This is a genomic window from Vibrio renipiscarius (assembly GCF_000827885.1).
Taxonomy (GTDB): domain Bacteria; phylum Pseudomonadota; class Gammaproteobacteria; order Enterobacterales; family Vibrionaceae; genus Vibrio; species Vibrio renipiscarius.
In genome coordinates, this window is the sequence record NZ_JTKH01000003.1 from 115,344 (window position 1) to 230,686 (window position 115,343).

103 protein-coding genes, 5 pseudogenes and 2 riboswitches (1 of these 110 only partly in view) are annotated in these 115,343 nt (G+C 44.9%); of the genes and pseudogenes, 52 read left to right on the top strand and 56 right to left on the bottom strand.

Annotation, left to right across the window (positions count from 1 at the left end):
* Window positions 1–134: 134 nt before the first annotated feature.
* Window positions 135–1,211, bottom strand: a complete 1,077-nt coding sequence (locus OJ16_RS00810; RefSeq protein ID WP_040986439.1) for a serine hydrolase domain-containing protein — start codon at window positions 1,209–1,211, stop codon at window positions 135–137.
* Between the two features lie 320 nt (window positions 1,212–1,531).
* Between OJ16_RS00810 and OJ16_RS00815 the strand changes: the two genes are divergently transcribed.
* Window positions 1,532–1,909: a RidA family protein gene (locus tag OJ16_RS00815; protein ID WP_040986441.1), complete on the top strand. Its 378-nt coding sequence runs from the start codon at window positions 1,532–1,534 to the stop codon at window positions 1,907–1,909.
* A 115-nt stretch (window positions 1,910–2,024) separates the two neighbouring features.
* On the opposite strand, the gene OJ16_RS00820 is transcribed toward OJ16_RS00815, so the two are convergent.
* Window positions 2,025–2,810 (bottom strand): hypothetical protein, encoded by a 786-nt coding sequence (locus OJ16_RS00820; RefSeq protein WP_040986443.1) that lies wholly within the window; start codon window positions 2,808–2,810, stop codon window positions 2,025–2,027.
* 359 nt (window positions 2,811–3,169) lie between these two features.
* On the opposite strand from OJ16_RS00820, the gene sbcB reads away from it, so the two are divergent.
* From sbcB to cdd, 4 genes are all read left to right on the top strand, one after another.
* Entirely contained in the window at window positions 3,170–4,594 is a 1,425-nt protein-coding gene (gene sbcB / locus OJ16_RS00825) for an exodeoxyribonuclease I (RefSeq protein ID WP_040986446.1), read from the top strand.
* A 49-nt stretch (window positions 4,595–4,643) separates the two neighbouring features.
* Window positions 4,644–5,009, top strand: coding sequence for a CidA/LrgA family protein (locus tag OJ16_RS00830; RefSeq protein ID WP_040986448.1), 366 nt, complete (start codon window positions 4,644–4,646; stop codon window positions 5,007–5,009).
* Entirely contained in the window at window positions 5,009–5,686 is a 678-nt protein-coding gene (locus OJ16_RS00835; RefSeq protein ID WP_040986450.1) for a CidB/LrgB family autolysis modulator, read from the top strand. The genes OJ16_RS00830 and OJ16_RS00835 overlap by 1 nt, the downstream gene beginning before the upstream one ends.
* Before the next feature lie 210 nt (window positions 5,687–5,896).
* The gene (cdd, locus tag OJ16_RS00840) at window positions 5,897–6,784 is read left to right on the top strand and encodes a cytidine deaminase (protein WP_040986452.1); all 888 of its coding nucleotides are present in this window, start codon (window positions 5,897–5,899) and stop codon (window positions 6,782–6,784) included.
* 93 nt (window positions 6,785–6,877) lie between these two features.
* On the opposite strand, the gene OJ16_RS00845 is transcribed toward cdd, so the two are convergent.
* The 4 genes from OJ16_RS00845 to OJ16_RS00860 all read right to left on the bottom strand — a co-directional run bounded on the left by OJ16_RS00845 (window position 6,878) and on the right by OJ16_RS00860 (window position 11,692).
* Window positions 6,878–8,146, bottom strand: a complete 1,269-nt coding sequence (locus OJ16_RS00845) for an HD-GYP domain-containing protein (protein WP_040986454.1) — start codon at window positions 8,144–8,146, stop codon at window positions 6,878–6,880.
* Window positions 8,147–8,472: 326 nt separating this feature from the next.
* Entirely contained in the window at window positions 8,473–8,946 is a 474-nt protein-coding gene (locus OJ16_RS00850) for a response regulator (protein ID WP_040986456.1), read from the bottom strand.
* A 1-nt stretch (window position 8,947) separates the two neighbouring features.
* Window positions 8,948–10,270: a sensor histidine kinase gene (locus OJ16_RS00855; RefSeq protein ID WP_040986458.1), complete on the bottom strand. Its 1,323-nt coding sequence runs from the start codon at window positions 10,268–10,270 to the stop codon at window positions 8,948–8,950.
* A 3-nt stretch (window positions 10,271–10,273) separates the two neighbouring features.
* Window positions 10,274–11,692 (bottom strand): SLC13 family permease, encoded by a 1,419-nt coding sequence (locus OJ16_RS00860; protein WP_040986460.1) that lies wholly within the window; start codon window positions 11,690–11,692, stop codon window positions 10,274–10,276.
* A gap of 243 nt (window positions 11,693–11,935) precedes the next feature.
* Between OJ16_RS00860 and purT the strand changes: the two genes are divergently transcribed.
* Window positions 11,936–13,111, top strand: a complete 1,176-nt coding sequence (purT, locus tag OJ16_RS00865; protein ID WP_040986462.1) for a formate-dependent phosphoribosylglycinamide formyltransferase — start codon at window positions 11,936–11,938, stop codon at window positions 13,109–13,111.
* Window positions 13,112–13,270: 159 nt separating this feature from the next.
* On the opposite strand, the gene OJ16_RS00870 is transcribed toward purT, so the two are convergent.
* The gene (locus OJ16_RS00870; protein WP_040986464.1) at window positions 13,271–13,918 is read right to left on the bottom strand and encodes a thiopurine S-methyltransferase; all 648 of its coding nucleotides are present in this window, start codon (window positions 13,916–13,918) and stop codon (window positions 13,271–13,273) included.
* A 332-nt stretch (window positions 13,919–14,250) separates the two neighbouring features.
* On the opposite strand from OJ16_RS00870, the gene OJ16_RS00875 reads away from it, so the two are divergent.
* Both OJ16_RS00875 and OJ16_RS00880 read left to right on the top strand, forming a co-directional pair.
* Window positions 14,251–15,027, top strand: a complete 777-nt coding sequence (locus OJ16_RS00875; protein WP_040986466.1) for a RelA/SpoT domain-containing protein — start codon at window positions 14,251–14,253, stop codon at window positions 15,025–15,027.
* 122 nt (window positions 15,028–15,149) lie between these two features.
* Complete coding sequence (locus OJ16_RS00880) at window positions 15,150–16,127, top strand: DUF3187 family protein (protein WP_040986468.1); 978 nt, start codon at window positions 15,150–15,152, stop codon at window positions 16,125–16,127.
* Here OJ16_RS00880 and OJ16_RS00885 read toward each other — a convergent pair.
* Window positions 16,124–16,867 (bottom strand): sporulation protein, encoded by a 744-nt coding sequence (locus OJ16_RS00885; RefSeq protein WP_040986470.1) that lies wholly within the window; start codon window positions 16,865–16,867, stop codon window positions 16,124–16,126. The two genes, OJ16_RS00880 and OJ16_RS00885, sit on opposite strands and share 4 nt — an antisense overlap.
* 457 nt (window positions 16,868–17,324) lie before the next feature.
* Between OJ16_RS00885 and OJ16_RS00890 the strand changes: the two genes are divergently transcribed.
* From OJ16_RS00890 to artM, 5 genes are all read left to right on the top strand, one after another.
* Window positions 17,325–18,050: a DUF3581 domain-containing protein gene (locus tag OJ16_RS00890; RefSeq protein WP_040986472.1), complete on the top strand. Its 726-nt coding sequence runs from the start codon at window positions 17,325–17,327 to the stop codon at window positions 18,048–18,050.
* Between the two features lie 300 nt (window positions 18,051–18,350).
* Complete coding sequence (gene artP / locus OJ16_RS00895) at window positions 18,351–19,079, top strand: arginine ABC transporter ATP-binding protein ArtP (RefSeq protein WP_152613804.1); 729 nt, start codon at window positions 18,351–18,353, stop codon at window positions 19,077–19,079.
* Window positions 19,080–19,138: 59 nt separating this feature from the next.
* Entirely contained in the window at window positions 19,139–19,870 is a 732-nt protein-coding gene (locus tag OJ16_RS00900) for a lysine/arginine/ornithine ABC transporter substrate-binding protein (RefSeq protein ID WP_040986476.1), read from the top strand.
* A 1-nt stretch (window position 19,871) separates the two neighbouring features.
* Window positions 19,872–20,561: an arginine ABC transporter permease ArtQ gene (gene artQ, locus OJ16_RS00905; protein WP_040986478.1), complete on the top strand. Its 690-nt coding sequence runs from the start codon at window positions 19,872–19,874 to the stop codon at window positions 20,559–20,561.
* The gene (artM, locus tag OJ16_RS00910) at window positions 20,558–21,226 is read left to right on the top strand and encodes an arginine ABC transporter permease ArtM (protein WP_040986480.1); all 669 of its coding nucleotides are present in this window, start codon (window positions 20,558–20,560) and stop codon (window positions 21,224–21,226) included. The genes artQ and artM overlap by 4 nt, the downstream gene beginning before the upstream one ends.
* 122 nt (window positions 21,227–21,348) lie before the next feature.
* On the opposite strand, the gene OJ16_RS00915 is transcribed toward artM, so the two are convergent.
* Together OJ16_RS00915 and ydiJ are read right to left on the bottom strand one after the other, a co-directional pair.
* Window positions 21,349–21,810 (bottom strand): methyltransferase family protein, encoded by a 462-nt coding sequence (locus OJ16_RS00915; protein WP_040986482.1) that lies wholly within the window; start codon window positions 21,808–21,810, stop codon window positions 21,349–21,351.
* Window positions 21,810–24,836 (bottom strand): D-2-hydroxyglutarate dehydrogenase YdiJ, encoded by a 3,027-nt coding sequence (gene ydiJ / locus OJ16_RS00920; protein ID WP_040986484.1) that lies wholly within the window; start codon window positions 24,834–24,836, stop codon window positions 21,810–21,812. Before ydiJ ends, OJ16_RS00915 begins: the two co-directional genes overlap by 1 nt.
* Before the next feature lie 429 nt (window positions 24,837–25,265).
* Between ydiJ and OJ16_RS00925 the strand changes: the two genes are divergently transcribed.
* The 4 genes from OJ16_RS00925 (at window position 25,266) to OJ16_RS00940 (ending at window position 28,337) form a co-directional block, all read left to right on the top strand.
* Window positions 25,266–25,949: a DUF2786 domain-containing protein gene (locus tag OJ16_RS00925; RefSeq protein ID WP_040986486.1), complete on the top strand. Its 684-nt coding sequence runs from the start codon at window positions 25,266–25,268 to the stop codon at window positions 25,947–25,949.
* A 164-nt stretch (window positions 25,950–26,113) separates the two neighbouring features.
* Entirely contained in the window at window positions 26,114–26,782 is a 669-nt protein-coding gene (locus OJ16_RS00930; protein ID WP_040987072.1) for an OmpA family protein, read from the top strand.
* A 147-nt stretch (window positions 26,783–26,929) separates the two neighbouring features.
* Window positions 26,930–27,988, top strand: coding sequence for a tetratricopeptide repeat protein (locus OJ16_RS00935; protein ID WP_082030198.1), 1,059 nt, complete (start codon window positions 26,930–26,932; stop codon window positions 27,986–27,988).
* A gap of 166 nt (window positions 27,989–28,154) precedes the next feature.
* Window positions 28,155–28,337: a hypothetical protein gene (locus tag OJ16_RS00940; RefSeq protein ID WP_040986488.1), complete on the top strand. Its 183-nt coding sequence runs from the start codon at window positions 28,155–28,157 to the stop codon at window positions 28,335–28,337.
* 144 nt (window positions 28,338–28,481) lie between these two features.
* Here the strand turns inward: OJ16_RS00940 and maiA are convergent, their stop codons facing one another.
* From maiA to hppD, 4 genes are all read right to left on the bottom strand, one after another.
* Window positions 28,482–29,126 (bottom strand): maleylacetoacetate isomerase, encoded by a 645-nt coding sequence (maiA, locus tag OJ16_RS00945; protein WP_040986490.1) that lies wholly within the window; start codon window positions 29,124–29,126, stop codon window positions 28,482–28,484.
* Window positions 29,126–30,133 (bottom strand): fumarylacetoacetate hydrolase family protein, encoded by a 1,008-nt coding sequence (locus OJ16_RS00950; protein WP_040986492.1) that lies wholly within the window; start codon window positions 30,131–30,133, stop codon window positions 29,126–29,128. Before OJ16_RS00950 ends, maiA begins: the two co-directional genes overlap by 1 nt.
* 122 nt (window positions 30,134–30,255) lie before the next feature.
* Window positions 30,256–31,392 carry a homogentisate 1,2-dioxygenase gene (locus OJ16_RS00955; RefSeq protein ID WP_040986494.1) on the bottom strand — a complete coding sequence of 379 codons (1,137 nt, stop codon included), beginning with the start codon at window positions 31,390–31,392 and terminating at the stop codon, window positions 30,256–30,258.
* Window positions 31,385–32,458, bottom strand: a complete 1,074-nt coding sequence (gene hppD / locus OJ16_RS00960; protein WP_040986496.1) for a 4-hydroxyphenylpyruvate dioxygenase — start codon at window positions 32,456–32,458, stop codon at window positions 31,385–31,387. Before hppD ends, OJ16_RS00955 begins: the two co-directional genes overlap by 8 nt.
* A 316-nt stretch (window positions 32,459–32,774) precedes the next feature.
* Here hppD and OJ16_RS00965 point away from each other — a divergent pair, with 316 nt between their 5' ends.
* Window positions 32,775–33,881, top strand: coding sequence for a M20/M25/M40 family metallo-hydrolase (locus tag OJ16_RS00965; protein WP_040986498.1), 1,107 nt, complete (start codon window positions 32,775–32,777; stop codon window positions 33,879–33,881).
* A 125-nt stretch (window positions 33,882–34,006) separates the two neighbouring features.
* On the opposite strand, the gene OJ16_RS00970 is transcribed toward OJ16_RS00965, so the two are convergent.
* The 3 genes from OJ16_RS00970 to OJ16_RS00980 form a co-directional block, all read right to left on the bottom strand.
* A complete protein-coding gene (locus tag OJ16_RS00970) occupies window positions 34,007–34,435 on the bottom strand; it encodes a VOC family protein (RefSeq protein WP_040986500.1) in 429 nt (142 codons plus the stop codon).
* Between the two features lie 171 nt (window positions 34,436–34,606).
* A complete protein-coding gene (locus OJ16_RS00975; protein WP_040986502.1) occupies window positions 34,607–34,996 on the bottom strand; it encodes a ribosome recycling factor family protein in 390 nt (129 codons plus the stop codon).
* Between the two features lie 126 nt (window positions 34,997–35,122).
* On the bottom strand, window positions 35,123–35,710 hold the full coding sequence (locus OJ16_RS00980; RefSeq protein WP_040986504.1) for a TfoX/Sxy family DNA transformation protein: 588 nt from the start codon (window positions 35,708–35,710) through the stop codon (window positions 35,123–35,125).
* A 359-nt stretch (window positions 35,711–36,069) separates the two neighbouring features.
* Between OJ16_RS00980 and OJ16_RS00985 the strand changes: the two genes are divergently transcribed.
* From OJ16_RS00985 to OJ16_RS01005, 5 genes are all read left to right on the top strand, one after another.
* Complete coding sequence (locus OJ16_RS00985) at window positions 36,070–36,990, top strand: HDOD domain-containing protein (RefSeq protein WP_040986506.1); 921 nt, start codon at window positions 36,070–36,072, stop codon at window positions 36,988–36,990.
* Between the two features lie 16 nt (window positions 36,991–37,006).
* Complete coding sequence (locus OJ16_RS00990; protein WP_040986508.1) at window positions 37,007–37,912, top strand: lysine exporter LysO family protein; 906 nt, start codon at window positions 37,007–37,009, stop codon at window positions 37,910–37,912.
* Window positions 37,913–38,072: 160 nt separating this feature from the next.
* Window positions 38,073–38,585, top strand: coding sequence for a DNA/RNA non-specific endonuclease (locus tag OJ16_RS00995; RefSeq protein WP_040986510.1), 513 nt, complete (start codon window positions 38,073–38,075; stop codon window positions 38,583–38,585).
* 237 nt (window positions 38,586–38,822) lie between these two features.
* The gene (panP, locus tag OJ16_RS01000; RefSeq protein WP_040986513.1) at window positions 38,823–40,472 is read left to right on the top strand and encodes a pyridoxal-dependent aspartate 1-decarboxylase PanP; all 1,650 of its coding nucleotides are present in this window, start codon (window positions 38,823–38,825) and stop codon (window positions 40,470–40,472) included.
* 281 nt (window positions 40,473–40,753) lie between these two features.
* A complete protein-coding gene (locus tag OJ16_RS01005) occupies window positions 40,754–41,608 on the top strand; it encodes a MurR/RpiR family transcriptional regulator (RefSeq protein WP_040986515.1) in 855 nt (284 codons plus the stop codon).
* Window positions 41,609–41,690: 82 nt separating this feature from the next.
* Here the strand turns inward: OJ16_RS01005 and OJ16_RS01010 are convergent, their stop codons facing one another.
* Complete coding sequence (locus OJ16_RS01010) at window positions 41,691–42,950, bottom strand: iron-containing alcohol dehydrogenase (protein ID WP_040986517.1); 1,260 nt, start codon at window positions 42,948–42,950, stop codon at window positions 41,691–41,693.
* A 249-nt stretch (window positions 42,951–43,199) separates the two neighbouring features.
* Here OJ16_RS01010 and OJ16_RS01015 point away from each other — a divergent pair, with 249 nt between their 5' ends.
* A complete protein-coding gene (locus OJ16_RS01015; RefSeq protein ID WP_005597645.1) occupies window positions 43,200–43,466 on the top strand; it encodes a GrxA family glutaredoxin in 267 nt (88 codons plus the stop codon).
* Window positions 43,467–43,675: 209 nt separating this feature from the next.
* Window positions 43,676–45,358 carry an aspartate:alanine antiporter gene (locus tag OJ16_RS01020; protein WP_040986519.1) on the top strand — a complete coding sequence of 561 codons (1,683 nt, stop codon included), beginning with the start codon at window positions 43,676–43,678 and terminating at the stop codon, window positions 45,356–45,358.
* Window positions 45,359–45,448: 90 nt separating this feature from the next.
* Here the strand turns inward: OJ16_RS01020 and metE are convergent, their stop codons facing one another.
* Window positions 45,449–47,740: a 5-methyltetrahydropteroyltriglutamate--homocysteine S-methyltransferase gene (gene metE, locus OJ16_RS01025; protein WP_040986521.1), complete on the bottom strand. Its 2,292-nt coding sequence runs from the start codon at window positions 47,738–47,740 to the stop codon at window positions 45,449–45,451.
* A gap of 273 nt (window positions 47,741–48,013) precedes the next feature.
* Here metE and OJ16_RS01030 point away from each other — a divergent pair, with 273 nt between their 5' ends.
* A complete protein-coding gene (locus OJ16_RS01030; RefSeq protein ID WP_052810429.1) occupies window positions 48,014–48,925 on the top strand; it encodes a LysR substrate-binding domain-containing protein in 912 nt (303 codons plus the stop codon).
* A gap of 76 nt (window positions 48,926–49,001) precedes the next feature.
* Here OJ16_RS01030 and OJ16_RS01035 read toward each other — a convergent pair whose 3' ends face one another.
* Window positions 49,002–49,202, bottom strand: coding sequence for a DUF4250 domain-containing protein (locus OJ16_RS01035; RefSeq protein ID WP_040986523.1), 201 nt, complete (start codon window positions 49,200–49,202; stop codon window positions 49,002–49,004).
* A 128-nt stretch (window positions 49,203–49,330) separates the two neighbouring features.
* Complete coding sequence (locus OJ16_RS01040) at window positions 49,331–50,035, bottom strand: hypothetical protein (protein WP_040987078.1); 705 nt, start codon at window positions 50,033–50,035, stop codon at window positions 49,331–49,333.
* 235 nt (window positions 50,036–50,270) lie between these two features.
* On the opposite strand from OJ16_RS01040, the gene OJ16_RS01045 reads away from it, so the two are divergent.
* The gene (locus tag OJ16_RS01045; RefSeq protein ID WP_040986525.1) at window positions 50,271–52,766 is read left to right on the top strand and encodes a YgiQ family radical SAM protein; all 2,496 of its coding nucleotides are present in this window, start codon (window positions 50,271–50,273) and stop codon (window positions 52,764–52,766) included.
* Between the two features lie 171 nt (window positions 52,767–52,937).
* On the opposite strand, the gene serC is transcribed toward OJ16_RS01045, so the two are convergent.
* Complete coding sequence (gene serC / locus OJ16_RS01050) at window positions 52,938–54,020, bottom strand: 3-phosphoserine/phosphohydroxythreonine transaminase (protein WP_040986527.1); 1,083 nt, start codon at window positions 54,018–54,020, stop codon at window positions 52,938–52,940.
* A gap of 192 nt (window positions 54,021–54,212) precedes the next feature.
* On the bottom strand, window positions 54,213–55,481 hold the full coding sequence (locus OJ16_RS01055) for a DUF945 family protein (protein WP_040987080.1): 1,269 nt from the start codon (window positions 55,479–55,481) through the stop codon (window positions 54,213–54,215).
* A 229-nt stretch (window positions 55,482–55,710) separates the two neighbouring features.
* Here OJ16_RS01055 and OJ16_RS01060 point away from each other — a divergent pair, with 229 nt between their 5' ends.
* The 3 genes from OJ16_RS01060 (at window position 55,711) to OJ16_RS01070 (ending at window position 58,881) form a co-directional block, all read left to right on the top strand.
* On the top strand, window positions 55,711–57,639 hold the full coding sequence (locus OJ16_RS01060) for an ATP-binding protein (protein WP_040986529.1): 1,929 nt from the start codon (window positions 55,711–55,713) through the stop codon (window positions 57,637–57,639).
* 17 nt (window positions 57,640–57,656) lie between these two features.
* The gene (locus tag OJ16_RS01065; protein WP_040986531.1) at window positions 57,657–58,154 is read left to right on the top strand and encodes a response regulator; all 498 of its coding nucleotides are present in this window, start codon (window positions 57,657–57,659) and stop codon (window positions 58,152–58,154) included.
* 181 nt (window positions 58,155–58,335) lie between these two features.
* Window positions 58,336–58,881, top strand: coding sequence for a hypothetical protein (locus OJ16_RS01070; RefSeq protein WP_040986532.1), 546 nt, complete (start codon window positions 58,336–58,338; stop codon window positions 58,879–58,881).
* A 121-nt stretch (window positions 58,882–59,002) separates the two neighbouring features.
* On the opposite strand, the gene OJ16_RS01075 is transcribed toward OJ16_RS01070, so the two are convergent.
* Complete coding sequence (locus tag OJ16_RS01075; RefSeq protein WP_040986533.1) at window positions 59,003–59,743, bottom strand: hypothetical protein; 741 nt, start codon at window positions 59,741–59,743, stop codon at window positions 59,003–59,005.
* Between the two features lie 17 nt (window positions 59,744–59,760).
* On the bottom strand, window positions 59,761–59,919 hold the full coding sequence (locus tag OJ16_RS20105; RefSeq protein ID WP_040986534.1) for a hypothetical protein: 159 nt from the start codon (window positions 59,917–59,919) through the stop codon (window positions 59,761–59,763).
* Window positions 59,920–60,146: 227 nt separating this feature from the next.
* Between OJ16_RS20105 and OJ16_RS01085 the strand changes: the two genes are divergently transcribed.
* Both OJ16_RS01085 and OJ16_RS01090 read left to right on the top strand, forming a co-directional pair.
* A complete protein-coding gene (locus OJ16_RS01085) occupies window positions 60,147–60,488 on the top strand; it encodes a 50S ribosome-binding protein YggL (protein ID WP_040986535.1) in 342 nt (113 codons plus the stop codon).
* Window positions 60,489–60,737: 249 nt separating this feature from the next.
* Window positions 60,738–60,853: riboswitch (glycine riboswitch) on the top strand.
* Window positions 60,854–60,855: 2 nt separating this feature from the next.
* Window positions 60,856–60,949, top strand: a riboswitch (glycine riboswitch).
* A 129-nt stretch (window positions 60,950–61,078) separates the two neighbouring features.
* Window positions 61,079–62,452: an alanine/glycine:cation symporter family protein gene (locus OJ16_RS01090; RefSeq protein ID WP_040986536.1), complete on the top strand. Its 1,374-nt coding sequence runs from the start codon at window positions 61,079–61,081 to the stop codon at window positions 62,450–62,452.
* 127 nt (window positions 62,453–62,579) lie between these two features.
* Here the strand turns inward: OJ16_RS01090 and OJ16_RS01095 are convergent, their stop codons facing one another.
* Window positions 62,580–63,206, bottom strand: coding sequence for a LysE family translocator (locus OJ16_RS01095; RefSeq protein ID WP_040986537.1), 627 nt, complete (start codon window positions 63,204–63,206; stop codon window positions 62,580–62,582).
* A 133-nt stretch (window positions 63,207–63,339) separates the two neighbouring features.
* Here OJ16_RS01095 and OJ16_RS01100 point away from each other — a divergent pair, with 133 nt between their 5' ends.
* On the top strand, window positions 63,340–64,827 hold the full coding sequence (locus tag OJ16_RS01100; protein ID WP_040986538.1) for a carboxypeptidase M32: 1,488 nt from the start codon (window positions 63,340–63,342) through the stop codon (window positions 64,825–64,827).
* Window positions 64,828–64,901: 74 nt separating this feature from the next.
* Here OJ16_RS01100 and OJ16_RS01105 read toward each other — a convergent pair whose 3' ends face one another.
* Entirely contained in the window at window positions 64,902–65,954 is a 1,053-nt protein-coding gene (locus OJ16_RS01105) for an aspartate/glutamate racemase family protein (RefSeq protein WP_040986540.1), read from the bottom strand.
* A gap of 607 nt (window positions 65,955–66,561) precedes the next feature.
* On the opposite strand from OJ16_RS01105, the gene OJ16_RS19585 reads away from it, so the two are divergent.
* Window positions 66,562–67,062, top strand: a complete 501-nt coding sequence (locus tag OJ16_RS19585; RefSeq protein WP_052810428.1) for an outer membrane beta-barrel protein — start codon at window positions 66,562–66,564, stop codon at window positions 67,060–67,062.
* Between the two features lie 183 nt (window positions 67,063–67,245).
* On the opposite strand, the gene OJ16_RS01115 is transcribed toward OJ16_RS19585, so the two are convergent.
* Together OJ16_RS01115 and OJ16_RS01120 are read right to left on the bottom strand one after the other, a co-directional pair.
* Window positions 67,246–67,707 (bottom strand): hypothetical protein, encoded by a 462-nt coding sequence (locus tag OJ16_RS01115; RefSeq protein ID WP_152613805.1) that lies wholly within the window; start codon window positions 67,705–67,707, stop codon window positions 67,246–67,248.
* A gap of 83 nt (window positions 67,708–67,790) precedes the next feature.
* Window positions 67,791–68,495 carry a hypothetical protein gene (locus OJ16_RS01120; protein WP_236688471.1) on the bottom strand — a complete coding sequence of 235 codons (705 nt, stop codon included), beginning with the start codon at window positions 68,493–68,495 and terminating at the stop codon, window positions 67,791–67,793.
* Here OJ16_RS01120 and OJ16_RS19900 point away from each other — a divergent pair.
* Window positions 68,406–68,603, top strand: a pseudogene (locus OJ16_RS19900) (IS110 family transposase); the annotation flags it as partial. The gene OJ16_RS01120 and the pseudogene OJ16_RS19900 overlap by 90 nt on opposite strands.
* A gap of 68 nt (window positions 68,604–68,671) precedes the next feature.
* Here the strand turns inward: OJ16_RS19900 and OJ16_RS01125 are convergent.
* Entirely contained in the window at window positions 68,672–68,947 is a 276-nt protein-coding gene (locus OJ16_RS01125) for a hypothetical protein (protein ID WP_040986543.1), read from the bottom strand.
* A 216-nt stretch (window positions 68,948–69,163) separates the two neighbouring features.
* On the opposite strand from OJ16_RS01125, the gene OJ16_RS01130 reads away from it, so the two are divergent.
* On the top strand, window positions 69,164–69,562 hold the full coding sequence (locus tag OJ16_RS01130) for a c-type cytochrome (RefSeq protein WP_052810427.1): 399 nt from the start codon (window positions 69,164–69,166) through the stop codon (window positions 69,560–69,562).
* A 539-nt stretch (window positions 69,563–70,101) separates the two neighbouring features.
* On the opposite strand, the gene OJ16_RS01135 is transcribed toward OJ16_RS01130, so the two are convergent.
* Window positions 70,102–70,902, bottom strand: a complete 801-nt coding sequence (locus tag OJ16_RS01135) for a PhzF family phenazine biosynthesis protein (RefSeq protein ID WP_173425037.1) — start codon at window positions 70,900–70,902, stop codon at window positions 70,102–70,104.
* Window positions 70,903–71,056: 154 nt separating this feature from the next.
* Between OJ16_RS01135 and OJ16_RS01140 the strand changes: the two genes are divergently transcribed.
* On the top strand, window positions 71,057–71,341 hold the full coding sequence (locus OJ16_RS01140; RefSeq protein WP_040986547.1) for a type II toxin-antitoxin system RelB/DinJ family antitoxin: 285 nt from the start codon (window positions 71,057–71,059) through the stop codon (window positions 71,339–71,341).
* Window positions 71,338–71,610 carry a type II toxin-antitoxin system RelE/ParE family toxin gene (locus OJ16_RS01145; RefSeq protein ID WP_040986549.1) on the top strand — a complete coding sequence of 91 codons (273 nt, stop codon included), beginning with the start codon at window positions 71,338–71,340 and terminating at the stop codon, window positions 71,608–71,610. The genes OJ16_RS01140 and OJ16_RS01145 overlap by 4 nt, the downstream gene beginning before the upstream one ends.
* Window positions 71,611–71,746: 136 nt before the next feature.
* On the opposite strand, the gene cyaB is transcribed toward OJ16_RS01145, so the two are convergent.
* From cyaB to OJ16_RS01160, 3 genes are all read right to left on the bottom strand, one after another.
* A complete protein-coding gene (gene cyaB / locus OJ16_RS01150; RefSeq protein ID WP_040986552.1) occupies window positions 71,747–72,298 on the bottom strand; it encodes a class IV adenylate cyclase in 552 nt (183 codons plus the stop codon).
* Window positions 72,299–72,396: 98 nt separating this feature from the next.
* A complete protein-coding gene (locus tag OJ16_RS01155) occupies window positions 72,397–73,032 on the bottom strand; it encodes a LysE family translocator (RefSeq protein WP_040986554.1) in 636 nt (211 codons plus the stop codon).
* 169 nt (window positions 73,033–73,201) lie between these two features.
* Window positions 73,202–73,579, bottom strand: a complete 378-nt coding sequence (locus OJ16_RS01160; RefSeq protein WP_040986556.1) for a nuclear transport factor 2 family protein — start codon at window positions 73,577–73,579, stop codon at window positions 73,202–73,204.
* A gap of 99 nt (window positions 73,580–73,678) precedes the next feature.
* On the opposite strand from OJ16_RS01160, the pseudogene OJ16_RS19905 reads away from it, so the two are divergent.
* Window positions 73,679–73,903, top strand: a pseudogene (locus OJ16_RS19905) (IS110 family transposase); the annotation flags it as partial.
* A 58-nt stretch (window positions 73,904–73,961) separates the two neighbouring features.
* Here the strand turns inward: OJ16_RS19905 and OJ16_RS01165 are convergent.
* On the bottom strand, window positions 73,962–74,378 hold the full coding sequence (locus OJ16_RS01165; protein ID WP_040986558.1) for a hypothetical protein: 417 nt from the start codon (window positions 74,376–74,378) through the stop codon (window positions 73,962–73,964).
* A gap of 200 nt (window positions 74,379–74,578) precedes the next feature.
* Here OJ16_RS01165 and OJ16_RS19680 point away from each other — a divergent pair.
* Window positions 74,579–74,722: pseudogene (locus tag OJ16_RS19680) on the top strand (integrase); the annotation flags it as partial.
* Window positions 74,695–75,060, top strand: a pseudogene (locus OJ16_RS19685) (transposase); the annotation flags it as partial. The pseudogenes OJ16_RS19680 and OJ16_RS19685, both read left to right, overlap by 28 nt.
* Before the next feature lie 85 nt (window positions 75,061–75,145).
* On the opposite strand, the gene OJ16_RS01170 reads toward OJ16_RS19685, so the two are convergent.
* The 4 genes from OJ16_RS01170 to OJ16_RS01185 all read right to left on the bottom strand — a co-directional run bounded on the left by OJ16_RS01170 (window position 75,146) and on the right by OJ16_RS01185 (window position 78,081).
* On the bottom strand, window positions 75,146–76,039 hold the full coding sequence (locus OJ16_RS01170; RefSeq protein WP_040986560.1) for an NAD-dependent epimerase/dehydratase family protein: 894 nt from the start codon (window positions 76,037–76,039) through the stop codon (window positions 75,146–75,148).
* Window positions 76,040–76,190: 151 nt separating this feature from the next.
* Window positions 76,191–76,706 carry a GNAT family N-acetyltransferase gene (locus tag OJ16_RS01175; RefSeq protein WP_236688469.1) on the bottom strand — a complete coding sequence of 172 codons (516 nt, stop codon included), beginning with the start codon at window positions 76,704–76,706 and terminating at the stop codon, window positions 76,191–76,193.
* A 136-nt stretch (window positions 76,707–76,842) separates the two neighbouring features.
* Window positions 76,843–77,481 carry a glutathione S-transferase family protein gene (locus OJ16_RS01180; RefSeq protein WP_038219864.1) on the bottom strand — a complete coding sequence of 213 codons (639 nt, stop codon included), beginning with the start codon at window positions 77,479–77,481 and terminating at the stop codon, window positions 76,843–76,845.
* Between the two features lie 153 nt (window positions 77,482–77,634).
* Window positions 77,635–78,081: a hypothetical protein gene (locus tag OJ16_RS01185; protein ID WP_040986562.1), complete on the bottom strand. Its 447-nt coding sequence runs from the start codon at window positions 78,079–78,081 to the stop codon at window positions 77,635–77,637.
* A gap of 93 nt (window positions 78,082–78,174) precedes the next feature.
* Here OJ16_RS01185 and OJ16_RS01190 point away from each other — a divergent pair, with 93 nt between their 5' ends.
* The gene (locus tag OJ16_RS01190) at window positions 78,175–79,200 is read left to right on the top strand and encodes an IS110 family RNA-guided transposase (RefSeq protein ID WP_040986563.1); all 1,026 of its coding nucleotides are present in this window, start codon (window positions 78,175–78,177) and stop codon (window positions 79,198–79,200) included.
* Between the two features lie 393 nt (window positions 79,201–79,593).
* Here OJ16_RS01190 and OJ16_RS01195 read toward each other — a convergent pair whose 3' ends face one another.
* Window positions 79,594–80,307: a hypothetical protein gene (locus OJ16_RS01195; protein ID WP_040986565.1), complete on the bottom strand. Its 714-nt coding sequence runs from the start codon at window positions 80,305–80,307 to the stop codon at window positions 79,594–79,596.
* Between the two features lie 102 nt (window positions 80,308–80,409).
* Here OJ16_RS01195 and OJ16_RS19690 point away from each other — a divergent pair.
* Window positions 80,410–80,936: pseudogene (locus OJ16_RS19690) on the top strand (IS110 family RNA-guided transposase); the annotation flags it as partial.
* Window positions 80,937–81,288: 352 nt separating this feature from the next.
* On the opposite strand, the gene OJ16_RS01205 reads toward OJ16_RS19690, so the two are convergent.
* A complete protein-coding gene (locus OJ16_RS01205; protein WP_052810425.1) occupies window positions 81,289–82,992 on the bottom strand; it encodes a reverse transcriptase domain-containing protein in 1,704 nt (567 codons plus the stop codon).
* A gap of 1,231 nt (window positions 82,993–84,223) precedes the next feature.
* Between OJ16_RS01205 and OJ16_RS01210 the strand changes: the two genes are divergently transcribed.
* On the top strand, window positions 84,224–85,063 hold the full coding sequence (locus OJ16_RS01210) for an RNA polymerase sigma factor (protein WP_052810424.1): 840 nt from the start codon (window positions 84,224–84,226) through the stop codon (window positions 85,061–85,063).
* Window positions 85,064–85,379: 316 nt separating this feature from the next.
* The gene (locus tag OJ16_RS01215) at window positions 85,380–85,757 is read left to right on the top strand and encodes a TIGR04076 family protein (protein WP_052810423.1); all 378 of its coding nucleotides are present in this window, start codon (window positions 85,380–85,382) and stop codon (window positions 85,755–85,757) included.
* Between the two features lie 166 nt (window positions 85,758–85,923).
* Here the strand turns inward: OJ16_RS01215 and OJ16_RS01220 are convergent, their stop codons facing one another.
* Complete coding sequence (locus OJ16_RS01220) at window positions 85,924–86,532, bottom strand: hypothetical protein (protein WP_040986567.1); 609 nt, start codon at window positions 86,530–86,532, stop codon at window positions 85,924–85,926.
* Between the two features lie 241 nt (window positions 86,533–86,773).
* Between OJ16_RS01220 and OJ16_RS01225 the strand changes: the two genes are divergently transcribed.
* Complete coding sequence (locus OJ16_RS01225) at window positions 86,774–87,673, top strand: DMT family transporter (protein WP_173425035.1); 900 nt, start codon at window positions 86,774–86,776, stop codon at window positions 87,671–87,673.
* Between the two features lie 13 nt (window positions 87,674–87,686).
* Here the strand turns inward: OJ16_RS01225 and OJ16_RS01230 are convergent, their stop codons facing one another.
* On the bottom strand, window positions 87,687–88,352 hold the full coding sequence (locus OJ16_RS01230) for a Crp/Fnr family transcriptional regulator (RefSeq protein WP_040986569.1): 666 nt from the start codon (window positions 88,350–88,352) through the stop codon (window positions 87,687–87,689).
* A gap of 214 nt (window positions 88,353–88,566) precedes the next feature.
* Between OJ16_RS01230 and OJ16_RS01235 the strand changes: the two genes are divergently transcribed.
* Window positions 88,567–89,769: a multidrug effflux MFS transporter gene (locus tag OJ16_RS01235; RefSeq protein ID WP_040986571.1), complete on the top strand. Its 1,203-nt coding sequence runs from the start codon at window positions 88,567–88,569 to the stop codon at window positions 89,767–89,769.
* 169 nt (window positions 89,770–89,938) lie between these two features.
* On the opposite strand, the gene OJ16_RS01240 is transcribed toward OJ16_RS01235, so the two are convergent.
* On the bottom strand, window positions 89,939–90,943 hold the full coding sequence (locus tag OJ16_RS01240) for a CorA family divalent cation transporter (protein ID WP_040986573.1): 1,005 nt from the start codon (window positions 90,941–90,943) through the stop codon (window positions 89,939–89,941).
* Window positions 90,944–91,167: 224 nt separating this feature from the next.
* Here OJ16_RS01240 and kch point away from each other — a divergent pair, with 224 nt between their 5' ends.
* Entirely contained in the window at window positions 91,168–92,376 is a 1,209-nt protein-coding gene (kch, locus tag OJ16_RS01245) for a voltage-gated potassium channel protein (RefSeq protein WP_040986575.1), read from the top strand.
* Between the two features lie 83 nt (window positions 92,377–92,459).
* Here kch and OJ16_RS01250 read toward each other — a convergent pair whose 3' ends face one another.
* The 3 genes from OJ16_RS01250 to malX are packed head-to-tail and all read right to left on the bottom strand — an operon-like array spanning window position 92,460 to window position 96,278.
* A complete protein-coding gene (locus OJ16_RS01250; RefSeq protein WP_040986577.1) occupies window positions 92,460–93,578 on the bottom strand; it encodes a M20/M25/M40 family metallo-hydrolase in 1,119 nt (372 codons plus the stop codon).
* Complete coding sequence (locus tag OJ16_RS01255; RefSeq protein ID WP_052810422.1) at window positions 93,571–94,746, bottom strand: MalY/PatB family protein; 1,176 nt, start codon at window positions 94,744–94,746, stop codon at window positions 93,571–93,573. The genes OJ16_RS01250 and OJ16_RS01255 overlap by 8 nt, the downstream gene beginning before the upstream one ends.
* Complete coding sequence (gene malX / locus OJ16_RS01260; protein ID WP_040986579.1) at window positions 94,743–96,278, bottom strand: maltose/glucose-specific PTS transporter subunit IIBC; 1,536 nt, start codon at window positions 96,276–96,278, stop codon at window positions 94,743–94,745. The genes OJ16_RS01255 and malX overlap by 4 nt, the downstream gene beginning before the upstream one ends.
* Before the next feature lie 268 nt (window positions 96,279–96,546).
* On the opposite strand from malX, the gene OJ16_RS01270 reads away from it, so the two are divergent.
* The gene (locus OJ16_RS01270) at window positions 96,547–98,331 is read left to right on the top strand and encodes a helix-turn-helix domain-containing protein (protein WP_040986583.1); all 1,785 of its coding nucleotides are present in this window, start codon (window positions 96,547–96,549) and stop codon (window positions 98,329–98,331) included.
* 29 nt (window positions 98,332–98,360) lie between these two features.
* Here OJ16_RS01270 and OJ16_RS01275 read toward each other — a convergent pair whose 3' ends face one another.
* Window positions 98,361–99,542, bottom strand: coding sequence for an alpha/beta hydrolase (locus tag OJ16_RS01275; RefSeq protein WP_052810421.1), 1,182 nt, complete (start codon window positions 99,540–99,542; stop codon window positions 98,361–98,363).
* A gap of 326 nt (window positions 99,543–99,868) precedes the next feature.
* A complete protein-coding gene (locus tag OJ16_RS01280) occupies window positions 99,869–100,570 on the bottom strand; it encodes a hypothetical protein (protein ID WP_236688468.1) in 702 nt (233 codons plus the stop codon).
* Between the two features lie 318 nt (window positions 100,571–100,888).
* On the opposite strand from OJ16_RS01280, the gene OJ16_RS01285 reads away from it, so the two are divergent.
* Both OJ16_RS01285 and OJ16_RS01290 read left to right on the top strand, forming a co-directional pair.
* A complete protein-coding gene (locus OJ16_RS01285) occupies window positions 100,889–103,243 on the top strand; it encodes a glycosyl hydrolase family 18 protein (RefSeq protein WP_040986587.1) in 2,355 nt (784 codons plus the stop codon).
* A 346-nt stretch (window positions 103,244–103,589) separates the two neighbouring features.
* Window positions 103,590–105,248 (top strand): FAD-dependent oxidoreductase, encoded by a 1,659-nt coding sequence (locus OJ16_RS01290; protein ID WP_040986589.1) that lies wholly within the window; start codon window positions 103,590–103,592, stop codon window positions 105,246–105,248.
* 77 nt (window positions 105,249–105,325) lie between these two features.
* On the opposite strand, the gene OJ16_RS01295 is transcribed toward OJ16_RS01290, so the two are convergent.
* On the bottom strand, window positions 105,326–106,216 hold the full coding sequence (locus tag OJ16_RS01295) for a LysR family transcriptional regulator (RefSeq protein ID WP_040986591.1): 891 nt from the start codon (window positions 106,214–106,216) through the stop codon (window positions 105,326–105,328).
* Window positions 106,217–106,332: 116 nt separating this feature from the next.
* On the opposite strand from OJ16_RS01295, the gene OJ16_RS01300 reads away from it, so the two are divergent.
* Complete coding sequence (locus OJ16_RS01300; RefSeq protein ID WP_040986593.1) at window positions 106,333–108,354, top strand: alkyl/aryl-sulfatase; 2,022 nt, start codon at window positions 106,333–106,335, stop codon at window positions 108,352–108,354.
* 260 nt (window positions 108,355–108,614) lie between these two features.
* Here the strand turns inward: OJ16_RS01300 and OJ16_RS01305 are convergent, their stop codons facing one another.
* The 6 genes from OJ16_RS01305 to OJ16_RS01330 all read right to left on the bottom strand — a co-directional run.
* A complete protein-coding gene (locus OJ16_RS01305; RefSeq protein ID WP_040986595.1) occupies window positions 108,615–109,631 on the bottom strand; it encodes a CNNM domain-containing protein in 1,017 nt (338 codons plus the stop codon).
* The gene (locus OJ16_RS01310) at window positions 109,628–111,004 is read right to left on the bottom strand and encodes a hemolysin family protein (protein WP_040986597.1); all 1,377 of its coding nucleotides are present in this window, start codon (window positions 111,002–111,004) and stop codon (window positions 109,628–109,630) included. The genes OJ16_RS01305 and OJ16_RS01310 overlap by 4 nt, the downstream gene beginning before the upstream one ends.
* A 337-nt stretch (window positions 111,005–111,341) precedes the next feature.
* Window positions 111,342–111,611, bottom strand: a complete 270-nt coding sequence (locus OJ16_RS01315; RefSeq protein ID WP_040986599.1) for a DksA/TraR family C4-type zinc finger protein — start codon at window positions 111,609–111,611, stop codon at window positions 111,342–111,344.
* 598 nt (window positions 111,612–112,209) lie between these two features.
* On the bottom strand, window positions 112,210–113,352 hold the full coding sequence (locus tag OJ16_RS01320; RefSeq protein ID WP_040986601.1) for a mandelate racemase/muconate lactonizing enzyme family protein: 1,143 nt from the start codon (window positions 113,350–113,352) through the stop codon (window positions 112,210–112,212).
* Window positions 113,353–113,466: 114 nt separating this feature from the next.
* Window positions 113,467–114,438 carry a DMT family transporter gene (locus OJ16_RS01325; protein WP_040986603.1) on the bottom strand — a complete coding sequence of 324 codons (972 nt, stop codon included), beginning with the start codon at window positions 114,436–114,438 and terminating at the stop codon, window positions 113,467–113,469.
* 114 nt (window positions 114,439–114,552) lie between these two features.
* Window positions 114,553–115,343 carry the 3' portion of a UxaA family hydrolase gene (locus OJ16_RS01330; RefSeq protein WP_236688467.1) on the bottom strand. Its footprint extends 382 nt past the window's final position, so the window shows 791 of its 1,173 coding nt (coding positions 383–1,173); its start codon lies off the right edge, out of view; the stop codon is at window positions 114,553–114,555.

A 115,343-nucleotide genomic window follows, 5' to 3' on the forward strand; every position in this document is an offset into this window, starting at 1 on the left:
TCTTTCCCTTTATCAGGCAAGTATAAATGTGATGGTTTACCCAGCGCGGAAGAGTCTTATATTCACGCAACTAAGCGCCATAATATTGGTCTTTTATATGTATTTCGCATCGGCTGCAACACGCCAGTACACATTCACTCTGATTCATAGTAGATATCAAGTATCTCAATCAGTAAAATCCGCAGCTCCATGTCATTCAAATTACACGCAATCGCGATACTCAACGCGTCGTCTTCAAGATAAGCAAGCAGTGTCCTGAAACCTTCGAGCAAACCACCGTGCCCAACAAGTGTTCGGGAATGGAAATAGATCTCTTCTAAACCTTTACCGCGATAATCCATCTCCCCTTTCATATATTTAAGTGACGCTTCAGAAACCAACTTACCTTGATATAGAGCATGATTAAAACGGTTGAGATCTTTCGGGGTCGATGTCATCCCACCGGCGCCCATTAACGTTGTTTTCGGCCATTCATCAGCTGTCACAATGCCTTGTTCATAGTGAATATACGATTGTGCGTAGCCTTCACACCCTTTCGCTCCCGAGCAATACTGAGTATCACTTAAATCAAGTGGGTCGATAATCTGCTGGTATAGCGCGTGTTCGTACGTGTTGCCTGTGACCTGTTCAATAATCCCCGTCAGCAAAATGTAATTTGAATTGGAATAGCGAAAATCTCTCATCGCGTAAGGACGGGCCGGATAGCTGGCAATTAACTCAACCAATCCAGCCAGCGTATAGTCACTTTTGATATTGCTATAAAACGATTCCTGATCAAGAAAATTGACGATTCCGCTGTGATGAGAGAGTAAGTCATCCACAGTAATGTTTTCAGCATTAGGGACTTGAGGATAGAACTGCGATAAAGGCGTGGATAGTTGCAGTTTTCCCTGCTCAATCAATTGAAAGATGAGTGTCGCGGTAAAGGTTTTGGTTATTGAGGCGATTTTATAACGTGTATTTGGGCTCGCGGGAATGTATTCATCTTGTGTGAAAAAATGCTCTTTTATATCAACGTAACCAGTTTGATGACGATACGTAACAGCGCCTTTCTCAGTAATTTCGATGCTGAGCATCACCTTACTCGCGTCATTCAGTGAGGAAAGGTAATCGTCTAACTTGCTTTTATTGAACTCTCTTGCTGCTGCGTCACCCGATAGGATGACAAAAGACAACACCAAGACTGAAAGTATGCCGCTGACCCGTTGCATGATAGCTCCTTGTAGAAACGACTTCGGCTATCATATTCGCAAACACCCATGATTACGCTGCAACGCGCATATTTTGGATACAGATCAAGATGACTCTGCACGCTCCTGCGGAGTTTTTGCATAACTCTGGTATGAAAGTCGCTATTTTTCATCGCGTTATCATGACGGCTCTCAAATTTATTTAATCTCACCTATGACACAATCAAGCGCATATTTGGCTTTTGTTGCTTTTTTACATACGAAAACAGGATGAAGCATTCGCCGTTTTCATCGCGCGTATTGAGCAACGTTAAGCAACTTTCTAAGGTAAGGAAAATACAGTGGTACAACGGATTAATTATGAAAGCTTGCCAGAAGTGCCTGGCCCTTATGTTCACGCAGCAAAGCACAATGACACGCTTTATGTCTCAGGCTTGACGGCATTTGGTACACCAGCACAAAGCGGAACATTGTTAGAACAGAGCCAAGAGGTGTTAGCGCAGCTTAATACCATCTTGATGCACGAAAAACGATCTCGCAGTGATTTAATCAAGCTCACGATTTTTGTTCGAGACATCAGCAAACAACGCAGCGTACGCGATCTCCTTGCTGATTTTCATCAAGGCTATTTACCCGCTTGTTCATTGGTTGAAGTGTCACATTTATTTGATTCGGATCTTCTCATCGAAATTGAAGCGACGATTGCATTGCAATCTTAATCCATGATAACCCCAACCAAGATGTTGGGGTTATTCGTTATTCTGCGTCCTGCGCTATCGACTCTCCCTCGCCTGAACGCGTCAAACTATCAATCGCCTATCAATCAATCGCCTATCAAGAGCAACGACTTAACCATTTATGGTTGTACGTGTAGATCTCTCCGTTTTGTTTGTACTCATGGATGTATTGAATAAATTGATCCAAAGTATGGATGTAGAAGAAACTAGAGCGAATTTCGATTTCAAATTCATCCGTTTTTATGTATTCATGATAGATGGCATCATCATAAGTGAACTTACGAAAGAACGAGGCATCTTTCATTTCAAATCGTCTTGCATTGGATTCAAAATCAAACTTGAAATTTCGCACTTCGCAAGATGCTTGAGGCCCTTCTGTCCATACGCTATTTCCCGCGATTTCTTTGAACTGCTGTTGAGATAATCGAGTGCTTCTTAGCACCGGTATGATTTCCGTTTCACCTTTCGATGTAAGGGCCACTGACCCTGAGTTTTTATTCGTCAATTCCACGACGTATTCTTTATTGGAACGCCCTGATTTGTGCTCAAAAAATACCTTGTCGTTATCAACCGTCATATCAACCGCAATAAACCCAACAAACGCTCGCCAAATCAACGAACGGTTTAGATCCATCGCAATATATGGCGCCCACGTCGCTTCATATTCCATCAAGTTTTCAGGCGCGATCCACATGTCATCGGTAAACACTTCTGTTTCCGTATCGAGAGTGTGTATACGCCCAACTTCATGTTTATTTGCTTGGCTGGCATTTTGCTGCTGCATTTCGGCAATCAGCGCTCTCACCTCTTTTGTATTCACTTGTTCGGCTGTTGCGGAAAATGACAGCAATAGCAAAACACAAGTCATAACCCTATTTTTCATTCGATTTCCTTATCCATGTAAAAGCATACTCTGCTGAAAAAAAGACACACTCATGATTGGCGAAAATAAAATTATTTACATATTCACCAACAACTTAAATGCAATATGAATAATTTTCTTACTTAATAATGCTCTCCATCAATAACTTTGTTTTGCTTATTAAGCAGACTTCACATCAAAACTGATTAAATAACCAACAACCCTCTAAAATACGCCATTAATCGATTGTTTATCACAACAACATCGATGCAAAGACACACGATTAAAGAGGAAAATGTGCTAATCCTATTTGCTCCATTGCTAAGCGCATCGCACAGTGGTCTAATACTCGAAAAGCCTTTAAACACTTGGTAAATAGCATGCAACAAGAGCACCAACCGACGTTTTTCTTCTTCGATTATGAAACGTGGGGAACCAGTCCAGCCAAAGACCGTCCAAGTCAATTTGCGGGGGTTCGCACTGACATGGATTTCAATATTATTGGCGAGCCTCTTGTCATCTATTGCCAACCGCCTGCGGATTATTTACCGGGCGTTGAAGCGGCGCTGATTACGGGCATATCACCGCAACTTGCCGCGAGTAAAGGGTTTATTGAACCTGAATTTATCCGCCAAATTCATGAGCAATTGGCCACACCAAACACCATCAACTTAGGCTACAACAGCATCCGTTTTGATGATGAAGTCACCCGCTATACTTGTTATAGGAACTTCTTCGACCCTTATGCGTGGAGCTGGCAAAATGGTAACTCACGCTGGGATTTACTGGATATGATGCGAGCTTGTTATGCACTGCGCCCTGAAGGTATTGAATGGCCGGTTAACGACGAAGGTTTTATCAGCTTTAAACTCGAAAATCTCTCTGTGGCAAATGGCATTGAACACGCTAATGCCCATGACGCAATGGCCGATGTTATTGCCACGATCGAGTTAGCAAAAAAAATCAAAGCCGCACAACCAAAACTATTTGAGTACTTTTTGAGTATGCGCCATAAGCGTAAACTTAATGAGTTAGTCGATATCGTTAATATGACTCCGCTTATGCATGTCTCTGGCATGTTGGGGCGTGAATGCCACTATACCAGCTGGATTGTGCCTGTTGCTTGGCATCCGACCAACCAAAATGCTGTCATTGTGGTTGATTTAGCGAAAGATCCTCAAGTGCTCCTCGATTTGGATCTTGAAGCGCTAACAGAACGCTTATACACAAAACACAGCGAATTAGCCGAGGATGAATTACCCGTTCCGGTTAAGTTGGTGCATTTGAATAAATGCCCGATTTTGGCCCCAGCCAAAACACTGACCGCTGAAAACGCAGAAAAGATCGGCATTGATCGTGAACAGTGTTTGAAAAACCTACAGATCATTCGCCAACATCCTGAGGTACGGGAGAAGTTGATTGGTTTATTTGCCAATGAACGCGAGTACAGCAAAAATGCGGATGTGGACACCCAATTATACGACGGCTTTTTCTCGCCTGCCGATCGCGCAGCCATGGACATCATTCGCCAGACTAAGCCAGAAAATTTAGCGGATCTCGACATCACGTTTAGCGACGCACGTATTGAACCACTTTTGTTCCGTTACCGCGCTCGTCATTTCCCATGGACGCTCACTGAACAAGAACAAGTGCGTTGGAGTAACCACTGTCGCGACTACTTCCAAGATCGTATTGAAGATTACATGCTAAATTTTGAAAACTTAGTTCACGAACACGAAAGTGACACAAAGAAAATCACCCTATTAAAATCGGTGTATCAATACGTTGAAAAGCTTGTCTGTTAAAGACAAGCCTTCTTTCTCTCAACCGTTCTTCTCGATCGACTAAAAATATATGGCTAACACGATTTTAAAATACGTTGTATCAATGGGATTAATCTTCCTTTGTTTACTTGCCGGCTCAAGTATTCAACAGTTTGTTGGCACGTCTATCCCCGGCAGTATCATCGGCATGCTCATTCTATTCAGTTTAATGGCGAGTGGTCTCGTGCCTTCTGAATGGGTAAAACCGAGCGCGAATCTATTTATTCGCTATATGATTTTACTCTTCGTTCCAATCAGTGTTGGCTTGATGGAACACTTCGATACATTGGTTGATAATGCGCTGCCTATTCTCGCCAGTGCGGTGGGTGGGACGTTAATCGTTATCGTCACATTGGGTCTTTTTCTTGATCGCTTGCTTAAAAAGGGCAATAAATAATGTGGTTACTCGTTACCGTAGTCGTCTTTTTTTTCGCCCGTTGGGTTAGCCGAAAATGCAACACGCCGATCATGAACCCTCTACTGATTAGTATGGGGATTTTGATTCCGGTTCTGATCGTATGCAAAGTTCCGTATGACACCTATTACGCAGATAACACTTGGATAAGTTTTTTACTTCAACCTGCGGTTGTGGCCTTGGCTTTTCCGCTGTATGAACAAATACCACAAATACGAGCAAATTGGCGCATTATCATGCTCGCATGCGGCGTAGGCTCAGTGATGTCGATGTTTACGGCCAGTGTCATTGCTATCTACATGCAAGCTGACATCGGCTTGATTGCCAGTTTATTAGGTAAATCGGTCACAACGCCTATCGCAATGGAAGTGTCGAGTAATTTAGGTGGCGAGCCCGCGATTGCGGCGATTTTAGTCCTTATCGTGGGTCTATTTGGCGCGATTCTCGCTTACCCAATCTATAATCTACTTAACATTACTCACCCTATCGCCCGAGGCTTAACCATGGGGACGGTGTCACATGCGCTTGGCACCGCGACGTGCGCAGAAAAGAACAGTGAAGACGCCGCATTTAGCTCACTTGCGCTCGTATTGTGCGGTGTGTTCACTTCAATTCTCGCGCCGGCATTTTTTGCCTTCGCGATGTGGTTGCATAGCTAATCGGCACGAATCGCGGCTCTAATGGTACGTTTGTTATGATGCGAATGGGGTCACATAGTGTGACCTCACTCTAAATGTGTATGCTAATGAATCATTACATCGACAAATGTGATCTAACGCTCGGAAATATCTCTTTTCGATCATAAAATAGATAGCCGACGCCTTAGATGAATAACTAAGTGCGAATGACTGATCTAACAAGGATTCATTATGAGAAGCCGTATCGAAAAAGCGCTGGCTGATATTCCTTCGAATGTTGCCGAATACCTCGCTCCTATTCTTTTCGCGGACGACTATGACGCGACGCTAAGCCGTGAGCAATTTGACCGCCTACTCGAACTATCAGGCTTAGCAGACGCTGAGTTACGTGTTGCCCTTCTGCCATTCGCAGCCGCCTATTCTTATGCGCCTATTTCCAATTTTTATGTTGGCGCGATCGTGCGTGGCCTGTCTGGCAAATTGTATTTCGGTGCGAACATGGAAATTCTTGGCGCGCAATTGGGTCAAACCGTGCACGCGGAGCAATCGGCGATCAGCCATGCTTGGATGAAAGGCGAGCAAGGCATCTCTGATATCACCATCAACTTCAGCCCATGCGGTCATTGCCGTCAATTTATGAATGAGCTAAGTACCGCGAAAGAACTCGTCGTGCAACTTCCGCAACGCGATGAAAAGACACTGCAAGAATACTTGCCTGAGTCTTTCGGTCCTGGTGATTTGGGTATTGAATCAGGCTTAATGACAACGATTGATCATGGTAAAACCAGTCTAGAAACGGATGCGCTTACGGTCCGTGCTTTAGCGGCGTTGAATCGTTCTCACGCACCTTACAGCCAAAACTTGAGTGGTGTTGCTCTGCGCATGAAAAACGGCAAAGAGTATGTTGGCGCCTACGCTGAGAATGCCGCGTTCAACCCTAGCCTTCCGCCGCTGCAAGTCGCGATGGTTCAATTGCTATTGGATAAGCAACAGCTCGCCGATATTGAAACCGCAGCATTAGCCGAAATGGTGGATGGTACGATTAGCCACCTCGCCTATACGCAAGCCACACTCGATAGCGTCGATCCCGATATTACTCTGACCTATCTGGCAGTATAAGCACCGCTTGTCACCTCAACGATGCATAAAAAAGGCGCTTTTAGCGCCTTTTTTGATGAGCAAAAATGTTCACAGAGCAATGCCAATAACACGCTATTTCAAGTCAAAAAATGGCGTTGCGTTTATTTCAAGATTGTATGGCGCAATGGCCCGCTCTATGTTGACCGATGTGTGTTTAAGATCGACATACGTAACGTCTAAATAGCGTTTATATTTACGCGAATAAAAACACTTCACCTCTGGTTTCAAAGGTTTCAATTGGTTGGATGACCAGACAATGCCGACCCGACCATCGCTTAGCTCAACAATGGCCCCCACTGGATACACCCCAATGCAATTAATAAATTTATAAACTAATGTTTGGTCAAGGTGATGAGGAGCAAGCCCCAATAAAATTTTGAAGGCTTCAGCAGAGCTCATGCCCTTTTTGTAACAGCGGTCTGACGTTAGCGCATCGTAAATATCCACAATACTCGTCATTCGGCCATGGAGCGGAATTTGCTCGCCTTTCAGCCCTAAGGGGTAGCCTTTACCGTCCAGTTTTTCATGATGCATAAGGCACACATCACGCGCGACATGACTTAACCCTCGTACGTTGGTAATCATTTGTTTCGCGTACACTTGATGAAGTTTGATTTGATCAAATTCTTCCGGGGTTAATCGAGACGGTTTAAGCAGCACTTTATCATCGACTTTAATTTTACCAATATCATGGATAATTCCGCCGATAGCCAATTGCTTAAGCGTGTCTTGGGGTAACTGAAGGTATTTGCCAAAATTCACGAGCAAGAAAGCCACATTGACCGAATGCTCTAACAGATACTTATCTTTATTACGCAGTGCCGATATACATTGTAATGCGTCTGAATTAATCGCAACCAATTCAATCAAATCGTCAGCCCATTGATCAATGTTGACGACATCAATCGTCTTGCCTTCAAACGTTTGGTTGATCAGTTTTTGCGCTAATCCTTTTGCCTCACGGATTATTTTTGACGCACGTTTATGCTGCGCAAAACGACTTTGTTTTTTACTCTTTGCTAGCGCCTCAGATGCCGTGATCGACACGTCACCCTCACTCGATGTTTCATTTGATGTTTCATTTGATGTTTCATTTGATGTTTCATTCTGACGCAGAAAAGCGTCTATTTCACCGCTAACGGAGCCTTCCGCGGATAACGCAACATCAACCCAAACAAATGTCACACCATTAGTGACAAGTTGTGCAATGGAGTGATCATTAGACACTCGACCTGCATTCGTGAGATTAACGCGTTTCGTGCGCTCTATCGCGGTGACAAACATCCCAATTGCGAGCATTTCAATGGGGATTTTAATTGAGTTATGGATATCATACTGCATCAAGACAACAATCTTCGATTCACTGTAAACCGCAAAAATTATATTACGCTTACTATATAATGTCCTTAATTCATTCAATATTTAGTCATTTTATTCGATAAAACATGTCCTTTAGTTCATTCTATCGGATCAGCGTTAAAATTAGATCGAAAATTGATATAGCGAATTATAAAATTTAATACACTGTATTTATGTAAGCAGATCTTCCATTTGAGCTGCAAATGTAAGTAGGTATGTCTAATGTAAAAAAAGGTCCATTTATTCACTCTTTCGGGGAATAACATGAACCTTCTTGTGTTTAAATGACGCTCTATGCGTTCACGATTCTAGCGCAAACGTTCTAGAACCACTTGTTGGTCTAGTTCGCTATGCCACTCGGTATAATCTAATCCCGCATCAAAAATATATTCTGTTACCAACCTTTTGATTGAATCAATCAAAATCTCCGCTTGCCACGGCTTTTCAAAATATTGGTTAATGCCCGCCACATTGATCGCATTAATGGTATCTGAATGTGTTGCTTGCCCTGTCAGCAATATCTTCTTGGTCAGCATAAAACGACGGTCACGGTTAACTTCCGTCAACAGTTCTACGCCCGTCTTTCCTGGCATTACATGGTCAGAAATCACTAAGGCAATATGTTCACCTTCCGCATCCAACTCGTCCATCAACGCCAACACTTCGTCGGCCGACTCACAATCTTCAATATTTAACCAAGCCGTCAATGGCTCAAGATCTTGTAATACTGCACTGAGAACTTCCCTTTGGTCATCGACACATATCACATTAAGCTTGTCCATATTAATCCTCAATCGGTAATTTAATTCGAAATATGGTTAGGTCTGCATCACTTTTCACCGCAATACTGCCCCCATAGCCAGAAACGATTCTTCTCACAATGGAAAGCCCTAACCCTAAACCAAACGATAACCCACCTTTCTTAGTGGTAAAGTTTGGATCAAATATTTTTCTTCGCGTAATAGGGTCTATTTCACTGCCATTATTCGCGATAGTAATTAAAATTCGGTTTTTATGCAGTCTTGTCTGTATTTCAATTTCTGGTTCATCGGTCAAATTCATCGCATCACAAGCATTTTTAATAATGTTGACCCAGACTTGAACAAGCTCGGTTTGAGAGCCTCTAAATATGGGTAAACATGCTGGGCGAATTCTTACCGCGACACGGCGTAAATCGCTTTGCAGTAACGCGACCGCTTGATGAATCGTTTCATTAATGTCGATGGCCTCCACGGTTTCAACATCCGCCCTGCCCAACTGCTTAACCGATTTAACAATCCCAACCGTATGTTTGGATGCAATTCTTAAATCGTGTAAATCGCGTCCCATTTGCCAATAGTGGATCGCTTCTTTAGGGCTTTTGAGCCAATGATGAGAAATGGATTCATCCGGCAATGCACGAGCCAACTCTTTGGCTAACGGTCTATCAAGGCCATATTGCCGCTCGATTTCTTTCGTTCGAGCGCGCACCTCACTAGACGATGCCTTTTGTCCCTGCATCAAACCATGATCAAAAAACTGGCTAGCTTCTGGGTGCACCTCCTCTAACAACGACATAATCATGCTTTCTAGCCGTTCAGATTTACTGCTGACCACGCCAATCGCATTATTGAGCTCATGAGCAATGCCTGCGGCGAGCTGCCCAAGCGTTGTCATTTGCTCTGCCAGATTCAGTTTTTGCAGCGCCTTTTCTTTCTCTAGCGATTCTTGCGTTGCTCGACGCTGGCGACGTGCCAGTTCATTGACGATGACGGGCATAAACTGCGCCGTTAATGGCCCATACATGTCCTCGTCTATCGCTTGAGAATGACGATCAATCCACGCCAGCTCCACATCGGTTTTGGCGACAACCGTTGAGGAGGCGATCCAACTTCCCGAGAAAAAACTGTGCACGCCGATAAAAGCACCTTGAGCGGCGCTAAACACTTGGGTCAAGACTTGTCCATCTTCGGTGTAGAATCCTTCGAGTTCACCGTCGAGTACATAGTACAAACGTTCATTGCGGCCATTTTGCTCGATCACCGTGCAACCTGCTTCCACCAGCACAATCCGTTCATGCTGGCTAAAGTAGCGCTGTATTAATGTATTTAAGTCTGCTTGATACATTAATTAACCAATATGCCCAACGGAATGAAGAACCCAAACCAACACAAAACTCATTGCAACACCCACCACACCTAATACCACGCCTACACGCGCCATTTGGTGGCTTTGGACATTTCCAGTGGCATGAGCAAGCGCATTCGGTGGCGTACTGATGGGTAGAGACATACCCAATGATGCTGCAAAGGTGACAACCAGAATAAGCGTCACTTCTCCGCCTAATGGCGCAAGTGTGGTCATTGAAGCGCCTAGCGCAGCCATAATTGGCATCAGCAAGTTAGCCGTCGCGGTATGCGACATGAAGTTAGCCATCAATAAACACAGGAACGCCGCGCCAAATAACACCACGTAAGGCGAATATTCATCAAACGGAATGCTGTGTACTACAGAACGCGCAAGGCCGGTCTTATCGAGTGCAAGTCCCAGCGCGATACCACCAGAGACTAACCACAAAACATCCCACGATATTTTCTTTAAGTCTTCTTTATTGATGATGCCCGTGAGTGAGAATACCGCGACAGGAATCAGAGCGACGGTGTAAGAGTTCATGCCGTGGCTTGAGCCCATCAACCATAACAGGATGGTAAGACCAAACGTGATGTAAACCAAAATCGCTTTTGGCGTTTTAAGAAATTTTCCTTTGATATCCAAATCAATGGTTTTCTGTTCTGCACCATACAAATGGTTAATAAGAAACCAAGCGAGTGCCATCATCACAACAACAAATGGCACACCAAAGGCCATCCATTCACCAAATGAAATGTAGTTTTCGCCAACCAGATATTTTAACGCAATCGCATTCGGTGGCGTACCGATCGGGGTACCAATACCACCAATGTTCGCCGCAACAGGAATACATAACGCAAAGGCAATACGGCCAGGGTCTTTGGGGCCAAACACCGCAATAACTGGCGTTAAGATCGACAGCATCATCGCTGTCGTGGCCGTGTTGGACATGAACATAGAGAAAATTGCCGTGATAAGCATCAAACCTAACATCACGTATTTTGGATCACGACCAAATGGTTTCAAGAGCACGCGGGCTAAGTTGACGTCTAAGCGGTACTTAGTGGCCGCCATCGCCAAAAAGAAACCACCCAAAAACAGCATAATGATTGGACTGGCGAACGTCGCCATGATTTCGTTGTATTTCAGCAACTCACCAAAATGCGCTTCGCCTTGGTCAAGGCGGAAGAAAATCAAACCTTTGTCTGACAACATCAAGAGTTCGAGAACAATGATCACCACTGATGTGGCGTAGATTGGAATGGGTTCAAGCACCCAACATAAAGCCGCAAGTAAAAAGATCGCAATCACTCGCTGCTGGAGAACGGTAGTCCCTTCAAATGGGAACGCACTTAACGGCATTAAAAGAATCAACAGTGGGATCAACACTGGGATTATATATTTTAAATAAGAACGCATGACGTCACAACTCTTCCTGAGATTTAAACAGTGGGCCGTCATCATCCTCCCCTTTAAGCCCCTAAATCTGGCGTTAGATCAATGAATTTACATTCATCAATATTCACGTTAACAAAATGTGCTTTGAGTCTAATTTTTATTCATTTAATGGAGAATAAATCGCAAAAGGCAAACGTTTGCTTTTTGCGATAATTGCAGTATTATTCCTCGCAGTTGTCGTTATATCTAGATGAAAGGTAAAGTATGTTTGGTACCGCTACTTGTGAAAACGCTACTCGTGTCCTTCTGCTTGGTTCCGGTGAACTGGGTAAAGAAGTCGCCCTTGAATGCCAGCGATTAGGCTTTGAAGTGATTGCTTGTGATCGTTACGAAAATGCACCCGCTATGCAGGTTGCTCATCGTCATTATGTATTGGATATGTTAGACAGTGATGCCCTTGCACACGTAATTGCAAAAGAGAAGCCTCACTATGTTGTGCCCGAAATTGAAGCGATTGCCACTGACAAGCTCGTGGAATTAGAAGCGCAAGGCTTAAAAGTGGTACCGACGGCAAACGCGACCAAACTAACGATGAACCGTGAAGGTATTCGTCGTCTCGCGGCCGAAGAACTGCAATTAACGACCTCTCCATACCGTTTTGCGGATACTTACGAAGATTTTATTGCCGCCGTTGAAACCATTGGTCTTCCTTGCGTATGCAAACCCGTTATGAGCTCATCCGGTAAAGGACAAAGCGTCTTAAAAACGGCGGAGGATGTCGATAAAGCGTGGGATTACGCACAAGAAGGTGGCCGCACTGGTGCCGGACGAGTGATCGTTGAAGGCTTTATTGATTTTGATTATGAAATTACATTATTAACCGTTCGAGCAGTCGATGGCATTCATTACTGCGCGCCTATTGGCCATCGCCAAGAGGACGGCGACTATCGTGAGTCTTGGCAACCACAGTTGATGTCGATCCAAGCGCTAAAAGCGGCGCAACATGCGGCAGGTAAAGTCGTAGAGGCTCTTGGCGGGTATGGTCTTTTTGGTGTTGAGCTGTTTATTAAAGGCGATACGGTTATCTTTAATGAAGTCTCTCCACGCCCGCATGACACTGGCTTAGTGACCTTGATGTCGCAAGATATGTCAGAATTTGCGCTGCACGTTCGCGCATTTACCGGTTTGCCTATCGCCTCAATTACGCAATTTGGGCCCACCGCATCGGCGGTTATTCTTGGCCAAGGGACTTCGCAGAATCTACGTTTTGATGGACTTGGAGAAGCGCTTTCATCACCTCAAACACAAATCCGTTTATTTGGTAAACCCGATATTGATGGACGTCGCCGTTTGGGTGTAGCAATTACTCGCCGTAATAATACCGAGCAAGCGATTGAAGATGCCATTGAAGCGGCAAATAAAGTGAAAATCATTTACTAACTCGCCTCATCATTTCTGGTCTGCCATGACCATTAAATTATGCGCAGTGATGAGATAAGAAAAAACGCTTGATAGAATCAAGCGTTTTTTTATTCGTGTGAGTATGGCTAATCACTCATCGTTAGGGGCATGGTCACTTATCGTGATGGGTATGCGCCGTTAGCTCTCAATCAAATACACCTCTTCTGCAAAACGAGATAGACCCACTTTGGCAATTTTAGGATGATCGTCGCCCGCATCATCGCGGTAAAGCTTCGTTACTTTCCATTCCGCAAAGTGGCGGAGGACTTCTTGTTCAGCAACGCAAAATGGAGGCCCGGTCATTTCATCTTGCGGGTAATCCAATGTCACCAATAAGATACGCCCCCCCGATTTAAGACGCGTTTTTAGACAGGCAACATACTCATCACGCATTTCGTCTGGCAAGGCAATCAATGCGGCACGGTCATAAATCAAGTCAACCGGCTTAATCGGCGCGGTAAAATAGTCGCCAGTGTAAAGAGACAGCTCATCAAACTGAAACAACTCGTGTTGCCCACCAATCGGCATCACCGTTGGGGTATAAAAATGTTCGGCAAAAAACGCTCGCACAGCGATATTACTTAGCTCCACACCTTGCACATCTTGATGTTGAGTGGCGAGCCAAACCAAATCTTCCGACTTACCGCACAATGGCACAAAAACGGATTCATTGCGTTCTGGGCGAGTTTTTGGCCAATACTCGATAAGCAGTGGATTGACGTCTTCAAGGTGAAAACCAATCTGATTCGCGGCCCATTTGTTGTGCCAAAATTCTGGATCTTTCATTATAATTTTTCTCAGCTGACTTTTAGTCACTAAGCCTAACCAAAACCTGACCAAATATAAACATTCCCTTCAGAATCAGTTCATCTTAAAGCGATATAATTCGTTACATTGTTTCGGTGAACTAACCGTTCAATCGCGACTCAAAAGAATCAGAAGTGGGAGCAAGTTAATACTTTTGCATGAACAAACTCTGCTAGTATTGAGTTATAAACTCTTGCCCCCATTAAGGGTATATACCAAGCAGTTTTGTTTGGATATACAGACTGTTTTACTTAGTAGTGATGCTTTTATTTGCCCTTTTTTCTAAGTAACGACAATCCTGAGGAGAGTGAATGAGCTTATTCTTGCGCACGACGGCATTAATGCTTTTGATGTTGAGCCGTTCCCCAGCTTTTGCCGCGATGCCAGTGGCAGCGCCAAGTAATGACGGTAGCCGGAGCGCGAATCAAAACCAAGTATGTTCAAAAGCCTTCAAACACAATTTAAGTGGTTTGTATGGTATTAAATCGACCCACCAAACTCCAACTCAACCATACACCGACTTTGACGTGCTTTATAGCAAAGCGCATCAAGCACAATACGAACTCGAAACCATCTGTAAAGGGACCGCTCTGCTCACCAATACCGATGCGTATTTTTCGGGCATCAAGTCTTCTGAGCGCGCCAAAGAGAAAATCGCACTCGAACTCGACAATCAAGTCAATCGCATCACCGATTTAGCCCGCGCCACGATCGTCGCTGATGATGTCGCCAGCTTGATGGAGGCTTATGAAGTTCTCGATCGTGAAACCACGATAGTAAAAGTCAAAAACCGTTTCAAACAACCAGCAGCATCAGGCTACCGTGATTTAAATGTTTTAGTACAATTACCAAAAACAAACCTGATTGCAGAAGTACAGCTTCATCTCAAAGCCATCGCCGATGTTAAATCAGGCCCAGAACACGACTTATATCAACAGATTCAAAAAATTGAGCGTCGCGCTGATATTGAAAAACGCATAATAAGCCAATTTGAAACCGCGCAGATTGAGACCATGAGAAGCCAATCTCGCCAACTTTATCAAAACGCTTGGCAGCCTTATATCACCACACATTTAAGCGCAGCTTAGCCCTCTCCTTTCCCCATGAACAGGTTGAACAATCAACCTGTTCTCTTGTTATCAATTCACCACTCCTTGATTTTTAAACTACAGTTTTATCAAGAAGACACTTAAAAAGGTGTGAGGTGAACATGAAAAAGTGGGGACTGATCGTCTTATCGATCACCAGTTCGCTTGCTCAAGCCGGGCGAGCGGGATTACCTAACGATTACGGTCCGCTTCAAACCTACGCGCAATCCCCTTTCATCACTAACGGTTTAGCCCCGCAGCTGCGCTCAGGGTTTTCAATGCCGACGAACGAGAGCGAGCTATATGCAGCGGCGACGATCGCCAGCATTTGGGCGGTGAACAGTGACTACGAGCTCGACTACTACCAAAATCAATTGCAACTTGGGGGGAAATGGCAGTTAACATCACAATGGCAGATTGAGCTGGGATATCGTTGGAACTATGCCGCTGATAACCATTTAGACACACTTGTGACAAACTTCCACGATTGGTTTTCAATTGATCAAAACGGTCGAGATCAGGTCGCGAATCATCGCTATGTCATCGATATGCCGGGGTATGGTATTGAAGAAAGGGATTTTAAAGGCGAGTTGATGAGCCAAGGGATCTATGGCTACCTACAATACCAGCTCTACCAACATCAAAATCATGGCCTTTCTGCGGGTATGAGTGTGTATTACAGTGATATTGGCCACTCCATTTTTAACCACAGTGATTGGGAACAATCGCTACAATTAAATTATGGCTATCGCAACGGTAAGCATGGCGTCGATGCCCTATTAAGCCAAACATTTCGTCAAACACCAACAAACTTAGCCCACATGCCTTATCGCGCAAACAACTGGTCTGCAGGAATGAGTTACCGCTATCAATGGTTGGATAATCATTACCTCGTCACGCAAGTCGCGTTGTATGAGGGCATTGCAGACGATGGCACCGAATTATCTGAAATCGCCACTGAGTTTACGCTGGGTTATCGCTACCAAATGGAAAAATCGGCGATTGAGTTTTCGGTCATTGAAAATGTTGTGAATGCCGACAACAGTACCGATATTGCATTTACGCTGGCATACCGGTACCGCTTCAATCATCAAAACTAAACAGACAAAATCCGCGAGGCTGCGGCGTGCACTTCACTGTCTGAGGCATTTTTGCCAAAGCTAAATGACAAGTATTGGTCACCACGCATGCCAATGGAGCGATCCACTTCGGCTAAGCAATGTACCCAAGCGCCATCGAGCACAAACGACAATTCAATTTCTTTTTTGTTGATAAAAGCATTATTTCTGAATTCAATTTCTTGGTAACAACCAGACTTAGAGCTGAAATTGTGTCCGTTAAGAAAGCCTTTTTCAACATCCGCTTTGACCATTGAAAAACCACCCTGCTCAATCGCTGCGATCATTTTTGCAACAACAGGCAGAGGAAGGACGTCAACATAATCACGATCTTTAGGATCGAGCGCGAATTCAATATCTAACGTCGTTTCAAGCCAAACATGAGATTGGTTTTTCGCGGCATTCAATACGGTGATTGGCGTTTCGTCATTCAATTTTAATTGAAAGGGAATTTGCTTTTGCTCATTTTTCCCAATCACAAACGGCTGCACGGCTTGTAGACTGCCCAACGTAAAATCTTGGTAACTGACACTGTCCTCAGATTCTACCTTCATCTCCGTGCACAATTTTAAATTGATCGCATCAATCTGCTGATCAACATCACCGCCTTGAATATTGACCGTCCCTTGCAGCGTATCGCCTTGATAAATGGCCATACTACTTAATACGGTATCCACTTTGGCAGCACCAATACCTAACGATGCCTTCAACTTTCCAAACATGAGCTTTCCTTTAAACTTTTCTTATGACTGAACGTTAACCGTATAATTATTAAGATAATCAGTTAACCTCACAAGGGTATCTCATACCTCACACATTTATTGCAAGCATTTTACCGTGAATCTATCTACCCGTGCTTCATGAAGTGACTGCGGTGTTGACTGGTACTCTCAAACCTTATCGCATAGCTTAACTCATACCCTGCAATGCCAAGAGGCTTAGTCGTTTATAGATTTAGTCGTTTAGAGGCTTTGTTCGCTTGCCACCCTACCTGCATCATCACTTTGTCTGGGTATAAAACGATGAAAACAATTGGCGAACCAGCGCAATTTCTCCCATTTAAACAACGTATTATGTCGATATTTGTTTAACCAAATTATGGATTCAATGACTGGATTGACCAGTGAAATCAATTACTCATATATAATCCCCCACAGTTTTTGCCATTAAGCGTAAGATATGTTTCTAACACCGTATTTTTCTTCACAAGATCGTCAGTTCCAATTCACTCGTCAGCAAGCAAGCCATTTTGCCAAAAAAGTCGCGGGCGACTTTAATCCTCTTCACGATGAAGACAACAAACGTTTCTGCGTACCCGGTGACTTATTGTTTGCCGTCCTTCTTAGCCAAGAAGGCGTAAGCGAAAAAATGCGCTTTGAGTTTGCCGGTATGGTCAACGACGGTGTCGCACTGCATATTGAGCATAAATGTGATAAAGAAGCGGTTGTCGTAGATGCGAATGGTAAAGAATACCTTCGTATGTCACGCGAAGGTAATGTGAATCACGATGCCACGTTTATCGAGCATGTCGTGACGAACTATGTCCAATTCTCGGGCATGAACTTTCCACATATCATGGTTCCGTTAATGGAAGAAAAGCAGATGATGATCAACTGCCAGCGTCCACTCGTCATCTATGAAAGTATGGAAGTTGAATTTACACGCCTAGATATCACTGCACCTGAAGTCACCTTCACTGGTGCAACGTTTGATGTCCAGGGCAAGCGCGGTATCGTGACACTTAACTTCGATTTTAAACAAGATGACAACATCGTTGGTAAAGGCGTGAAGCGCATGGTTGCCAGTGGTTTAAAGCCGTACACTCAGCACGATATCGACGACTTGGTTAATCGCTTTAACGAATGTAAAGCCAGCTTTCTTGCAGAGTTTAACCACGTTGCCTAACGTCAGCGCGATTTAAATGAATTAGCTTACATCGCCCCCGCCTTTTGCGGGGGCTTTTTTATGCCTGTCATACCCTAATATATCCTCCGCAAATCTTGCCCCTTTCCTTGCTCTTGGTTTGCTCAACCTTACAACCCCACTCGCTTGACCTCAGATGAAAGACCATCAGTGATATCTATCGCTCATATGGGTAAAAATTATACAAAAAAATAACATTTTAAATTTTTATACATTTTTATTGCATAATCCCTCACTTATAGTAGCATGAATGACATATGGTAATTAATGCAGTATTTAAGCATGAGTATTCAAGTAAAACAGATCAACAAATCTTACGGTGACACCCAAGTTTTACACGACATTAGCTTCAACTGTCACAACGGTGAAACGCTGGTGTTGCTTGGTCCAAGTGGCGCAGGAAAAAGCTCACTTTTACGAGTGCTCAACTTGCTTGAGACGGCTGATAATGGTCAGTTAGATATTGCAGAATACTCATTTGATTTCGACCAAAAGATAGAAGAAAGTGACGAGCGTCAGTTACGTCGTAAAGTCGGCATGGTGTTCCAACAATACAATCTGTGGCCCCACATGACGGTGATGCAGAACTTGATTGAAGCACCAACAAAAGTGAACGGCTTATCGAAAGAAGAAGCAAAAGATCTCGCTTTAGAAGTACTTAAGACTTTAAAGCTGGAAGATAAAGCCAACACATGGCCAATGCAGCTTTCCGGTGGTCAGCAACAACGTGTCGCCATCGCAAGAGCATTAATGATGAAACCGGACGTGTTGTTGTTCGATGAACCAACGGCAGCACTTGATCCAGAAATCACCAACCAAGTGGTCGAAATCATCAAAGAATTGAGTTCGACGGGCATTACGCAAATTGTTGTCACCCATGAAGTCGATTTCGCGAAAAAAATTGCGTCACACGTTCTCTATTTAGAGCAAGGCCGTATCGTAGAACACGGCACCAACAACGCCTTTACTCATCCACAAACCACTCAGTTTGCGGACTATTTAAAACACTAATTATTCATAACGGCGGTCCATTGAAGGAACCCGCTTTTGTAATCTAGGAGTTATACAAAATGAAAAAAATTATTCTTGCTTCGTTAATCGGTCTTGTTTCTACTCACGCTCTTGCACAACAAGAAATTAAATTCGTAATGGAGGCAACTTACCCTCCGTTTGAATTTATGGATGAGAACAATCAAATTCAAGGATTTGACGTAGATTTAGCCAACGCGCTTTGTAATGAAATGGAAGCAAAGTGTACGTTCCATAATCAAGGTTTTGACAGCTTAATCCCTGCACTTAAGTTTAAACGTTATGATGCAGCGATTTCAGCAATGGACATTACCGACGCCCGTCTTGAGCAAGTGGCTTTTTCAAATGCGTATTACGATAACTCCGCTGCGTTTATTTCTTTAGATGGCAAAGTGGCTGATCAAGCAGCATTAGAAGGCAAACGTGTCGGCGTGCAAAATGGCTCAACTCACCAAAGCTTCTTAATTGAGCAGATGCCAGGTGTGACTGCAGTGCCTTATTCAAGCTATCAAGATGCTTTCATCGACATGAAAAATGGCCGTATCGACTCAGTATTTGGTGACAATGCCGTGGTGGCTGAGTGGTTCAAGCGTGATAACAACCTTGCTTACGTAGGCGAAGCGATTACGAACGCGAAATACTTTGGTAACGGATTCGGCATCGCGGTCAACAAAGATAACCAAGCGTTGGTTGAGCAATTAAACAGCGCATTGAAAGTGGTCAGCGCAAACGGCGTTTATGACCAAATTCACACTAAATACTTCGGTAAGTAATATGGTATTGACGGGTTACACTCTGTCGCTCGTTCAAGCCAGTTGGATGACAGTCCAATTGGCTTGTACTAGCCTTGTTGTTGGTCTTGTATTGGCCGTATTGTTTGCAAGTGGTGAGATGTCGCGTCATGCTGCGTTGAGATGGCCAACAACCGCCTTTGTTACCCTCATCCGTGGTTTACCTGAGTTGTTAGTGGTGCTGTTTATCTACTTTGGATCAACCCAAGTATTGTTCATCATCACGGGCGAATTTATTGAGATTAGCCCTTTCATTTCAGGCGTCATCGCGTTATCGCTTATTTTTTCTTCTTATGCTGCACAAACCATTCGTGGCGCATTAAAAGCGGTGAATCGCGGACAAAGAGAAGCCGCGCATGCCTTAGGCATGACTCGTTTCCATTCATTTTTTAGAATTGTATTACCACAAGCGGTCCGTCACGCATTACCTGGGCTGACCAACCAGTGGCTCGTGTTACTCAAAGACACCGCGTTGGTTTCACTGATTGGTGTGACGGATTTATTGAAACAAGCGCAGCTAACGTCAGCGTCTACTCATGAAGCTTTTACATGGTATGCCACCGCCGCCGCCATTTATTTAGTGATTACATTAATCACACAACATCTTGTGAAAAGACTAGACCGTAAGTTTGCAATTAAAGGCATGAGCAGTATTCAAGGAGCACAAGCATGAAAGCTGAATATCTGGAACAACTCTTTGAAGGCTTAATGACCAGCTTCCAACTGACCGTCTCATCCTTGCTTGTTGGGTGTATTTTATCGCTCTTAATGACCGTAACGCTGATCATGCGCACACCGATCATTCATTGGTTCAGCCGCGCATTGATTACGGTCTTTACCGGCACGCCCTTGCTGGTTCAAATATTCTTAGTTTATTACGGCCCAGGTCAGTTTGAATGGATTCGTGAAAGCATTCTGTGGGTTTGGCTAAGCCAACCTTGGTTCTGTGCAATGCTGGCATTGGCACTCAATACGGCCGCTTATAGTGCGCAATTGTTTAAAGGGGCGTTTAATACGATTCCTGAAGGCCAATGGCAAGCCTGTCGTGCACTAGGAATGAGCAAAGCCGCCAGTTTAAGAGTCTTGCTCCCTTACGCGTTGCGTCGCGCGGTTCCGGCTTATTCAAATGAAGTCATTCTGGTTTTTAAAGGGACATCACTGGCGAGCACGATTACCATCATGGATTTGATGGGTTATGCGCAACGTATCAATGCACAAACCTACGACACATTAACCGTATTTGGCATCGCTGGCGCGTTCTACTTAGTAGTGAACGGCTTGCTTACCCTGCTTTTCCGTCAACTAGAGAAAAAAGCACTGGCATTTGAAGCTGCGTAATTTGAGTTATGAATCTGCCTTACGCATTTGACTCGCATTCGCGGGGGCATTCATTGGCTCTGCACCCCCCACAAAAAAGGGCGATAAATCATAATTTATCGCCCTTTCCTCATTATAAGTCTTTAAATCCAGCGCCTGACACGTTGCTTATAGTCCAAATACTCTGGGCCAAAATTATTTTCTAACGCTTTCTCTTCAGGCCGAATCTGAAAACGATTTAAGTACATAACAAAACCGTAAGGCAACAATAGGCACAGCATGTTCTGCTGCCAATAACCCAAACCGACCAATAGAATCATTAGCGCTAAATACATTGGATTACGCGTATAAGCAAAAATGCCACTGTCCACCACCGTACTCGCGGCCTCGACGTTGATTGGATTGACCGTCGTTTTCGCTTTACGAAACTCATACACGCCCGCCAACCCAATCACACCAGAAAGCCCTACCGCAGCAACCGCGACAAATAGATTTAGCGGAAACTCGAAACGAAAAACCACCCAAACTTTATCGATAACCGTCATGAGAATGACAAAGATGACAAAGAGTGCCACTGGGGGTATTTTTCTTTCTAGCTTATCCATTAAATGATCTCTAATAGCGCCTGTAACGGGTGTTTCGTCTTCACATGTTCAAAACGTTTTACCTGGCTTCGGCAAGAGTAACCCGTCACCAAGCAACGTTCTTTAGGGAGCTCTTCCAAGCGAGGCTTCCAACTTAGCGCATAAATGTCTTTCGACATTTGCAGCTTGTCGACTTCATGACCAAAGGTACCTGCCATACCACAACAACCGACAGGAACTGTATTCAGTTTGGCACCAAAATGACTAAAAATCGCGCCCCATTCTTTTTCCGCATTCGGCAGTTTGGTTTTTTCTGTGCAATGCGCCAACAAATACCATGGTTCATCTGTTGAGGCTTGCAACGAAAACTCGGCTAAGCGTGGCTCTAGCCATTCATGGACAGTTAAAACGTCAAACTCTCCGCGTTTATCACCAAGGATTTCGTTGTATTCATCGCGATAACAAAGCACCAGCGCAGGGTCAACGCCAACCATTGGGATAGCTAAATCAGCGACTTGCTCTAAGAACATAGCGGTGCTTTTCGCATTGCGCGCAAACTGCGCCAAAAAGCCCTTAATATGCTGCGCTTTACCGTTTGGTTTGAATGGCAATAACACCGGGGTTTTACCCAATTTAATCAGCAATTGAACAAAGTCCTCAACCACGTCGGCATCATAATAGCTCGTGAAAGGATCTTGAACGATCAATACATGATTGGCTTTTTCTTCACTCGACATGCCGGCTAACGCTTGCATATCAAACGCTTTAACGGCCGCCACACGTTTTTCCAAGGTCGGCACTGATAACAACGGTGCATCCACATACCCGACTGTCGCTGCGGTGAGATCTTGCACCCACTTCTGCTTTAACACACCATTGATGAGTGTCGGCGCCTTTGCCATCAGCGGCAACATGGTTTCAATATTCGCCACTAAATAGTCTTTTGCAGGGCGTTGATAGCGGCTGTAGTAAATGTTTAAAAAGCGCGAACGGAAGCTCGGTACATCCACTTTAATAGGACACTGACTCGCACACGCTTTACACGCTAAACACCCATTCATTGCTTCATAAACTTCATGAGAGAAGTCGTATTGATGACGCTTATTAAATGTGTGGCGCACACGATCAAGCAAGGTTTTTACACTCGCCGATTGCAGCGCTTGTTTTTCAAGATCGAGAATATCAACGCCTTGTTCTGTTAGCTGACGTAGCCATTCTCGTACCAATCCAGCCCGGCCTTTCGGTGAGTGTCTGCGATCGGCGGAAACCTTCATCGATGGGCACATTGGTGATGCGGTATCATAGTTAAAGCATAAGCCGTTACCGTTACACTCCATCGCCTGTTTAAAACTATCACGCACTTTGACATCGATTTGACGATCATAAAAACCGCGCTTCGTGTCAGACACTTTGACCAGAGCTTCTTGGCTTTCAAGCGGTGTACAAATTTTCCCAGGGTTCATTTTATTTTGGGGATCAAAGGCCGATTTTACACGGCGCAATTCCGTGAATAACGCTTCACCAAAAAATTCTGGCCCATATTCAGAACGGAATCCTTTGCCATGCTCTCCCCACATTAAGCCGCCGTATTTGGCCACCAGCTTCACCACTTCATCAGAAATCTCATGCATGAGTTTCTCCTGATGAGGGTCGCACATATCCAACGCAGGACGAACATGCAATACGCCCGCATCCACATGGCCAAACATGCCGTAGTTCAGTTGCTTTGCATCGAGCAACTGACGGAATTCATCGATAAAGTCGGCTAGGTTTTCAGGGGGAACACAGGTATCTTCAGCAAATGCGACGGGTTTAGCTCGGCCTTTCGCCGCGCCTAGCAAGCCCACCGCTTTTTTACGCATGTTGTAAATCTTGTTGATACTGGCAACATCATCCACGACTTGATAGCCAATAATGCCCGCCTCTTCGCTGATCAGCATCTCATCTAGGCGTGCGATTAACGTATCGAGTTGTTGTTGCACTTCATCACAATCTTGTCCGGCAAATTCCACCATGTTGATGCCTAACATGTCTCTATTAGGGACATCAGTGATCAAGTCACTCACGGTGTGCCAAACAATATCTTCTTTCGCGAGATTCAATACTTTTGAATCAATGGTTTCAACCGAGAGCGCGTGTGCGTCTACCATAAACGGAGCATTACGCAGTGCCGAATCAAAACTGTTGTATTTAACGTTGACCAAGCTACGAGCTTTAGGGATCTTAGTCAGGTTCAATTTCGCTTCAGTAATGAAGGCTAATGAGCCTTCCGCGCCACACAACACACGAGTTAAATCGAACTCGCCACTGTGCTCATCGATGGCATTTTTTAAATCGTAACCCGTAAGAAATCGGTTTAACGGCGGGAATTTAGCTAGGATTTGGTCTCGGTGTTGGCGGCAAATTTGTTCTGTTGCCTCCAACGCAATTGCCGCATAACTCTGTGGTTCTGGCTGGCCATGGGATAAATCCGTCTCCATCACCGAGCCGTCAGCAAACACCGCTTGCAGAGACAAAACATGATCCGATGTTTTACCGTATTTCAAGGAACCTTGACCCGAAGCATCCGTATTGATCATCCCGCCTAACGTGGCGCGGTTACTGGTGGAAAGGTCTGGCGAAAAAAAGTAACCATAAGAACGAATCGCGTCATTCAGTTGGTCTTTCACCACCCCAGTTTGTACACGCACCCAGCCTTCTTTTTCATTGATTTCAAGGACTTTATTCATATGGCGGGATAGATCCACCACCACACCTTGTGTCAATGACTGGCCATTGGTGCCCGTACCGCCCCCGCGTGGAGAAAATTTTACGCGCTCATAGACAGGCTTCACGCTGATTTGACCAATCAGTGCGACGTCTTCTGTTGATTTGGGATGAACAATCGCTTGTGGCAGCATTTGATAGACACTGTTGTCAGTGGCAACGGCTAAGCGGCTTGAGTATTGTGTTTCGATATCACCGGTAAATCCTGCTGATTTCAGTTCATCTAAAAAACTGAGCACAACATGATCAACATCGGGTTGAGAATGAAGTCTTGGTAACATTGCTTCCTGCCCCTACTACGCTGATCCATTCAGCATTGGGTTACTTTTATTTGTGTTGTGTCACTTTACAACATTTAAAAGCGTGATCAAATCAGAATTACAATGCCCCAATGCATTTTTTGTATCGACGAATCAAAGAGATTTGTCCCCTCTTTTTATCTTCTCGATGCTGGCTTACCCACCAAAACGTATTGCCTTTTTTGATCTCTGTCTTGCGCGCAAGGACGTACAACAAATCAAGTTCAAGCATGAGCGGATGGCGGCATCGCTTGCACCCTATCTATTTCATTGAACCTCTCCCCAATCCCCCGCCATTCATCTTTTTTTCCCTTACCTTTCGACCTTTACTCGCGCTCGATAGTTGCGAGCGACCGCAAGAACGCGTTAAAATAACCGACTTTGTTCATTTTACGAGTTTTGTCGCGATCTATGCATAAACAAAAAGCCTTAAAAAAGATTGCCAAGTGTCTAGAGCTTGGTAACTCTGCCAACGTCAATGAAGCTGCGAATGCGATCAGAATGGCGCATAGCCTTATGCTCAAGTATGGCTTGGATAAGGACGATATTGAGTTTATCAAGATGGGCAAAACGCAATCGACCCATCTATTGCCAGCCAACGTAAGCTCGACACTGCTGCGCGTCATTCGAGGTATCAATACCAAGTTTGGTGTCGAAGCCGTTCTACTAAACCACAAAGGTTTAAAGCGCGTCGAATTCATTGGTGAAGCCGATCGCGCTATTTTTGCCGCGTTTGCCTTTGATATTGTTTACCGTGAAATGAATGAACACACCGGAAAATTCCGCAACAGTTTCGCAGGAACAGGCACATCAAGCCTAGAAGTCACTCGCCGAGTGAACTCTTACCTATCTGGTTGGGTTGAGGGCGCATTAGAGAAGTTGCCTATCATTTCACCAGACGAAGAATCTGCCAATAAAATCGAAGATTATATCGATAAAGAATTTAAGAATATCGATCGTGAAACCTTCAAACAGCAATTGCGTGAAGCGATGAAAAACCTCACTGCTGACTATGAAGTAGGACTCAAAAAAGGGCGTACTTTATCGGTTAATCGCCCTATCGACGGCGCTCCTGAGCGTAAACTGCTGCGTTAATTTATGTAAAGCACACCTCATAAGTGGCGGCAAAACAAACAACTTCTTGCTGCCACGTTAATCTTATGTCAAATATCGTGCGTACATTTGACATAACGAACATCATAAGGTTAATTGCATCCCATTAATTTGTTGTATGAATACTTCACATGGAGATGCGATCTGTGAAAAAACTCACTTTAGCTTTAGCGCTGACTATTGCACTGACCGGCTGCCAAGCTACTCAACGTCAAAATGCCACCACGGGTGAGAGCGAAACGAACTCTGCCACTTCTGGCGCACTACTTGGTGCGATTGCGGGTGTTGCGATTGGCCTTGCGACAGGTGATGACGCGAAAGAACGTCGTAAAAATGCACTTATTGGCGCAGCAGGCGGCGCGGCAATTGGTGGTGGTGCGGGTTACTACTTTGACCAACAAGAAGCGGCGCTACGCAAGCAACTGCTGGATTCAGGTGTACAAGTTGAACGTATTGGTGAAAACCAACTGGTTTTACGCCTAGAAAACGGCATTGGCTTTGCTTCAAGTTCATACCAATTGGATCCAACCATTCACCGCACTCTCGCGGGCGTGGCGACCATATTGGTTGAATACCCAAACACCAGTTTAGTCGTGAATGGCTACACCGATAGCACGGGTAACGATCAAATGAACCAAACGCTTTCTGAGCGACGTGCAGAGTCTGTTCGTAGCTACCTTGTTCAACAAGGTGTTGCTCCGGGTCGTGCCATTGCTCGTGGCTATGGCGAACGCTTCCCGCTATGTTCAAATGACACCACGGCTGGCCGTGCGTGTAACCGCCGTGTAGAAATTCAGATCCTACCGCTGAAATAACGGTTATTCGCTTTGTTTACCATGCCAATGGGTTTATTCTCATCGGCATGGTTGTTCCTTTGAACGACCCTTCATGCATTTATTCTCAATCTAGTCATCCATTTAAGTGACTCTCGTTTTCGAGCTGCAATAGGACGCTCTCACAACATGCTAGTGCAAATTAAAAAATTAAAACCATTGTTCTACGTATTAGCTGGGTTTCTCTTCCTATTCGCCACTTCAGCGGCTCATGCACTCACCGAAAATGAGGCAACACAAATTCTACAACAGGCTGAACTGAATAACCCTCGGGCGCAATATCAGATAGCCCACGCCTATCAAGCAGGTGACAGCGTCACGCAATCAAATAAAGAAGCGATTTACTGGCTTAGACAAGCAGCAAGTAACCGCTATAAACCTGCGCAGCGCGAGTTAATACAGCATTATCAGCAAGGTGATTTAACCGAACAGAATCTAAATGAAGCGCTTTTTTGGCTCACCAAATTGGCGATGTCTGGCGACGATCAAGCTCAATTTGAATTAGGTCAATTCTACGAACTGCAAGCGAAACACACTGAGCCGTTGATGCAGGCAAAATTATGGTATCAAATCGCCGCTCAAACCAACCCGAAAGCAGAAACGGCATTAACCGGCCTGCTAGAACAAGAATTTAACGACCAGCGGGCGAAGCAATTGGCCGCAATGTCGGATTTGAATGACAGCGACAACGCATCGCTGGATGATGACAAGGCCATCACAAACCCCATGCCATCGTGGTTATACGTTTTGCTCTTTTTGGTCATCATCATCGTTACTGCGATGGCGCTGTTTTGGCGTCGTAAACAGCAAGCACGTGACTCTTTGCCGCCCGCGGCCTCAACCAGCACGCCGAATCAGGCCGATAGTGATCTTCGCCAGAAAATAGCACGACAAGACCAAGCGTTACGTAAACAAAAACAGCAGTTAGAGCAACTCTTGAGTCAGCTAAAAGCGCAGCAAGCGGCAAGCCTCCGCACTCAAGCGAAAACAGAACCTCAGTTGCACCCGTTACACTTGGCACGATCAATGTTTGGCTATGGCGATGAACGTCTACCCGATGAAAAACAGATTAAACAGCGCTACAAGCAGCTGTGTAAAATTTATCATCCGGACAAACAAGGCAGCCATGAAGAAATGATGAGACTCAATAGCGCGCTAAGTATCATCCTCAAGCATGTTAATAAGTAGTTACATATATTATTCAATGCTCTAGGACGACCACTCAATCACTGTGTATAAGGGATTCGCAAACGATCTCGCTCTCAGTTGACGTAACAAATAGTTAACCGGTAATAACTCTTTGTGTCATAATAAGCGCCGAAAATAACCCGTAGTGATAAGGGTGGAGCCAATTATGTACACTATTGAAGGCATTTGTGACTGGTGCAAAAAGCCAAGCTTACTCGCTAAACATGAATATATTGACGGTTTATGCCATTACTCTTGTGAAGAGTGTTTCGACTTGGCCGCTTTGGATGTACGTCAGTTTAACCTTGCTGAATTACAGCAAAGAGAACGTCAAAATCAATTACGCTAAATCGCGACAGAAAAGCATTCGTTACCCACAAAAATGAGTAACCGCAACGCTTGTGATCAAACCTGAGAAACCACCTTCTGAAAAGGTGGTTTTTTATTGCCCGTCGATACACAACGCGTTATCGCGATGTCAATCAGTGCTTTTTTAATTCGTCGGTGCTCCCGTTTGATTTTCCGGTTGGGCGGCAATGAACGCTGGGTGTTGCATAAGTGTTTGATACACTCGATTGAGCGTTGGGTATTTGGTCATGTCCACACCGACCCTCAGTGCGTTATACACTTGCGGGGCTAAACAGACATCCACTAGCGTGACATCCGCCCCGACACAAAACTTACCTGCGAGTGGCTTTAGTTTTTCATCCAAACTCTCAAAACCTTCCATAATCCAATACTTCAACCACTTCTGTTTATCGCATTCTTTCACTTTCATTTGATGAGTCAGAAATTGCTGCACACGCAAGTTGTTGAGCGGATGAATATCCACGGCGATGTCTTGCGCTAAACTGCGAATGAGATAACGCTGCTCACCTGTTATCGGCACCAATAATGGCTGAGGATAATGCTCATCTAAGTAGTCAAGAATCACCATTGATTGATTGATCCGAAGCCCGCCATCGACCAGCACTGGAACCAATTCTGTAGGATTGAGCGCATGGAAATAGTCCGAGTGTTGCTCGCCTCCCTTTTCAATTAAATTGATCTCAATCGATTGATAAGAAATATTTTTTAAACTGAGTGCAATACGCACTCGATACGTTGCCGACGATCGCCAGTATCCATAGAGTTGCATTATTCACTCACTATTTTTTGTTCAATGGCACCAAATACACTGTTTCCTTGAGAATCCAACATCTCTATTTTGATCCGGTCACCAAACTGCATAAATGACGTCGAGGGTGAGCCATCACGAATGGTTTCAATCATTCTCATCTCTGCAATGCAGGAATACCCGACGCCCCCCTCTTCAATCGAGGTTCCATAGTCCGTGCCTTGTTTGTTGGAGACCGTACCAGAACCAATGATGGTCCCCGCGCCCAACGCTCTTGATTTTGCTGCATGGCTGATCAGTTGATAGAAGTTAAACGTCATATCTAAGCCCGCATTCGGGCAGCCAAAGAGGGTATCGTTATAATAGCTGCGCATGGGTAAATGCACCTTGCCATCACGCCAAGATTCACCGAGCTCATCGGGTGTGATCGCCACCGGGGAAAAAGCAGACGAAGGCTTAGACTGATAAAATCCAAACCCCTTCGCCAGTTCGGTTGGGATTAAGGCTCTCAACGACACATCATTAACCAACATCAACAGTCGAATCGCCTCTTTACTCTGTTCTAAACTGCACCCCATTGGGACATCATCAGTCACAATGGCCACTTCCGCCTCGAAATCAATGCCCCATTCTTGGGTAGGAAAAACAATATTGTCGCACGGACCAATAAAGGTATCTGATCCACCTTGATACATCAGTGGATCATGCCAAAAGCTGTCCGGGATTTCTGCGCCGCGCGCTCGACGAACCAACTCAACATGATTGACGTAGGCACTACCATCGGCCCAATGGTAAGCCCGCGGAAATGGCGACTCACAATCATAAGGGTCAAAGACTATGGCATCTAACTCGCCCAGATTTAATGCTTCATAAATGCCTTGTAGCGCCGCGGCCTTATCGTGCCAATGATCGAGCAATTGTTGCATGGTGCAAGCAATATGAGGAACGGCAATGCATTGGGTCATTGCGCGATTCACCACCACTAACTGGCCATCTCGCGACCCATTTTTTAATGTTGCTAGCTTCATTGTGAATCACTCCCTTTCTTGTTTAACGTTCCGTTTGTCTGTCTTAGTGCCCAAAGCGGTGTTTCTACTTGTTGAGGCGCAAGCAAGTGACTCAGTCCAGTGAGCCAATACCGCGAATCAAGCTAGTCTTCCGATTCACGCCAACTGTAGACATAATCGGGTAATTCAACCGATTGTGCCGCGGGCGAAAAGGTCAGTGCATGTCGCGTATCAATCATTACGGCCACTTCATCCGTATGCTTTTTCGTTTGTTTTTGACCATTTGCAAAGGCTTTAGGGTGCGGGCCATGCGTCAATCCTGCCGGATGAAATGTCATCATGCCGGCTTCAATATTGTCACGGCTAAAGAAATCGCCTTCGTGATAAAATAACACTTCATCATAATCATCATTATTGTGATAAAACGGCACTTTCAATGCCCCAGGATCACTTTCCATCGGACGAGGCACAAAAGTACACACCACAAAACCATCACCAACAAAGGTGGTGTGTGCAGACGGAGGAAGATGGTATCGATGCGACATGAGCGGTCGGATATCGCGCCAATTAAGCCGAACAACCGACAAATCGCCATGCCAACCAATCGCATCTAATGGATTAAAGGGATAAGTAATGGTGTTAATTTGATCGTGACGTTTGACGGAGACCTGCGTGGTGGACTCACTATACTGGGCTTTGAATGCGTCATCGATTTTGGGAACATCAAGCACCGCGGGATCAAAGACAGCGTGCTGCCCAACGATGCCTTTCTCGGGTAATCCGAATCCAGAGTCCGTGCACTCAATCATCAAAATAAACATTGCTTCATTGGGTTCTAAACGCCAATTCGTTGACCGAGGGATCAAAACATAGTCGCCCATCACCACGCTTAAATGGCCATAATCGCAATACAATTCAGCGGAGCCTTGGTGGATAAAAAGTAACTCATCGCCATCCGCATTGCGCGCGAGAGAAGGCATGGATTGATTGAGCTTCCAAACGCGTATTTTGCACTGTTGATTATGCAAAACTGGCAGTACATGCCATGGTGAGACTTGTTGGCTTGCCTCAATATGATTGAGATTAAACGCACGAGGTTTGAAATCCCCTTGCCATTCCCGCCAATTGGTGGGGGGATGTTGATGATGAAAATGACTGGCGGGGCCAAAAAAGCCACTGCGCCCAGCTTCTCTTTCATAGATTGCTTGCTGAGGAAAATCCGCATGCGCTTGTCGCGAACACGTACCTTCTCGGTGCGGATAGGTAATCCCTTTACGCATCCTTTAATACCCCTCGTTGAATTTGATCCTCTTCGATGGATTCAAACAACGCTTTGAAGTTCCCTTCGCCAAAACCTTGATTGCCTTTACGTTGTATGATTTCAAAAAAGACCGGACCAATGACTGTTTGGGTAAATATTTGCAATAAAATCCCTTCATCCATTGGCGCGCCATCAATCAAAATACTTAACTGTTTCAGTTCATCGAGATCTTCTTGGTGTCCCTCAACACGCTCGTTAACCTTCCGATAATAGCTCTCTGGCGTCACCATAAATTGCACACCTCGCGAGCGAAGTAAGCGGACCGTTGCAAATATATCCTCGGTACTCAGCGCAATATGTTGGATACCTTCGCCGTTATACTCACGGATAAATTCCTCAATTTGCGATTTATCATCCGAAGACTCATTGATAGGAATTCGAATTTTGCCACACGGGGCGGTCATCGCCCGGCTCACTAACCCCGTTAGTTTCCCCTCTATATCAAAATAGCGTATCTCACGGAAATTGCCGATTCGCTCATAAAATCCGGACCATAGATCCATATGCCCTTGCTTTACATTGTGCGTAAGGTGGTCCACTTCAAACAAACCAACGTTGTGCGTTTGGCAGCGCTCATCCGCATCGGGATAGAAACAAAAATCAATGTCATAAATCGTATGATCGCCGTAACGATCGACAAAATAAATCAAGCTGCCGTCGATTCCGTTAATCGCCGGAATAGACAACTCCATGGGTCCAATTTCGTTTATGTAAGCCGTCGCGCCATTTTCTAAAGCATACGCCATCGCTTTAGCGCAATCTTCAACCCGAAATGCCATCCCACACACGGAAGGACCGTGCCGCTCAGCACAAGCGTGCGCTTGACTGTTTGGTTGACCATTTACGATAAAATGAATATCACCTTGGCGGAATAACCATGCCGCTTTCGATCGGTGCTTCGCCACTTCAGCGAACCCAAGCGAAATAAACAACGCTTTGAGCTTTTCAATACCTTGGGTGTCGGCCGCTGTGTATTCAACAAACTCGAAGCCATCAGTCCCTAACGGATTGTATTTCTTGTCCATTTGTCACCCCACTCTCGTTCGTCGATGGACGCTTTATCATTCGGTTAACTTTGGATGATCACGACAAACAAGGGCAACTATTCAAAAAATTTTACGAAGCATAATCCGTCATTTTTGCTGTACGTTTGAATTAACACCCCCTCTCGACATTACAACTTATTGATTTATTGTTCATTACTCATCAAATGACGTAACACCACTTTTACAAGCTGTAATTGTTGCACTTAGACACAGTGAAAGTTTGATTTATATCAGGGTATGACCTCCTGCTTCGGGGCTATGTTATCTGCCTCTGTCCCCCGAATAAGATATAAAAATGACGACAATTAATCGTGACCGTTTGGTCGAGCATTTCTGCCAATTAATCAAAATTGATAGTGAAAGTGGTTTTGAAAAAGAAATCGCTGAAACCCTAACCGAACAATTGGGCGAACTGGGTTTTACGGTCCACAAACTGCCAGTACCTGAGCAATACACCAATGGTTTTAACGTTTATGCGCGCTTAGAAGGCAAGCTAGAAGACAGCGTTGTTATGAGCTGCCATATGGATACCGTATCGCCAGGTAAAGGTATTGAGCCTGTAATTGAAGACGGCATCATCCGCTCGAAAGGCAATACCATTTTAGGTGGTGATGACAAATCAGGGATTGCCGCGATCATGGAAGCGGTACGTTGCATCCAAGCCGATAACCTTGAGCACAAGACCTTAGAAATCGCGTTTACCGTTCATGAAGAAGGCGGCCTACGCGGCTCTGAGCATTTCGATATGTCGTTTATCCAATCTGATAAAGCGATCGTTTTAGATACTGGCGGCCCGATTGGTAGCATTGTTAACGCTGCGCCTGGACAACAACGAATTGTTGCCAAAATCATTGGTCGCCCAGCTCACGCGGGTCTTGCACCAGAAGAAGGTATTAGTGCGATTAGCGTTGCAGCAGATGCCATCACGCAAATGAACCTATTGCGCATTGATTCTGAAACCACAGCAAACATCGGTATCGTTCAAGGTGGTCAGGCGACCAATATCGTCATGCCTGAATTGACCATTATCGCTGAAGCGCGTTCATTGAATAATGACAAATTAGCCAAACAAGTTTCTCATATGGTTGAGACTTTCCAAGCCGCAGCAGACAAACATGGTGCAGTGGTAGAAATTGAATCGACACGTTCTTATGATGGCTTTGTACTGCCTGACAATCATCCGCATATCGATCAAATCAAAGCGTCTTTCCGTGCGATTGGTGCAGACCCAATCACGAAAGCAACGGGCGGTGGCAGCGATGCCAACAATTTCAACAAACTCGGTCTTGCGACAGTGAACATTTCTACTGGCATGGCAAAAGTGCACACAACTGAAGAATTTATCGCCATTGATGACATGGTGAAAGTAACTGAATTTGTTCAGCACTACCTAACACACTAAGTGTTGTTCCCGGAAAATAACCCCTATTTTCCGGGATTTTTTTACTGCCGAGTGATCGCCTACCAAAGATCGTGCGCGAACGAGTTTAAGCCCGCTTCTGCCGCCAAAAATCCACAGTAAAAAGTCTATAGTAAATAGTCGTTACGCTCTTCACTACGCGGCGAGTAGTACTCAACGAATTCAAACTGCATTGCATGGGCGTCTTGATAATAGACATTCTTTCGATGCGGGTGCTCTGCCCCCCAGTGATCCATTTCATACCCACCCTGCTTTAAACGTTGAACCAATTCCTCGACATTAGGGACGGCGAAACCTAAATGATTTAAACCGGTAAAACGTTGCGTCCAATGTAAGGCTGAGCCTTTCGCTAAATTATCCACTGCGATATAGAAAGCATCATCGCCGATATGGAACCACTCCACTTCTTCGTCAAGATCATTGAGATACGTTCCTTGCCCTCTCACACGCCACTCAGGTATGGCGGTCAGTAGAAACTCAATCGTTAGTTTTGGATCTGCCACTGAAATGTTGGCGTGTTCTAAATAGCTTTTCATCATCTTAATCCTTTAAGTGTATTCATCATTATTGCTGTCCATGATGAACACCTTAATACCTCAAGTTAACATGAGGTAAAGACTTTTATTCGAGGTTTTTGCTAAAGGGAAATGGTTAGACGGGGCTCATGAGAGAAATGAAATCGAATCCAATAAACAGACTAAAAGGCATCACCATGGCTCGTGTTCAAAGCGTGCACGACGCGCTTGCACCTCGGTACAATGAGTGGCCAGAATCAATTCAGCCAAGGTGATCGCGGGATTCCCCTCAATCAATCGCGCTAGCTGTTGTTCAATCGTTAAAGGTGGCTCAACCTTAGCCAAGGCTTGGGTAATTTTCGTTATAACAAACTGATAGATAATCGCATCTTGCTCAATAAGGCATTGTTTGTATTGTTGCAACGACGCATGCTCGCCCACAAGCTGCCAATGACGCGAACGACGAACCCGCTTTAATTCACATCGATGGGATAATGCAGCCTCTCGTGCCCATTGCGTATGAGTACGACCAATACGATGGATAAGTGAAGGTAATGCTACGGTGATCAAAACATCCGACATAAGTAAATCGTCAATAATATTCAAAATGACTGTGCCGGTACTTTAATCGAAATCCAATAAAAAAACACCGAGCAAAACTCAGTGTTTTTTTATTGGATGTATTGGTGACGGGTATTAGGCTAGGCGTTATGCACAACTTGCAAGCAGCTGACGCTTACGTGGCTCTTGGATTAATTTCCAATGAATACCTTCGATAGCACCGGCAAATTTCCATAGCAACTTCACATCGACATCACTTCCGTATGTTTGTTTAACGCGCGAAAAGACCTGTGGAGCGCCAAGCTCGATGAACTCTTCAACATCATCAATCCCTGCTTTTTTCACCATACGCTCTAACGTTAATTGCATATTTGGTAAATCTCTCAAGCGACGATTTGCTGATGAGCGCTTAAATTTACGCTGCGTAACAGAGTGATTGATGGATTGCTCTACTACCTTATCAAGTTCGGCACTGCGCGAATTAAAATGATCGGTAATATCATAATAATTAACCGTCGCCGTGGTTTGTTTTTTGATGTGGCGGTACTTTTCGCAACCTAATGCAAGCAGTTCGTCATCTAAGGTTTCGCCACCGCGAATAAAAATGTGGTCGCCACTGATGAGCGCAAACATTGCATCATCTTTGAATAGACCGGTACCTCCAAACATTGAACGTTTCTGGAAATCACCAAATTTTCCCACATACTGAATAAAAGATTGTTCTGTCATATCCATTGATCCTCAAATCTCAAAAAACCCCGATTATTAGTGATCACCAGATAGCAGCGTTAAAGCGAAAAATTCAGGTCAGATAGTTATATTATTGTTGAAGCGTGACCCTTTTTACTGATGTTTAAATCATAGTTAACGAAACAAATTAAGTCTGGTCATACTTCACATCAACAACCCCAGATTTCAATAATTATGAGACTAGTATCACAGTGTCATAATTCTGTAATCATTGAGCGTCAAAAAAATAACTTTTTACTCTCAAATTCAATATGGCACTAAATATCAATCCATAAGATTCACCATTTGCTTGTCGACTGATATAAACGGTAAAATCAAAAAAAAAATTACACATAACAATAATTATGACTCATCTATCTTTTTACTGGCTGCCCGAAAACCGCGAAATGATTGAGAAAGGAATCGAAAGTGAATTTGCTCAGTTCCTCGAAAACTCCATCGATTCAGGAAAAATCACCTTACCTCCCATTCCAGAAGTCGTCCTAAAAATTCAGAAGCAGTGTCAATTTGATGACACTACGATTTTTGATATCGCCGATTGCTTAGTGGAAGATCCTGGTTTAGCCGCCGTTGTGATTCGTGTTGCCAATTCGGTCATTTTTAATCGACGCAATATTGAATGTACTGACATAGTGACCGCGGTTGCGCGTTTGGGGATATTGCGCGTTCGCGATATCGTCACCGCACAATCGATTGAGCAGATGAAAAATTCTGTCAATCTCAGCGAGGGCTGTAATCGTATATTGCGTAACAGTGCCGCGACGTCTAAAGAACTGTCCGCCACCATGGTTATGGTGGTCAAAGAATTCAAACTCGCCCACCCGACTAGATATCAATATCTCGACGCTGATAAAGCTCTGTTAACCGGTCTTATTGCCGACATCGGTTTATTTTGCCTCGTTAACGAATACTACTTGTATTTAGAGCGTGGCAATTACTTGGAAGAAGCACTAGCACTGCGTATTTTTAACTCTTTGTGCCCAGCCGCCAGCCAGCTTGTACTCGCCAAATGGGGCTTTGACGCTGACTTTATTGATATTGCCGCCAATAAAGACCATCAAGACCTTAATTTGGATGTCAGCTATCTCGATGTTGCACGTATTGCGAATCATATTTTGATGTTCCGCCATGACGATGAACGCCTTGAAGATCATGACGTTGAGGTGGATGTTACCGGCGCGGATATACTGTACAAATTGACCAATTTAAGTGATAGTGACTTCCAGATTAAAATCAACGAACTCATTAGCGCTAGCGGCTTTTAACGCTTCAGGATTTAGTATGTTTACAGGGATGCTTTTCATCTTTGCCCCACTCGTTGTGGGGTACCTTATTGCCATTTCAAATCAACGTGTGCTTGATCAAATCAACGTAACGACAGCTCGACTTGTCTTCGTTATCTTAGCGTTGATGGGATTGAGTCTGGCTGCACTCGATAACTTAAGCGAAAACCTACAAACCATTCTCAGCTACACCGCTACCTTCTTTATTTGTTTAGGTTTATGCAATATCGCCGTTCTGCCGTTGGTTGATAAGTTCTTACCCATCGAATCCGATACCAAACAAACTCATTTACCGTTATCCAGCATGGCGCTGGAATCGGTGAAACTCATCTTTGTGGTCGGCGGTGGTTTAGCGATAGGCTTATTATTGCCGATTGACCTTTCATGGGTCGATACCGCCAGTGAGTGGATCCTATTTATTCTGCTGTTCTTTATTGGCATTCAATTGCGCAACAGTGGCCTGACGCTCAGACAAATACTGATCAATAAACAAGGTATGTGTATTGCGGCGCTGGTTGTCGGCAGTTCACTGATTGGCGGAGCGATCGCGGCGACTATCTTAGGCATCGATATCTACCGAGGTTTTGCTATCGCGTCCGGATTTGGCTGGTATTCCTTAGCGGGTATTTTAATGGGTGATGCCTTCGGTCCAATCTATGGCGGCGTTTCATTCATGATTGAATTATTGCGCGAATTAGTGGCATTGGTATTAATTCCACTGTTGATTCGCACTCGCCCTTGTACCGCGATTGGCTATGCGGGCGCAACCGCGATGGATTTTACCCTGCCCGTGATTCAAACCACAGGCGGTGTTCGCTGCGTACCCGTTGCCATCGTGAGTGGCTTTATCTTAAGTTTATTGGTGCCCGTGTTGATGTTGTTCTTTGTGTCACTTGCGGGATAGATCTCGGGAATACCCCATGAACTGCTCTAAAATGTAGCCACACACAGTCAAATGCGTTGCAATTGGCGGCGTACAGGACCATTACCGCGACAAAAACAGATACGCAGACTTCAATAAGATAAGTTTACGCTTACCGTTAATAACAATTAGGATGTTAACTATGAAACGAGTGATCATTGCTCTCTTACTGAGTACAGGCTCTAGTGCGGCTTTCGCTGCCGACAACACTTGCTTATCTCAGAAGTACGATGCTTATATTGAAGCATCAATGCATTGGTATGAAGACCTTTCTAACCTGACGGCAGAGCAATACCCAGAACTAACAGAAGTGAGCCAATGGTATTTAGAAGGTCGTCGTAATCACTTCAACCTCAACGCGACCGCAGTCACCTACTATTTAGAGAATGAACCCGCCAAAGTGGCGACTCAAAAACCCGTTGAAGCTTGGTTACAGTTAGAGCAGTCAGAAATAAAGCAACTGGCCCAACGCAGCGATGAACTTGGTGTCATTGCGGCGAAAACATTTGCCGACCGCCAGGCCGTCCCTCATAAGCAAAACTATGAACTGCGTGCGGCGTTTGCGGATTTACTGAGCCACCCAACCAAAATTGACGCCGCGTTAGAACGTTACAACGCCACTATTGCTAATGTTGAGAAAATGCGTTGTGATTAGCGTATCATCACTGTCATCGCTCAGCGTGCTACATCAGCGCTGAATACTGCAAAACCCCTTAGCTAAGTTGCGATGAATAATTTGCAAAGCAACTTGGCTATTTAGTCAACAAATCGCACCACAACTCTGAACGCAATCGATTCTGTAACCTAAGTTTCTTTAATTAAGGCGGGACATTATCCTCGTTTTCGTTTAGATTGTGCCGCTGCAATAAAAAGATAAGAGCAACGTAATTGCATGGTATCGGAACAAAAAACGGCTGACGTAAGTTTCGAAAGTTTACTTCGAATCTTTACCGTCCCTGAAGGCCCAGACTCAACACTTACTCAAATCGAAGAAGAACTGTCTCGTAACTTAAATAAGTTTTTACGAGAGCATATTGTGGCGGAAGAAAAGCCATTAAGAGAAATTGAAAAAGATTTCTCGTGCGCTGTCATTCCTGAACAACCCGAGTTTGTCTCCGATCACACCCAGCATCTACTCGATACTCTGGTCTCGCATTCGGTTCACACCTCTGCGCCAAGCTTTATCGGCCATATGACATCAGCATTGCCTTATTTCTTAATGCCGCTGTCAAAAATCATGATCGCGCTGAACCAAAATCTGGTTAAAATTGAAACCTCCAAAGCATTCACCCCACTTGAGCGTCAAGTGTTGGGTATGCTGCATCGCCTCATTTACGCCCAAGATAGCCATTTCTACCAACAATGGATGCACAGTGCGAATCACTCACTGGGTGCTTTCTGTTCGGGTGGCACCATCGCCAATATTACGGCCCTTTGGGTTGCCCGTAATAATGCGCTACGTGCCCAAGGCCATTTTCGCGGCGTAGAGAAAGAAGGCCTATTTAAAGCGATGAAACATTATGGCTACGAAGGTTTAGCGATTCTTGTTTCAGAACGCGGTCACTACTCGCTCAAAAAAGCGGCCGATGTTTTAGGCTTAGGTCAAGATGGCTTAGTGGCCGTTAAGACCGATGTGAATAATCGCATTTGTCCAGAACATCTGAAGCTCAAAATAAAAGAGCTAAAAGAAAAGAACATCAAACCGTTTGCGGTGATCGGCGTTGCCGGAACAACCGAGACCGGTAGTATCGATCCGCTAAAAGCAATGGCAACCATTTGCCAAGAAGAAGATTGTCACTTCCATGTCGATGCGGCTTGGGGTGGTGCAACGTTGATGTCAAACAGCTATCGTCACCTTCTTGATGGTATTGAACTGGCTGACTCTGTCACCATTGATGCCCATAAGCAGCTCTACATCCCAATGGGTGCAGGCATGGTGCTATTCAAAGACCCTAGCTCGATGAAATCCATAGAGCATCACGCACAATATATTTTGCGTAAAGGCTCAAAAGACCTTGGCAGTCACACGCTCGAGGGCTCTCGTTCTGGAATGGCAATGTTGGTGTACGCTGCAATGCACATTATCAGCCGACCAGGCTATGAGTTGCTGATCAATCAAAGTATTGAGAAAGCCCGCTACTTTGCCGATTTAATCGAACAGCAAGACGATTTCGAACTGGTTTCTGAACCTGAACTTTGTCTACTCACCTACCGTTACTTACCTGTGCATGTTCGCCAAGCATTAACGGTTGCGAGTGAAAGCAAGCGATCAGAGCTCAATGCTTTGATGAATGAATTGACTAAGTTCGTTCAAAAACGCCAACGTGAGAATGGTCTGTCGTTTGTTTCACGTACACGCTTAAATCCTGCACTTTGGAGCGAGTTACACACCATTGTATTTCGAGTGGTGTTAGCCAACCCATTAACGACCTGTGACATCTTACAAGGCGTATTGGAAGAACAGCGTGAAATAGCCTTAAATGGTGCGCCTACACTATTGGAAAAAATCGATTCACTTGCCAATGAAGTATTAGCAAACTGAAATTTTATTTCTGATTTATTGTAACTAGGCATCATCACAGAGCAATTAGCGACCAATTTGAGCCTTATTCAATCTATTTTGTGTAGTTTTCATAAAATATTGTTTGAGGCCGGTCATATTCTAGGGAATTGACCTGTATAAAAATTACTGTAATACGAAAGGTTAGGTTTATACTGGCTCAATGGCGCTGGCGATAATTTATGTTGATTGAAAAACAACTTCATTCAACGAACAATCAATAATTCGCCCAGCGAGTTGTTCTCTATACCCTTGTGAACACTATGAATACATTAGAAAAAGTCCAGAAAAATCTAGAGAATTTCAGTAAGTCTGAACGCAAGGTCGCTGAAGTGATCATGGCGTCGCCTCAAACTGCTATCCACTCTAGCATTGCCACGCTGGCCAAAATGGCCGATGTTAGTGAGCCTACTGTAAACCGTTTTTGTCGTCGCTTGGACACGAAAGGTTTTCCAGATTTCAAATTGCATTTGGCACAAAGCCTGGCAAACGGTACACCTTATGTGAATCGTAATGTCGAGGAAGATGACGGCCCAGATGCTTACACACATAAGATTTTTGAATCGACAATGGCGTGTTTGGATGTAGCAAAAAACAGTCTCGAACCTGTGCAGGTTAACCGTGCTGTCGATCTACTTACCCAAGCAAAACGCATTTCGTTCTTTGGTTTAGGCGCCTCTTCTGCTGTGGCAAAAGACGCTCAAAACAAATTTATTCGATTCAATATTCCAATCACTTGTTTTGAAGACATTGTGATGCAGCGTATGAGTTGTATTAACTGTACCGATAACGATGTGATCGTTCTTATCTCACACACCGGTCGTACAAAAAGCCAAGTTGAGATTGCAAACCTTGCTCGTGAAAATGGTGCTACCGTTATTTCAATTACGGCGAAAGACTCACCACTGGATAAAGCTAGCTCGCTCTCTATCTGCTTGGATGTACCAGAAGATACGGATGTGTACATGCCAATGGCAAGTCGCGTTGTTCAAATGACCGTGATTGACGTGTTGGCAACTGGATTCACTTTACGCCGTGGATCTGGTTTCCGTGAAAATCTTAAGCGCGTTAAAGACGCTTTGAAAGATTCACGCTACGACAAGCTATCGCACTTTTAATCTATCGATTGACTGGATTAATTGAATACAGAGAAACGGAGCCGATTGGCTCCGTTTTTTTATTGTCCTGAAACATGTCTAACTATGAGTTTTCATGAATCGGAGAAACGCCCCCACTGCGCCCAGATTCGGACATCAATTCTGCTTTTGCTTGTTGGTCAAAGCTCACCTCGTCATCTCCGCAATGGCCGTCGCATTGGCATACTTGTTGTAAGATATACAGCAGCCTTTCTTGCGTGAGCGGAAGCGGGTTGCCTTTGATTGCCATCGACTTCATCGCATCTTCTGCCACTTTTTCAAACGATGTGCTGCAGACGCCAAACTCACTCAGCTTCGGCAATGCCAGTTTATCGAGCATCATATTCACCCAAAGCACGCCGTCTTCACGATGCGCATTCATCCGTCCGGTGAGTATTTGCGCCATTTTGCGATAGCGCATTAACACATCAGCTCGACCGGCATTTTGCGCGGCATTAATATTCTCTTTCATCACATACGGCGCGAGACGCGCGGTAATCACACTGTGAGGAGCGGCTAATTTGCCCCCTAAGGCCGACGCCAAACCATGCGCCGCCCCCAGTTTCGCGTTGGTTATCGCCATTCCACCTAGCATGGCGGCGAACGAAAGATCAGATCGCGCTTTAAAATCGTCTTGTAAGCACCCCGCCACAATCGAATCACTTAGCCGACGCAAACCCTCTTCACACACCATATCCGTTAATGGATTAGGCTCTCCGCACACGTACGCTTCCATTAGATGAGTAAACGCATCCATCGCGCCTCTGCCTGAAGTATACGCATCGGTGCCATAAGTGAGTGTTGGGTCAACAATCGCCACATCCGCCAGCATGTCTGGACTACGCAAGCTTACTTTCACTTGATCTTGCCCAGAACGAAGTACCGCATTGCGCGTCACCTCCGAGCCTGTACTTGCAGTGGTCGGGATAGCGATAAACGGCAATGGTTTGGTTTTTAACGGTACATTTCGGCCCACCACCTCGACGTAATCATACACATCGCCTTGGTTTGGAATGATCGCGGCCAACGCCTTGCCCATATCAATTACGCTGCCACCACCGATCGCCACCACCATATCCGGCTGAAACTTTCTTCCCGCAAGGGCGGTTTCCTCAACCATGGTGATATTCGGCTCACCACGAATGGCGACATGCTGATACCGCATCCCCTGCATTTTAAGATAATGAATAAGCGGAGAAGCCCGCTCGATTTTCTGCCCGGTAACCAATAGTACGCTGTAGCCAAATTGATTGAGAACGGAAAGAGAGGATTGCAACGCACCTTCACCAAATATGATGCGTGTCGAGGTCATGAATTGGAACATGCCAAGTACACTCCTTAGGCTAAATTAAACTAGATTCAGAGTGCCCTGTGTCGAAAACAAATACATTGACGCAGCGCTCTTTGTAACAATTAACCTTACTTTTTTTAAGACTTTCGCGACTTGAATCGTGTGTTGTGCATATTTTTAAAGCAATAGATTTTACCTATTGAATCAAGAGGTAAATCGAACTTTATTTTCCCCAATGATTGAGGCATAGTGACACGTAAGAAAATACAGGAGAAAGAATCTATGTTCGTTGTTATCTTTGGTCGCCCAGCATGCCCTTTTTGTGTTCGTGCAAAAGAACACGCAGAAACTTTAAAAGCAAAACGTGACGACTTTAATTACCGTTACGTTGATATTCAAGCTGAAGGCATTTCAAAAGCTGACCTAGAGAAAACCGTTGGTAAACCTGTTGAAACGGTTCCTCAAATCTTCATCGATCAAGACCACATCGGTGGTTGTACTGAGTTTGAAGCATACGCGAAAGAACACCTAGGCCTATTCGACGAGTAATTCAACGCCGAACCTATTTTTAAAACCGCTGCTTGCAGCGGTTTTTTCATATCTCGCAAATTACTGACATTAGTCTTTATAATCCTTAAACCCTAATAAAAATAATCGTAGTTTTACTTATCTTTTTTATTTATTCCGCTACAATTTCCCCGATCATTCTTCGCTCACGTAAGTGAGTTTTTTACTGGCACAGAACAAGAATTGCCCCTGTGAACATTGACGTCGTACTCTTGCTTGAACAAAACCCCATCCTACTGATTTTCGTCGTACTTGCGATTGGCCTAGCTATTGGCAAAATTCGCTTTGGTACTCTCCAACTTGGCAACTCCATCGGCGTGCTTATCACCGCATTAATCATGGGCCATCTTGGCTTCACCTTTAATGCTGATGCTCTCACCATTGGTTTCATGCTGTTTATCTACTGTGTCGGTATTGAAGCTGGCCCAAACTTCTTCGGTATCTTTTTCCGTGATGGGAAGCATTACTTTATTTTGAGTATGGTGGTGCTCTCGACGGCACTATTTATTACTTATTTTTGCAGCAACTATCTGGGGCTCGATTTTGGCTTAGCCGCCGGTATGATGGCGGGCGCCCTCACCTCTACCCCAGTGCTGGTTGGCGCTCAAGATGCACTCAATTCAGGCTTAGCGACCATTCCGCGCAATATGGATTTTGGCTTAGTCCTTGAGAATTTATCGGTGGGTTATGCCATGGCATACCTGATTGGCCTGATCAGTATGATCATGTTTGCTAAATTGCTGCCGAAACTGCAAAAAGAAAACTTATCCGATTCTGCCCAGCAAATCGCACAAGAACGTGGCCTTGGCGGTTCAAGCCAACGCAAAGTGTACTTACCGATCATTCGAGCTTACCGTGTTGGCCCTGAGCTGATTGACTGGATTGATGGTAAAAACCTACGTGAATTGGGTATTTATCGCCAAACCGGTTGCTACATTGAACGAATCCGCCGTGGGGGCATTTTGGCTCACCCAGATGGTGATGCGATTTTACAAGAAGGCGATGAAATCGCGTTGGTGGGATTCCCAGATAGCCACGCCCGCCTCGATCCAAGTTTCCGTAACGGCAAAGAGGTTTTTGACCGTAACCTACTTGACCTGCGTATTGCCGAAGAAGAAATCGTGGTAAAGAGCGATTCGATTGCTGGCAAGCGTTTGTCTGATTTGAATTTGTCTGAATACGGCTGTTTCCTTAACCGCGTGGTTCGCGCACAAATCGAAATGCCGATGGATCTGGATATCGTGCTCGCCAAAGGTGACGTATTACAGGTTAGTGGTGAGAAAAGTCGCGTACATGGCCTTGCAGAAAAAATCGGTTTCATCTCGATTCACAGCCAAATGGCAGACTTGCTGGCTTTCTGTAGTTTCTTCATTTTAGGCATTCTATTTGGCCTTATCACGATGACGTTCGGCCAAGTGTCATTCGGTCTTGGTAATGCGGTTGGCTTGTTGCTTTCAGGCATCACGCTCGGCTTCTTGCGTGCTAACCACCCTACTTTTGGTTACGTCCCACAAGGGGCTCTGAATATGGTGAAAGATCTTGGCTTAATGATCTTTATGGTCGGTATCGGTTTAAGTGCGGGGGGCAAAATGTTCGATCACCTCGCGCACACAGGACCTCAAGTGATTGGCCTGGCTTTCTTGGTGAGTGTTGTACCGGTGGTATTGGCTTACTTGGTGGGCGCTTATGTGCTGAAAATGAATCGCGCGTTATTGTTTGGTGCCATCATTGGCGCTCGAACGTGTGGTCCAGCAATGGATATCGTGAACGAATACGCTAAATCGACCATTCCGGCACTTGGCTATGCTGGCACTTACGCCATCGCGAATATCTTGATGACCTTGGGCGGCACTGTGCTGATTATTCTCAGCTAGCCTTTCTTTGTCATAACAAAAAAACAAAACGCCCTGCTTTATCGCGGGGCGTTTTCATTCTGGTGTTATTGCTGCACTCTGGGCTGCTATTTACTCGGCGTCGGCAAACTCTTTACGCAAAGCCTTCGCGGCCGACACCATGTTTGCCAAGGACTCTTCCGTTTCAGCCCAATTACGCGTTTTCAAACCACAGTCTGGGTTAACCCATAAACGCTGTGCAGGAATCTGTTCTGCCGCTTTGCTGATCAACCCCTTGATCCAATCTTCTGACGGGATGTTTGGCGAGTGAATATCGTAAACGCCCGGGCCGATTTCGTTGGGATAGTTAAACTCTTCAAACGCTTTCAGCAATTCCATATTTGAGCGCGAGGTTTCGATAGTAATCACATCCGCATCGAGCGCTGCAACCGAATCAATGATTTCATTGAACTCGGAATAACACATATGGGTATGGATTTGTGTTTCTGGCTTCGCACTGGCGGCTGAAATCTTAAATGCATCCACCGCCCACTCCAAGTAAGCTTTGTGATCGCGCTTCTTAAGCGGTAAGCCCTCACGAATCGCTGGCTCATCAATCTGAATAATATTGATGCCCGCATCTTGCAGATCCGACACTTCATCACGCAGAGCAAGCGCCAATTGATTCGCGATCGCTTCACGTGTGATGTCTTCACGTGGGAATGTCCAACAAAGAATCGTCACCGGTCCGGTAAGCATACCTTTCATCTGCTTACTGGTCAGAGACTGCGCGTAAGTAGACCAACCTACCGTCATCGGTTGTTCGCGTTCAATATCGGCAACGACAATCGCCGGTTTCACACAACGAGAGCCATAACTCTGCACCCAACCAAATTTCGTGGTTTGGAAACCCGCTAGGTTTTCTGCAAAGTACTCAACCATGTCATTACGTTCTGCTTCACCGTGCACCAGAACATCTAAATCGAGCGCTTCTTGGCGTTTAACCGCATCTTCGATGTGCCCTTTAAGCGCAATATCGTATTCCGTCTGTGAAAGTTTGCCCGTTCTGAAGGCGCTGCGCTGAAGACGAATCTCGCTAGTTTGCGGGAATGAGCCGATCGTCGTAGTTGGGAACAGTGGTAAACCAAGTACCTCGGCTTGATGCGCCGCGCGTTCTTTATAGGGTGCGCTTCGCTCTGCTAAGGTTTTGCTAATACTATTAAGACGCTGTTGAACCTGCGGTTTATTGACGTGTGCCGCAATCTTACGCGCCTTAATCGGAGCGCTGTATTCCTCACAGGCGGTAATCGCCTCTTGGTCGCCATCCAACGCTTTGCCAAGTAATGACACTTCCGTTACTTTTTGTTTGGCGAACGCAAACCAACTGCGGACTTCTTCAGAGAGATTCGGTTCGAGTTCAAGATCAACAGGACTGTGAAGTAATGAACATGAGCTTGCCACCCACAATTTGTCCCCCAGCGTCTCTTTAAGCGGTTTCAGAATCTCAAGTTGGCTTGCAAGATCCGCACGCCAAACGTTACGCCCGTTAACCACCCCGGCTGAAAGTACCCAACCTTGTGGCAATCTCTCTGCCACTGCTGTCAATTGTTGTGGCGCGGCTGACGCATCAATATGTAAGCCATCCACCTCAAGCTCAACGATGCGATCAAGCGTATCTTCGACGGAATCAAAATACGTGGTGAGAAGCACTTTTACATCGCTACGAAGTACTTGATAAGCCAGCTTAAACGAACCTAGCCACGACTTTTCAAGTTCTAGTGACAAAATAGGCTCATCGATTTGTACCCACTCGACACCTAACTTAGCCAATTTCGCAAGAATAGCTTGGTAAGCACTGAGAAGACGAGGAAGCAAAGTAAGGCGATCAAAGCCCTCTTCCACTTCTTTGCCTAAATAAAGATAACTCAAAGGGCCAAGCAGAACGGGTTTTACATTGTGCCCCGCTTTCACTGCCTCGTTGACCTCTTCAAAGAGTTGCGGCCAACTCACTTCAAAACTGTCGTCTTTACTGAACTCAGGTACGATGTAGTGATAGTTTGTGTTAAACCACTTAGTCATGTCCGATGCCGCGCTTCCCGAGCAGCCACAACTTGCCTGAGATTGACCGCGACCGACACGGAAAAGCGTATCAAGATCAGGAAAACCATTACGATGACGCTTTGGCGTATGGCCCAGTAGCAGTGTCGTGGTCAATACATGGTCATACCATGCAAAATCACCCGCAGCGACAAAACTAAGGTCAGCATCCGCCTGTGTTTGCCAGTTTTTTGCTCGCAGTTCTGATCCCACTTGTTTCAGTTCAGCTTGTTGGATTTCACCACGCCAGTATTTCTCTAATGCGAATTTCAACTCACGTTTTTCGCCGATTCGTGGGTAACCTAATATATGCGTTGTCGTTGTCATGTCCCTACTTCCTTATCCCGATTCATTTTCAAATTCTTTATCAGCCATCTTCTTTTCGCTCAAAGCACATAAGATGTCTGGATGTCTAAACTATCCCGTTTATCGCTTGGATGAACAACATCCAATTATTCAACTTGTTTATTAGGAAAATTCATAATGGCAACAGAAATGACACATTAACAATCGCAAATAGACGTCTAGACGTTTACTTTTGTTTGTTAACGCGTTAGTTTGGAAACATTCATGCAAAGGAAATGCAACTGAAGGAAATTCATGATTGAGTTAAAACACTTAAGAACACTGAACTCATTGCGAGACACGGGGTCACTTACCGCCACCGCTACGGCGTTGCATTTAACCCAATCAGCACTCTCACATCAACTTAAAGAATTAGAGTCTCGAATTGGCGGGCAGCTCTTTCTGCGCAAAACGCGCCCTGTAAAATTCACGTCTGAAGGCGAGATACTATTGCGGCTGGCTGATGACATGTTACCTAGACTCGCAAAAGCTGAAAATGAATTGGCCAGCCTAAAAGAAGATGTGAACGGTCGTCTGCATATGGCGATTGAATGCCACTCTTGCTTTCAATGGTTGATGCCTGCATTGAAGGAGTATCAGATCACTTGGCCAAGCGTGACGTTAGATTTTTCATCGGGCTTTGGTTTTGAACCTCTTCCCGCGTTGATGAGCGGCGAGTTGGATTTGGTGATCACCTCCGATATTCAACCTCGTTCGGAAATTCACTTTGAACCCTTGTTTGATTTTGAGATGCGTTTGATTACCGCCGTCAATCACCCGCTCGCCATCAACGAAAGCATTGAGCCTATTGACCTAGCCGATCAAACCATGATCTCTTATCCGGTGCAGAAACAACGCTTGGATGTGGTGAAGCACTTTTTACAGCCCGCAGGTATTGAACCCGCCAAATGGAAGCAGTGTGACAACACCTTGATGCTGGTACAAATGGTCTCTGCGGGACTAGGCGTGGCAGCATTGCCGAACTGGGCGATTAGCGAATTTTCACGTCAAGGCCTGATCAGCAGTATTGCATTAGGGGATGGACTTTCTCGCCGCCTTTTTGCCGCCACGCGAAATGCCGATAAAGACAAGCGTTACCTACAAGCCTTCTTTGCCACCGCGAAACAGCAATGTAAAAGCCATCTTGATGGCATTACACTGGCGTAGACAAAAAGCAGACATTGGCAGCAAAAAAAAAGAGGCGCAATCAATGCGCCTCTCTACGATTCTATTCATTTCCGCTTTAACGGGCATACGCTTTGAACTGGTTAGTTAAAGGATCATATTGATATCCGAGTACATCCAGTTTACCGACTACCTGTTCAACATCCATCTCATACATGCTCACCAAGTCGTCAAAGCTATCGCACTCTAAGCGCAGCTTCTCATTGACGATACCGAGAAGGATAATGCTATCAAAACCACGAACGTCGCTTAAATCCATAACTCCACTCCCTATAATTCAAAGGCATAATCTTGCCAACGAGCTCATAGCCCGGCTCTTCAATAAAAGCCTAGCTCTGATTGGGAAAATTAAAAGTGAAGCGGCGCTAATTTCGTGATGAGCACCGATTAGCTTACGATTTGTTGGCTGAATACTTGCTGGAATAAAGGCTGATTCACCACGGTCACCACCACTAAGATCACTAACGCAAAGCCCAATTGACCTTTGCTGACAGCCTTGGTGGTAAAGAGATGGAAGCACCATACAACCACGGCTGAGATCAGTAAAATCATCCCCAAAATCGTCGGTAAACTGATCGCCAACAACGCTTCTTCACTCAAACTAAATGCTTGGAATACCAATGTCATCGCCGTCAGCATGGCAGCAAGTACGCCAACAACCGGCAAAATGCGTTGGAAGGCTTGCAGGCGTGAACGGGCCACCACCAATAGCAACTGTCCGAAACAGCCACCCAGCAACAATACTTGGACCAAGATGTTTGCCGCCGAGGCAACACTGTCTTGTTCTCCCATCATGATACCCACATAAGCCAATGCTAAACCATTCGCTAAGTACAATAGCCAAAGTGGACCTTTCTCGCGGGTTTTTCCGGTTTGCACTTGTGAATAAAAGTAGCCTATCGCCGCCGCAATCATAAACGCTTCAATTTTCAATGACGCCACTGCAAGCCACAATACGACCAGAGGGGTTAACATTTTGTGTACGCGGCCTCGCTGGCCGGGGCAAATCTCACCCTTGACTAACACCATGGTTAAAATGAGTTGCGCACCTAATAGCATAGGGGCAAACGTTGCTAACAATTGCTGAATCATAAGAGAAAAGCTCATGAGAATAATAATTTGCGCGGATAATACCAAATTGACCGTTTTTTGCCAGATTGTTGAACCGTTTAGACGTCTATCCGCTCACATTCCTCATCCATGCGGGAAAGGAATAAACCCCAATATAAATAAGGCTTTCACGCAATTAGGGGATCCTGATATAGAGGGCTAGATACCGTTCCGAATAGTCGCTATAATTCGCGCTCACTGGAACTAAGAGCAAAATATGTACAACGACATCACTCCAATTCACGAGCACAAAAAATACTGGGCAGAATGCTTTGGTACGGCTCCTTTTTTACCGACTAGCCGTAAGGAAATGGACGCCCTAGGATGGGATAGTTGTGACATCATCATCGTAACCGGTGATGCGTACGTGGATCACCCAAGTTTTGGCATGGCCATCATTGGGCGCTTGCTTGAAGCGCAAGGTTTCCGCGTCGGTATTATTGCTCAGCCAGAATGGAACAATAAAGACGCCTTCATGACGCTTGGTAAACCCAATCTATTTTTTGGTATTACCGCAGGTAACATGGATTCGATGATCAACCGTTATACGGCGGATAAAAAGCTACGTCACGATGACGCTTACACGCCAAATAACGAAGGCGGCAAACGTCCTGACCGCGCGACATTAGTCTATTCTCAACGCTGTCGTGAAGCCTACAAAGGCACACCAATTGTATTAGGTGGTATTGAAGCGAGCCTACGTCGCCTTGCCCACTATGATTATTGGTCAGACAAAGTTCGTCGCTCAGTACTGTTTGATGCAAAGGCAGACATCTTGCTGTTTGGTAACGCGGAGCGCGCCCTAGTAGAAGTTGCGCATCGCCTTGCGGATGGTGAAGACATCTCAACGCTGACCAACATTCGCGGTACTGCCATCAACATCGCAGCAGAACCTGAAAATTTCACCATTATTGACTCTTCACGTATCGAAAAACCGCGTAAAGAAGCGTTTGTACCGCTAAACCCTTACGCAGTAGAAGAGCAATGTGAGACCAAACAGGCAGAGCCAGAAGCAAAAGCGATCACCATTCGCCCTTCTCGCCACGATGCGGCAACCACAGCCGTGCGCTTACCGCCGTTTGAAAAATTAAACAATGACCGTATCTTGTATGCACACGCCAGCCGCGTAATGCATTTAGAGACGAACCCATATTCAGGCCGAGCGTTGATCCAACGCCATGGCGATCGCGAACTGTGGGTAAACCAAGCGCCAATTCCTCTTTCAACGGAAGAGATGGATTACGTGTTCGGTTTAACCTTCGCACGCGTGCCGCACCCGATGTATGGCAAAGCGAAAATCCCAGCTTACGACATGATCAAAACCTCGGTGAACATCATGCGTGGCTGTTTTGGTGGCTGTTCTTTCTGCTCAATCACCGAGCACGAAGGCCGCATCATCCAAAACCGTTCGCAAGAGTCGATCATCGGTGAGCTTGAAGAAATCCGCGATAAAGTACCAGGCTTTACCGGCACTATTTCTGACTTGGGTGGCCCAACAGCGAACATGTATCGCCTTGGTTGTAGCGATCCGAAAGCAGAAGCGAACTGCCGTCGCCCTTCGTGTGTATTCCCAGGTATCTGTAACAAGCTGAATACCGACCATCAACACACCATTGATCTTTACCGCGCTGCGCGTAAGGTCAACGGCGTGAAAAAAGTCATGATCGCGTCAGGGGTTCGTTACGATCTCGCGATTGAATCGCCAGAATACGTGCGCGAATTGGTGACACACCACGTTGGTGGTTACCTAAAAATCGCACCAGAACATACTGAGAAAGGTCCGCTTGATCTGATGATGAAGCCGGGCATGGGCTCGTATGATCGCTTTAAAGAAATGTTTGAAAAATACAGCCAAGAAGCGGGTAAAAAGCAGTACTTGATCCCTTACTTCATCTCTGCTCACCCAGGGACAGAAGATGAAGACATGGTTAACCTTGCTCTGTGGCTGAAAAAGAACAACTTTGAAACTGACCAAGTACAGAACTTCTACCCATCGCCGATGTGTAACGCAACGTCAATGTACTACTCAGAAACCAACCCACTGAAACGTGTGAAATACAAAAAACGTGAAGAGGTTCCGGTTGCCAAAGGCGAACGCCAACGTCGTTTACATAAAGCGCTGCTTCGCTACCACGATCCAGACAACTGGCCATTAATTCGTGAAGCACTGACCAACATGGGCAAGAAGCACCTGATTGGCGATCGACCAAACTGTCTCGTTCCTGAAACCAATGATGACGTACTGACACCGGCTCAACGTCGTAAATCAGGTCGTCATGGTTCACAACGCTTCGCGACAAAACACACCAAGAGCCAACCTGGCTTTGGCAGCTTACGTGGTGATGGTAAGCAAGGTGACAGCAAGCAAGGCCAAGGGAACAAGCGCGGTGAAGGCCAATCACAACGCCCAGGCCAAAAACCACAAGGCAATGGCCAAGGTGCAGGTCAAGGACCAGCAAAAGGCGGTTTCGGCAAGCCTGCTCAACGCGGTAGCCATAACCAAGGCGGTAAGAATAGCCAAGGTGGTCAAGGCAACGGCAATTCTAACGGTTCAACACCAGCAAACCGAGGCGGCAATAGCCAAAACCGCGGCACTAATGGTAACCCGTCGCAAGGTAAAGGTTCACAAGGCAAAGGCGCAGGTGCACAAGCGGGGAATTCGCAAGGCAAACGCCCGACAACCTCAGGCAACCGTAAACCGAAACACCGCTAAGTCATACTCATTAACTAGCAAGATCAAAAAAGCCGACGTTTATACGTCGGCTTTTTATTTTATCGCAATAAGCGCGCTGTTAGCTTAAAACCATTACTTAAAAAACAGTTAAAACAATCAGTTAAACCGATCCGTTAAAATGATTGCCTAAAAGAAACTAAGAGGAGCTGTTCAAGCGTTCGCAGCTTCAAACTCACGCATAAAGTCTACCAGAGCTTGCACGCCTTCTAGCGGCATCGCATTGTAGATTGAAGCGCGCATCCCCCCTACCGCACGGTGGCCTTTTAGCGCCACTAAACCACGCGCTTTTGCTTGAGCGAGGAATGCCTCATCTAGCTCAGGCTTAGCCAGTTGGAAAGGCACATTCATGCGTGAACGGTTTGCAGAGTGAACCGAGTTACGATAAAACTCAGAGCTATCAATGAAGTTATAAAGCAACGCCGCTTTTTCACGGTTGATTTGCTCCATAACGTCCACACCGCCTTGCGCTTTCAGCCATTTAAAGACAAGGCCAGATAAGTACCATGCAAATGTTGGTGGCGTGTTGAACATTGACTCTTTTTCAGCCAATACTTTGTAGTTCAAAAAACTTGGCACAACTTGGCTTGCGAGATCCAGTAAGTCATCACGCACGATCGCAATACACAAACCCGATGGGCCAATGTTTTTCTGCGCGCCTGCGTAAATCACACCATATTTCGATACGTCGATACGTTGCGACAAAATGTTTGAAGACATGTCCGCCACGATCGGTTTATCCGTTTGTGGTAGATCATAAATCTCGATACCATCAATGGTTTCATTAGGACAGAAATGCACATACGCAGCGTCTTCGGCAATCGCCCAATCACTCGCTGGTGTTACGGCCACTTTGCCATCAATTTCCGTCTTTGCGACATACGAATCAACGTCACAATATTTTTGCGCTTCATCAATCGCGCTTTCCGCCCAGAAACCCGCGTCGATGTACGTCGCTTTTGTCTGCTCGCCTAAAAGGTTTAGAGGTACCGCCGCAAACTGCGCACGCGCACCACCTTGGCAAAATAGCACTTTGTAATTATCTGGAATGTTTAATAGATCGCGCAGATCTTGTTCTGCTTCTTCAGCCACTTGGATGAACTCTTTACTACGGTGGCTGATTTCCATCACCGACGTGCCAAGATTATTCCAATTCACCAATTCAGACTGGGCTTGCTCCATTACCGGTTTCGGTAAAGCCGCTGGTCCGGCGCTAAAATTAAATACGTTGTCCACGGATTCTTTCCTTGCTCATGCTTTATGTAAGACTGTTCACATTAATACCACTTTTTTGATTGTTAAAAAAGTGACAAAGAGGTCTTAAGACCTCTTTGTTTTTTCTCATGTTCTTTTCTTTACCCGAAAAACGTAACGATGACGTGCGATGATTGAGCGCAGCATCAAGCTAAGACGGGCAATAAAGAAAATCTACATTAATAAAGGCAACAGCAAACTCATCAATGGCACTTGTTGACCATTTTCAAAGACAAAGCTGCCCTCTTTCAACTCAGCTTTAATGTGGAAACCATCGTCGGCTTGTTTCACAAATTCCATCACTAAGCCTTCATCAATGCCTTGCTGAAGCGCTGGATACTGCTCGACTAAGCCATTAGAAATAAACGTGTTCATATGACCTTGTAGCGCAGGCATGATGCTCATCGGGTTTTGAGAGACGTTATTCGTCCCTTCCGGTACCGTCAGTTTCCAATCAGAGTTAAACTCGCCATCGCCGATCTTCATGTTCAATTTATCCATCGACAAGAAGAAACCTTTAGAAAATAAGCTGTCTACATGAGGAATTACCTGCTGTAGCGCTTCTGCATCCATCATAGGGGCATTTTGATACGCTAAAACCACTTGCTCAAAAGAAACCGCATCAAGATCGCCCAATGCAAAATCAACTTCAAAATGATTCACTTTTTCATCTTGCATCAATAAATCATCAAGGCTGACATTGTGCTTTGTCGTCACGCGGCTAGTTTGCTCATCCAATAAAGAGTCATAGGTGTAATTGGCATTTTTCAATGCAAATAACGGTGTTTTTTGACCGTCTAGAATGGCCATATCAGCAACAGAGATCAGCTGGTCGCCAATCCAAAAACTGTTCACTTGTTTGCCATCACCGTTGCCTGTGATGCCTGAAATCAGCATTTTATCGCCGTTTTCAAAGTCCAATTCAACCGATGGGATATCCAATTGATAGCTGACTTCACCCAATACCGTCACATGGCCTTTCAGCGTTGAAGGCGTCACCGACACCATCGCGCCATTATTACTTTCATTCACTTGATGCCAGTTAGCGAGCTTAAACTCGAAATCACTGTTGCCGTTCAGTTGCGTGACCGTATGTAGCGTCAACGGGAAATCAGGCATATTCGTCATCTTTGAATCGGCACTCACACTCAGTAAACCGTGGCTGATATGGCTATCCACCACAATCTGAGTCGGCATCCCGTCAGCTTCAAATTGCGCCACTAACGCCGCATCACTGATGGTGTAACGCGTCTGTACCTCTGATGACAAATAACCGCGATCGTAATGAACAATCTCAGCGGTCACGGTGTCACTATTCAACTGAGCCACACCATCTTGAATGACATTTTGACCAATTTGGCCTACCGCTAAAGGCCAACAAAGTACGATAGCGATACCGCCGCCGACCGCGGCATATTTTCTAAGTTGCAGCATGTAGCTCATGATTTCAGATTTCCGTAAATTCAAAAGATAGCGGGTTTGCTCTTGCTTGCTTAGCATGGTCAAACATCACGAATGGTTCATACAGTTTACACCAAAAAACATTGAGATAAATCAGAGTATTGGCTGAATTAACAACCAGCCGATAATTCTACAACTTACCTCTCAGCACCCAGTGCACTTTCTTGCTAGGGTAACTCTCGACGTTACGTACTAACAGGTTGCGAAAACATTGAACCAATATGCCCTGCTCTGCCTAGATAATAACCCTATCAGTATTGAACAACTTCGTAGTGAGTTGAGTGTGTTTACGTCCAAATTTGATGTGCATTGCGCCGACAGCATAGAAGATGCACATTGCGCATTACAATACTGTTTAGATAACAACCAGCCCGTTGCGCTCGTTATCGCTAGCCACCATGAGAGCTTTGATGGCGCGAGCTTTCTTATTCAACTTGATAAATCGCCACTCACAAAAAGTGCGCGTAAGATTCTCGTAAGCTGTGGCCAAGACATTCAAGCAATCTTGTCTGCCGTCAACGAAGGTCGGCTCGATCATTGTTTAACAAAGCCTTTGCAAGACAACTTAGTCTATAAAACCGTACAAAAAGAGCTCACGACCTTTGTGGTGGAACACGACAAAGAAAACTTACTCAGTTATAGCCTAATCCTCGAACAACAGCGATTACTACGCGCGCATATTGACCAAAAAATGGCGAGCTACCAAGCGGGGTTTATTTCCGATCATCATCGCTTATCCGATGCACAACTCGCCGAACAAGTGATTGATGCACTCTCCCAATTCTTTGCCGACAACGATGAAAATCACGCCATTCGCCAATATTCCAGTGATCATTTGCTCACGATTGAAGGCGATGAAAACCGCTTTCTTTGGTTTATCACCAGTGGTGAAGTGGCGCTGTATAAAAAAGATGAGTTGGGCATGCAGCGCGAAGTTGTGCGCCACAGCAAAGGGAATCTGGTTGGCGGGATGTCGTTCGTGACCGGTGAACCTTCCTTTTCAACGGCCATCACCTTAACCGACACTCAAGTGATTAAACTTGACCGCGATGAATTCAGTCAAGTCATGCAATCAAACACCGCCCTATTGCCACTTTTCACCAACTTATTATTGCGTCACTTTAACCGTCGCTTACAACGCAGCATCAACACCAAACTGACATTACAAAAGACATTAGAATCTCTTGAGTCGGCCCACCAGCAACTGATTGAGCGCGAAAAAATGGCCATGCTTGGCCAACTCGTCGCAGGGGTTGCTCATGAGTTAAATAACCCTATCGCAGCCATACTTCGTGGCACCGATACTCTCACCGAGAACATTCATCAATTAGTCGTCCGCCAAAATAACTCGAGCGAGTATCAAGGCGATGAGATATTAACGCGTGCCCTTTCCTCTCGCCCAAGTTCGACCGCAGATGAACGTTTGAGAACCAAAGAAGCGGAGCAAAAAATGGGCGATCGCCGTTTGGCCAAAAAATTGGTCAAGCTCGGACTCGAAAACGATCGCCTTTGGATTGAACGCATTAAGAGAGACAAAGACCAAGCAACCGCCGATTTGATTGAACTGGAAAACTTTCATTTAACAGGCGCAACATTGCGTTCAATTAATGTCTGCGCGCAGCGGATTGCCGACATGGTGAAAAGTTTAAAAGGTTACGCTAGAGCAGATGACGAAACCTTCCACTCTGTGGATATTCATGAGGGTATTGAAGACACACTGGTGATCTTTGAAAACAAACTCAAGTTACATAAAGTGGTTAAACACTACTCAGATTTACCGTCGATACGCTGCCTTCCCATTGCACTGCAACAGGTTTGGACCAATCTAATTTCAAACGCGATCGATGCTTTTCCAGATAACGGATGCCTAACCATCACAACGCGCATCGCCATTCGCGAAGGTAAACACTGGGCAGTGGTTGAAATCAAAGACAATGGCTGTGGCATTTCAAAAGCGTTACAGCAACAAATATTTGCACTCAATTTTACGACTAAACGTGAAGGCAACTTCGGTTTAGGCATTGGTTTATCGGTCTGCCAGCAGATCATTCAACAACACGGTGGCACAATTGAAGTGGAATCAATTGTGGAACAATACACCAAAATGTCGGTATGGCTACCGATTGAAGCTCACGCTTAAACTGCGAGGAATGCACCATGAACAAATATCTCATCTTATGTGTCGATGACGAACGCGAAGTATTGGATAGCGTCATTCAAGATCTCGACTGTTTCGAGGAGCACTTTCAGCTTGAAGGAGCACAGTCGGTGTCGGAAGCAAAAGACATCATCGAAGACGCCTTACGTGAAGACACGCACTTGGCTTTGATCTTATGTGACCACATCATGCCAGAGCAGACCGGGATCAGCTTTTTAATTGAGTTGAGTGAAAACAGCGAAACCAATAAAGCGAAAAAACTGTTGCTGACCGGTCAAGCCGGATTGGAAGACACCGTTGAAGCCATCAATCATGCCAGTCTTGACTTCTATCTCAGCAAGCCTTGGGAAGGTGAACAAATCCGTTCTGTCATAAAAGACCAACTGACTCAATATATGATTGAACATGAACCCGAACTGATGCCGTGGGCTCCGGTACTCAACACAGAAAAGATCTTTAACGCGATCGCTGACAATCGAGTGAGCTTCGGAGAGTAGCGCTATTTCACACGCACACTCGGCCTAAAAACGGCCTGGGGTGTGAATAACGGCAAAATATCGTATAAAACAATGACATTTGCCTTGTCGCACCAATAGCGGAACCAGTATCATGCACGTTGCATTGCGGGCACTCTGTCGCCCTAACATAGATTTAATTACATTATAGGTTTACTTCCTTATGCGCAAAACAATCTTAGCTGCAGCGCTAGTACTGGTTTCAGGTCAGTCGCTTGCAATGTCTGATACGAATAGCTCTATGGTTATGAGCAACTTTAGCTACGATTACGTTGAAGCACGCATCGGTGCAAGCCCTGGCACTTTGGGTGCGGGCATGAGCAAATCGATCCACCCTAACGCACACGCAGTTGTACGTGTTGATTCTGAATTTTCAGGCGATTACGATTCAGCGGCGGGCTTGGGTTTCCACGCGCCAATCAATAACTGGGCGGACCTTACGGGTGAAATCCTGTTCCGCATGGTTGATACTGATGCAATCAGCACTGACACGGGTATGGAACTGAACCTTGGCGTGCGCCAATGGCTTGGTCCACAACTAGAAGTGGGCGGTAAAGTGGGCTACGTTTCTTTTGACGAAAACGACGATTGGACAGGTGCGGGTTACATTCGTTTCCACGCAACAGAGCTGTTCTCTCTTGGCGCTGAAGCTCGTATCAACGAGTTCTACGGTGACCAAGTGATGTTTACCACGCGCTTTAAGTTCTAAGCACACGGTAAACACTCGCTTCTCGCGAGAGCAAAAAATGATCACAAAAAAATCCCGTCTTTATCGGGATTTTTTTATTTAAGCGATGATTGAAATCGTCCGTGATACCACCGAGAAAAGGTTACTCTAAACCCATTTTCTCCGAAATCGCGTTGATTTGTTCTAGGTCCATTTGATGAACTCGAATCATCTGATCAATCTGGCTAATACGCGACGTCGCTTCATCTTGCTTATCACAAGAATCGGATTTCGCATCCCAAGACGTACCATCAAGATAAGTATCACACGCCTCTTTCAAGGTTTTTAATTTAGGCTCTAACGTTTCACGCTCTTCTAATAGCGCCTTAAGTTCATCTTTTACCTTAAGCTCTCGCTGAAACAACTCGCGCGATCGCTCTAACAAAGTCACTTGCATATCGGCTTGATAATTCAACTTATTATTCGTCTTCTCCGCTTGTGCGATCTGCGTTTTCTGCCCTTCGATACGCTCTTCGAGAGACAAGTTTACCTTCTCTAAAGCGGCTACCTGTGTGCTCATTTCTTGCAGTTGCTTATCAAACTTTTCTTGCTGAGCCACGATCGCGAGTTTTAATTTCTTGTCGACTTCAACATCGACTTTTGCAACACGTTGTTTGGCATCAACAACAACCGCTTGCTTATCTTGTTCTAATTTTTTGTATTGTTGCTGCAGCTCAACATACGTGCTTTGCCACTGATTGGCCGTAAACGACGACCCGATCAAGCCACCAATTGCTAAACCAAACACACCGGCAACGACGATATAAAGATAAGTGCGCTTATCGCGCTCTTCAATCACCACGACATCGTCTTCGTTGCTCTCAACATGGGTCTGTTTATTCACTCTTCGCTCCTACAGCTTTAGCGCATCAGTTCAGTAATCATTAACGTGGTGACGTAGACAAGAAACCCAGATAACAAGGTAACAACTACGTATTTTTGCAGTTTCTCGTTGGTACGATACCGCACTAGCACGTAGGCCAACGCGATTAAGAACACAATTGCTATCAGTCTTGTCATACCTTCTCCTTGGTGAATTTCACCCGTTTAACCCTCTCATTTATACCATTTTTTTGCCCTAAAAGGTCAGGCGCACGTCGTTTTATTACTTTAAATATAGATCATCCCCATACTCATTTGATGAGTTGGTGAATAACCATACTATTACACAATAAAGCAGGGATTAAATTTGGGCTCACGCAATATTTAGGGTATAAAGAAGCGTTCCTTTTATTCGAGGCAAAGAAATGAAACCATTAAACCAACAAAACAAAAAACGTCGCATCCTGAAAAAACTTTACCTTGGCGAATTCGCTATGATGGGTTTTGAAGTTAGCTGCAAAACAAACATTGCAGATTTTGACCGTTATGACGTATTTGTAGACGAATTCATCGACCATATCGACAGCCTAGGCCTATGCTTTGGTGGCGGCGGTCTTGAACTGTTCGAAGGTTTTATTTGCACGGCGGAACGTTACCTAAGCGTAACTGAAGAGCAGAAAGCACAAGTTATGGCTTGGCTAGAAGCGCGTGAAGAAGTAAGCGAACTGATCGCAAGCGAACTTGTTGACGCAAACTACTTCTACTAATCGCTCGTAGCAGTCAGTTATTATAAAACGCTCCTTCTGGGGCGTTTTTTGTTATCTATCCTCTCCATTTCTCCCTATATTCTTCCGCTTAATTTCAATTTCCCGCCTATCATTTGCTCCACTGTCAAATCTTTTTTCATTTCGCTTTAAAAACTTGTTGAATTGGTCAAAAAAAGTGATAAAGTTCTTTGGTCAAAAGTGACCAGCACTATTGACTTACATTTACTCAACAATTGAGTAATTGTTCCGATGAAGGCTGCAGGAGAGCGGTTATTAACCAAATGGTAACATTTGAGCGTAATAACCTACCGAAGAAGTAAATCTTTCAGGTGCCACCTTAGGGTAGCGAGGACTGTAGTTGGAGGAACCTCTGGAGAGAACCGTTAAATCGGTCGCCGAAGGAGCAAGCCCTACATTACAAATGTAATGCAGGGTGAAACTCTCAGGCAAAAGGACAGAGGAGTGGAAAGACTGTATCCGTAACTTGGCGTACCTGTATGCCGAGTATACTACTCATTTTTTGATGATATGCTTCATGTCGTCATGCCTTTCCCTCTTCTCCTTAACGTTATTTTAATTAAGGGGAAACCATGGATAACATCCAATCTTTACTAAAAACAATCGACAACTTTGTCTGGGGACCGCCGCTACTTATCTTATTGGTGGGCACAGGCATCTACTTCACTTTCCGTTTAGGTCTCTTGCAGTTTCGGTATTTACCCACTGCATTTAAGATGATCTTTAGTAAAGATGATTCTGATAAGCAAGGCGATGTATCAAGCTTTGCCGCACTTTGTACAGCCCTTTCAGCCACCATCGGCACCGGTAATATTGTTGGCGTTGCAACCGCCATCAAACTCGGCGGCCCTGGCGCGCTTTTTTGGATGTGGCTCGCAGCAATATTCGGTATGGCAACCAAGTATGCAGAATGTCTTTTGGCCGTAAAATATCGTCGTGTTGATGATAAAGGTCAAATGGTTGGCGGCCCTATGTACTACCTGCAATATGGCGTTGGGTCTAAACCACTTGCGATCATGTTTGCCGTTTTTGCACTCGGTGTTGCGTGCTTTGGTATCGGTACTTTTCCACAAGTTAATGCGATTCTTGATGCGACAGAAATTTCATTTGGCGTATCACGTGAAATCTCAGCCAGCATTCTGACTCTATTAGTGGCATTTGTGACGCTTGGCGGTATTCAATCTATCGCGAAAGTCGCCGGTAAAGTGGTACCAACCATGGCGCTGTTTTATGTGCTCGCATGTTTAAGCGTGATCATCATGAATGCCGATAAGTTGCTGGATGCCGTAGAACTGGTACTGGTGTCTGCCTTCACATCAACGGCTGCAACCGGTGGTTTCTTAGGTGCAAGCATTATGCTGGCCATTCAATCGGGTATTGCGCGCGGCGTATTCTCGAATGAATCTGGGCTGGGTAGCGCGCCAATGGCCGCTGCCGCCGCAAAAACCGATTCATGCGTAAAGCAAGGTCTGATCTCAATGACGGGTACCTTCATCGATACCATCATTATTTGTACCATGACAGGTTTAGCATTAATCCTTACCGGCGCATGGCAAGGTGATCTCGCCGGTGCCGCGATGACAACCCACGCCTTCGCGGTTGGTTTGAACATGGATACCTTTGGCCCAATGCTGGTATCAATTGGTCTGATCTTCTTTGCGTTTACGACCATCCTTGGCTGGAACTATTATGGTGAGCGCTGTGTTGTTTTCCTTATGGGGACCAAAGCCGTATTACCGTACAAAATCATCTTCGTTTGTTTGGTTGCCTCTGGCGCATTCCTGCATCTCGATATGATTTGGATTATTGCCGACATCGTTAACGGCCTAATGGCGATTCCTAACCTGATTGGTTTGATTGCATTACGCCAAGTGGTCGTAGAAGAGACGAAACTGTATTTCGCTTCGGTCCAGAGCAACGATGAGCTAGGTTCAGCGAAAGCATAATGACATCGCCTTCGGCAAACCGACGCTAAGCACATCAAAAACAAAAACGCGGCCTCATCAGCCGCGTTTTTTTATTCAATAATGTCGTTAGTACCGCCATCAAAACGGCACAACAAAATGCACCTGGTTAATCCTCTGCCATCAGCTTAACGCCAAGCGCGACCAAAACAACCCCTGTCGTGCCTTCCATCCACAGCATAAAACGACTATTGCGAATTAAACCTTTTGCTTTATCAAGTGCCCCAGCCAAACCACACTGCCAAATCATCGCAATCACAAAATGAATCGCTGCCATCACTAGCGATTGAATAAAAGCAGAACCTGCGGGATCAATAAATTGCGGCAAAAAAGCCAGATAGAAGACGGCGGTTTTCGGATTCAAAACATTAGACAGAAAGCCTTCTCGCAGAGAGCGTTTTAGATTCAAACGTTGGCTTTGCAATGTGAGCTCTGCTGGTGCGGTCTGCCCTTTCATAATGGCTCTTAAACTGCTCAAGCCCAGCCAAATCAGATAAGCGGCGCCCACCATTTTTACGCCCGCAAACAACTGAGCCGATTGCGCTAAAAGCGCAGAAATACCAATCGCAGAAAACGTCGCGTGAACGAACAACCCCAAGCAAATGCCGAGACTCGTTGTTGCTCCATCAGAAAAGCCGCCACGTGAAGAATTACGCAATACCAATGCGGTATCTAACCCTGGCGTTAATGTGAGAATGGTAATGGCAATTAAAAACGCCTCAAAATTAACAATCATAACGATGACATCCCTGTTATATCCCTCAATGAAGAAATTCCGTTATACCCTATAAATTCCTCATCACAAACGATTTATCTTATTCATTGTCATTGCTAGACTGAAGATTCCGATAACTGAAGAAGATATCCCTATGAGCGCATTCGAAAAACTGGTTTCTCACTCACAGAAAATTGCCCATTTTAACCACCTTGCTGCGATTTGTGGCTGGGACCAAGCCTCGATGATGCCATCAGGCGGTAATCAAGCGCGTTCAGAAGCAATGGCTGAACTCTCGGTGCATGTGCACTCACTTCATACTCAACCTCAATTAGCAGATTGGTTTGCAGAGGCGGAGCAAGAATCGCTCTCGCACGACCAAACGGCCAGCTTGCGTGAACTTAAGCGCCAGTGGCAACAAGCTAACCTATTGCCTGAAAAACTCGTGCAAGCAAAATCACTCGCTGGGTCGAAGTGCGAGCACGCATGGCGTACACAGCGCAAAGAAAATGATTGGCAGGGATTTGAAAAAAACTGGGCGGCGGTGGTCGCACTTTCTCAAGAAGAAGCACAAATCCGCGCTGAAGCGAATAACACCACGCCTTATGATGCGATGCTCGACATCTATGAACCCGGAACAACCTCTGCCTCGCTAGATGCGACGTTTAACGACGTAAAATCTTGGCTGCCGAACCTTATCGACCAAGTCATTGATAAACAATCAAAAGAAAACGTCATTGAGCCCACGGGACAATTTGCCACTGAAAAACAAAAAGCCCTTGGCTTAGAGGTCATGAAACTTCTGCAGTTTGACTTTGAGCACGGTCGCTTAGATGAAAGCGTTCATCCTTTTTGTGGCGGCGTGCCAAGCGATGTACGCATCACGACTCGCTACGATGAAAACGAGTTCGTTCAATCATTGATGGGGATTGTGCATGAAACCGGTCATGCACGTTATGAGCAAGGATTACCAAAATCGTTAGCGGGCACACCCGCAGGTGAAGCGCGATCGATGGGGATTCATGAATCTCAATCGCTGTTTTTTGAAATGCAAGTAGGCCGCAGTGATGCCTTTATTTCACATCTGGCGAGTCTTGCCGGTAAACATTTTAACAACGCAAACCCAGAGCTGTTCTCACAGCACAATTTCCAGAAACTCTACACTCGAGTGAAGAAAGACTTTATCCGTGTCGATGCGGATGAGCTCACCTACCCTGCCCATGTCATTTTGCGTTACGAAATCGAACGAGACCTGATCAATGGCAATATCAAGCACACCGACGTACCAGAGTTATGGAACGTAAAAATGCAGCAATACCTTGGCTTATCAACCGAAGGTAATTACAAAAATGGCTGTATGCAAGATATTCACTGGACCGACGGTGCCTTTGGTTACTTCCCATCGTACACACTCGGTGCGATGTACGCAGCGCAATACATGGCGGTGATGAAGAACACGGTTGATGTGGATGGTGCGATTCGCAGTGGTGATCTAAGCCCTATCTTTACTTGGCTATCGGATAACATTTGGAGCAAAGGCAGTTTGCTGACAACTGACGAGTTAGTAAAACAGGCAACGGGCGAAACACTCAATGCGGCGCACTTTAAGCAGCATTTGATCAATCGTTATTTGAAAGGCTAAATAATAAAGAAGCCAGCAGACGTTAAAGCTATAAGCTGCTGGCTCGTTTCTGGACAAGAATGACGTTCTACTTATTACGAAAAGTGCTGCGTCAATGCGGCCAACACACGCTCATCGGTCAGATCGTCTTCTGCTACGGGCTCGATATCCAACTGGATAAGCTTCTCTTTCACGTCTGCGGCATCTCTGGAAAAGAATAGTGTTGGCAAATGCGCGTAACTCCCTGTGATGGCTTTGTTTTGTGACTTCGCATACTGCGTGGTCAGATCGAAAATACGATTTTGAACGTCGGCAAGAGAAGTCAGCGACGTTACTTCAACGGCAAACGGCAAGAACCAGTCCAGATTCTCACGGCGGAATGATGCCATGGGCACTTCCAACTCATACGCCTGACCTTTCGCGTTCGCCAACCTCGCGGCCAAGACCATAGATGCATCAATCACTTCAACATAATCAGGGAGCATATCATTTGCTTTAAAACGCGCGACATTTTCAGGTGTCAGAACCAATGGCAGCTCGGTACACCCCAATACCACTTTGTTGAACGACGAACGCGACGCTTCATCACTGATCGCGTCGCACAGCAGTTGCTCCGCTTGCGGAGTAATTTGTGCCGTTTTGATACCAAACTCAGTGTTGTAGATAGCGTCCATCACTTTTAGCTGGTTTTCGCCACTTGGCGAGAAAGACGATACTCCGCATTCCGCTAATGCTTGTTGGTACAAGCCCGATTCCATCAAGCTCGTCACGCCCATTACCAGAATGTCTTTCGTTTGCCCCGCTTCTGTCGCAGCGGTTTCTTTCAACATGTCGACAAAAGGAACCGGAATATCGGCCATGATTCCACGGAACAATTCGTGCGCGCTGTTGCAGGCCAAGCCTATAGCGGTAGAACCCAGGTGCTGCATCAAGCGCAGCGTGTATAGTGCAGTATCGTATTTACGCAGCTCTGGGAGATCGGTTGGTAACCATTTTTGCGCCACCTCTTCTGGTTTGTAGGCAAGGCGAGAGTTGCCAAATACCAAGTATTCGTGCTCAATATGTTTTGGATCACGAGAGATTTTGTTCACGAGATCGACCATCGCTTCATTGCCTAAGCCGCCGATAATTCCTATTCTTTGTTTCATTCTTTTTCCTATTACAACTTTTCGGAGAAAACCACACGCAAATCAGCCTAGCGGAGAACACAACGCAGAGCTTTCGAAGGTTCGTCGTTATCATAAAATGACATGGGCTGGTGTTGGTGAATCTCCTGGGGAAAGTGATGCCGAGAACAACGACGGAATATGGCTACTCACCTCGCTCGAACATCTTCAACTCGATTTTACACACGTGAAATCAGTGACCTAGAAAATTCTCCGCAACAACAGTGAGCCAGTTCAAAAATACGAAATCGGGAACATTGGTCAGCTGACTTTGAAAACAGCAGAACGATTCGATTACTCAAAACGTAATCTGTAGTCGGCTCAATAGATGGCGGTATAGGGAATACAAACACAGCTAAAAACGAGCGATTGACGCCATCGTCGTTTAAGCATTTTCGAGAACAGGGGCAAGAGGAAACGTTTTCCACTTATTCAATCGCACAGATTGAGCCGCTATATAGCGGATGTCATTGCTCCTCAAATCGTACAATGTTCCAATTAATTATAAAAACTAACATTACGAAAAAAAAACTACGAGTGAACGGTGTTTTTTATAAGATATAAGTAGACATTAAATAAGGAGCACCGCATGAAAAAGATGACATTACTAACCTTCTGCGTATTTTCTTTGGCCCCCGGATTATCCATTGCTCAAAGCACACAGGCCTATCTAGGGGGAAGCTATGAGCATGGCAATGTCAAAATAGGTAACCATCATACGAATATGGATGGCATCAAATTCCAAGGCGCTGCTGAACAAGACTGGGGGAATATTAAAGGAACCGCTGCCACACTTTCCAATCATGATGCTGATTATGATAATTATACTCTGGCCATTGAAAAGCCATTTAATATACAAGAATCAAACTTCTTTGTTGCGCCAGAAGTCGGTGCAACCTACTCTAAATATAAAGATAACCACTACAAAGAATCAGACTTTGGGCCGATGTTAGGCGCATCCGTTGGATACAACATTAACACTAACTTTCAATTAATAAGTAACTACAACCATTCATTTGGAATGACATCTAGTCAAGATAATATTGATGAAGATAGCATGAGCATTGGGCTTAATTACCGATTCAAATAAGTCATAAAGGCCTACCTAAAAGTTAGATCTTTATTCGTCTGCCGTATGACATGGGGCCCCTCCCGATATTCTACCACACTTAATTGAAATAGAGGTTCACCGGAGGCTCCATGTCTGACTATCCTTGCTCGCGAAATGACCAGAGCTAATTAACATCTTGAAATAACAATGACAGCGCATCGCTTAGTTTTTATTTATTATATTTTCAATTTCGTCTTGGGTTAAATGATCACCACACGTTTTATTGGGAAGTAAAGATATAATACTGTCTTGATAGTCAGCACCCATCGTTTGATAAATATAATTTTGTGCCTTTACATACTCGAATGAGAGATCCACCGTATCCAAGTACTCAGCTTTAATAGAGGGCTCACTCAGCAACTTCGATTGTAAACGCCTTAAACACATTTCTGTGCTCACTAACTCAACCATAAAATTACGGGCGTCAAGTTCGTTTATTTTCTTACCCCTGTAAATACTGAACATTTCATCCCAAATAATGTCAGCTTCAAAAGCAACTTTTTTAAGAGTCTGATTCGTCACATTTTGATGTAGATAATGATGAAATTCATCATTCTTTTCATTTGCAGCGTTGACGCCAAAACAAATAACCATCAAAAGTCCGCTATATATCCTTATATTCATAACATCCCTTAACAAGGTGATGAGGAATTTGTGTTCGGCACTCGCGATTTAACGTTGGCTGCGCAGCGCTTAATCTCTATTTGTTAGGTATATTGCTCAAAGTACGCTAAAGACTCAGGCGTAAGTAAGATGCGCCAGCTATCTTGGTACTTTTTGAAACTATACTGGGAAATATTGTAAGTCGATTTCCCGCCGAGCTCGTAGGTTACTTTGTATGTGACAACAACAATATCACCATGAGTTGTCTTCTTAAGATGTTCAATCTCAGCGTTGGCTATTTTTAATTCTTGAGTCGGGAGCTTTGCCGTAAGATTTGTGCAAAGATTACTATATGATTCTTTTGCCGTTAACTTGGCTGCTTGTTGTCGAGAGTCAACGCCCAGCAATGGAAGCAACTCTTCATTGACCAAGTCTTTATTTGGGCTCTGAAGTGCGTTATCTACTTTCTCTTGAAACAAGCTTAAGTCATCGGGATGCACTAGCTCTGCAATCTGCTCACAATTGTAACTAAAAATAGCGCCAACATATTGTTCGACTACATTTTCAAGCTCATTGGCATTAGCCCCAAAAGTTGCGATTAATGATGTAAGAATGACAATAAATCTCAAAATTATTTCCTTATACTTAACGAATGACATAGATTCCACTTCCCGTGGATCTGCCGCATTTAGGTGAAATACATGTTCACCGAAGGCGCCGTGTCTGATTACTCCTGCTGCGGTCTCGACCTGGCTAAAAACCATTTTAGCCTTGATGCCGTGGACCAAAATGGCAACATCCGGCTCCATAAGTCGGCAACTCGCTCTAAACTGCTGTCTACGATAACAAAGATGCCACTCATACGTATAGGCGTGGAAGCGTGCGGTGGGACGCATTATTGGGCGAGGATATTGAATTAAGATTGTAGGTATCGACTAGATCGGGGGAAATAAAAAATCCGTCTTAAACGCTTTTTGTGCCGTGTCTAAAATCTTGCTATGTGGCGCTTATACTTTTCTTCACGCCAGCACCAAATGACAAAACTGACAGAAATAGCACCAATCGAGCCCCAAACACCACTCATTAATACATCGGTAGTTTGAGCCCAACCCCAAGCCGTTTCTGACATAAACAACGGTTCAATAGTTCGGCCTATCATCATACCGATAACCGCAGGAAAAGATGTACGGACAGCAAAACTAAGGCTTCCCTTTCGCCTCTCTAGCTTCCACTTCGAAAATTCGATATCTGGGTCTTTCATTATCTCCTCCATGAGATATTGGGCCTGAGCACATAACGCTCTACTGAGTAGCGCGAGTGACGAACGTCACCAAGCGCATGCAACTTCACAGTGAAACTGCCTGATGTGACAACACCCACTTTAGTCACTTGCTCGGCATATGTTCGTTCACTTCACTATTTTTTCACAGCCCACGTTATATAACTTTTCCTAAGCACAATTTCTGGAGGTACTACTATGAAAAAAACGTTAACTTATCTCATTGGCTTGGTCTTCTTCTCCGCGGCTGCCTTTTTCGGGGCTAAAACCTATACCGATAACATGCACGGAAAACCAAACCTCGTATCTGGTAAAAGCCTATATGATACCAACTGCTCTATTTGTCATGGAACGAGAGGACTTGGTGATGGCGTCGCTGCAAGCTCTCTTGCTGTCAGCCCTGATAATATCTACGAAGAAATTATCAACCCGCTTGGCTTTAAATATGAACTAATCAACTCGGTCTTAGAGGGCGATAATGGACAAGAAGGCTCGATGCCTGCTTTTAACACTATACTCACCGAAAAAGATGTTAACGACATACTCGAATACATTCGAGATACAAACCAACCGACACAAAAGCATGACTTGAGTTAGCAGAAATTTTGATGCTGTGAAATGGGCTAGCCACGGTATGAGCGAAATGGCATTTAGATCAATACTCTATAATAATTGCGTACTTGCCGTGCTTGGATCTTAACCATGTACACATTAACAGCCAATTATTCTGAGCGAAAAACGACCCCTTCACGCCCACCTTGAAGTTCTTCCATCATAATCCCTTTTCATGAAAATCCGTGCTTATAACGCCTTGTATGTCGAACCCCAAGCCGTTTCTAACAGAACGATAGCAAAACGAGCGCCAGGTTGCGGAGTCAGATTGTATTGCCTGTTAGCACGTTTCCCACATGCAATGCCAGTTGTTAATCTTGGAACCCCACGCAATAGTAAATACCGTTGAATCCCCAAAGGGAATTTCTATATCCAGTGAGACTTGACGAGAATACACCTGCTTAACCCATTGACAATATTAGAATTAATAACCCTATCACGCTTAGGTTCACCTTGAGAAAAGACTCAAGGCCCATTTAACACTGGCTACGCAGCGCTTAATCCTTATTTTTTATAAAGCAATTTTACGACACCGTAATTTTACCTTTTAAATATAAAACAGCCTTTCCTGATATAACGACATTATCAGCTTTAACCACGCATTTTAAAACTCCACCTCTCTTAGACGCTTGATATGCGATTAATTCACTTTTGTTTAAAATCCCCCCCCAATAAGGAGCTAAACCACAATGAATTGATCCTGTTACCGGATCTTCATCGCCACCGTTTGCTGGCCAAAAATACCTAGAAACAAAATCATAATCAGCAGATTCAGACAATGATGTCACTACAACATCAAACGGAGCTAACTCTTTTAAGTGTTCTGTTTTATACGTAACTTTTCGTACGTCCTGCTCATTATTGAAAATGGCAAAATAGGCCTGTCTATTTTTTAGGATCGTTGTAGGCTCTTTGGAAAGGCCAGAAATTAGAGATTGTGGAGGCTGAGTAATTACTTCAGGTGTTTGGACAGGAAAAACCATTTCAATATCGTTATCGGTGTTTAAAGTGACCTTCAACATACCAACTTTGACAGTATGAAACTCTATTTCCGTTTTAACACCCAATTCATGAAATAATACATGTGCTGATGCTAATGTAGCATGACCACAAAAATCAATTTCAGTCAGTGGTGAAAACCAACGAATCTCATATTGATTTTCTTTTATTAGCTTAATAAAGGCTGTTTCTGACAAATTATTTTCAGCTGCAATATTTTGCATCAATTCGGCTTCAGGCCATATCGTAACAGGAATGACTGCCGCTGAATTACCTTTAAACTGTTGATTTGTGAACGCATCAACTACGAATATATCCATTTCCAATTTGAACTCCTTTTGCTTTATAACCGCATTAAGGTGAGCAGCGCTTGGCTATACTTAATGCCAAGCGTTACGAATCACTCTTAAATTGTTTGCTAGTTGCCCATCTCAAAGGCTAGTGCTAACATTTGTACACACACCAACAAAGGAATACATCATGGACACTAGAATTCAATTTCGTGTTGATGAAGAAACAAAACGCCTAGCTCAACAAATGGCTGAGAGCCAAGGTCGCACTTTGAGTGACGCTTGCCGTGAACTAACTGAGCAAATGGCTGAACAACAACGCAAAGCATTATCTCACGACGCTTGGTTAACTGAACAAATAAACCTAGCATTTGAGAAGTTTGACTCAGCAAAAGCTTCGTTTGTTGACCATGACTCAGCAAAAGCACGAATGGCTGAACGAAAAGCTAAGATTCGCAGCCGAGGTCAACAATGATTTTATGGGAAGAAGAATCGCTAAATGATCGTGAGAAGATCTTTGAGTTTCTTTATGACTTCAACCCTAACGCAGCAGAAAAAACTGACGAAATCATCGAAACTAAAGTAGAAAATTTACTTGAACAGCCACTTATGGGTCGAGACGGTATTCGTGGGAGATTACTCATTATCCCTGAGATTTCGATGATCGTCTCCTATTGGATCGAAGGCGACATTATCCGAATCATGCGCGTGCTCCACCAGAAACAAAAATTTCCTATGGATTGATTGCTCGCTCTGGGGAACTAACGCCTACATACCACGGTTACTACAATACAGACCTAGCTGAATTTTAACGCCTTAATCACTGAAACTAAGGGCAAACTGACAACGCCGAGTGTAGCAAATCGTGTTGATACATTTGTTATACCGTAAGACTTTCTGAGTACATTTTTCGGTATGAACGATGTTCTAAGTCCGTAGAACTCAGACCAAACTTACTTGCTAAAATAATCAGTTCAGACCGATAACTTTCAAGTAAGCTCTCATCGTCAGTCATAATCGCAAATTCAGCAAAATCACCTAACCCATTAAGAGTATCGACAGTAATATGAAATTCACCAACAAAGTAAATACTACGCGTTTTCTTCATGGCTAAAACAACATCATAGCCCATTGTATTAAGCATATTTTTCGCTTTATTGGCATCGGTGATATTCGTTGCTTCACAACGGTCAGCCTCTGGCCCTTTAACTATCCAAAGTTTAATTCCAGACGGTTCCATTTCACGAATGCAAAGACTTTTATTTTCAGCCAAAAGTACTTGTTCAGGAGTATCAAAGTAACAATCAGATTCTAAGTTATCTTCAAGCATGACTTCATACGTCATTGAATTCAATATAGTTAAAAACTGAGATTTAGACTTCAGCCTATATTTCAATTCTACTTCAAACTTACCTTCAAAATGTTCTGACATCGAATCACTACTTACTAAAAATGATAAAGAAGGCTAGATTAGCACGCTAATTCACGGATTTTAGTTAACTACGTTCGATTACGGTAGCCTTGTTATATTTAAGGCTTTGAACTCAAAAGGATCCCACTACCCATTCCTATAAATAAGCTGCCTGAAACTTTTGCGAGCCTACCCTCGAATTTTTTTGTACTCAGCTTTTTCCCTATTCGGCAAATGGCTAGTGCATAGTTCAAATGGACGCTCGCTACAATAACGCAAATCGATAGATACATTATGACAAATTGCGCCATATGAGAATGAGTTGTATCTAAAAATTGAGGCAAGAATGCCGATAGAAAAATCATAGTTTTAGGATTACTTACTGAAACAAAGAATGCCTCTCGGAACAGAGATTTTGAATTCCTTTTCTTTAGCTCAAAGCCGAGTTTTGATAGTTCAAGGCTATCTTTCCTTATTTGTTTGAAACTTTTAATTCCAAGGTAAATTAAATACAAACCACCCACACACTTCATGACAAAAAACCATGTTGGTAGACGAGTAAGAATTTCCCCAACACCTACGGCAACCAAACCAACAATGAGAAATTGACAAAATAGGTTACCTAGAATGGTAACAAAAGCAGACCCAATACCGTATTGAACACTATTTTTCACAACCAACAGTACATTAGGGCCCGGCGATAATGTAACGACTAAATACGCAAGAAAAAACATCAACCAAGTATCTAAATTCATTGAACACTCCTTTGCTCAAAAAAAAGATAACGCCTTACTAGCGGGCGATAACGCGTTACCACCTAACTTGAATATTGTGCCCTAAACACGGCGCTTAAACTGTGAGTTGAGTTCGCCAAGCGTTAGGAGTCCCTGTTAAGTAATTTGTTATAGGCCAGTTCCCCGTAGCCTAGACCTGTTCTAATTTGAAAGGCGAACACGGCGTGCCTTGGTGGTATTTTAGTTGCCAAGATGTACCTGTAAAAACCCAAATAGAACAACGTTTTGCGTAGCCACTGACTTCGCCTGCTTCGTCGACAATGGCTGACTTATACTTTAACAGTTGGACAGATGGTTCAAGTTGAATACATTCATAGTTTTGCGAATGAACACGAGCACTTGAAGGTTTTTCAGTTTCCATCATTTCAACGATAGAAGAATAGTCATAGCTATTCCCTGATTTACCAACTTCTGAAAAGTGCGGGTGAATCAAACGCTCTCTATCGGCCTTGTTTTGTCGGATTTCGTACTTATGAAGCTCAACTTCTTGTTCAACTAATATATCCATATATTCTCCGAAAGCGATAAGGCATATAACGAATGACATGGATTCCCCCTCCCGAGGATCTGCCACACTTAAGTGGAATACATTTGCACCGGAGGCACCATGTCTGATTATTCTTATTTTTGCGGTATCGACCTGGCTAAAAACCATTTTAGTCTTCATGCTGTCGACCAAAATGGCAAAGTCCTACTTCATAAGTCGGTTACTCGCTCTAAACTGCTGACTACAATAGTAAATATGCCGCTCATGTGTATAGGCGTTGAAGCGTGTAGTGGTGCACATTATTGGGTAAGAACACTCAATAAACACGGGCATACTACCTTAATCACTAAGCGCAGCGCATAGCAAAAATGCCATGCGTTGCGAATCACTCTTAAACAGTTTATTACATAGCATGCCGAGACAAGTAATGTTTTGCGGTTTCTCTATGACCTTTTGTAAATTTTGAGTTGTTAGATACTTCCCTAAAAATTTCAACAATAGGTTTACCGGCGATTAAATGAACATTGCTATTTAGAAGTCTATGGAGCATCAACAAGCTCATTGCGTGAGGTTTGTTTAGGACAGATTTTACAAGCTCTTTCTCATAGTTCCCAATATTCTCTAGAGCGTGAACTATCGACCAAAAAGTACCGTAACCGTCATGCTCAGGATTACGCTCCAAAACAAACAGCAAACTTTTAACGACTCGAATATCATTAAAATCAAAAGCTTCTTCGACTAATTCGTCTAGAGCCTCCCATTCGTCATTCATTGGGAAAAAACTGTCGATATCCTTCACAACATCTTCAATATTTCTCATTGATAGCTCCTGCTATGTAACGCCTGTTTAAACTGTGAGTGAGCGTGTGCCATGTTTGAGCGTTAGCGAGTTCGGCACGCGTTTACGAATCAGATTTAAATTTCTTGTTGAACGAAGCCGCTCTGCGGCAGAGTGAAAGATACTATCATCCATACTTTCAGTCGCGCCTTTATGTTAAGACGATTACTGGAGATAACCCGATGAACTCAAACGAACAACAACGCTACCATGCGCTTTATGAACAATACCTTACCAACTTAACTCTGCAAGGGAAACGACCCGCCACCATGGATGCTTATTCTCGTGCGGTTCGTCGTACTTATTCAACGCATTCGCGCTGGCCACCATGTGGCGCGCAAGAATGATGACGGCGATAAAACAGCACCCTGATTTGTGGTTACCTCAGGACATACCCAAACAATGGGTGGTCGATTGTCGTCAAGTTGGCAATGGAGAACCTGCATTAGAATATCTGTCTCGCTACCTTTATCGCGGCGTGTTGCCTGACCGCGACATTCTCCATATTTGCGATGACGCAGTGACTTTTCGCTATAAAGACAGTCGCACTCAAATGTGGAAAACACGCTGTCTGCCACTACTTAAATTCTTGCTTTTGATTTTGCAACATGTGTTGCCGAAAGGATTACAACGGGTACGAGATTACGGCTTCTTACGCGGCCAAAATAGACAAACATATGAGCTAAACCATTGGGACATAAACACTGAATACAAAATAAGCCAAAAATGCCGAGCGTTGGGCATCCGTCTTAAACGCTTGTATGGCTGCGTTTCAAAACTGGTAATACTTCTGCGGTTTCAGTATCTAGCATGTCTAAAACACTTTCAAAACCATGTATAGGCCACCAACCTAATTTCTCACGTGCGGACGACGAATCATATACTCGATCTAAGCTTTGAGGTAATTGCCAACTTCTTTGTTGAAACGCTAGCGCGATTTCTGGGCACTTGCGTTTGATAACAGCCCCAGCTTCAATATATAGAGCTTCACAATCAGAAAAATGAAAAGGTGTTGCACCTGATATTATAAAACGATTAAAACCGCTTAAGCGTTTTTCCACAGCACATAAATGAGCATTTGCTACATCGCGAGCATCAATACCACGAGTCAGGCGAAATACAGCCATTAAATCCGCAGGCTCAGGAAAGCATCTCGACATTTGCAGCACAGTCACTGGGAGCTGAAACAGATTTGAAATTTCTTCTAGCTTAGTTTCAGCCGCTATTTTACTTTTATGATAAATCGACTTGGGTTGAGGGGTAACTTCCTCATCAATCCAACCAGCAATACTTTTTGGCGTCGAAGCATAGCCGTACAACGCAGTTGTACTGGTAAAAACAAAGTGCTTAATACCTGCTTTTATACCAGCTAAAGCCAATTTCTCAGTCGCATCTACGTTGATTGATTGAAATTCTGAATCAGAAACTAAACCAACATGAGGAGCATGAACAGCCGCTGTATGAACGATAACATCAATATTTTCAAGAATCCCATCAATCAAAGCGCTATCACGGATATCACCAATGTAATCAGCTGTTGAGCAAGGTGTTTTATCAATGCCTACTACGTCATGTGTTCGCATTAATTTAATATAGATTGCACGACCAACCCTACCTGCAGAGCCTGTTACCAAAATTCTCATTACGACACCTTACTAATGATTAACCTCAAAGCAGCTAACGCCATCGCACAATTTACCAATAAAGAGGCTTCGGGCTTGTTCAACACTCGGGATTTAACGCTGGCTACGCAGCGCTTAATCCTCATTTGTTATGTGAATTTTTCCAGCGATATCAATACACACAACCATTAAACTCAATGACTTGATTACTTAGAACATGACTGCCTTTGTAAGTCTTAATCATGCCTCCGCGGTAGACAAACTCATTCCAATTTTCCTGCTGTATGTCGAAGTAATGAATAGGAAAAAGTAATTCTGAATACCCTGAACTTCGATATACATCTGGCTCATAAGCGAATAGAAAAGAATGAGTTACACCAAAAGAAACCAAGTATTTATCCAGTTCTTTTACGATGACTTTGGCTAACCCAAGACCGCGCTTATTTGGTGCAACAGCAATGCCACCAACTATGCCCGCTTTGAAGATTGTTGAGCCTTGTGACATTAAACGGCTGTAAGCAAAACCAGTAGCAATAATCTGATTTTCGTCTTCAATTATAACTGTACAAACGAACTCGTGATTAAAATTGACCATAGAATTTTGGCCAAAAACCGAGTTTAGATGTGTATTAAGTGCAGCTTCATGCGCCTCAATTTCACCATTTTCGAAGACTGATATTTTCAACATGAGCTCCATTCACATAACGCTCGCTTAAGTGGTGAGCAACGCAATACCGATGTTGCTCACCCCTTAATCACTAAATTCAACGCATAATGAAAATGCCACGCGTTGCGAATCCGTCTTGAACGCTTTGTTATGAGTATCACTTAAATGGTGTGAGATCTATACCTTCAATGTCACAAACAGCTTTCACTGTTGGATGATCCGACAAGCGATTAAGATAGCTAGCCAAGTGTTTGAATGTCAAAGGCGATCTCTGAATTGGTAACGACCACTCAGCCAACATGAACAAGAAGTAGTCACACGCAGACAGAGTGTCACCTAGTAGGTAATCATTATGCTCTAGCTGATCATTTATGATCGACAAAGCTTCAGCTATACGCTCATCTTGAGCCGCTACGACATTTGGGATCGTTGACTCATCATTTGTATGACGATGTGGATAATAACGAACCATTAACTCAGCTTGAAGCGTGTTGTTTAGAAAAGCTAACCATTGAAAGAACAGCGGACGCGCAGAGTCACCAATAACCGGAATTAGCCCTTGTTCAGGGTGTAATTCACAAATATGAATACAGATTGCTGGGCTCTCAAAAATAGCCTGTTCGTTATACACGAGAGTAGGAATACGACCAGCTGGATTCAGCTTTAAATACTCAGCTGATTTTTGCGAATTTGACTTCTTATCAACCAGTAAGAGATCGTATTCAGCGCCAACATGATGAAGTAGAAAATGCGGAGCTAAACTCGCATTGTTTGGGTAGTAATATAGCTTAAACAAAACAACCTCCATATTGAAAACTAGCGGATACTCATAACGCCCAATTAAGGTGTGAACAACGCTACCACTTAACCTAAAGCATTGTGCCATAAACACTAAGCTTGAAGTAGAAGCAAAAACGCCAAGCGTTGAGAATCCCTCTTAAATTGTTTGTTAACTTATATTTTCATCAAGCTGATCCTTGATATTTAGTAGGAAGAACCCCCAGACTAAAAAACAATATGACCAGAATTTACTTATATCTGGCACTATGTTCGGTAACTCAACTTCAAATAAACCTAGTAAAGCAAATACAAAGAAGATAGTCGCACAAAGTGGTACGATGCCACCACCGATGAAAATATGAACCATCGCTATTAGTGCATACAAGCAAGCTCCCCAAAATGCTATCCATATAGATTTACCTACGACGATTAATCCAAGTCGAGCCAATGCTTGAGAACCTGTTAGTTCGTCATGGATTTCAAATGAAAAATAACCATCCCAGCCAATCGTGAAGCCTGTTTGAATCATGTAAGCCACAGCTAGCATCGGCAATGCAAAGATTTTAGCTAAATCGCTTAAATGCTTTACATCTGAAAATTTTGGGACAATATCCACCCAAACACTCCTATATAAGTTAACGAATGACATGGATTCCCCCTCCCGAGGATCTGCCACACTTAAGTGGAATACATTTGCACCGGAGGCACCATGTCTGATTATTCTTATTTTTGCGGTATCGACCTGGCTAAAAACCATTTTAGTCTTCATGCTGTCGACCACAATGGCAAAGTCCTACTTCATAAGTCGGTTACTCGCTCTAAACTGCTGACTACAATAGCAAATATGTCGCTCATGCGTATAGGCGTTGAAGCGTGTGGTGGTGCACATTATTGGGCAAGAACACTCAATAAACTCGGGCATGATGCGCGCATTATGGCCGTTAAATACGTCATCCCTTATCGAACCAAAGGAAAAGATGACCTTAATGATGCCGTTGCTATCTGTGAAACTGTTCAGCGTCCATCAACTCGCTTTGTACCTATAAAATCCCCTGAACAACAAGCCATCTTATCTGTGCATCGAATGCGAGAACATTGGGTTCGCGAACGCACCGCGCTAATGAATCGGATGCGAGCCCTATTGTCTGAGTTTGGACTCATCATCCCTGTTGGTCGTTCATCATTAATGAAGCAAGTGCCGTTAATGCTTGAAGATGCTGAGAATGCACTACCATGCCTCGCAAGGACCGTTATTTCCGATGCGTATCACCACCTCGACGAGTTAAATCAACGTATCGCAGATACAGAACAAGTCTTCGATGCTTGCGCGAAAGTCAGTGACAATGTTCGCCGAGTCATGACGGTTAGAGGGATTGGGCCTCAAACCGCCGCGGCAATACTGGCTTCGATAGGCAATGGGTCACAATTTGATAAAAGCCGCGACTTCTCTGCTTGGCTCGGCTTAGTACCAAAGCAATATTCCACAGGCGGTAAGCCTCGGTTAGGCCGAATAACCAAACACGGTGATAAATATCTCCGAACGTTATTGGTTCATGGCGCAAGAACGGTCATTGCAAACCTTGGTGACAAGCAAGATAGGTTGAGCCAATGGTGCAGAGGCGTTCTAGAGCGGAGAGGGATGAATCGAGCCATCGTGGCACTCGCGGCGAAAAACGCACGAATTATATGGTCACTTTTACACAATCAAACCGAATATGAAAACTATGCCGCTTAAGTAAAAACATAGGCAGCATAAAGAGTTAAACCCACCGGGTCATTGCAGACGCTAATGATGGAGATAGGTTAAGACCACTTGCGGAGAGCCTGTTAATGCGGCGGACACATTAGATGTCATCTAACGAATAAGGCACCGCAGTCGCGCAAAGTCATCAGGGCCACGATGTATATGAATCATCGATAAATAGGCCGAATGTAGAGCGGCAGTCCAAAACCCATCAACATAAGTTTAGCGGATGTTTGACAACCGGGGGAATCCATGTAGCGCATTAAGGTGTGAGCAACGCTATCACGAAACTTAACCCTACCACCGTAAACACAAAACCCAACGATGGAATGAAAAATGCCAAGCGTTGGGAATCACTCTTAAATGCTTTGTTATATTAATGGTTCACTCAAGAAACTTTTCTAATGTATTACCTACGTCTTCTTTGGTATCAAAGCAAATTTCGGCTAAAAGCTTACCATCACCCGTCAGAGAGTATTCGAGCGCAAGACCACGATCAAATATAGCCTGTCCAAGCTCTGACATACTGTAGCCTTGAGAGAATTTCTCTGGCTTCTTAATAGATATTTCCATCAGACCATTTGCTGTGTATATAGACTTGAGTTGATCAGAAATTGCGTTGTGCTCATATACTTCTTTCAACTTCAATAGGTCGTCAACGAACAGATTATTGATAACAGTCGATAATCGTAAAAACTGCTGGGTTGTAATTTCGCAAAACGCACAAGCTACAAACAATTTTCCAATTAGCCTTGGCTTCATGTTGTCATCAGACTTATCAACCAGATCCAAAAGTAAAAGCCCTGCTTGATCAACACCTCCTTTGCTCTGAGAAATAGCATCCATTACTTTTGCTTTCTCGTCTAAAGAAAGGTTTTGAATCTCATAGAAAAAATTGTAGATTTTTCGTGCGGAAATTTCGCCCTGAATCGTATTCAAGACATTGTAGCCTTTAAATAGAAGGCCGAATATTGGTAACGTCTCCAAACTATCAGCTAACTCTGACAAAACGATGTCTGAGATATCAGCAGATAAATCTAACGACCTTTCAGATTTCACTGTATTCGACATAGCCGAACCAAGTGTCACTTTAGTCATACAATTGCTCCGAATTTATTGAATTAATATAACGAATGACATGGATTCCCCCTCCCGAGGATCTGCCACACTTAAGTGGAATACATTTGCACCGGAGGCACCATGACTGATTATTCTTATTTTTGCGGTATCGACCTGGCTAAAAACCATTTTAGTCTTCATGCTGTCGACCAAAATGGCAAAGTCCTACTTCATAAGTCGGTTACTCGCTCTAAACTGCTGACTACAATAGCAAATATGCCGCTCATGCGTATAGGCGTTGAAGCGTGTGGTGGTGCACATTATTGGGCAAGAACACTCAACAAACTCGGGCATGATGCGCGCATTATGGCCGTTAAATACGTCATCCCTTATCGAACCAAAGGAAAAAACGACCTTAATGATGCCGTTGCTATCTGTGAAGCTGTTCAGCGTCCATAACTCGCTTTGTACCTATAAAATCCCCTGAACAACAAGCCATCTTATCTGTGCATCGAATGAGAGAACATTGGGTTCGCGAACGCACCGCGCTAATGAATCGGATGCGAGCCCTACTATTTGAATTTGGACTCATCATCCCTGTTGGTCGTTCATCATTAATGAAGCAAGTGCCGTTAATGCTTAAAGATGCTGAGAATGAACTACCAAACCGAATATGAAAACTATGCCGCTTAAGTAAAAATATAAGCAGCATAAAGAGTTAAACCCACCGGGTCATTGCAGACGCTAATGATGGAGATAGGTTAAGGCCACTTGCGGAGAGCCTGTTAATGCGGCGGACACATTAGATGTCATCTAACGAATAAGGCACCGCAGTCGCGCAAAGTCATCAGGGCCACGATGTAAATGAATCATCGATAAATAGGCCGAATGTAGAGCGGCAGTCCAAAACCCATCAACATAAGTTTAGCGGATGTTTGACAACCGGGGGAATCCATGTAGCCCTGTTAAGGTGTGAGCACCGCGATACCGATGCCGCCGCAAACCACCTTAAACAGATTGTTAGTTGCATTCTTCCACATACGCTAATAACGTGGAAATTGGTATGAAGCCATGGAGTTTAGTTGACAGGTCATGCGTTGGTGAGCCTATTGCTGCTACGCCAATAACTTCTTGACGGTCATTAAGAACGGGACCACCACTATTTCCATGTATTACAGGTATATCTAATAACCAAACGCGCTCACCAAACAATACTTTAGATTGGATAATTTTACCTGTATTGATATATGGAGTTTCACCAGGAGAATACTGGGGAAAACCTAATACGGTTACAACCGAACCAATGCCTATCTGACTATCATCACCTACTTGCAGGCGCTTAATACCGTTAAAGCTTGTAGTTGGCTTTAAAATAGCCAAATCTCTAGATCTGCATGATTTTTGAAATTTAACCGGACGCTTAGTTTCCTGCTCATGATGCCTAAATAGCTCCAAAAGCTCTGATAGATCCTCATCAATGCCGCGCACAACATGTTCATTTGTAACGATACCTATTCCCTTCAGCAAAAACGCGGTGCCTTGGCTATCGTCTAGCAAGTTCTCAACGACAAAGATCGAATCACAGGCTTTATCTAAAGGGGTTTGCACAAGTTCTGGTTTAGGTTTACCGATTAGTACAGAAAATTCATAAGCTACTTTTCTATATATTAAATCATCAGCGCCACGAACCATTTTAATAAAGTTAATTCTGCCTTTTACGATTTTCTTGAAAAATTGCCCTTTCTTTTCGTCAATTCGCCGCTGGTGTTTTTCAAATACAGTTTTTCCGTGAAACTGTCTTAAGTAGGTTTCTTCAGTGTCTTCGAGACCAAACTTTTTCCATGCATATAGCATGGAACGAGTTTGTTTTATGTACTTTCTCGATACATTCATACGCTCATTGACAATCACACCGGTGACTTCTTGTCTATTGCTTCGCGCAGCAATTCTGGTTTTATCCGAATTGATAACAAAACCATTCTCAGTAATAAGCTCCTTTAGCTCATTGCCCAAAGAGAGCTGTAGATCACGAGTTAACACAGCAATAGGCTTGGGTAAGCGCCCACGAGTTTGTGTGAACGAGAATGTTATATCGTCAGCATACCGTGTATATGTACACCTATTTTTGGAAGCTAATGTCTGCAGTTGCTTGTCTAAACGATACGCGATCATATTGGAGATAATTGGCGATGTTGGAGCACCTTGAGGCAACTTGCCATTGTGGCAGCACAAGTGAGACAAAACCGTTGCAACCGAGTGATGTAAGTTCAAAGGATGAGATTGGAAAAGGTTTCTAACACGACCGAAATGAATAGAGCCAAAGAAATCCTCAAGGTCTAGATTGAGTACGTATTTTTTATCAACATGCTTCGACGCATTTGTAACTATACTTCGTTCTTTTACAAAACCATGGGTCGCATTACGTGGGGTGTATACTTGAGCCAATTCGTTCGCTAGGAATCTTTGTATTTTTTTTAGCTCCTTTTTGGGCGCATCAATTAATCGAAACTCGCCATTTTTTTTAGGAATGCTAAAGCCTTTGTAAAGGTGATCAACGGACGGGTATATCAGTGTTTTCAGATCATCATAATTTGTAAAACCCAGATATTGAGCCAGCCCTTCGACACATGAACAATCTTTCAAGTTATTAGGTAGAGGTACTTGAATACTAGATGAGAATGCAGCTTTAGCTGCTATTTGGGAAATTAGTGAAATGTCTACCAAAGTAACAAACCCTTAAAGAACGAGGCGATTTTGTTTTCTCTTGTACAGCGTAACGGCATCATCAGGCTAGCTGAGGACCGGTAAAAAGAAACATGCTTATGACCGCCGCAGATTAACAGCAGAAAGTTAAACTCTCGCCTCTTGCCGCAGAATCTATAACAATACTCAACAGAATGCAATGCTCACTTGATGCAACTAACGAAAAGTTAAAGCGTGAACAACGCAATAACGATGCAACTGCAAACACCTTAATCACTAAAATCAACGCACAGTGAAAATGCCACGTGTTGTGAGTCGCATTTAAACGTCTTGTTATATTGGTGACTAAAGCTCATGACATCACGGAAATGCCTATCACACGCACATAAATTACGTCAAAAGGCACAAAATCGAAGCTGAGGTGAAGGGAAATGCACTACCTCAAAGTCAAAGCTCGTTCTGCATTTAATCGCCAGCGTATTAAGCAGACGAGATTTGCTTTGAGGGTAGCATGAGAATGACCTGCACTCTTCTATATTTTCGCCTCTAAACAACGCACTCGATGCTCAGTAATACTCTAGACACATCAGTTACACCCTGCCTTGATATCTTCGTCACCATATAACAGTTATTAGACAGAAAAATTCTATATTTAAATGCAGAATTTTTCTCTCTAGTTCTTTGCCACTACAATTCTAAAGTAAATTTCCTTTTATAAACAGAGGGCTATGATCACGAATCAGGTGGTCGAATCAAAAATGCAGGATTATTCAGCCTAGTTTTACGTACGTAACTCGCGTAGGCATTTGTCACTAAAAGGAGAGTTGCTTGGCGATTGATATCGCCTCCCTACTTGACGTTGCAGCAGCGTTAACTGGCACTTTCAAACCTCATCACATTGCGCATCTATACTCAGAGGCTTTGTTCACTTGTCGCCTACCCGCATTTTCACGTTGTATGGGCATAAAAGGGGCAAATGACAAGCGGATTACCGTTCGCGACCGGATAATAAAACACATCTAACTCATTAATTTTTAGATATTTGATCTGCACCGTTCGCGAAATGAGAAAAATATGATTTACTCACTCCAAGACCATATATCTATCGCGAACTGAGGTTTGTTTAGCCATCATCGAGCTTAAACTTCGTTCACAAAATAGATGTGTTCTGCTACTCCTCACCAGCGCCATGCCAAACATCCCTTGCAACCAACGGATTAAATAGAAATATTAATCATCACGGAACGAACACATGAGTTTAAATCTAGAGCAACAGGTCAAGCTTGCCAAAGAAGGAAATAAAGCCGCATTAGAGGCGATTGTTAACAGCATTAAAAGCAGCGTGTATGGCCTTTCACTAAGAATGTTGGGGCATCCTGAAGATGCCGAAGATCAAACTCAGGAAATTTTAATCAAGGTCATCACCAACCTTTCTAACTTTCGTGAAGAGAGCGCTTTTAAAACATGGGTATATAAAATTGCCAGCAACCACCTTCTGACTAAACAAAAACAGTTCAATGCCAGGCCTGAGCTTACTTTTGAGTCCTTTGGGGAAATCATCGGGTCCATGACCGAGCACGCGCCTACTCTTGAGGCGTCAAACCCAGAACGAACTGTGCTATTGGAAGAGACAAGGCTTGGTTGTATGCAAGCCGCACTATCCTGTTTAGATAAAGAAGTCCGAATTGCTATGATTCTCACCGAGTCATATGGCGTAACCAGTAAGGAAGGCGCGTTTATATTAGGCATTACCCCAGAAGCATATCGAGCCCGCCTATCTCGCAGCAAAAAATCACTGCAAGTGTTTATGACTCAACACTGTGGTCTGGTGCGCAAAGACAATGCTTGCCAGTGCCACCAGCCAGCCGCGATTCGCTTAAGCCAAAATAATCAAGCCGACACCGATACGTTTGTCATTAGAGAGATTGCCACTCATGGTAGAGCTGCATTATTGGCAAAGTTAGATGAACTGTCAGAGATAGATCGCACCATCGCAATGTTTCGTCGCTATCCTGAATACCAAACGCCCGATTCATTTCTAACGATTGTTTCTACTTTAATCAGCTCTGGTGCATACAGCGTTTTTAACTAAGGTGTTTCGCCTAATACTCAAGTACGACCGCAATTTTAATTGAGCGGTCGTGTCCAGATTGGCAACAGAGCGTCACTAAACAGAAGAAGATGAATACGTGCAAACAGCTCATTTTTTGTGGCGCTTTAAGCGAAGTCTTGCCGATAGCCTTCTCCACCTAAACACCACACACAAAAAATAAAATAAAAAAGTCTCTTTTTTGTGTCACAGTTTTTTTTCTCGAAAGTCTAATTAAGTATGCCCCCATGAAAACCATCACATTCATGGCTCGAACATCACTTTGGATATTATTCTACAAGCACAGAGATATTTATAAATGAATAGACGTAACTTCGTAAAAAATGGACTTATCGGCGTTGGGGTTGCAATGACCTCGTCACATCTCCTCGCGAAAGAGTCCGCAGGAAAACAAACGGATAAACCACACATTCGTTTTCCATCGGTTGGGAATAAAATCACGGCGACAATCGTTTCAAGCGAAGTTCCTTGTACGATCGGCATGAAGCCAGGCGATGAGTTTGATTTAGGTTTCCGTAAATGCGGTGATTTCTGTGGATTTTTCTATAGCAGCATTCATAAATCAATTATGGGGCTTCAATTCAGTCAAACCGCCTCCCCTTCAGAAACTCATGTATTCGAGTGTCCTAATGATAAAAAACGGGTCAAAGTCGAATTGAGAATAGGCGAAGCTTAAATAAGCAATTTGTGAGTTTAGCGCGCATTTATTGAGGTGCTAGACTCACAAAAATCGACACAATATCAATATCAATATCAATATCAATACCAGTACCGCGAGTATCACTCATCTTCCGCAAAGCCTTTTTATTTTAAAGTGACCGCTTATTTTACATTGAAAACCTTTATTGGGGTTTAGCCTGTCTGAACTGAGCAATAATACGATCAATGGTTTGGTCGTCTGTTTGATTGTCTTCTTTTAGTATTGGGATAAGCCAATCACAGCCCGCCAATAAAGAGTGATTCTGCCATTGTTCAAACTCGTTCAGCCCACTTCTTGATAGAGAAATAGCGCCGCCACGCTCACCGTGCCCTCCCGCGATGCTTTCACCGAAAGTCAGCAGTTTCTCTGCATTAAAGGGATTAATATAAACAAAGTAAACGTGATGCGTTGAATGCTGCTTTGTCGGAGCTTGGTTCTTCATCGCGATCGGCAGCAATTTGGACTGGCGCTTTTCTAGCGATATTTCATCAGACATATCCCACAATTGAGAAGCGGATAATGATACTTCGCCATCCCAAACGTTTTTGCCATTCCAAATCTGACTTTTGTTCACCGCATTCCAACGTAGTCCATCGGCATGTTCCACATACGACTGCAGCTTATGAGGAAAGTGAAGAAACCAAATTTCAGTGTCACTTAACCCTTGATTAGGAAAGACGCGAAATTCACCATTATCGAATCTGATAACGAGTTCCCCCCCCTCTATCGGTATTACTTTTTGAATCTTCATGTTTACCCAGCCCGAGAACGATTGAGACTTATATCACCCTGAAAAAGAATAAGTACCGCAATACCAAATCGAGGGCAAACTTCTCTCATTACACGTGCGCAGCGCATAACAAAAATTGAAAAACCAGTTACGACGGATTGGCTTTGGTCATAAATAAACCACTAATTGTGCACAATTAAACACTTAGCTCCCCCACCAAAGTAAGCTATGATTCCTTATCCCTCGACTAGATTGATACCTTATGGCTGCCTTCTCTGTTTCTCTGATCCCTGTCGGGGTTAGATTTATGATCCTTTCTGCGTTTGGCTTTGCGTTAATGTCGGCATGCGTTAAATATGTCAGCAACTATGGTTTACCGGTCTTTGAGATCGTTGCCGCGAGGGCGTTGGTGTCACTGGTGATTAGTTACTTTGACGTTAAACGAAAGAAGATTTCAATATGGGGCAACAATAAGCCATTGTTACTATTGCGCGGCATGGTGGGCACCGCCTCCCTCATGTGTGTCTATTACGCCGTCACGACCTTGCCTTTGGCTGAGGCGACGATCTTGCAATACGTTCATCCCGTGTTTACAGCTTTGCTGGGTGTCTTGTTTCTTAAAGAACGCATTCAAAAATCGACATTGATTTGTATCGCCTTCTGTCTCGCAGGTCTGCTTGTGATGGTTCAACCCAATATGAACAGTGCTATCGTCAATGAACTGCCGTTATTCAGTATTATGATTGCGCTCGGGGGAGCATTTGGGAGTTCTATCGCGTATGTCATTGTAAGAAAACTCAGTCAAACCGAAGATAGCTCAGTGATCATTTTCTATTTCCCACTGGTGGCTCTTCCAATCTCTACAGTGCTGATGTGGGATGGCTTTGTGTGGCCAGACTTGTTCTTGACGATCATGTTGGTGTTTGTGGGCATATTTACTCAAATAGGCCAGTACGGTTTAACCAAAGCGATGCAAACCCAAGCGGCAGGCAAAGCTTCTGCGTACTCTTATGTGCAAATCCTTTTCTCTACGCTACTTGGCGTGTGGGTATTTAACGAAATACCGTCTGTCTGGACCTATTTAGGCGGGGGATTGATCATTACCGGCGCGCTGATTAACGTGTTTGGCAAACAATTACTGGCCCCTTTCAAGGCGCGATAACCTCGGCCATATTTTAGCCTTGGTATTTATCGAGATAGTCCTGTAGGCGCTCGATATCAAGCGGTCTCAATGTCGATTTATCGTGAGATTTAATGATAAGCCCCTCATCTATCAATTCACGAATGATGCGGGCGTAAGCGCGTTCAGTACAACCAAAGCGCTCCGCTTCTTGATACATGTAAGAGTGATGAATCGACTGGGTGGGTGAAACATGCCGCGTGACCATATCTTTGATGATATTAAACTTTAGCGGGTATAACGATCGTTCGAGCGCAATATTCATCGTATGTTGGTAGATGCTTGAAATGCGATGGTTCAACCAAAAAGCCACTTTAGTTTCTCTTAGTAAGAGCTCGGTAAACGTCTGCGTCGGGATCGCAATCAGATCCGTTTTAGCGGTCGCAATCATGTCAAAGGGGCTTAACTCACCGGAGAAAAACTCAAACTCACCAAACAAATTATCGGCTAACGAATAATCCCCTAGACTAAGGCGCTTACCATTTTTTGCCGTATGTACAATGGCAAAATGCGCCGGACTCGCCCAGTAGATTTCATTCACCTCTTGGTGCTGTTTCACGATGTAATCGCCTTTATTGACACTCACGCGGCGAAAGTTCTCTTGCGCGATAAATGCGCGAACAATCTCATAACCTTGTTGTAAAAGTCGTGTTTTATCCATCTTGATCCTTTGCCCCTAAATGGCCATGACACCTTGGTATTTTGTGACCAGACAATTGTCATGTTATTGCCCTAACACGATTCGATATATTTGCCCACCTCAATCAAAACAACGGCTTCCCTCACTCCGCCGCAGTATAGGTGATAACGATATCGCTCGGCGAGTCACCATAACCACTGAGTGAGAACGAAGCGCAACTCGCAGCTAGGTAAACATGAACACGAACCAACCTCCATCAAAAATCATCGCCATTATTGCGATGTCATTAATCGTACTGAGCCCCTTAGCCATCGACATCTACTTACCGGCCTTCAGTGAGATCTCAACCTCATTTGCGGTTGATGTGGCTCGGCTACAAGATTCAATCACACTCTTTATGGTTTCCCTCGGCATCGGCCAACTTGTTGCGGGCCCAATGGCAGACAAATACGGCCGCAAGTTAGTCGCCTATATGGGTATCGCCATCTACTTCGTGAGTGCCATTGCTGCGTATTTTTCGACTAGCATTGAGGCGCTGCTCGCCGCCCGTTTAATGCAAGGCTTTGGTACAAGCGCCACCACGGTGATCGCTTTTGCATTAGTAAAAGATAACTTTAGTGGCGAACACGGCAACAAGATGATCAGCTACCTCAATGGCGCGATTGCGTGCGTTCCGGCGTTAGCTCCTACATTAGGGCATTGGTTAACGATACATTATGGATGGCGCGCCAACTTTGGCTTTTTGGCGTTGTTCTCTTGTGTCGTAGGGATTGCGATATGGTTATTTATCACTGAAACCGGAAGCGCGGAAACAAAGAACGACAAAAACCAAGCGTTATTCAGCGTTGAACGTTACATGTCTATTTTGAAAGTGCCGAGTTTTCTTTTCCATGCCACACTTTGTGCACTGACGATTAGCGCGATTCTTGCTTACATTACTTCAGCGCCAATTTGGTTGATCTCGACACTGCAAATAGAAACGTCTGAATTTACACTTTGGTTTGCAGCAAACGCCGTCATCAATATTTTGGCTTGTATCATCGCACCGAAATTAATGACCACATTCAGCAGTCGCCGCATTCTCCAATTTGGCTTATTGATACTCGTTGCCGCAGGCGGTTTAATGCAGGTCCTTGGCTACACTCACACGGCGTGGGGCTTTATGTTGCCTATCTTCCTATCCTCGATTGGCTTTGCCTTCATCCTTGGCGCATCAGCAACCAAGGCGCTCGCCCCTTTTCCTGAACAAGCGGGAACCGCAGCGGCGATGCTGGGACTTATCCAATTAAGTGGCAGCGGCATCATTGCTATCGCCATCCAGAGTTTAGGCTTAATGTCGCCAGATCTCATTTCATTGCAACTGTGGCTCACCATTCCGGCACTGATCATCATTTGCAGTAAAAAAGGATTGGTTTTGCACCCTAAGCAGAACGCTTAAATCACGTCAATGTCGTTCCAACGCGACAAAAAATAGCGAACGCCGAGCCACACTTAGGGATGGATTGTGTGGCTTAGGCATGGCATCGTTGTTTACCAGGCAACGCCTCTCATTTGCCGTTCTGATTTGCAGTTCTGAATTAGCGCTCTGATTTGCGTAACAACATCGCTCACCGCTTGAGGCGTATTGATTGCAAGTGGCGATAAAGGTAGACCCACAGCCCCACCGCTAGGCATAACATTGCCGCGGTGATCCCCCAAAACCCCCACGGATTATGCGTATCAGGAATCCCCCCAACATTCATCCCAAGCAAGCCGGAAACAAACGTTAACGGCAAGAACACTGTGGCCACGATGGTTAAGTTAAAGCTTGATTGAGACATGGCTTCAGAGAGCTTGGAATCATCTAAGCTTTGCAACATATCGATGCGTGTTAGCAGATCATCCAAATTCTCTAAATGAAGATCAACATGGCGAGACACTCTCACCAATGCCCCTTTATCTTCGCCATCAAACAACAAGGTGGGATCGATAATTCGGATGGATAACGTGTTGTGCAACACCGCTAAAATACGTCGAGTCTTGCAAATCTCTCCGCGTAATTTGAGTAATAACCGCGCATCAAAAGTCTGGCCTCGGTCAAAGTACTGGTCTTCGAGAACGGCAATTTGGTCGGAAATCGCAAACGTCACTTTTTCGATATGAACAATCAAGTTTGTGACGATTTGGCAAAAAACATCCATCACTTTAGCGCCCTGTTGATCGGCCTTGTGAGCAGATTTTTTAGACTCTGCGTTTTCGCCGGTTAAGGACTCGGATTGAAGATTGTCGAGATAAGCGTAAGTTTTATCAATGGCCATTACCGGGTGGTAACGAATGGTAATAATACGATTCGCATCGATGAATATTTTTAAGTCCACCAAACCTATAGGGTTGATGGTTGGTTTATCACCACTCACTTTTAGAGCAATTAACACACTGCCATCATGGAGATTTCGGTGATTGACGAAGTTTTCCCTTAGCAAAAACGCCACCAGATCGTCTGAGAGCCCACTATCAGAAGTCAACCAATCGCTGTCCTCTGGCTTGGAAAGATCAACATCAATCCAGCAGGTTTCTTCTTTGTTATTATGACGGTCAGAGACACGATTTTTTAACGATGTGATTATTGGCATTTTCATCCTTAGTTGCCATCAGAGCATGCTGAATATCCTTGATAGGCATTCCGTTAAGCGCGACAAGTACCGAGGATTGAGCAAGCTGAGTCGCTCTTTTACCGGCACCAATGCAGTATTACAATTGAGGCTAAACCCTTCTATCTTATATACTAGCAGTATAGGGTATCGCTTTCATCGCGATAAAAACGGGTTAGATAACCCATTATTAGCGGATAATTACCTTGAATCTTCCTTCTCTGCTTTGGCAAAAATGGGCGACGCTTTGGTTGAAAATGCGCCACACACTCGTCGCTTGCGCTGTCTTTATAAACGGCTTGTTGATTCTAATTAGCGTATGGGGATCATCGCTTAACCTAATTGACCTGTTTCGTATCGATAGCTTTTCGTCCGTCGACTGGGCGAGCATCGCGAACGGCCCCTGGTTTTTGCTCGGCATTTTTTTAATGCTCAATGCATTTGGTTTGCTCTATCGAGCCCGAATCGCTTGGGCGGTCAGTATTGTGCTCTTGTTGATCACTCTAGTGTTCACTTGGCACTTCTTCCCTGAATTTACCCATAACCTTACCTTGTGTCTCGTGACTTTGATTTGTTTGTTTCTACTCGGAAAAGACTTTCATCACTCAAGTGCGACTGCCGGTGGGATATTCGCTTTTATCAGCTTCACGGTCTTACTCTTTTATTCTACCTACGGAGCACTCTATTTTGGCCCAGATTTTAAGCCTGAAATCAAAGATTTAACGACCTCATTTTATTTCGCGATCGTCACGATGACCACCGTAGGTTATGGCGACATTGTGCCAATATCAGAGCCCGCTCGCTTATTTACCGTGTCTGTCATTATCGCGGGCATTACCGTATTTGCCACCTCAGTCACCACCGTATTTGGCCCTCTGATCAGAGGCGGTCTAAACAAACTCGTTAAAGGTAATCAAACACAAATGGATAGAAGAGATCACTATATTGTTTGCGGAACCTCAGTGTTAGCCATCGCAACCACAAACCAACTGCTTAATCGCGGGCTCAACGTCACGATTGTCACCATTGAACCTGAGGATAATTTTCCGAAAATCCAGCAAAGAGTGGGCAGTAAAATCGACATCGTCTCAGGCGATAGTACCGATAATTCCGTTTTAGAAATGGCGGGGATTGAGCACTGCCGAGCCATACTCGCCCTAACCGATGACGATGCAAATAATGCCTTTATCGTGCTGTCGGCACGGGAGCTTTTCCCGCAAGCAAAAACGGTATTAGCGGTCAATGACGCGAAAAACATGAATAAAGTGCAGCAGGTAAAAGCCGATGTGGTCTTATCCCCTTTACTCTTTGGCAGTGAAATACTGGCGAGCGTGATGTCGGGTGAACCTTTAGACAATGACCGACTTATCTCTATGTTACTCAATTCAGGTCATGGCCTGTTTGATAAGAAATGAGCGCCGACTGCGTGGTATCCGTAGCGTGGGTTCGATAGGAAGAAAAATATTGGCCGTCGAAAACGGCCAATAATGACTTGGGTTTAGCGACGTGAAAAAGAACGTGACAGCAAATTCATCACTAATTGTCGGCAAGCAATAATGTCTGATTTTTTAATGCATTCATTCACGCTGTGGATGTGCGTCATACCCACGCTAATATCCATGCACGGAATGCCATTTTTATTGAAAATATTGGCATCAGAACCGCCCATCCCCTCATTAAATTGCACTTCTAAACCTTGATGTGCACAGCTCGAGGCAAAAGCACTGAACAATTCAGAGCTAGCGTCTAAACGAAAACCCGGGGTACCTTGGGCTATGCGATTTTCAAACTGAATAGGCATGCTGGCTTGAAGTGCTTCCAATTGATGCGTCACTTGATTGATAAACGCATCGACCTTGCTTTGTGTGCGGGAACGCACCTCAAAGGTAATGTCCACACTCTCCATTATAATATTGGTCGCGTTCCCACCGTGAATAATCCCAATATTACTGGTGGTTTCTTCATCCACACGGCCAATCGGAAGCTGCGTAATCAATTGTGCGGCTGCAACCATCGCATTACAGCCCGTTTCCGGTTCACTCGCATGACCCGCCTTTCCTGTGATCGTCACGACACCCTTCGCTGAATACGGCGCGGAAACATAAGCGGTTCCGATCTCGCCACCAGCATCAATCACATACGCGAGATCTATCGAAGGCAGACGATCAAAATCGAGCATTTTTGCCCCTTTGAGTCCCACTTCTTCACCTATCGTAAAAATCGCCACCACCGTCGGATGTGGTGACGTATTTGTCGCCAACGTTATAAGGGCATCAAGAATGACGGCAATACCGGCTTTATCATCCCCACCTAAGACGCTGCGACCATCCGTTTTGATCCAATCGCCGTCTTCGACAATCGTGATCGCTTCACACGGAGTGACGGTATCCATATGGGCAGACAATGCCACTGTGCCTGGAAGCGTGCCGGGTAACAGCGCAATCAAATTGCCGCATTGAGCCCCTTCAGACTGATACTCTAAGTGCGCGTCGTCTTGGTAAAACTCGATACCATGTTGGCTCAGTTGCGCTTGAATGTATGCGCTGACTTGCGCCTCTTTATAAGAGGGTGAACTGATTGCCGCCATCGCTAAAAAATGGTCAATCACCTTATTCATTGTCGCTCCTTAGCGCATCAATCGCTTGTTGTAACCGCTCTAACCCTTCCTCAAGCTTCTCTCTAGGGCAAGCAACATTGAGTCGTAGATAGTGCTTTCCACCATTGCCGTACACATCCCCAGTCATGATCGCAACACCCGCCTCCACCATTTGCGCTTTTAGCTGTTCGGCACTCACATTGAGTGCAGAGTAGTCAATCCACGCAAAGTACAAGCCCTCGGGAAACTGCATCTTGAGCTGTGGTAGTTCTCGGTGTAAGTAAATCTGCACAAAATGTAAGTTGTCTTGCAGATAGGTTTTCAGCTCATCAATCCAATAAGCGCATTGCTGGTAAGCGGTTATCGTTGCGAGCACACCAAAAATCGGGGGGGATGATAACCCTTGTTGTAACTTCAACACCTGCATAAAGCGCGCATGCAAATCCGCTTCCGGAATTAATGCATAAGAGCCCCCAAGAGCGGGCGTATTAAACGCTTTTGATGCCGACGTGCAAATCGCCACTTTCTGTGTACTCAATGCGGTCACTGGGTAATAAGGCACGCCGAAACAAATATCCATGTGAATGTCATCCGAAATAACAAACACATCATGTCGCTGACAGACGTCGAGCAAATACGTCAGCTCTTCCTTTTGCCATACTCGGCCCACAGGATTGTGAGGATTGCATAACAGAAGTACACGACAATCGGCGATTTTCGCCTCAAAGTCTTGCTTATCGATTTCAAAGTAGCCGTTATCATCAATCAACTCACTGGTCACCATTTGGCGACCAGAATGTTCAACACAACCAAAGAAACCATCGTAAGCAGGCGTAAACAGCAATACGCCCTCGCCCGGTTCACTGGTTAGCGAAATCAGAGTCGCGATTGAGTAGATAACACTAGGGCTATACGCAATCCACTCCTCTGAAATCGGGCTATAAAATCGGCTTTCATACCAGTGGCAGATCGCCTGTTTATAATCATCATGATTCCAACGGCTGTAACCATAGACCGGGTGTTCTATTCGCGCCTTTAATGTGTCCTGAATTTCGACTGGTGAGGCAAAGTCCATATCAGAAATGGTGAAAGGCAATAACCCAGCTTTACCAAAACGGTCTTCTACATAATCCCACTGAGTACAATAGGTATTGGTTCTATCGATTACGCCGTCGAAATCTATTTTCATGCCATTGCCAACTCTATTTTCTTGCGCATTGTGTGGACTTGCGGGCCAATAACCACCTGCAAGTTTGTCGCATCAAGATGCACAACACCAATCGCACCCGCACTCTTAAGCTGTTTGTCATTCACAATTTCAGTTGAATGCAAAACAAGACGTAAACGAGTGGCACAGTTATCAATCGTCACGATGTTCTCTTTGCCGCCCAATGCTTCAAGCATATGAGCCGCTAAACCGTCAGCGCCTAATTTGTTCACCACTGAATCGGTGTCGTCTTCACGCCCTGGCGTTTTCAGATCTTTCTTAATGATGACGTAAGTGAACACAAAGTAGTAAGCCGCAAACCACACCGCGCCCAATAGTGGTACAAAGAACCAGTTAGTTTTAAAGCCTTGCAGTACACCGAAAACGAAGAAACCAATCACATCACCCGCTGGGCCAATGTTTACGTTAAAGATTGATAACGTCAGGTAACCCAAGCCCGTCATAAAGGCATGGAATAGATACAGCATTGGAGAAATGAACAGGAAGATAAATTCAATCGGTTCGGTAATCCCACTCACAATAGCGGTCACCGCACCCGAGATCAGTAGACCTTTGATCAATGGGCGATTTTTCAATTTCGCGGTGCGATACATCGCAAAGGCTGCCGCTGGCAAACCAAAGAAGAAGCTCAACATACGACCTTGAGAGAGCAACGCCGTGGTTTCCATTGGGGTTTCATGACCCGCCGCTAGGTTGGTGTAGAAAATGTTCAATGCACCAATCACTTGCTGGCCATCAATAATCGCTTCGCCACCGACAGGGGTAAAACGGATCATCGCAGTCAGGATGTGGTGTAAACCAAGAGGAATAAGCAGGCGCTCACTCGCACCAAAGATCATTGGGCCAAAAACGTCCGATTGCTGAATGATGTAACCCAGTCCTTTGATCAACGAATCGAACAGTGGCCAGATGTAAGGGATCAGCATACCGAAAACAGACAATACCACCAGCGACACGATTGGCACTGCATGTGGGCCACCAAAGAACGCGAAAGCATCCGGTAATTTGGTGTCTTTGTAACGCTCGTGTAGGCGAGAAACAATCACACCCGAGAAGATACCACCAAGTACCCCCGTTCCGATCGTTTGCACACCAAGGATCATGGTTTGGCCTGCATCGCGCATTTCATCAGGGCCAACCAACATACCGGTATGTTTCAGAGCAAAGTTTGTCCCCATCGTCATGATCAAGTAACCCACAAAGCCCGAGAATGCAGCAACGCCTTTCTCTTCTTTCGCCAGTCCTAAAGGAATCGCAATCGCAAAAAGAACCGGCATGTTTTTAAAGGTAAACACACCAATCATGGTTATGTATTGGAAGAAAATATTGACCGGTTCATAAGAAAGGAAAGGCCACAACTTTTGCAGCTGTGCGCCCGTTAGAGAGCTACCTAGCCCTAAAAGAATACCCGAAATACCGAGCAGTGCGATAGGCAGAACAAATGTCTTACCTAAACCTTGGATAAAACCCCAAAGCTTTGTTTTATGACTCATACTGGCCACTCCATTTAGATTCACATCATTATTTTTGTAGGGAAACCGATGTGGTTTTCACGGGTACAGTACGAAAGAACCTACGGAAACAAAATCGAAATGTGTTTCTGGAAAAGTGGAAGAAAATTTTCATATTATTGAATGGTTTATACCTAAATTCGGCTTATAATCACATCCATCAACAAGTAGGTATAACAAAACAGCATAATCTCACTGCATTGTGTGATTTAGAGCATATTTTCTATAGTAAACAGAGTCTAGGGATAGCGTGAGTATAAATTCTAACGAAGTTAAGTTGATTGGTGCCTTGTTGCAAAAGGCTTGCGCAGTCACAGTTTTGGCAGAAGAGATGGCGGTGAGTCGTCGCCATATTCACAACTACATCGCGAATATCAACTACTACATTGACCAAGCGATCAGTGTGCAGAAAGGCATCGCGACCCTAGAGATCAGTGCCCAGCAGTGGGCGCAAAGAATAAAAGCGATTCCTTTAACTCACTATCGCCCAACGTCGAGTGAGCGACAGGATTATCTGCTCGATAACTACTTATTATTGAATCAATATAAATATCTAGACATCGAAAAGCAGTTGGGTATTTCTCGCCCTACCCTAAAAAAAGATTTGAGTGAACTGGCGGCAACGCTGCAACTGAGTGGCTTATCATTGCATAATGCTGATGGTGGGTTTTCAATTATTGGGACGGAGAAAAAGCTTCGTCACCTCATGATGGAACGCATCAACAGACAAGTTAGCCATATTCACCCTCAAATCGAATATTGTACCGCGACGACCCCACTCCAATACCATACGCAAACGCTCATTGCTCAACAACTGGCGACTCTCCCGCTAAAAGAAACCTATGTGATTATCACCAATATTTCTCAGGCGATTGGCCATGTGTTTCCGCCGAATTTTATTAAGATGATCTTCATCTACCTCAGTGTGTCTCTTTACCGCATCAACCAGCAGTTTGTCATTTTACAAAAGGACAACGCCGACTATTTGAGACAAACGGCCAAGTTCAAGTTGGTGCATGACCAACTGCGTCTATTGATCAACGAACAGTTAGAATTTGAACATTTACACTTAGCGGAGTACTTTTTTAGCGGCTGTGCGGAAGACAATTTTCATGAGAACCGCTTGCGAGTGAAGATGTGTGCCATGCTGTTTTTACGTGAACTTTCGCAATCCATCCCTTTATCCAACCAGCAAATGACACAGCTGCATCAACAACTTTGCTTATATTTGCCTTCGGCCATTTATCGGATAAAAAACCACATTTGCTTGCAAAACCACGACACAACGAATCCGGAAGAATCGCTTTTATCGCTTAAAAACGCTGAAGAAATCACTCGTTATCAAGCCACGGTCTCTGCGATGGCGTCTTGCCAGCACTGGTTACTCGAACCGCTGAGAGAAGAAGAATTACAGCAGATCAGTCAGTTTGTCGCGCAAGCATCCCAACAAGACGAATCGCATAAGTTATCTCTCGATGCGCTGCTTAATACGCTACAACAACATGCGAAAGACATCGCCTACGAGCCATTAAAACAAGCGTTGTTAAACCAATACCCTGCTCTGCTTTCTGACGACACACAGCCCTATTATTTAAAGGCCAATTGGTTCAACGCAACAGACATCCATTGGATTAACTCACAAGCCAACTTAGCCGACGTGGCGGAGTTCGCCTCATTGCATTTAGCCAATAAAGTGGGGGCACCATATAAAGATATTCAGCAGCCATTACACCAAGTATTGAACGCATGCATTGATGACTTGCGCATTGGCTCCAACGTCTATTTGTACTCAGCGCAAGCCAATCCAGCGATAAAGGAAACGGCGCTTCAGTTGGTGATACAACCGGGAAGCACCGGCTCTCCTCGCACACCAACCGCGTATTATTTCTTCTTGTTGCGCAGTGAAGCGATAACAGCGCACAACATTCTTTACGCGCTGCATCAATTTGAACGACACCATCAAAAACACACGCCCTCAGAGCGCCTTGATGCCGATTGGACGACCGCTTTCTTTAGGCAGCATTTGGCTGAATAAAATCATATCCATCGCCGATTTAAACGAAATTACAAAGAAGGCGATAGCGAAAACGTTGCACTTAAGTCTTGCACCATTTGATCATACCAAGGATTAAACGTCAGTCTGGCATGAATATGCTCATTTGCTCGGCCATCCCACGCGCTGTACCAAACCTCTTCACCTGCCTGACAGCGCGCCATTTCATCGTCTGTCATCTCTGAACCGTTTCGGCAAATCCGTTCACTGCCATTCATACCGTAATAAGTATTATCAGGTGAAAAAAGAATGCCCATGTGTGACATGTTACTAATGCGCAGTTCTGGGTTGTAGCTGTGGATATAACGTGTATTCCCGTTAATCGACGTTGGCTGCGATCCAAACCAAATCAGTTGATTGCTTGGGTGAGTAAATCGCGTATTAAAGAGGTCTTGAATCGCTTTGGTATCGAGTACGCTGTCATGCTCAGTCAACACCATAAAAACAGGTTTGTTGTACGTCTGCGCGGCTAGATTATCGGTCACTTGTGTGGTGGTATTGTGATATTGCGCGAAACCATTGGTTGGCACCATAAAGTAACGGGTGTAATTCGTCACATTACTCGGCTCAACATTGATTAACCACGGTTTGATCCAACTTATCCATGGTGTAGCAAAAGCGAATGGTTCATTAGAGACAAACCCAGGAGAGAAGAGCATTAAACCTTCGATCTCCTCATCTTGCGCCGCATAAGAATACGCAAGATTGCCGCCCGTAGAAAAACCGCCTAGATAGACTTCATCCACTTCTTGTTTCAGCAAATCGACTTGTTTCTCAACCAAATCATTCCATTGTTGATAATCGACGTTGAGCATGTCTGCCGGTCTTGAGCCGTGCCCGGGCAAAAGAACAGTGCGAACTAAAAAGCCCTTCTCTTGCAGAGATTTCGCAATATCAACAAATGAATAAGGGGAATCGCCTAAACCATGAATCAGTAACACCCCTTTTAGGGGATGCGTTTTGCCATCCGGTTTTAACTCTGTTGGCAAATTAGCCTGTAATTCCGCATCCTTATCTTCGGTTAGAAAATAGCGGTTTTTGACTAATTGCTGTTTGGTCTGCAGAGCATACTCACTGAATGAGTCGTAATCCGTGACTGGTTCAATATTTGAAGGGGTATATAACGGGTGGGTTTCACTCGACGCACAAGCGACAATGATAAAAGGAAAAAACAACGCCAGTATTATTCGCATATCTTAAGACGGTCAAATTAGAATGCCGTTATTATAGAGGCCCACTCTGAATCAACATAGGGTATGCGGGACTCATTTACATAACTTTAATGTTGGGGGTATTGTATTACATGGCTCTAGCGCATGTATTGACGCTGGAAAAACCTCAATGAGAACGAGGCACAGACAACTTATAGCGTAAGTTTTCCTTCACCGCTGGCCACTCAAGGTTGATGATGGAAAAAACCACCGTATCTCTGTAGCCGCCATTAGCCAATTTTTGGTGGTTACGAAGCACACCATCTTGCTTTGCTCCTAGTCTGGCAATCGCTGCTCTTGAGGCATGATTATGAAAACAGACTTGGCATTAAACACGCACTGATTTTCGTGCCGTTATACTCCAGCGAATTCAGTAATGTCCCGCCTTGAATTTCAACCGAATCCACCCCCATTTTTTTCAGATCTTCTTGCGAGTAATACCACCCATCGGTCGTTTTACCGGCTTGGCATCGATTACGGTTCACTTGACCATAGGTGGTGATCTTTTGATCGACTTGCATCGCATCAAAAAAGGCCGCTTCCTTGATCCTTAACCGATTAATATAGACGATCAAATTCGCGTGATCTTTGGGAAGAACCGATTGCTTCCAAAGCGCATCCGATTGATTAGCACCACCATGCCACCCAATTAACGCATCTTTTTTAATGGTGATATGGCTGGCGGCGGTAAGAATATAATTTGCGCATGCAGAGAAACACAATTGGCTTACTTCGACCTCTAATCCTTTCTCTTTAACAAAATAACCAAACTCAATACCAGAGGCGATCTCGCCACCTGGGCTCGTGATTCTGAGGGTCTCTATTTTGCTGTCGCTTGTACGCACCATTCTGATCGCATCCAGCACCGCATCCCCAGCGATCACACCATCAAACACTAAGGTATTCCCTGTGATCATGATTTTATAAGGTGCAGGAAACAGCATTTCTTGCCCCGCACACCCCGAAAGTAAGCCGATAATAATCAAGGATTGGGCTTTCACTAGCATCATAAAACTCCTTTTTATGGATGTTGTTAGTATGCCTTAATCATTAATCACTGCTGAGAAAAATGGCGAAAAAATTCACCTCAACACGCAAATTCCCCAAATACTCCCCGACCAAAATGGAACCTCCAAGCGTCGTTTAAAGTCGTTAGGGTCATTCTAAAATGTCGAACTGCTGCAAAGATTCAAGCAACAAATGATAGATTGCACAATTATATTAAAATCATGCTGCCAATCTCAGAAATATTCGTTCGCGTCGAAAAATAAGAAATGGAAAAGTAACGCCATTCAATAAACTCTACAGACAGAGAGTGACGTAACCCCATGAAAAAGAATATTAAACTGAGCGCAATTGCGACCTCAATTGTTGGTACATTGCTGTTAAGTGCACCGCTGCATGCTGCCCCGTCTCACAACAAAAACGTGATTGGCTATCTCACACAGTGGGAAGCATGGAAAGGTCCACAGCATGGTTTTAGTGTGGCCGGTGAAGCAACACATCTTAACGTTGATATGGATATCTATTCGATCCTTAACTATTCATTTTTTGGTGTCGCGAAAGACGGCTCTCTTCACAGCGGCGATTTGAGAAACAAACAAATTTATCAACCGGACGCCGTACAAGAACCCGGTTCATTGCTGTATACCGACGTGTATTCAAGCTGGGATCTACACATTCTTTGGGGAGAGCTTGAGTATCTTTGGTCGTACCCAGGCAACGAAGCATGGGAAGCCGAGAATCTTGCCAAAGTCAAAGAGCAAGGCTTTGTCAAAAACGGCAACGGCTGGAAGCACAAGCCATCGGGGATTACTGGTGAAATGCCACTGCCACTAAAAAAAGAAGGTGGCGCACCTGGACTGATCGACTTGGCGAACGAGAAAGGCGTGAAAGTCATGGCATCTCTTGGCGGTTGGAGTATGTCAAAACACTTCCCAGAAATGGCGGCTGATCCGGTGAAAAAGGCGCGTTTTCTCGCGGATATCGACAAGCTTATGGCGCTGGGCTTCCACGGTATTGATATTGATTGGGAATACCCTGGCACCGGCGGCATGAACTTTAGCGGTAGTGAGGCCGATTACGACAATTTCGAGCAATTGATGGAAGATATTCGCGATCGCATTGGTCACGATAAACTCATCACCGCAGCATTCAAAGCCGTGCCCGCCGCACTAGAAGGATTTGATTGGGATCGACTGACTCGCTCAATGGATTACTTCAACATGATGACGTACGATCTCAATGGTGGATGGTCTGATGTGACTGGGCACAACTCGCCGCTTTACCCTTACCCTGAAGAAGAGTTTGTAGGCTTAACCATTGATACCTTGCGTGATTGGATGATCAATCAACGCGGCATCCCTGCTGAAAAGATCAACTTCGGTGCTGCCTTCTATGGCCGCGGCGTACAAACAACCGAGGGGACGGCTTATCTAGGTGCCCCCACCGATAAGCGTATGGTTAACTTTGAAGTCGATGGGCCGACAAACTCATCCGTTGATATTACCAATTGGGCCAACTTTGAAGGCCAGCCAAGCTATAACTACCTAACCAAGCAATCAAACTGGCAACACTTTTGGGATGAAAATGCTCGCGTACCTTACGCCGTGAATGGAAAATACTTCCTAAGCTACGACGATCCGCAATCGATCAGAGAAAAAGCCGAGTACATCGTTGATAACGATCTTGGCGGCATCATCGTTTGGCAAGTGCATGGCGACATCGAGTGTAAAGGCAGCTTCACTAGTTTTGGCAGCAAACTCAAGCAATGTAGCGAGCTCAGCTCACCACTTGCAGAACAAATTGATCAGGTGTTTAGCCAAAATGTCACGCCAAATACCGCGCCTGTACTCAGCGTGCCAAGCGCGCTCAATACTTCGTCAGGTCAGGCTCTGAGCTTCTCCGTATCAGCCACAGATGCGGATGGTGATGCACTCACCTTTAGCGCTCAGGGCGCAGATATCATTGAACAAGCGAATAACCGTGCCACCGTGAGCTTTCAAGCACCTGACACCGCCAAAGACATCGTCAAACAGATCACCATCACCGTTACAGATGGAAAAAAGTCTGATGTTGAAACGGTAGAGATCGCGATAGAAGGGACAGGCGAAGTCATTAACCAAGCGCCAGTGCTCAACGCCCCTGCCCGAGCGAATGTGAATGCGGGTGATACCGCCACGATTTCGCTATCGGCCAGCGATGCAGACAATGATGCGCTAACCTTTACCACATCGTTAGGCAGCATCGTGCAAAATGGCAACCGAGCCACACTCACGATACCAACAGAGGCCTCAACGCAAGACCGCACTCTCATCGTGCGCGTCTCTGTCTCCGACGCCGTGGAGAGTGATCACGCTTCGATTGAGCTTTCAGTCAAAGGCAATGACGACACCGGTGGAAATACGTGGAACAAAGACCAAGTTTACGTCGGCGGTGACAGCGTGATTTACAACGGCGTTGAATACACCGCCAAATGGTGGACAAAAGGTGACGAACCGGGCAAATCCGATGTTTGGCAAGAAAAAGACGACGGCTCGGTAAAAGAATGGAATTCATCCAAAGCCTACAATGGCGGCGATATCGTGACCTACCAAGGAACCCAATACAAAGCCAAATGGTGGACAAAGGGTGATATACCGAGCGCATCAGGCTCACCTTGGTCTCCGATGTCACTCAATTAAGCCATGAAATAAGGCTTAAACACCCCCCAAAAAAATCAAAGCTCTGGCACGCAGTCAGAGCTTTTTTACACCGCCGCATTTGTTTACGCCCTGTATTGTAAGCGCTATATTTCAAACACCATATTTCAAGGGCAATGCTGTGAACAGCGAACGCTTGAAAACCACCCTACTTCCCTCTGCGTTCACTCTCACTTTTTGCGTCATACTGCCATCTATCGAGCGAAAATCGAGCCCCTAATCGGTTTCATAACTAACATTAGACAAAGCTAATGTATGTCTCTATAGTGTTAAGCGGCAAAGGAAAATGATTTCCTCGCAACTGGGCTAACGTGTATTGGAGAAGCAAATGACTAAGATTGTAATCGTCGGTGGTGTTGCCGGTGGCGCATCCGCCGCAGCGCGTGCGCGACGTTTAAGTGAAGACGCACAAATCATCATGTTTGAACGTGGGCCGTTTGTCTCGTTTGCCAATTGTGGTTTGCCTTATCACATCGGTGGCGACATACAAGAGCGCAGCAAGTTGCTTCTCCAAACCCCTGAAAGTTTCCTTGCTCGCTTCAATGTTGATGTGCGCGTGATGAATGAAGTGCATTCCATCAACCGCCAAGCAAAAACAATCACGGTTAAGAACTTACTTGATGGATCCGAATACCAAGAAAGCTATGATTATCTTCTGCTGAGTCCAGGCGCAGGCCCTATCGTACCCGCAATTCCGGGCATTGATAATCCACTGACCCATTCTTTGCGTAACATCCCTGACATGGACCGCATCATTAACACGCTGCAAAGCAAGCAAACCAAACATGCCACTGTCGTGGGTGGCGGCTTTATTGGTTTAGAAATGATGGAAGCCTTCCACCAGCTTGGTATCAAAACCAGCGTGATTGAGATGGCTAACCAAGTGATGACGCCAATGGATAAAGAGATGGCCGGTTTTGCGCATGCGGAGATCCGCGCACACGGCATCGACTTACGGCTGAACACCGCATTAAGCGCGGTGGAATATATCGAGACCGATGATACTCGTGAATTAAGCCTTACCCTCAGTAACGGCGAGCAGCTGAATACTGACATCCTGATCATGGCGATCGGGGTGCGTCCTGAAACCAAATTAGCACAAGAAGCCGGTCTAAAAATTGGCGAGCTGGGCGGTATTTGGACCAACCCAAGCATGCAAACCAGCGATCCATCGATTTACGCTGTGGGTGATGCGATCGAAGAGCAAGATTTTGTTACTGGCGCAGCAACTCTGGTGCCGCTAGCCGGCCCGGCTAACCGTCAAGGCCGCATGGCTGCCGACAACATGCTCGGCCGCAATGAAACCTACCAAGGCACGCAAGGCACCGCGATTTGTAAGATCTTCGATTTAGCCGTGGCATCCACCGGCAAAAATGAGAAGCAACTGAAGCGTGAAGGGATCGCTTACGAGAAAGTCTTCGTTCATACCGCTAGCCACGCCAGCTACTATCCGGGAGCCGAAACCGTTTCATTTAAGCTGCTGTTCGATCCAACAACCGGCAAAATCTTCGGCGCGCAAGCGGCGGGGAAAGATGGCGTTGATAAGCGTATTGATATTATGGCGGTCGCACAACGTGCTGGCATGACGGTCGATCAACTGCAGCATTTAGAGCTGACCTACGCGCCCCCTTACGGCAGCGCGAAAGATGTGATTAACCAAGCAGCCTTTGTTGCCAACAACATCATTAAAGGCGACGCGACGCCGATTCATTTTGATGAAATAGAGTCGCTCACTGACAATCAATTGCTACTCGATGTACGTAACCCTGGCGAACGCGCGAACGGCAACCATCTCGCAGGTGATATCAACATTCCGGTAGACCAACTTCGTCACCGTATGGATGAATTACCAAAGGATAAGGAAATCGTCATCTACTGCCAAGTTGGGTTACGCGGTAACGTCGCTTACCGACAATTGGTCAATAACGGCTATAAAGCACGTAATCTGATTGGCGGTTTCCGTACCTATCAATTTGCCAAAGCGTAAGCGGTAAAGACTCACGAATACCGCTGTAGATTCAAACCGTCATTCTCGCGCAATCGGGAATGACGGGAGAACAGGCGTTAAAAATAGGACTTAATCTTTTCTCGTAACCACATGTTGGCTGGGCTTCGCCTCTCGCGATTATGAGCTAATAAGCGATATTTGACCGGCTTGAGCGTAAATGGGCAATCCAACACTTGGATGCCGAGCTTATCGGCAAATGCCGTGGCGATGCTTTCCGTCACAATCGCAATACAATCACTCGTCGAAACCAACGTCATTAGCGACACAAGAGAAGTGCATTCCGCCGCCACTCGTCGTTCGCTTAAGCTCTCCTCCGTGAAATAGTCCGCCATATAGGTATCTTCCCGACGCAATTTCAACGTGATGTGCTTCTCGGCATAAAACTGCTCGCGAGTAATCGTACCTTCCACTCTAGGGTGCCCTTTCCTGGCAATAACAAGCACTCGGTCTTCAAACAGCTCTTCGATAAAAAATGAACCTGTCGAGTAGTTGGATAATTCAATCGCAAGATCGGCTTGATATTGATTAAGCGCTTGGATCAGCGCTTCCTCATTAGAATGAGTCGGTAGCAATTCAATAGTGACATTCCCCAAACTATCATCGGCTTCTAGTTTAGGCAGCAGCATTAGCATCACAGGTTCTGATGTATAAAGCACAAACTTACGTGGATTCTGGGTTGAAAAGCCCTCTAACCCTTCCAGCGCATTGCTAATTTGAACCAATGCAGGCTCAACATGGCGCATTAACTCTTGTGCATGCTGTGTTGGTGCAATCCCCCTACCTGAGCGAACAAATAACTGACTGCCCACCTGCTGTTGCAAACGCTTTAGTAAACCACTGACTCCCGGTTGTGTTAATCCCATCTCTTCCGCCGCTAAGGTAATCGATTGATGGCGATACACCACCACAAACACTTTGAGCAAGTTTAGATCTATGTTCGTCAGCATCCCTTCTCCAAACATAACAATTCATGATGTGTTAAATACAGTTTCATGGATGTATTGCGATGTGTCAATCCGGTAGATTAACCCCATACCCGATACGCATCCCAAAGAGGTTCCCTATGAAAACTCGTTTTACTCCTTCCGTTCTTTCGCTTGCCGTCATCGTTTCATTTGGCGCTGCCGCCAATGACTATGCCTCTATTGATACTTACGAGGGAAAACCCGCTTCTAAGTTCACGGAAAATGCCAATACCGATTTAGCGAAAAGTCTTCCTTGGGACGATACCTCTGCGTTTGAACGAACGACCCGCGGGCTGATTGCTGAGTTTGGCACTCACGAAGCCGGTGAGCTAAAAAACCGTTTCGTCTACATGGCCGATATGTCTGTTAACGATTTACCCGCCACCGTTAACCCATCAATTTGGCGTCAAGGTATGCTGAATTACGCGGCTGGCGGTTTGTATGAAGTCACTGATGGCGTCTATCAAATTCGCGGTGCTGACTTATCCAACATGACCATCTACCGCACTGACAACGGCTATGTGATTCACGACCCTCTATTGTCTCGTGAAGCGGCGGCCGCCTCTTGGGAATTTGCCAAGCAGCACTTACCGGCGATTAATGGTGAACACAAAATTACCGGCATGATCTACTCACACATGCATGCTGACCATTTTGGTGGCTCTCGCGGAGTGTATGAATCTGGCGATTTCGCAAAAGACGCCGAAATCTATGCGCCAAAAGACTTTATTAAAGAGCTTGCAGACGAGAATGTTATCGCGGGCTCCGCAATGGGACGCCGTGCAAATTACCAGTACGGGACCACCCTCGATACCAACACTAAAGGGATTGTGGACAACGCACTTGGCCTTGGTACATCACGCGGTGAAGTGACGCTAGTGGCACCAACGAAAGAGATCCAAGAACGTGAAAAAGTCATCAATATTGATGGACTCGATTTCCACGCCATCAACATGCCTGGAGCAGAAGCACCTGCAGAGATCATTCTCTACGTGCCGCAATACCGCTCGCTCAATACCGCGGAACTCACCTACGACGGTATGCACAATATTTACACGTTCCGTGGTGCTAAAGTTCGTGATGCCTTGGTTTGGACGAAATACCTCACTGAACTAAAAATGCGCTTTGTCGATTCTGGTTTAGTGGACAATATTCACGCCGCGCACTCAGCGCCGGTATGGGATAAGGCCGATACTGACGTCAATGAAATTGCGGAGTACATGGCACTGCAACGCGATAACTATGGTTTCATTCATAACCAAGCCATGCGCCTTGCAAATCACGGTGTCACTATCCACGATGTGGGTCGTCAAATAGAAGAGATCATTCCACAATCTCAAATCGACACCTGGCACACCAACGGTTACCACGGCTCATACAGCCATAACGCTCGCGCAGTGGTCAACCTCTACCTTGGCTACCACGATATGAACCCAGTAAACACGAACCCGTTACAAACGAAAGATCAGTCATGTGTGTATGTCAATGCCGCAGGCGCAGACGTCATGTATAAAGCCGGTATGACGCATTTTAATGCCGGAGAATATCAAGAAGCATCGCAGCTGTTTAATGACCTAGTGCAATGTTTGCCGAACAACATTGATTACCGTTTTGCACTCGCGGACAGTTTTGAACAACAAGGTTATCAGTCTGAAACCATGGCGTGGCGTAACAGCTATCTGCAAGGTGCGGTCGAGTTGCGTACTGGTGAGATCCAAGAGTCAATCAAACTTGCTTCACCAGATGTCATTGCCAACACACCAACAGGCATGTTCTTAGACTTTATTGCCGTGAGCCTAAACGCACCAAAAGCAGAAGCGGCGGATCTAAACTTCAACTTCGGTGTTTACCATCCAGATCTTGACGAGCGTTACTACGGTGAAGTGTCTAATGCGAACATGGCAAACATTGAGGTCGATAAGCTACCAAGCGTTGACTTTGAACTTATCATCAACAAAGCCGACTTCACTAAAGTAGTGCTTGGTGAAACGACACTCGAAGGGTTATTGAAATCAGGCCAAGCGGGTGTGAAAGGCGATGCCGCATTACTAGAGCAGCTTGCTGGCACTTTAGATAAGTTTGATGGCATGTTTGAAATTCTGCCAATGCCAAACAAGTAAACAATACTCGATAGTAAACTGTCCATAATAAACGGCCCATAATAACTGCCCATAATAAATGGATATAAAAAATGGATATAAAAAATGGATATAAAAAATGGATATAAAAAATGGATATAAAAAATGGATATAAAAAAGGACCGAACATTTTCATGCTCGGTCCTTTTTGTGCCCGTCACACCACATTGGGCTGATTGGCTTCGTCGCTATCGGTTATGGGATTAAACGTCAATCAATAGTAACGCTTATCCACAATGCGATTAGTTTGCCGCTGTCGTGGGTAGAACACGTTTCAAAATGTCAGCCAATGTCACTACGCCAACCATTTTTCCGTCTTTACTTACCACCGCTAACTGCACACTCGCTTTACGCATACGCGCTAGCGCTTCGTAAACAGGTGTTTTTGAATCAAGCACATACGCATTACGTGCCACTTCGCGCGCCGGTTTTTCCGCCGGCTCTAGTAGCGTATCACGCACGTGAACCACTAACGGTTTTAGACCTGACTTGCCGCAAACAAGAATACGCAAGTGACCCGATGCCATCGCCGCAGCGCGCACTTCAGCAACGGTTGCATTCTTATCAACATGCGCCATCACCTGCCCTTCGGTGACCAAAGTTTCAACCGGGATTGAGCTGAGATCAATCAAGCCCGACAGCTGCTTTTGAATGTTTGGTTTCAGCGTACCCACTTTGCCTGAGTGCTCTACCAGTTGGCGAATCGTATCGACATCTTGTCCACCCACCGCTGCGCTTTCGACTGGCTCAACACCAGAGGCTTTTACCAAGCGGTTGGCAATACTGTTGATCCAGTTTAGCAACGGACGTAGCGGCCAAACGTAGGCTCTTGCCACAATACCGATGGCTAATGCTGATTTTTCAGGGTGCGCGATAGACCATGACTTTGGCGCCATCTCACCCACAACTAGGTGCAAGAACGTCACAACGAACAAGGCAAAACCAAAAGCGGCAGCATCGGCGGCCCAATAAGGCAGCCCCATTGCAAGAAATACCGGACCAACCCATTGATCAACCGCAGGTTTGGTAACCGCACCTAACGCAAATGTACAGAAGGTGATACCCAATTGAGCACCGGCCAACATCAGCGTTAGGTCATTCATACCGCGTAGTGCTGCGCGCGCAGAAGCGCTTTCAACCGCGATTTCTTCTAAACGGTGACGACGAGCGCCCATCAAAGCAAATTCGATGATAACGAAAAAGCCACTCAATATAATCAGAGCGGTCGTCACTAGGGTGACAATCAAAGGATCGGTCATGCTTCATCCTCCACGATTGGTTGCTCTACCAGTTTTACACGTACCGCCGTTGGTACATGTCGCTCAATACGTAACACGTCCACCTCTAGGTGGCGTGAAATCGGCTCGCCAGAAGCCAGCTCTGACGGATCAATTGGCAGCGCAATAGTGACTGTGTCACCTTCCGCAGGCAATGCACCGCGTGCCGCAATCAACATACCCGCGATGGTTTCTACATCGCCGCGTGGCAAGTCGTAACCAATCGCACGTTCAACTTCATCGATATGAACATCGCCTTCCATCAACCACACGTTGCCACTTTCAGACACCACCGCATCGCCGTTGTCTTCATCATGCTCGTCGGTGATTTCACCCACGATCTCCATCGCCAAATCTTCGATCGTCAACACACCGGCAAAGCCGCCGTATTCATCGATGACACACGCCAATTGGTTGGTTGACGTGACTAGGTGCTCGAGAGCATCAGGTAAGCGCATCAAGGTTGGCAATACCGTTGCCGGTCGCATCACCTCGGAAACGGTGTCATCCGCGTTACCCGCATCAATGTGTGCAAGCACATCAGACAGGTGTACCACACCCACTGGCGCGTCATCGTCATTGATCACTGGGTAACGAGTGTGGGCTTGCGCCATCAGCGACACCAATTCAGTCAATGTGGTTTCAGGTTCAACCCAATCCACTTGCGAACGAGGCACCATCGCATGTTCCACATCACGCTCAGGGAAATCGAGGATACGATCCATCATCAGTGACAATTCCACTGGCAAGTCACCGCTTTCGCGTGAGTTGGCGATAATGTGGTGTAAATCTTCTTCTGATGCGCTGACATCAAGGTCATGTACCGGTTCGATACGAACGGCACGCAGCAGTAAGTTAGCCGATTTATCGAAAAAGCTGATGATCCAACCAAACGCAGACATGTAAATCAATGTCGAGCGAGACATCATGCGAGACATGGGTTCTGCGTTAGCAATCGCTAGGTTCTTCGGATAAAGCTCACCCATGATCATTTGCACAACCATCGCAATACCAAGGGTAACCACAGTACCAATCGCAATGCCTGACTCAAGTGATAATCCAAAACCTTGCAGTAGTACACCCATCGATTGACCGACAAGAGGCTCGGCAACAAAACCTAATACTAGACCTGTCACTGTGATACCAAGCTGCGCACCAGACAACATAAAGCTGGTTCGTTTCGTTACCGCGAGAGCGCGTTTTGCGGCTTCATCACCATTGGCAGCTAAGGTGGCAAGTTTGGCTCTATCCACGGCCATATAGGCGAATTCTTGGGCAACAAAATAGCCGTTTATCGCTATAATTGCCAAGATGAATAGAATACCGAATAGAAGGGAAAGAAGAGGCTCAATCATTGCTGTGTCCTCCCTTGAAACATAATGTCAGTAAGGGGTTACACAATCGACTAGAGTTGGGGTCCACAAATTAATCCTAAGTAATAATAAGAAGCACAGTATATTCCCGCAGTAGTAAATTCGTCTAGTTAATAGTTACATAGCACACTGATAACAAAATCAGACAGAGTGAATCACTGAAAGAACCACCAGCTTAGGAAATACAACGCGCTACGGGCAACAAGAGCGCCCCAGCGAGCGCCCACCATTGACTGCGTTACTGCCTGTTACAATATAGAATCAGTGTAGCCCGTGTTTTCCATCTCGCCATCTCGACGAACAAGGCTTTTGCTATCGATTAACGTAACTGACTGTCTTTACTTGCTCGACGGTTAAATAAGCTGCTTGCTTTAAAAAGCGCATCTTGCTTTTGCTGACACTCAACACACAACTCGACACCCGGGATGATCTGGCGACGAGCGGCGGGAATAAGCTCACCACACTCCAAACAATCGTCGGTCTCGTTGTACTCTTTATGAAGGTTTGCTCGCGCACGGTGAATCGCATCGTTCACCGTGGCATCGATTTGATCTTGAACGCCACCATCTCTGGTGAATCCATTAGCCATAATGATCTCCAAATGTAATGAATGACTCGGAGGGCATTATCCAGTATCTCGCCTCTATTGATAATCCACTAGCAATGGGAATCACTATTACACTCAGGTAATAATCGTATTGGACGGCAATATCAGAAGGCCATATTTGAGGGCCATATTTGAGGGCAATATTAGAGGGCAATATTAGAGGGCAACTAATGGTCGTGAGGCGAAATCCGTTGCGCTAATACGTCGCCCTAATGGCTGAGTTCTTTGCGGCTGAGTTTCTATACGGCTTAGCGGCTTAGCGGCTTAGCGGCTTAGCGGCTTAGCGGCTTAGCGGCTTAGCGGCTTAGCGGCTTAGCGGCTTAGCGGCTTAGCGGCTTAGCGGCTTAGCGGCTTAGCGGCTTAGCGGCTTAGCGGCTTAGCGGCTTAGCTACAAGTTAAGCTCCCAACTTAAGGGGCTTCAAGCAAAAAAAAGAGACAAACCGAAGTTTATCTCTTTCGTTGTTACTCACCACTATTTAATCTCATTGGAGACCAAATAGCAGACCTTGTTCCCAATAACTTGGCGTGAGTATTTTTGAATCTGAGATGACTAAAGCACCTCATTTCAAACGGGTGCTAATTAGTTAACACGGTATTTCGCGATGATCTCTTCATCAAGCTCAATGCCCAATCCTGGGGTGTTTGGCACCGCGACGTAACCATCTTCAAATGCGATTTGGTTTTTCACTAGTGACGTAAACAGTGGGCTGGTGCTTTGAGAGTACTCAATCAGGTCGCCGTGTTCACGAGACGCAAGGAAGTGTACCGTTGCCGCAATCAGAATACCGGTTGAGAAACCGTGTGGTACTAGCTTCATACCCGCCATGTGCGCCATGTCGTAGATCTTCACCATTTCAGTGATACCACCACAACGTGTTACGTCTGGTTGTACAAAGTCAGCGCCTGATTTTTCAATGAAGTTAGCGAACTCGTAACGCGTTGTCAGTGTTTCACCACCTGCCAACTTTTGTGACGTTGATTGAGAGATCTTGCGGTAACCAGCAAGCACGTCATCGGTAATCGGCTCTTCAATCCATAGCAGGTTGAATTGCTCTAGCTTCTTAGCCATTTCAATCGTGTGGCCAGCGGTGCGCCATGCGCTTGCTAAGTCGATTGCGATTTCAACGTCTTTATTGATGCCACGAGCAGTTTCACATACGGTCTTAATGATCTCGTAGTCAGTCTCTGCATTTTTACCTAGAGGACCGCCACCAAACTTCAGTGAAGTAAAGCCTTGAGCCAATAGCTCAGTGGTACGAGCAATGTTTTCTTCTTTGATTGCGGTTGGGATAAACGTACCGTATGCACGGATTTTCTCACGGAATTTACCGCCAAGAAGCTGCCATACTGGCACTTTGTAGAATTGACCCGCGATGTCCCACAGTGCCATGTCAATCGCTGAGATAGCGTGAATCATGGTTGAACGACGACCTGCATAGTGAGTGCCGTTGTACATTTTTGTGTAAAGACGTTCGATCTCTAGTGGGTTTTCACCGATAAGAAGACGCTCAAGACCTTGAGAAGAACCGTGGCTTTGAGTCGCTTTAATGCACGCTTCAATCATCATTGGTGAGCTATCCGATTCACCCACACCCGTAATGCCTGCGTTAGTATGAACGCGAATAAGAACACCGTCCTCACCCCATTCACACGCTTCATCAACCGCAGGAACACGCAGGTGGATAACTTCTACTTCAGTGATTTTCAATTCGTTAAATAGCATTTTCTTTCTCTAATATTGGTAAAGTTCTTTCCTGCTGGATAAATCGTGGAGCTATTTAGCAAGCAGGAAAGAGACTGTCAGTGCCGAGACTGACAGTAAATTTGTAGGAATAAATTACGCCGCTGCTTTTTCGTCAACAACCGGTTCCATAACCGCTTTCTTCGTAAAGCGGTCGCCAACGGTGTAGATACATAGCGCGATAACTACCGTCACAACACCCGCCAGCTTTTGCATTGTCATCAACTCACCTAATAGGAAGTAAGCCACGATCATTGCGAATAGCGGTAAAACGTTCAGTGCCATTGTCGTGATAACCGCATCTTGAGTTTTCAGTGTTGCCACTTCCCATAAAGCGTATGCGATACCTGAACATAGCAAGCCAAGCGCTAGGATACTGCCGATGTGTTTACCGTTTTCAACCAGTACTGCCGCTGAAGTGAAATCAGCACCCGTCACTAGACCAACAATAAGCAGTGCACCTGTCGCAGCTGCGAATTGGTAGAAACAGCTTGAGAACGTGTCGTAACGAGAGTTCAGATCAGAACCAAACTTACCCAGGATGTAGTTATAAGTCACAAAGCCTAGTACGCCGAACAATGCAAACAAGTGACCTAGGTTTAGACCTTGGATTTTGTTCGATGGATCGTAAGCGATAACGCCCGCGCCAATTAGAGAAAGCACAACCGCAAACACTTTAGGTGCTGTTGGCTTAATTTTATCGATCACAAATACCGCAAGCATGGTAAGGAATGGAGCCATACCATTGATAACGCCGATCTCACCCGATGACGTGTATTCGTACGCTAGGATAGTGAAATAGAAGAAGACCGCTTGAGCAGAAACACCTGCCGCCGCCAACAAAAAGCCATCTTTTTTGTTTTGAATTTTCTTTAGAGTATGCTTTTTAGAAAACATGAATAGAACAACAAAACCTAGCGTTGCAATCGCGTAACGCGCAATCGCCAGTACAACAGGATCTAGCTTACCAGCCAGTACACCACCCAGTGGGAACGACGCACCCCAAAGGGCTGCACAGACAAGGGCAATAGTTAAACCAAGTGATTTATTTGGTGCAGGTTTACTCATTTTTTTTATTCTCATATAAAGGCGTTGCAATAACGCCTTTGGGATATTCCCAAGTAACGCAAAGACGTAGGATTCAGTATTTACTTGGGCATACAATTACATTGTGGGTAAATATTATTGTGGGCAAATACCGATAACGTGTTCTAAGCGTTGATCTTTTTGGTACAGAGAAGCATAAGCAAAGCCAACACCTTCTAGGTTGGTCGGCTCACCGTTTGCAACATCAAACACGCGCGCAATGATCTGGTTAGAAACATTATCGATCGTGTCTGTTGCATCCATGATTCCACAAGCGTTGATATCCATATCAGCCGTAATAAGAGAGCTGTTGCCAGACACTCGAATTACCGGAACGATTGAGTTGTTAAAGCCCGCAGCGCCCGCTGTCCATAGGATCAGTTGGCAGCCAAGTGACGCAAAGTGCATCGCTGCGCCACCACATAGCATGGTGGTTTCCGTTAGGTAGAAACCTGGTGTGGTTGGTTTCTCACGGTGAACGTGGCTAATGCGCAGACAGTCTTGGATTGGACGAGTGCCTGTTTTGTGCATTGCACCTTGAGATTTTTCATCGATGGTTGTTAAGCCGCCCACACTGTTACCGATAGACATGGTTTCTGTGCCTTCGATTACGTGCCAGCGCTTCAAATCTTCCGCGATAAGACGCTCAATTTTCTCACCGACTTCCGGCGTAACTGAGCGCTCTTTCAGGATATCTTCACAACCCAGTAGCTCAAGCAGTTCGCCCGCCATTGTCGTCGCGCCCATATCAACCAGTTTGTCTGACGCTGCGCCGACTGAAGGGTTAGAAGCAAGACCGCTCGAAGTATCAGAACCGCCACATTTGATGCCGATACGCAATGCAGAAACCGGAGCGTCAACACGCTCAACGCTATCTGCGTATGCTT

Coding starts and splice junctions, on each gene's coding strand:
- OJ16_RS00810 (WP_040986439.1), bottom strand. CDS start 1,211: ATGCAACGGGTCAGCGGCATACTTTCAGTCTTGGTGTTGTCTTTTGTC.
- OJ16_RS00820 (WP_040986443.1), bottom strand. CDS start 2,810: ATGAAAAATAGGGTTATGACTTGTGTTTTGCTATTGCTGTCATTTTCC.
- sbcB (WP_040986446.1), top strand. CDS start 3,170: ATGCAACAAGAGCACCAACCGACGTTTTTCTTCTTCGATTATGAAACG.
- OJ16_RS00830 (WP_040986448.1), top strand. CDS start 4,644: ATGGCTAACACGATTTTAAAATACGTTGTATCAATGGGATTAATCTTC.
- OJ16_RS00835 (WP_040986450.1), top strand. CDS start 5,009: ATGTGGTTACTCGTTACCGTAGTCGTCTTTTTTTTCGCCCGTTGGGTT.
- cdd (WP_040986452.1), top strand. CDS start 5,897: ATGAGAAGCCGTATCGAAAAAGCGCTGGCTGATATTCCTTCGAATGTT.
- OJ16_RS00845 (WP_040986454.1), bottom strand. CDS start 8,146: ATGCAGTATGATATCCATAACTCAATTAAAATCCCCATTGAAATGCTC.
- OJ16_RS00850 (WP_040986456.1), bottom strand. CDS start 8,946: ATGGACAAGCTTAATGTGATATGTGTCGATGACCAAAGGGAAGTTCTC.
- OJ16_RS00855 (WP_040986458.1), bottom strand. CDS start 10,270: ATGTATCAAGCAGACTTAAATACATTAATACAGCGCTACTTTAGCCAG.
- OJ16_RS00860 (WP_040986460.1), bottom strand. CDS start 11,692: ATGCGTTCTTATTTAAAATATATAATCCCAGTGTTGATCCCACTGTTG.
- purT (WP_040986462.1), top strand. CDS start 11,936: ATGTTTGGTACCGCTACTTGTGAAAACGCTACTCGTGTCCTTCTGCTT.
- OJ16_RS00870 (WP_040986464.1), bottom strand. CDS start 13,918: ATGAAAGATCCAGAATTTTGGCACAACAAATGGGCCGCGAATCAGATT.
- OJ16_RS00875 (WP_040986466.1), top strand. CDS start 14,251: ATGAGCTTATTCTTGCGCACGACGGCATTAATGCTTTTGATGTTGAGC.
- OJ16_RS00880 (WP_040986468.1), top strand. CDS start 15,150: ATGAAAAAGTGGGGACTGATCGTCTTATCGATCACCAGTTCGCTTGCT.
- OJ16_RS00885 (WP_040986470.1), bottom strand. CDS start 16,867: ATGTTTGGAAAGTTGAAGGCATCGTTAGGTATTGGTGCTGCCAAAGTG.
- OJ16_RS00890 (WP_040986472.1), top strand. CDS start 17,325: ATGTTTCTAACACCGTATTTTTCTTCACAAGATCGTCAGTTCCAATTC.
- artP (WP_152613804.1), top strand. CDS start 18,351: ATGAGTATTCAAGTAAAACAGATCAACAAATCTTACGGTGACACCCAA.
- OJ16_RS00900 (WP_040986476.1), top strand. CDS start 19,139: ATGAAAAAAATTATTCTTGCTTCGTTAATCGGTCTTGTTTCTACTCAC.
- artQ (WP_040986478.1), top strand. CDS start 19,872: ATGGTATTGACGGGTTACACTCTGTCGCTCGTTCAAGCCAGTTGGATG.
- artM (WP_040986480.1), top strand. CDS start 20,558: ATGAAAGCTGAATATCTGGAACAACTCTTTGAAGGCTTAATGACCAGC.
- OJ16_RS00915 (WP_040986482.1), bottom strand. CDS start 21,810: ATGGATAAGCTAGAAAGAAAAATACCCCCAGTGGCACTCTTTGTCATC.
- ydiJ (WP_040986484.1), bottom strand. CDS start 24,836: ATGTTACCAAGACTTCATTCTCAACCCGATGTTGATCATGTTGTGCTC.
- OJ16_RS00925 (WP_040986486.1), top strand. CDS start 25,266: ATGCATAAACAAAAAGCCTTAAAAAAGATTGCCAAGTGTCTAGAGCTT.
- OJ16_RS00935 (WP_082030198.1), top strand. CDS start 26,930: ATGCTAGTGCAAATTAAAAAATTAAAACCATTGTTCTACGTATTAGCT.
- OJ16_RS00940 (WP_040986488.1), top strand. CDS start 28,155: ATGTACACTATTGAAGGCATTTGTGACTGGTGCAAAAAGCCAAGCTTA.
- maiA (WP_040986490.1), bottom strand. CDS start 29,126: ATGCAACTCTATGGATACTGGCGATCGTCGGCAACGTATCGAGTGCGT.
- OJ16_RS00950 (WP_040986492.1), bottom strand. CDS start 30,133: ATGAAGCTAGCAACATTAAAAAATGGGTCGCGAGATGGCCAGTTAGTG.
- OJ16_RS00955 (WP_040986494.1), bottom strand. CDS start 31,392: ATGCGTAAAGGGATTACCTATCCGCACCGAGAAGGTACGTGTTCGCGA.
- hppD (WP_040986496.1), bottom strand. CDS start 32,458: ATGGACAAGAAATACAATCCGTTAGGGACTGATGGCTTCGAGTTTGTT.
- OJ16_RS00965 (WP_040986498.1), top strand. CDS start 32,775: ATGACGACAATTAATCGTGACCGTTTGGTCGAGCATTTCTGCCAATTA.
- OJ16_RS00970 (WP_040986500.1), bottom strand. CDS start 34,435: ATGAAAAGCTATTTAGAACACGCCAACATTTCAGTGGCAGATCCAAAA.
- OJ16_RS00975 (WP_040986502.1), bottom strand. CDS start 34,996: ATGTCGGATGTTTTGATCACCGTAGCATTACCTTCACTTATCCATCGT.
- OJ16_RS00980 (WP_040986504.1), bottom strand. CDS start 35,710: ATGGATATGACAGAACAATCTTTTATTCAGTATGTGGGAAAATTTGGT.
- OJ16_RS00985 (WP_040986506.1), top strand. CDS start 36,070: ATGACTCATCTATCTTTTTACTGGCTGCCCGAAAACCGCGAAATGATT.
- OJ16_RS00990 (WP_040986508.1), top strand. CDS start 37,007: ATGTTTACAGGGATGCTTTTCATCTTTGCCCCACTCGTTGTGGGGTAC.
- OJ16_RS00995 (WP_040986510.1), top strand. CDS start 38,073: ATGAAACGAGTGATCATTGCTCTCTTACTGAGTACAGGCTCTAGTGCG.
- panP (WP_040986513.1), top strand. CDS start 38,823: ATGGTATCGGAACAAAAAACGGCTGACGTAAGTTTCGAAAGTTTACTT.
- OJ16_RS01005 (WP_040986515.1), top strand. CDS start 40,754: ATGAATACATTAGAAAAAGTCCAGAAAAATCTAGAGAATTTCAGTAAG.
- OJ16_RS01010 (WP_040986517.1), bottom strand. CDS start 42,950: ATGTTCCAATTCATGACCTCGACACGCATCATATTTGGTGAAGGTGCG.
- OJ16_RS01015 (WP_005597645.1), top strand. CDS start 43,200: ATGTTCGTTGTTATCTTTGGTCGCCCAGCATGCCCTTTTTGTGTTCGT.
- metE (WP_040986521.1), bottom strand. CDS start 47,740: ATGACAACGACAACGCATATATTAGGTTACCCACGAATCGGCGAAAAA.
- OJ16_RS01030 (WP_052810429.1), top strand. CDS start 48,014: ATGATTGAGTTAAAACACTTAAGAACACTGAACTCATTGCGAGACACG.
- OJ16_RS01035 (WP_040986523.1), bottom strand. CDS start 49,202: ATGGATTTAAGCGACGTTCGTGGTTTTGATAGCATTATCCTTCTCGGT.
- OJ16_RS01040 (WP_040987078.1), bottom strand. CDS start 50,035: ATGATTCAGCAATTGTTAGCAACGTTTGCCCCTATGCTATTAGGTGCG.
- OJ16_RS01045 (WP_040986525.1), top strand. CDS start 50,271: ATGTACAACGACATCACTCCAATTCACGAGCACAAAAAATACTGGGCA.
- OJ16_RS01055 (WP_040987080.1), bottom strand. CDS start 55,481: ATGAGCTACATGCTGCAACTTAGAAAATATGCCGCGGTCGGCGGCGGT.
- OJ16_RS01065 (WP_040986531.1), top strand. CDS start 57,657: ATGAACAAATATCTCATCTTATGTGTCGATGACGAACGCGAAGTATTG.
- OJ16_RS01070 (WP_040986532.1), top strand. CDS start 58,336: ATGCGCAAAACAATCTTAGCTGCAGCGCTAGTACTGGTTTCAGGTCAG.
- OJ16_RS20105 (WP_040986534.1), bottom strand. CDS start 59,919: ATGACAAGACTGATAGCAATTGTGTTCTTAATCGCGTTGGCCTACGTG.
- OJ16_RS01085 (WP_040986535.1), top strand. CDS start 60,147: ATGAAACCATTAAACCAACAAAACAAAAAACGTCGCATCCTGAAAAAA.
- OJ16_RS01090 (WP_040986536.1), top strand. CDS start 61,079: ATGGATAACATCCAATCTTTACTAAAAACAATCGACAACTTTGTCTGG.
- OJ16_RS01095 (WP_040986537.1), bottom strand. CDS start 63,206: ATGATTGTTAATTTTGAGGCGTTTTTAATTGCCATTACCATTCTCACA.
- OJ16_RS01100 (WP_040986538.1), top strand. CDS start 63,340: ATGAGCGCATTCGAAAAACTGGTTTCTCACTCACAGAAAATTGCCCAT.
- OJ16_RS01105 (WP_040986540.1), bottom strand. CDS start 65,954: ATGAAACAAAGAATAGGAATTATCGGCGGCTTAGGCAATGAAGCGATG.
- OJ16_RS19585 (WP_052810428.1), top strand. CDS start 66,562: ATGAAAAAGATGACATTACTAACCTTCTGCGTATTTTCTTTGGCCCCC.
- OJ16_RS01115 (WP_152613805.1), bottom strand. CDS start 67,707: ATGAATATAAGGATATATAGCGGACTTTTGATGGTTATTTGTTTTGGC.
- OJ16_RS01120 (WP_236688471.1), bottom strand. CDS start 68,495: ATGGAGCCGGATGTTGCCATTTTGGTCCACGGCATCAAGGCTAAAATG.
- OJ16_RS01125 (WP_040986543.1), bottom strand. CDS start 68,947: ATGAAAGACCCAGATATCGAATTTTCGAAGTGGAAGCTAGAGAGGCGA.
- OJ16_RS01130 (WP_052810427.1), top strand. CDS start 69,164: ATGAAAAAAACGTTAACTTATCTCATTGGCTTGGTCTTCTTCTCCGCG.
- OJ16_RS01140 (WP_040986547.1), top strand. CDS start 71,057: ATGGACACTAGAATTCAATTTCGTGTTGATGAAGAAACAAAACGCCTA.
- OJ16_RS01145 (WP_040986549.1), top strand. CDS start 71,338: ATGATTTTATGGGAAGAAGAATCGCTAAATGATCGTGAGAAGATCTTT.
- cyaB (WP_040986552.1), bottom strand. CDS start 72,298: ATGTCAGAACATTTTGAAGGTAAGTTTGAAGTAGAATTGAAATATAGG.
- OJ16_RS01155 (WP_040986554.1), bottom strand. CDS start 73,032: ATGAATTTAGATACTTGGTTGATGTTTTTTCTTGCGTATTTAGTCGTT.
- OJ16_RS01160 (WP_040986556.1), bottom strand. CDS start 73,579: ATGGATATATTAGTTGAACAAGAAGTTGAGCTTCATAAGTACGAAATC.
- OJ16_RS01165 (WP_040986558.1), bottom strand. CDS start 74,378: ATGAGAAATATTGAAGATGTTGTGAAGGATATCGACAGTTTTTTCCCA.
- OJ16_RS01170 (WP_040986560.1), bottom strand. CDS start 76,039: ATGAGAATTTTGGTAACAGGCTCTGCAGGTAGGGTTGGTCGTGCAATC.
- OJ16_RS01175 (WP_236688469.1), bottom strand. CDS start 76,706: ATGTTGAAAATATCAGTCTTCGAAAATGGTGAAATTGAGGCGCATGAA.
- OJ16_RS01190 (WP_040986563.1), top strand. CDS start 78,175: ATGTCTGATTATTCTTATTTTTGCGGTATCGACCTGGCTAAAAACCAT.
- OJ16_RS01195 (WP_040986565.1), bottom strand. CDS start 80,307: ATGACTAAAGTGACACTTGGTTCGGCTATGTCGAATACAGTGAAATCT.
- OJ16_RS01210 (WP_052810424.1), top strand. CDS start 84,224: ATGAGTTTAAATCTAGAGCAACAGGTCAAGCTTGCCAAAGAAGGAAAT.
- OJ16_RS01215 (WP_052810423.1), top strand. CDS start 85,380: ATGAATAGACGTAACTTCGTAAAAAATGGACTTATCGGCGTTGGGGTT.
- OJ16_RS01220 (WP_040986567.1), bottom strand. CDS start 86,532: ATGAAGATTCAAAAAGTAATACCGATAGAGGGGGGGGAACTCGTTATC.
- OJ16_RS01225 (WP_173425035.1), top strand. CDS start 86,774: ATGGCTGCCTTCTCTGTTTCTCTGATCCCTGTCGGGGTTAGATTTATG.
- OJ16_RS01230 (WP_040986569.1), bottom strand. CDS start 88,352: ATGGATAAAACACGACTTTTACAACAAGGTTATGAGATTGTTCGCGCA.
- OJ16_RS01235 (WP_040986571.1), top strand. CDS start 88,567: ATGAACACGAACCAACCTCCATCAAAAATCATCGCCATTATTGCGATG.
- OJ16_RS01240 (WP_040986573.1), bottom strand. CDS start 90,943: ATGCCAATAATCACATCGTTAAAAAATCGTGTCTCTGACCGTCATAAT.
- OJ16_RS01250 (WP_040986577.1), bottom strand. CDS start 93,578: ATGAATAAGGTGATTGACCATTTTTTAGCGATGGCGGCAATCAGTTCA.
- OJ16_RS01255 (WP_052810422.1), bottom strand. CDS start 94,746: ATGAAAATAGATTTCGACGGCGTAATCGATAGAACCAATACCTATTGT.
- malX (WP_040986579.1), bottom strand. CDS start 96,278: ATGAGTCATAAAACAAAGCTTTGGGGTTTTATCCAAGGTTTAGGTAAG.
- OJ16_RS01275 (WP_052810421.1), bottom strand. CDS start 99,542: ATGCGAATAATACTGGCGTTGTTTTTTCCTTTTATCATTGTCGCTTGT.
- OJ16_RS01280 (WP_236688468.1), bottom strand. CDS start 100,570: ATGATGCTAGTGAAAGCCCAATCCTTGATTATTATCGGCTTACTTTCG.
- OJ16_RS01285 (WP_040986587.1), top strand. CDS start 100,889: ATGAAAAAGAATATTAAACTGAGCGCAATTGCGACCTCAATTGTTGGT.
- OJ16_RS01290 (WP_040986589.1), top strand. CDS start 103,590: ATGACTAAGATTGTAATCGTCGGTGGTGTTGCCGGTGGCGCATCCGCC.
- OJ16_RS01295 (WP_040986591.1), bottom strand. CDS start 106,216: ATGCTGACGAACATAGATCTAAACTTGCTCAAAGTGTTTGTGGTGGTG.
- OJ16_RS01300 (WP_040986593.1), top strand. CDS start 106,333: ATGAAAACTCGTTTTACTCCTTCCGTTCTTTCGCTTGCCGTCATCGTT.
- OJ16_RS01305 (WP_040986595.1), bottom strand. CDS start 109,631: ATGACCGATCCTTTGATTGTCACCCTAGTGACGACCGCTCTGATTATA.
- OJ16_RS01310 (WP_040986597.1), bottom strand. CDS start 111,004: ATGATTGAGCCTCTTCTTTCCCTTCTATTCGGTATTCTATTCATCTTG.
- OJ16_RS01315 (WP_040986599.1), bottom strand. CDS start 111,611: ATGGCTAATGGATTCACCAGAGATGGTGGCGTTCAAGATCAAATCGAT.
- OJ16_RS01320 (WP_040986601.1), bottom strand. CDS start 113,352: ATGCTATTTAACGAATTGAAAATCACTGAAGTAGAAGTTATCCACCTG.
- OJ16_RS01325 (WP_040986603.1), bottom strand. CDS start 114,438: ATGAGTAAACCTGCACCAAATAAATCACTTGGTTTAACTATTGCCCTT.